101 protein-coding genes and 9 pseudogenes (2 of these 110 running past the window's edge) are annotated in these 110,619 nt (G+C 69.7%); 65 read left to right on the plus strand and 45 right to left on the minus strand.

All coding sequences use genetic code 11. The features are described 5' to 3' along the window. The 4 genes in view from ACPWT1_RS05530 to ptsP are tightly spaced (at most 16 nt apart) and all read left to right on the plus strand, a layout consistent with a single transcriptional unit that may run on beyond the window. A protein-coding gene (locus ACPWT1_RS05530) for an MFS transporter (protein ID WP_427914394.1) crosses the window boundary here: on the plus strand, window positions 1-934 show its 3' portion. 299 nt of this gene lie to the left of the window's left edge; 934 of the gene's 1,233 nt are visible here — the last part of the coding sequence; its start codon lies beyond the left edge, outside the window; its stop codon occupies window positions 932-934. Further along, window positions 931-1,386, plus strand: coding sequence for a PTS sugar transporter subunit IIA (locus tag ACPWT1_RS05535; protein WP_427914395.1), 456 nt, complete (start codon window positions 931-933; stop codon window positions 1,384-1,386). Before ACPWT1_RS05530 ends, ACPWT1_RS05535 begins: the two co-directional genes overlap by 4 nt. Then, window positions 1,355-1,624, plus strand: a complete 270-nt coding sequence (locus ACPWT1_RS05540) for an HPr family phosphocarrier protein (RefSeq protein WP_427914396.1) — start codon at window positions 1,355-1,357, stop codon at window positions 1,622-1,624. Before ACPWT1_RS05535 ends, ACPWT1_RS05540 begins: the two co-directional genes overlap by 32 nt. Before the next feature lie 16 nt (window positions 1,625-1,640). Beyond that, window positions 1,641-3,410, plus strand: a complete 1,770-nt coding sequence (gene ptsP, locus ACPWT1_RS05545; protein ID WP_427914397.1) for a phosphoenolpyruvate--protein phosphotransferase — start codon at window positions 1,641-1,643, stop codon at window positions 3,408-3,410. A 9-nt stretch (window positions 3,411-3,419) separates the two neighbouring features. Here the strand turns inward: ptsP and ACPWT1_RS05550 are convergent, their stop codons facing one another. Both ACPWT1_RS05550 and ACPWT1_RS05555 read right to left on the minus strand, forming a co-directional pair. Beyond that, window positions 3,420-4,736: a penicillin-binding transpeptidase domain-containing protein gene (locus ACPWT1_RS05550; RefSeq protein WP_427914398.1), complete on the minus strand. Its 1,317-nt coding sequence runs from the start codon at window positions 4,734-4,736 to the stop codon at window positions 3,420-3,422. A gap of 478 nt (window positions 4,737-5,214) precedes the next feature. After that, a pseudogene (locus ACPWT1_RS05555) lies at window positions 5,215-5,907 on the minus strand (transglycosylase domain-containing protein); the annotation flags it as partial. Window positions 5,908-6,116: 209 nt separating this feature from the next. Between ACPWT1_RS05555 and ACPWT1_RS05560 the strand changes: the two are divergent. After that, entirely contained in the window at window positions 6,117-7,097 is a 981-nt protein-coding gene (locus ACPWT1_RS05560; protein WP_427914399.1) for an aldose 1-epimerase, read from the plus strand. Between the two features lie 12 nt (window positions 7,098-7,109). Here ACPWT1_RS05560 and ACPWT1_RS05565 read toward each other — a convergent pair whose 3' ends face one another. Genes ACPWT1_RS05565 through ACPWT1_RS05590 form a run of 6 tightly spaced genes read right to left on the minus strand, consistent with a single transcriptional unit; the run spans window position 7,110 to window position 11,962 of the window. Beyond that, window positions 7,110-7,961, minus strand: coding sequence for a DMT family transporter (locus ACPWT1_RS05565; RefSeq protein WP_427914400.1), 852 nt, complete (start codon window positions 7,959-7,961; stop codon window positions 7,110-7,112). 48 nt (window positions 7,962-8,009) lie between these two features. After that, window positions 8,010-8,999 (minus strand): lipoyl synthase, encoded by a 990-nt coding sequence (gene lipA, locus ACPWT1_RS05570; protein ID WP_427914401.1) that lies wholly within the window; start codon window positions 8,997-8,999, stop codon window positions 8,010-8,012. A gap of 11 nt (window positions 9,000-9,010) precedes the next feature. Next, complete coding sequence (gene lipB, locus ACPWT1_RS05575; protein WP_427914402.1) at window positions 9,011-9,673, minus strand: lipoyl(octanoyl) transferase LipB; 663 nt, start codon at window positions 9,671-9,673, stop codon at window positions 9,011-9,013. Between the two features lie 5 nt (window positions 9,674-9,678). Further along, a complete protein-coding gene (locus ACPWT1_RS05580; RefSeq protein WP_427914403.1) occupies window positions 9,679-9,981 on the minus strand; it encodes a YbeD family protein in 303 nt (100 codons plus the stop codon). Continuing rightward, entirely contained in the window at window positions 9,978-10,871 is an 894-nt protein-coding gene (locus tag ACPWT1_RS05585; protein ID WP_427914404.1) for a D-amino acid aminotransferase, read from the minus strand. The genes ACPWT1_RS05580 and ACPWT1_RS05585 overlap by 4 nt, the downstream gene beginning before the upstream one ends. Continuing rightward, window positions 10,868-11,962: an MBL fold metallo-hydrolase gene (locus ACPWT1_RS05590; protein WP_427914405.1), complete on the minus strand. Its 1,095-nt coding sequence runs from the start codon at window positions 11,960-11,962 to the stop codon at window positions 10,868-10,870. The genes ACPWT1_RS05585 and ACPWT1_RS05590 overlap by 4 nt, the downstream gene beginning before the upstream one ends. Before the next feature lie 302 nt (window positions 11,963-12,264). Here ACPWT1_RS05590 and ACPWT1_RS05595 point away from each other — a divergent pair, with 302 nt between their 5' ends. The 12 genes and pseudogenes from ACPWT1_RS05595 to ACPWT1_RS05650 all read left to right on the plus strand — a co-directional run bounded on the left by ACPWT1_RS05595 (window position 12,265) and on the right by ACPWT1_RS05650 (window position 21,334). Next, window positions 12,265-12,600, plus strand: a complete 336-nt coding sequence (locus ACPWT1_RS05595; protein ID WP_427914406.1) for an ATP synthase subunit I — start codon at window positions 12,265-12,267, stop codon at window positions 12,598-12,600. Between the two features lie 27 nt (window positions 12,601-12,627). Then, complete coding sequence (gene atpB, locus ACPWT1_RS05600) at window positions 12,628-13,500, plus strand: F0F1 ATP synthase subunit A (protein ID WP_427914407.1); 873 nt, start codon at window positions 12,628-12,630, stop codon at window positions 13,498-13,500. Between the two features lie 56 nt (window positions 13,501-13,556). Beyond that, window positions 13,557-13,820, plus strand: coding sequence for a F0F1 ATP synthase subunit C (gene atpE / locus ACPWT1_RS05605; RefSeq protein ID WP_227753795.1), 264 nt, complete (start codon window positions 13,557-13,559; stop codon window positions 13,818-13,820). Window positions 13,821-13,889: 69 nt separating this feature from the next. Next, complete coding sequence (locus ACPWT1_RS05610; RefSeq protein WP_427914408.1) at window positions 13,890-14,360, plus strand: F0F1 ATP synthase subunit B; 471 nt, start codon at window positions 13,890-13,892, stop codon at window positions 14,358-14,360. A gap of 12 nt (window positions 14,361-14,372) precedes the next feature. After that, window positions 14,373-14,903 (plus strand): F0F1 ATP synthase subunit delta, encoded by a 531-nt coding sequence (locus ACPWT1_RS05615; protein ID WP_427914409.1) that lies wholly within the window; start codon window positions 14,373-14,375, stop codon window positions 14,901-14,903. A 46-nt stretch (window positions 14,904-14,949) separates the two neighbouring features. Continuing rightward, complete coding sequence (gene atpA / locus ACPWT1_RS05620; protein WP_427914410.1) at window positions 14,950-16,503, plus strand: F0F1 ATP synthase subunit alpha; 1,554 nt, start codon at window positions 14,950-14,952, stop codon at window positions 16,501-16,503. A 115-nt stretch (window positions 16,504-16,618) separates the two neighbouring features. Next, on the plus strand, window positions 16,619-17,500 hold the full coding sequence (atpG, locus tag ACPWT1_RS05625) for a F0F1 ATP synthase subunit gamma (protein ID WP_427914411.1): 882 nt from the start codon (window positions 16,619-16,621) through the stop codon (window positions 17,498-17,500). Between the two features lie 28 nt (window positions 17,501-17,528). Next, window positions 17,529-18,936: pseudogene (atpD, locus tag ACPWT1_RS05630) on the plus strand (F0F1 ATP synthase subunit beta). A 3-nt stretch (window positions 18,937-18,939) separates the two neighbouring features. Then, entirely contained in the window at window positions 18,940-19,368 is a 429-nt protein-coding gene (locus ACPWT1_RS05635) for a F0F1 ATP synthase subunit epsilon (protein ID WP_427914412.1), read from the plus strand. Window positions 19,369-19,562: 194 nt separating this feature from the next. Next, the gene (locus ACPWT1_RS05640) at window positions 19,563-20,666 is read left to right on the plus strand and encodes an ABC transporter substrate-binding protein (RefSeq protein ID WP_427914413.1); all 1,104 of its coding nucleotides are present in this window, start codon (window positions 19,563-19,565) and stop codon (window positions 20,664-20,666) included. A gap of 85 nt (window positions 20,667-20,751) precedes the next feature. Beyond that, complete coding sequence (locus ACPWT1_RS05645) at window positions 20,752-20,931, plus strand: hypothetical protein (protein ID WP_427914414.1); 180 nt, start codon at window positions 20,752-20,754, stop codon at window positions 20,929-20,931. Window positions 20,932-20,989: 58 nt separating this feature from the next. Beyond that, window positions 20,990-21,334 (plus strand): hypothetical protein, encoded by a 345-nt coding sequence (locus ACPWT1_RS05650; RefSeq protein WP_427914415.1) that lies wholly within the window; start codon window positions 20,990-20,992, stop codon window positions 21,332-21,334. Between the two features lie 6 nt (window positions 21,335-21,340). Here ACPWT1_RS05650 and ACPWT1_RS05655 read toward each other — a convergent pair whose 3' ends face one another. From ACPWT1_RS05655 to ACPWT1_RS05665, 3 genes are all read right to left on the minus strand, one after another. After that, window positions 21,341-21,850, minus strand: a complete 510-nt coding sequence (locus tag ACPWT1_RS05655) for a TPM domain-containing protein (protein ID WP_427914416.1) — start codon at window positions 21,848-21,850, stop codon at window positions 21,341-21,343. Continuing rightward, on the minus strand, window positions 21,850-22,758 hold the full coding sequence (locus ACPWT1_RS05660) for a TPM domain-containing protein (RefSeq protein ID WP_427914417.1): 909 nt from the start codon (window positions 22,756-22,758) through the stop codon (window positions 21,850-21,852). The genes ACPWT1_RS05655 and ACPWT1_RS05660 overlap by 1 nt, the downstream gene beginning before the upstream one ends. Window positions 22,759-22,852: 94 nt before the next feature. Next, window positions 22,853-23,446 carry a LemA family protein gene (locus tag ACPWT1_RS05665; RefSeq protein ID WP_427914418.1) on the minus strand — a complete coding sequence of 198 codons (594 nt, stop codon included), beginning with the start codon at window positions 23,444-23,446 and terminating at the stop codon, window positions 22,853-22,855. Between the two features lie 41 nt (window positions 23,447-23,487). On the opposite strand from ACPWT1_RS05665, the gene ACPWT1_RS05670 reads away from it, so the two are divergent. The 8 genes from ACPWT1_RS05670 to ACPWT1_RS05705 all read left to right on the plus strand — a co-directional run bounded on the left by ACPWT1_RS05670 (window position 23,488) and on the right by ACPWT1_RS05705 (window position 30,494). After that, window positions 23,488-24,246 carry a hypothetical protein gene (locus ACPWT1_RS05670; protein WP_427914419.1) on the plus strand — a complete coding sequence of 253 codons (759 nt, stop codon included), beginning with the start codon at window positions 23,488-23,490 and terminating at the stop codon, window positions 24,244-24,246. 10 nt (window positions 24,247-24,256) lie between these two features. Continuing rightward, complete coding sequence (locus ACPWT1_RS05675; protein ID WP_427914420.1) at window positions 24,257-24,706, plus strand: YybH family protein; 450 nt, start codon at window positions 24,257-24,259, stop codon at window positions 24,704-24,706. Then, complete coding sequence (locus tag ACPWT1_RS05680) at window positions 24,706-25,704, plus strand: YheT family hydrolase (RefSeq protein ID WP_427914421.1); 999 nt, start codon at window positions 24,706-24,708, stop codon at window positions 25,702-25,704. Before ACPWT1_RS05675 ends, ACPWT1_RS05680 begins: the two co-directional genes overlap by 1 nt. 118 nt (window positions 25,705-25,822) lie before the next feature. Continuing rightward, the gene (locus ACPWT1_RS05685) at window positions 25,823-26,605 is read left to right on the plus strand and encodes an ABC transporter ATP-binding protein (RefSeq protein WP_427914422.1); all 783 of its coding nucleotides are present in this window, start codon (window positions 25,823-25,825) and stop codon (window positions 26,603-26,605) included. After that, a complete protein-coding gene (locus tag ACPWT1_RS05690; RefSeq protein WP_427914423.1) occupies window positions 26,602-27,318 on the plus strand; it encodes an ABC transporter ATP-binding protein in 717 nt (238 codons plus the stop codon). The genes ACPWT1_RS05685 and ACPWT1_RS05690 overlap by 4 nt, the downstream gene beginning before the upstream one ends. Window positions 27,319-27,331: 13 nt before the next feature. Continuing rightward, complete coding sequence (locus ACPWT1_RS05695) at window positions 27,332-28,198, plus strand: branched-chain amino acid ABC transporter permease (RefSeq protein ID WP_427914424.1); 867 nt, start codon at window positions 27,332-27,334, stop codon at window positions 28,196-28,198. After that, window positions 28,195-29,220 carry a branched-chain amino acid ABC transporter permease gene (locus tag ACPWT1_RS05700; RefSeq protein WP_427914425.1) on the plus strand — a complete coding sequence of 342 codons (1,026 nt, stop codon included), beginning with the start codon at window positions 28,195-28,197 and terminating at the stop codon, window positions 29,218-29,220. Before ACPWT1_RS05695 ends, ACPWT1_RS05700 begins: the two co-directional genes overlap by 4 nt. A gap of 65 nt (window positions 29,221-29,285) precedes the next feature. Continuing rightward, a complete protein-coding gene (locus tag ACPWT1_RS05705; RefSeq protein WP_427914426.1) occupies window positions 29,286-30,494 on the plus strand; it encodes an ABC transporter substrate-binding protein in 1,209 nt (402 codons plus the stop codon). A gap of 33 nt (window positions 30,495-30,527) precedes the next feature. Here ACPWT1_RS05705 and mrdA read toward each other — a convergent pair whose 3' ends face one another. From mrdA to ACPWT1_RS05725, 4 genes are read right to left on the minus strand one after another with little or no spacing between them, the layout of a single operon-like run. After that, window positions 30,528-32,678 carry a penicillin-binding protein 2 gene (mrdA, locus tag ACPWT1_RS05710; RefSeq protein WP_427914427.1) on the minus strand — a complete coding sequence of 717 codons (2,151 nt, stop codon included), beginning with the start codon at window positions 32,676-32,678 and terminating at the stop codon, window positions 30,528-30,530. Beyond that, window positions 32,675-33,193, minus strand: coding sequence for a rod shape-determining protein MreD (gene mreD / locus ACPWT1_RS05715; RefSeq protein ID WP_427914428.1), 519 nt, complete (start codon window positions 33,191-33,193; stop codon window positions 32,675-32,677). Before mreD ends, mrdA begins: the two co-directional genes overlap by 4 nt. Next, entirely contained in the window at window positions 33,190-34,125 is a 936-nt protein-coding gene (mreC, locus tag ACPWT1_RS05720) for a rod shape-determining protein MreC (RefSeq protein ID WP_427914429.1), read from the minus strand. Before mreC ends, mreD begins: the two co-directional genes overlap by 4 nt. A gap of 43 nt (window positions 34,126-34,168) precedes the next feature. After that, the gene (locus ACPWT1_RS05725) at window positions 34,169-35,212 is read right to left on the minus strand and encodes a rod shape-determining protein (protein WP_427914430.1); all 1,044 of its coding nucleotides are present in this window, start codon (window positions 35,210-35,212) and stop codon (window positions 34,169-34,171) included. 143 nt (window positions 35,213-35,355) lie between these two features. Between ACPWT1_RS05725 and gatC the strand changes: the two genes are divergently transcribed. Genes gatC through gatB form a run of 3 tightly spaced genes read left to right on the plus strand, consistent with a single transcriptional unit; the run spans window position 35,356 to window position 38,560 of the window. Then, window positions 35,356-35,655 (plus strand): Asp-tRNA(Asn)/Glu-tRNA(Gln) amidotransferase subunit GatC, encoded by a 300-nt coding sequence (gatC, locus tag ACPWT1_RS05730; protein WP_427914431.1) that lies wholly within the window; start codon window positions 35,356-35,358, stop codon window positions 35,653-35,655. Further along, window positions 35,655-37,118, plus strand: coding sequence for an Asp-tRNA(Asn)/Glu-tRNA(Gln) amidotransferase subunit GatA (gene gatA / locus ACPWT1_RS05735; protein ID WP_427914432.1), 1,464 nt, complete (start codon window positions 35,655-35,657; stop codon window positions 37,116-37,118). The genes gatC and gatA overlap by 1 nt, the downstream gene beginning before the upstream one ends. Beyond that, a complete protein-coding gene (gene gatB, locus ACPWT1_RS05740; protein WP_427914433.1) occupies window positions 37,115-38,560 on the plus strand; it encodes an Asp-tRNA(Asn)/Glu-tRNA(Gln) amidotransferase subunit GatB in 1,446 nt (481 codons plus the stop codon). The genes gatA and gatB overlap by 4 nt, the downstream gene beginning before the upstream one ends. A gap of 8 nt (window positions 38,561-38,568) precedes the next feature. On the opposite strand, the gene ACPWT1_RS05745 is transcribed toward gatB, so the two are convergent. Both ACPWT1_RS05745 and pyrE read right to left on the minus strand, forming a co-directional pair. Next, window positions 38,569-39,240, minus strand: a complete 672-nt coding sequence (locus tag ACPWT1_RS05745; protein ID WP_427914434.1) for a DUF4124 domain-containing protein — start codon at window positions 39,238-39,240, stop codon at window positions 38,569-38,571. Window positions 39,241-39,253: 13 nt separating this feature from the next. Then, the gene (pyrE, locus tag ACPWT1_RS05750) at window positions 39,254-39,958 is read right to left on the minus strand and encodes an orotate phosphoribosyltransferase (RefSeq protein WP_427914435.1); all 705 of its coding nucleotides are present in this window, start codon (window positions 39,956-39,958) and stop codon (window positions 39,254-39,256) included. Between pyrE and ACPWT1_RS05755 the strand changes: the two genes are divergently transcribed. The 6 genes from ACPWT1_RS05755 (at window position 39,957) to ACPWT1_RS05780 (ending at window position 48,793) form a co-directional block, all read left to right on the plus strand. Then, window positions 39,957-40,760 (plus strand): exodeoxyribonuclease III, encoded by an 804-nt coding sequence (locus ACPWT1_RS05755; RefSeq protein WP_427914436.1) that lies wholly within the window; start codon window positions 39,957-39,959, stop codon window positions 40,758-40,760. The two genes, pyrE and ACPWT1_RS05755, sit on opposite strands and share 2 nt — an antisense overlap. A gap of 202 nt (window positions 40,761-40,962) precedes the next feature. Beyond that, the gene (locus ACPWT1_RS05760) at window positions 40,963-42,060 is read left to right on the plus strand and encodes an SGNH/GDSL hydrolase family protein (RefSeq protein WP_427914437.1); all 1,098 of its coding nucleotides are present in this window, start codon (window positions 40,963-40,965) and stop codon (window positions 42,058-42,060) included. A gap of 95 nt (window positions 42,061-42,155) precedes the next feature. Then, window positions 42,156-42,794 (plus strand): hypothetical protein, encoded by a 639-nt coding sequence (locus ACPWT1_RS05765; RefSeq protein ID WP_427914438.1) that lies wholly within the window; start codon window positions 42,156-42,158, stop codon window positions 42,792-42,794. A 47-nt stretch (window positions 42,795-42,841) separates the two neighbouring features. Then, window positions 42,842-45,250: an apolipoprotein N-acyltransferase gene (lnt, locus tag ACPWT1_RS05770; protein WP_427914439.1), complete on the plus strand. Its 2,409-nt coding sequence runs from the start codon at window positions 42,842-42,844 to the stop codon at window positions 45,248-45,250. A gap of 75 nt (window positions 45,251-45,325) precedes the next feature. Further along, window positions 45,326-47,365 carry a M13 family metallopeptidase gene (locus ACPWT1_RS05775; protein WP_427914440.1) on the plus strand — a complete coding sequence of 680 codons (2,040 nt, stop codon included), beginning with the start codon at window positions 45,326-45,328 and terminating at the stop codon, window positions 47,363-47,365. A gap of 72 nt (window positions 47,366-47,437) precedes the next feature. Next, window positions 47,438-48,793, plus strand: a complete 1,356-nt coding sequence (locus ACPWT1_RS05780; RefSeq protein WP_427914441.1) for a chloride channel protein — start codon at window positions 47,438-47,440, stop codon at window positions 48,791-48,793. A 2-nt stretch (window positions 48,794-48,795) separates the two neighbouring features. Here the strand turns inward: ACPWT1_RS05780 and ACPWT1_RS05785 are convergent, their stop codons facing one another. Next, window positions 48,796-50,022, minus strand: a complete 1,227-nt coding sequence (locus tag ACPWT1_RS05785) for an MFS transporter (RefSeq protein ID WP_427914442.1) — start codon at window positions 50,020-50,022, stop codon at window positions 48,796-48,798. Between the two features lie 158 nt (window positions 50,023-50,180). On the opposite strand from ACPWT1_RS05785, the gene ACPWT1_RS05790 reads away from it, so the two are divergent. Both ACPWT1_RS05790 and ACPWT1_RS05795 read left to right on the plus strand, forming a co-directional pair. Next, window positions 50,181-51,260 (plus strand): 3-deoxy-7-phosphoheptulonate synthase, encoded by a 1,080-nt coding sequence (locus tag ACPWT1_RS05790; RefSeq protein WP_427914443.1) that lies wholly within the window; start codon window positions 50,181-50,183, stop codon window positions 51,258-51,260. A 145-nt stretch (window positions 51,261-51,405) separates the two neighbouring features. Next, on the plus strand, window positions 51,406-51,615 hold the full coding sequence (locus ACPWT1_RS05795; RefSeq protein ID WP_427914444.1) for a hypothetical protein: 210 nt from the start codon (window positions 51,406-51,408) through the stop codon (window positions 51,613-51,615). Window positions 51,616-51,637: 22 nt separating this feature from the next. On the opposite strand, the gene ACPWT1_RS05800 is transcribed toward ACPWT1_RS05795, so the two are convergent. Then, entirely contained in the window at window positions 51,638-53,071 is a 1,434-nt protein-coding gene (locus tag ACPWT1_RS05800) for a DHA2 family efflux MFS transporter permease subunit (RefSeq protein ID WP_427914445.1), read from the minus strand. A gap of 128 nt (window positions 53,072-53,199) precedes the next feature. Here ACPWT1_RS05800 and ACPWT1_RS05805 point away from each other — a divergent pair. Next, window positions 53,200-53,771, plus strand: a pseudogene (locus tag ACPWT1_RS05805) (flavin reductase family protein). Window positions 53,772-53,780: 9 nt separating this feature from the next. On the opposite strand, the gene ACPWT1_RS05810 reads toward ACPWT1_RS05805, so the two are convergent. From ACPWT1_RS05810 to ACPWT1_RS05820, 3 genes are all read right to left on the minus strand, one after another. Continuing rightward, the gene (locus ACPWT1_RS05810) at window positions 53,781-54,305 is read right to left on the minus strand and encodes an N-acetyltransferase family protein (protein ID WP_427914446.1); all 525 of its coding nucleotides are present in this window, start codon (window positions 54,303-54,305) and stop codon (window positions 53,781-53,783) included. Window positions 54,306-54,312: 7 nt separating this feature from the next. Beyond that, on the minus strand, window positions 54,313-54,735 hold the full coding sequence (locus ACPWT1_RS05815) for a VOC family protein (protein ID WP_427914447.1): 423 nt from the start codon (window positions 54,733-54,735) through the stop codon (window positions 54,313-54,315). 91 nt (window positions 54,736-54,826) lie between these two features. Then, a complete protein-coding gene (locus ACPWT1_RS05820) occupies window positions 54,827-55,519 on the minus strand; it encodes a class I SAM-dependent methyltransferase (protein WP_427914448.1) in 693 nt (230 codons plus the stop codon). A 202-nt stretch (window positions 55,520-55,721) separates the two neighbouring features. Here ACPWT1_RS05820 and ACPWT1_RS05825 point away from each other — a divergent pair, with 202 nt between their 5' ends. After that, window positions 55,722-56,018 carry a hypothetical protein gene (locus ACPWT1_RS05825; RefSeq protein WP_427914449.1) on the plus strand — a complete coding sequence of 99 codons (297 nt, stop codon included), beginning with the start codon at window positions 55,722-55,724 and terminating at the stop codon, window positions 56,016-56,018. Window positions 56,019-56,081: 63 nt separating this feature from the next. Here ACPWT1_RS05825 and ACPWT1_RS05830 read toward each other — a convergent pair whose 3' ends face one another. The 3 genes from ACPWT1_RS05830 to ACPWT1_RS05840 all read right to left on the minus strand — a co-directional run bounded on the left by ACPWT1_RS05830 (window position 56,082) and on the right by ACPWT1_RS05840 (window position 59,521). Next, the gene (locus ACPWT1_RS05830) at window positions 56,082-56,888 is read right to left on the minus strand and encodes a PIG-L deacetylase family protein (protein ID WP_427914450.1); all 807 of its coding nucleotides are present in this window, start codon (window positions 56,886-56,888) and stop codon (window positions 56,082-56,084) included. Between the two features lie 75 nt (window positions 56,889-56,963). Next, entirely contained in the window at window positions 56,964-57,320 is a 357-nt protein-coding gene (locus tag ACPWT1_RS05835) for a hypothetical protein (protein ID WP_427914451.1), read from the minus strand. 101 nt (window positions 57,321-57,421) lie between these two features. Further along, a complete protein-coding gene (locus ACPWT1_RS05840) occupies window positions 57,422-59,521 on the minus strand; it encodes an ATP-dependent helicase (protein WP_427914452.1) in 2,100 nt (699 codons plus the stop codon). A 118-nt stretch (window positions 59,522-59,639) separates the two neighbouring features. Here ACPWT1_RS05840 and ACPWT1_RS05845 point away from each other — a divergent pair, with 118 nt between their 5' ends. The 5 genes from ACPWT1_RS05845 (at window position 59,640) to ACPWT1_RS05865 (ending at window position 65,968) form a co-directional block, all read left to right on the plus strand. Next, the gene (locus ACPWT1_RS05845; RefSeq protein WP_427914453.1) at window positions 59,640-60,605 is read left to right on the plus strand and encodes an AEC family transporter; all 966 of its coding nucleotides are present in this window, start codon (window positions 59,640-59,642) and stop codon (window positions 60,603-60,605) included. 206 nt (window positions 60,606-60,811) lie between these two features. Next, window positions 60,812-61,372, plus strand: a complete 561-nt coding sequence (locus ACPWT1_RS05850) for a biliverdin-producing heme oxygenase (protein WP_427914454.1) — start codon at window positions 60,812-60,814, stop codon at window positions 61,370-61,372. Then, window positions 61,353-63,542 carry an ATP-binding protein gene (locus ACPWT1_RS05855; RefSeq protein WP_427914455.1) on the plus strand — a complete coding sequence of 730 codons (2,190 nt, stop codon included), beginning with the start codon at window positions 61,353-61,355 and terminating at the stop codon, window positions 63,540-63,542. Before ACPWT1_RS05850 ends, ACPWT1_RS05855 begins: the two co-directional genes overlap by 20 nt. 19 nt (window positions 63,543-63,561) lie before the next feature. Continuing rightward, window positions 63,562-64,020 carry a response regulator gene (locus ACPWT1_RS05860; protein WP_427914456.1) on the plus strand — a complete coding sequence of 153 codons (459 nt, stop codon included), beginning with the start codon at window positions 63,562-63,564 and terminating at the stop codon, window positions 64,018-64,020. Then, complete coding sequence (locus ACPWT1_RS05865; RefSeq protein ID WP_427914457.1) at window positions 64,013-65,968, plus strand: response regulator; 1,956 nt, start codon at window positions 64,013-64,015, stop codon at window positions 65,966-65,968. The genes ACPWT1_RS05860 and ACPWT1_RS05865 overlap by 8 nt, the downstream gene beginning before the upstream one ends. 27 nt (window positions 65,969-65,995) lie before the next feature. On the opposite strand, the gene ACPWT1_RS05870 is transcribed toward ACPWT1_RS05865, so the two are convergent. Both ACPWT1_RS05870 and ACPWT1_RS05875 read right to left on the minus strand, forming a co-directional pair. Then, window positions 65,996-66,271, minus strand: a complete 276-nt coding sequence (locus tag ACPWT1_RS05870; protein ID WP_427914458.1) for a hypothetical protein — start codon at window positions 66,269-66,271, stop codon at window positions 65,996-65,998. A 93-nt stretch (window positions 66,272-66,364) separates the two neighbouring features. Continuing rightward, the gene (locus ACPWT1_RS05875; protein ID WP_427914459.1) at window positions 66,365-67,543 is read right to left on the minus strand and encodes an esterase/lipase family protein; all 1,179 of its coding nucleotides are present in this window, start codon (window positions 67,541-67,543) and stop codon (window positions 66,365-66,367) included. A gap of 226 nt (window positions 67,544-67,769) precedes the next feature. Between ACPWT1_RS05875 and ACPWT1_RS05880 the strand changes: the two genes are divergently transcribed. Next, entirely contained in the window at window positions 67,770-68,066 is a 297-nt protein-coding gene (locus ACPWT1_RS05880) for a hypothetical protein (protein WP_427914460.1), read from the plus strand. A gap of 12 nt (window positions 68,067-68,078) precedes the next feature. On the opposite strand, the pseudogene ACPWT1_RS05885 reads toward ACPWT1_RS05880, so the two are convergent. Then, a pseudogene (locus tag ACPWT1_RS05885) lies at window positions 68,079-69,898 on the minus strand (carboxyl transferase domain-containing protein). A gap of 128 nt (window positions 69,899-70,026) precedes the next feature. On the opposite strand from ACPWT1_RS05885, the pseudogene ACPWT1_RS05890 reads away from it, so the two are divergent. Further along, window positions 70,027-70,317: pseudogene (locus tag ACPWT1_RS05890) on the plus strand (MlaD family protein); the annotation flags it as partial. 693 nt (window positions 70,318-71,010) lie between these two features. Here the strand turns inward: ACPWT1_RS05890 and ACPWT1_RS05895 are convergent. Together ACPWT1_RS05895 and ACPWT1_RS05900 are read right to left on the minus strand one after the other, a co-directional pair. Next, a complete protein-coding gene (locus tag ACPWT1_RS05895) occupies window positions 71,011-71,562 on the minus strand; it encodes a cytochrome b (RefSeq protein ID WP_427914461.1) in 552 nt (183 codons plus the stop codon). A 38-nt stretch (window positions 71,563-71,600) separates the two neighbouring features. Then, a complete protein-coding gene (locus ACPWT1_RS05900; protein WP_427914462.1) occupies window positions 71,601-72,911 on the minus strand; it encodes a lipase family protein in 1,311 nt (436 codons plus the stop codon). 221 nt (window positions 72,912-73,132) lie between these two features. On the opposite strand from ACPWT1_RS05900, the gene ACPWT1_RS05905 reads away from it, so the two are divergent. Continuing rightward, on the plus strand, window positions 73,133-74,143 hold the full coding sequence (locus tag ACPWT1_RS05905; RefSeq protein ID WP_427914463.1) for an asparaginase: 1,011 nt from the start codon (window positions 73,133-73,135) through the stop codon (window positions 74,141-74,143). 79 nt (window positions 74,144-74,222) lie between these two features. Continuing rightward, window positions 74,223-76,900, plus strand: a pseudogene (locus ACPWT1_RS05910) (excinuclease ABC subunit A). Between the two features lie 5 nt (window positions 76,901-76,905). Here the strand turns inward: ACPWT1_RS05910 and ACPWT1_RS05915 are convergent. The 3 genes and pseudogenes from ACPWT1_RS05915 to ACPWT1_RS05925 all read right to left on the minus strand — a co-directional run bounded on the left by ACPWT1_RS05915 (window position 76,906) and on the right by ACPWT1_RS05925 (window position 79,602). Beyond that, window positions 76,906-77,603: pseudogene (locus ACPWT1_RS05915) on the minus strand (TerC family protein). 270 nt (window positions 77,604-77,873) lie between these two features. Further along, window positions 77,874-78,428 carry a hypothetical protein gene (locus ACPWT1_RS05920; protein ID WP_427914464.1) on the minus strand — a complete coding sequence of 185 codons (555 nt, stop codon included), beginning with the start codon at window positions 78,426-78,428 and terminating at the stop codon, window positions 77,874-77,876. 16 nt (window positions 78,429-78,444) lie between these two features. Next, window positions 78,445-79,602, minus strand: coding sequence for a zinc-dependent alcohol dehydrogenase (locus ACPWT1_RS05925; RefSeq protein WP_427914465.1), 1,158 nt, complete (start codon window positions 79,600-79,602; stop codon window positions 78,445-78,447). 108 nt (window positions 79,603-79,710) lie between these two features. Here ACPWT1_RS05925 and rocF point away from each other — a divergent pair, with 108 nt between their 5' ends. Both rocF and ACPWT1_RS05935 read left to right on the plus strand, forming a co-directional pair. Further along, a complete protein-coding gene (gene rocF, locus ACPWT1_RS05930) occupies window positions 79,711-80,622 on the plus strand; it encodes an arginase (RefSeq protein ID WP_427914466.1) in 912 nt (303 codons plus the stop codon). 45 nt (window positions 80,623-80,667) lie between these two features. Then, window positions 80,668-81,255 (plus strand): hypothetical protein, encoded by a 588-nt coding sequence (locus tag ACPWT1_RS05935; protein ID WP_427914467.1) that lies wholly within the window; start codon window positions 80,668-80,670, stop codon window positions 81,253-81,255. 12 nt (window positions 81,256-81,267) lie between these two features. Here ACPWT1_RS05935 and ACPWT1_RS05940 read toward each other — a convergent pair whose 3' ends face one another. After that, on the minus strand, window positions 81,268-82,992 hold the full coding sequence (locus tag ACPWT1_RS05940) for a RecQ family ATP-dependent DNA helicase (RefSeq protein WP_427914468.1): 1,725 nt from the start codon (window positions 82,990-82,992) through the stop codon (window positions 81,268-81,270). Beyond that, a complete protein-coding gene (locus tag ACPWT1_RS05945) occupies window positions 82,992-83,375 on the minus strand; it encodes a hypothetical protein (RefSeq protein ID WP_427914469.1) in 384 nt (127 codons plus the stop codon). The genes ACPWT1_RS05940 and ACPWT1_RS05945 overlap by 1 nt, the downstream gene beginning before the upstream one ends. A 222-nt stretch (window positions 83,376-83,597) precedes the next feature. On the opposite strand from ACPWT1_RS05945, the gene ACPWT1_RS05950 reads away from it, so the two are divergent. Together ACPWT1_RS05950 and ACPWT1_RS05955 are read left to right on the plus strand one after the other, a co-directional pair. Further along, window positions 83,598-85,601 carry a hybrid sensor histidine kinase/response regulator gene (locus ACPWT1_RS05950; protein ID WP_427914470.1) on the plus strand — a complete coding sequence of 668 codons (2,004 nt, stop codon included), beginning with the start codon at window positions 83,598-83,600 and terminating at the stop codon, window positions 85,599-85,601. Between the two features lie 89 nt (window positions 85,602-85,690). Then, window positions 85,691-86,110 carry a DUF378 domain-containing protein gene (locus tag ACPWT1_RS05955; RefSeq protein ID WP_427914471.1) on the plus strand — a complete coding sequence of 140 codons (420 nt, stop codon included), beginning with the start codon at window positions 85,691-85,693 and terminating at the stop codon, window positions 86,108-86,110. A 9-nt stretch (window positions 86,111-86,119) separates the two neighbouring features. Here the strand turns inward: ACPWT1_RS05955 and ACPWT1_RS05960 are convergent, their stop codons facing one another. Continuing rightward, window positions 86,120-89,092: an L-glutamate gamma-semialdehyde dehydrogenase gene (locus tag ACPWT1_RS05960; RefSeq protein WP_427914472.1), complete on the minus strand. Its 2,973-nt coding sequence runs from the start codon at window positions 89,090-89,092 to the stop codon at window positions 86,120-86,122. A gap of 93 nt (window positions 89,093-89,185) precedes the next feature. Between ACPWT1_RS05960 and ACPWT1_RS05965 the strand changes: the two genes are divergently transcribed. The 5 genes from ACPWT1_RS05965 to ACPWT1_RS05985 all read left to right on the plus strand — a co-directional run bounded on the left by ACPWT1_RS05965 (window position 89,186) and on the right by ACPWT1_RS05985 (window position 93,668). Continuing rightward, window positions 89,186-89,662: an Lrp/AsnC ligand binding domain-containing protein gene (locus ACPWT1_RS05965; RefSeq protein ID WP_427914473.1), complete on the plus strand. Its 477-nt coding sequence runs from the start codon at window positions 89,186-89,188 to the stop codon at window positions 89,660-89,662. A gap of 88 nt (window positions 89,663-89,750) precedes the next feature. Continuing rightward, complete coding sequence (locus ACPWT1_RS05970) at window positions 89,751-89,963, plus strand: DUF2945 domain-containing protein (RefSeq protein WP_427914474.1); 213 nt, start codon at window positions 89,751-89,753, stop codon at window positions 89,961-89,963. A gap of 259 nt (window positions 89,964-90,222) precedes the next feature. Next, window positions 90,223-91,716 carry a glycerol kinase GlpK gene (gene glpK, locus ACPWT1_RS05975; RefSeq protein ID WP_427914475.1) on the plus strand — a complete coding sequence of 498 codons (1,494 nt, stop codon included), beginning with the start codon at window positions 90,223-90,225 and terminating at the stop codon, window positions 91,714-91,716. 48 nt (window positions 91,717-91,764) lie between these two features. Then, window positions 91,765-92,307, plus strand: coding sequence for a DUF3617 domain-containing protein (locus tag ACPWT1_RS05980; RefSeq protein WP_427914476.1), 543 nt, complete (start codon window positions 91,765-91,767; stop codon window positions 92,305-92,307). Window positions 92,308-92,381: 74 nt separating this feature from the next. Next, window positions 92,382-93,668 carry a family 1 glycosylhydrolase gene (locus tag ACPWT1_RS05985; protein ID WP_427914477.1) on the plus strand — a complete coding sequence of 429 codons (1,287 nt, stop codon included), beginning with the start codon at window positions 92,382-92,384 and terminating at the stop codon, window positions 93,666-93,668. Here the strand turns inward: ACPWT1_RS05985 and ACPWT1_RS05990 are convergent. The 3 genes and pseudogenes from ACPWT1_RS05990 to ACPWT1_RS06000 form a co-directional block, all read right to left on the minus strand. Continuing rightward, window positions 93,665-94,804: an ATP-binding protein gene (locus ACPWT1_RS05990; protein ID WP_427914478.1), complete on the minus strand. Its 1,140-nt coding sequence runs from the start codon at window positions 94,802-94,804 to the stop codon at window positions 93,665-93,667. The genes ACPWT1_RS05985 and ACPWT1_RS05990 overlap by 4 nt on opposite strands. A gap of 4 nt (window positions 94,805-94,808) precedes the next feature. Further along, a pseudogene (locus tag ACPWT1_RS05995) lies at window positions 94,809-95,611 on the minus strand (alpha/beta fold hydrolase). 55 nt (window positions 95,612-95,666) lie between these two features. Beyond that, entirely contained in the window at window positions 95,667-96,362 is a 696-nt protein-coding gene (locus ACPWT1_RS06000) for a YggS family pyridoxal phosphate-dependent enzyme (protein ID WP_427914479.1), read from the minus strand. Between the two features lie 38 nt (window positions 96,363-96,400). Between ACPWT1_RS06000 and ACPWT1_RS06005 the strand changes: the two genes are divergently transcribed. Together ACPWT1_RS06005 and ACPWT1_RS06010 are read left to right on the plus strand one after the other, a co-directional pair. Then, window positions 96,401-97,444, plus strand: coding sequence for a type IV pilus twitching motility protein PilT (locus ACPWT1_RS06005; protein ID WP_427914480.1), 1,044 nt, complete (start codon window positions 96,401-96,403; stop codon window positions 97,442-97,444). 22 nt (window positions 97,445-97,466) lie between these two features. Further along, window positions 97,467-98,603, plus strand: coding sequence for a PilT/PilU family type 4a pilus ATPase (locus tag ACPWT1_RS06010; protein WP_427914481.1), 1,137 nt, complete (start codon window positions 97,467-97,469; stop codon window positions 98,601-98,603). A 51-nt stretch (window positions 98,604-98,654) separates the two neighbouring features. Here ACPWT1_RS06010 and ACPWT1_RS06015 read toward each other — a convergent pair whose 3' ends face one another. Next, window positions 98,655-100,244 carry an MFS transporter gene (locus ACPWT1_RS06015; RefSeq protein WP_427914482.1) on the minus strand — a complete coding sequence of 530 codons (1,590 nt, stop codon included), beginning with the start codon at window positions 100,242-100,244 and terminating at the stop codon, window positions 98,655-98,657. Window positions 100,245-100,357: 113 nt separating this feature from the next. Between ACPWT1_RS06015 and ACPWT1_RS06020 the strand changes: the two genes are divergently transcribed. Continuing rightward, entirely contained in the window at window positions 100,358-101,260 is a 903-nt protein-coding gene (locus tag ACPWT1_RS06020; RefSeq protein WP_427914483.1) for an NAD(P)-dependent oxidoreductase, read from the plus strand. 192 nt (window positions 101,261-101,452) lie between these two features. On the opposite strand, the gene ACPWT1_RS06025 is transcribed toward ACPWT1_RS06020, so the two are convergent. Together ACPWT1_RS06025 and ACPWT1_RS06030 are read right to left on the minus strand one after the other, a co-directional pair. Further along, window positions 101,453-102,103, minus strand: a complete 651-nt coding sequence (locus ACPWT1_RS06025) for a BON domain-containing protein (RefSeq protein ID WP_427914484.1) — start codon at window positions 102,101-102,103, stop codon at window positions 101,453-101,455. Beyond that, complete coding sequence (locus ACPWT1_RS06030; RefSeq protein WP_427914485.1) at window positions 102,100-102,699, minus strand: phosphoheptose isomerase; 600 nt, start codon at window positions 102,697-102,699, stop codon at window positions 102,100-102,102. Before ACPWT1_RS06030 ends, ACPWT1_RS06025 begins: the two co-directional genes overlap by 4 nt. Before the next feature lie 89 nt (window positions 102,700-102,788). On the opposite strand from ACPWT1_RS06030, the gene ACPWT1_RS06035 reads away from it, so the two are divergent. After that, a complete protein-coding gene (locus ACPWT1_RS06035) occupies window positions 102,789-103,268 on the plus strand; it encodes a hypothetical protein (protein ID WP_427915641.1) in 480 nt (159 codons plus the stop codon). Then, window positions 103,151-103,405, plus strand: coding sequence for an isochorismatase family protein (locus ACPWT1_RS06040; RefSeq protein WP_427914486.1), 255 nt, complete (start codon window positions 103,151-103,153; stop codon window positions 103,403-103,405). Before ACPWT1_RS06035 ends, ACPWT1_RS06040 begins: the two co-directional genes overlap by 118 nt. On the opposite strand, the gene ACPWT1_RS06045 is transcribed toward ACPWT1_RS06040, so the two are convergent. Beyond that, window positions 103,402-103,788 carry a YraN family protein gene (locus tag ACPWT1_RS06045; RefSeq protein WP_427914487.1) on the minus strand — a complete coding sequence of 129 codons (387 nt, stop codon included), beginning with the start codon at window positions 103,786-103,788 and terminating at the stop codon, window positions 103,402-103,404. The genes ACPWT1_RS06040 and ACPWT1_RS06045 overlap by 4 nt on opposite strands. 12 nt (window positions 103,789-103,800) lie before the next feature. Here ACPWT1_RS06045 and rsmI point away from each other — a divergent pair, with 12 nt between their 5' ends. Both rsmI and ACPWT1_RS06055 read left to right on the plus strand, forming a co-directional pair. Further along, window positions 103,801-104,712 (plus strand): 16S rRNA (cytidine(1402)-2'-O)-methyltransferase, encoded by a 912-nt coding sequence (gene rsmI, locus ACPWT1_RS06050; RefSeq protein WP_427914488.1) that lies wholly within the window; start codon window positions 103,801-103,803, stop codon window positions 104,710-104,712. Between the two features lie 115 nt (window positions 104,713-104,827). Beyond that, window positions 104,828-105,397: a hypothetical protein gene (locus tag ACPWT1_RS06055; RefSeq protein ID WP_427914489.1), complete on the plus strand. Its 570-nt coding sequence runs from the start codon at window positions 104,828-104,830 to the stop codon at window positions 105,395-105,397. A gap of 9 nt (window positions 105,398-105,406) precedes the next feature. Here ACPWT1_RS06055 and priA read toward each other — a convergent pair. Then, a pseudogene (priA, locus tag ACPWT1_RS06060) lies at window positions 105,407-107,448 on the minus strand (replication restart helicase PriA). A gap of 338 nt (window positions 107,449-107,786) precedes the next feature. Then, entirely contained in the window at window positions 107,787-108,878 is a 1,092-nt protein-coding gene (hemE, locus tag ACPWT1_RS06065; RefSeq protein WP_427914490.1) for a uroporphyrinogen decarboxylase, read from the minus strand. A gap of 57 nt (window positions 108,879-108,935) precedes the next feature. On the opposite strand from hemE, the gene ACPWT1_RS06070 reads away from it, so the two are divergent. Together ACPWT1_RS06070 and ACPWT1_RS06075 are read left to right on the plus strand one after the other, a co-directional pair. Beyond that, the gene (locus tag ACPWT1_RS06070; protein WP_427914491.1) at window positions 108,936-110,042 is read left to right on the plus strand and encodes a methyltransferase domain-containing protein; all 1,107 of its coding nucleotides are present in this window, start codon (window positions 108,936-108,938) and stop codon (window positions 110,040-110,042) included. Between the two features lie 82 nt (window positions 110,043-110,124). Beyond that, window positions 110,125-110,619 carry the 5' portion of a glycoside hydrolase family 2 protein gene (locus ACPWT1_RS06075; protein ID WP_427914492.1) on the plus strand. It continues 1,287 nt past the right edge of the window, so 495 of the gene's 1,782 nt are visible here — the first part of the coding sequence; the start codon lies at window positions 110,125-110,127; its stop codon lies off the right edge, out of view.

Here is a 110,619-nt window from a genome sequence, read left to right on the forward strand (position 1 = left end):
GACCCTGCTGGCCGCGCGCGTGCTGTGCGGCGTCGGCGTCAGTGCCTGCCTGATGGCGCCGCTCACCGGATACCGACGCTGGCTCGATGGTCCGGCACAGCTGCGCGCCAACTCCTGGATGCTCATGACCGGCTCGATGGGGATGGTCGCTTCCACGCTCCCTGTGCAGTGGCTGCTGCCCGTGATGGGCTGGCGGCCGGTGTTCGTCCTGCTGGCCATCGGCCTCGCGGTGGCGTCGCTGGTGCTGGTGTGGCGCGTGCCCGGGTGGGACGTGGGATCCCATGCCGGCGACCAACCGCCCAGCTATGCGCAGGTCTGGCGCCATCCGTACTTCCGCCGCATGGCGCCGATCGGCTTCTTCAACTACGGCGGAATGATCGCCATCCAGTCGCTGTGGGCCGGGCCGTGGATGGTGCGCGTCGCCGGCTGGCAGCCGCTGCAGGCGGCGACCGGGCTGTTCGTGATCAACGTCTGCATGCTGGCGACGTTCTGGACCTGGGGGATGCTCAATCCGGCGCTGCACAGGCGCGGGCTGGGCACCGACCGCCTGATCGCGTGTGGCCTGCCGATCAGCCTGGTGGTGCTGGCCGGCATCATCGCCGCCGGGCCATCGGCGGCGGCAGTGGCCTGGGCGCTGTTCTGCGTCACCAGCACGTTCGTCTCGCTGGCGCAGCCGGCCGTCGGCATGGCGTTCCCCTCCGCCCTGGCCGGGCGCGCCCTGTCGGCCTACAACCTGGTCATCTTCGCCGGCGTGTTCGTCGTGCAGTGGGGCATCGGCCTGCTGGTCGACGGCTTCGGCGCGCTCGGGTTCGACGTGGTGTTGTCATTCCGCGCCGCGATGTCCGTGTTTCTGGCCTGCGCCTGCGCCGCGTACGCGTGGTTCCTGCTGGGTGCACGGGATAATGCAGGAGACCCCCGGCCCGCCTCTCCATGAACGCGATCCTGATCATCGGCCACGCCCCGCTCGCGCACGCGCTGCGCCAGTGCGCGTTGCACGTGTTCCCGGATTGCGCGCAGGTCCTGTCCGCCATCGACGTGCAGCCCAACCTGCCGCCCGAAGAGACGCTGGCCACCGCACGCATCGCGATGACGCAGCTCACGAAGCTGCCGCAGGTGGATGGCGTGCTGGTCCTCACTGACATCTTCGGAGCCACGCCCAGCAACGTGGCCCAGAAGCTGGTCGACGGCGCCACCTCGCGCCTGATCACCGGCGTGAACCTGCCGATGCTCCTGCGCAGCGTGAGCTACCGCCATGAGCCGCTGGACGCACTCGTCGCCCGTGCCGTGGTCGGCGGCACGCAGGGAGTGATGCAGGTGGCCATCACCGCGCCGCAGAACCAGCATCGACGCACCAATGACAAAGACCACCACGACCATCAGCAATAAGCTGGGCCTGCATGCCCGCGCCTCGGCCAAGCTCACCAAGCTGGCTGCCAGCTATCCGTGCGAGGTCTGGATCTCCAGGGGCGAACGCCGCGTCAATGCCAAGAGCATCATGGGCGTCATGATGCTCGCCGCGGGCATCGGCACCGAAGTGACGATCGAGACCGACGGCGAGCGCGAACAGGAAGCGATGGAAGCCCTGCTGGCCCTGGTGCACGACCGCTTCGGCGAAGGCGAGTGAGCTTGCGGGCGCGGCCATGACCTTCGCCATCCACGGCCTGCCTGTCGCCCGCGGCATCGCGATCGGCCGCGCCGTGCTCATGGGCGGCAGGGTCGACGTGGCGCACTACTTCATCGAGCCGCACCAGATCGAGGCCGAGATCGAGCGCGTGCGCGCCGGCCGCAACGCCGTCATCGACGAGATCCACCGGCTGCAGCACACCATCTCGGGCATGGGCCCGAAGGAAGCGCCGCACGAGCTGTCGGCGCTGCTCGACGTGCACCTGATGATCCTGCAGGACGAGGACCTCATCGACGGCATCAGGCACTGGATCCGCGACCGCCTCTACAACGCCGAATGGGCGCTGACCACGCAGCTCGAGCAGCTGTCGCGCCAGTTCGACGACATGGAGGACGAGTACCTGCGCGAGCGCAAGGCCGACCTCGAGCAGGTGACCGAGCGCATCCTGCGCTACATGAAGGGCGTGGCCACGCCGGTGGCGCCGTCGCGCCGCTCGTCGCAGCCGCGCCAGCAGGACCTGCTGCTGGCCGACGACAGCATCGACGTGCCGCTGGTGCTCGTGGCGCACGACCTGTCGCCGGCCGACATGCTGCAGTTCAAGCAGAGCGTGTTTGCCGGCTTCGTCACCGACGTCGGCGGCAAGACCTCGCACACCGCCATCCTGGCCCGCAGCATGGACATCCCCGCGGTGGTCGGCGCGCGCAGCGCAAGCCAGCTGGTGCGGCAGGACGACTGGGTGATCATCGACGGCGACGAGGGCGTGATGATCGTCGACCCGTCGCCGATCATCCTGGCCGAGTACGGCTTCAAGCAGCGCCAGGCCGAGCTCGAACGCGGTCGCCTTATGCGGCTGCGCCACACGCCGGCGATCACCATCGACGGGCAGAAGGTCGAGCTGCTGGCCAACATCGAGATGCCCGAGGACGCCGCCGCGGCGCTGGCGGCTGGTGCCGTGGGCGTGGGCCTGTTCCGCAGCGAGTTCCTGTTCATGAATCGCAAGGGCCACCTGCCCGACGAGGACGAGCAGTACGCCGCCTACAAGCGGGCGATCGAGGGCATGCAGGGGCTGCCGGTCACCATCCGCACCGTCGACGTGGGCGCCGACAAGCCGCTGGACGACCTGCAGCGCGACGAAGCGCACCTCAACCCCGCGCTGGGCCTGCGCGCCATCCGCTGGAGCCTGGCCGACCCGGCCATGTTCCTCACCCAGCTGCGTGCCATCCTGCGCGCGGCCGCGCACGGCAAGGTCAACCTGCTGATCCCGATGCTGGCCCACGCCAGCGAGATCCGCCAGACGCTGTCGCTGCTGGACTTCGCGCGCGCCGAGCTGGACAACCGCGGGGTCGCCTACGGCACGCTGCAGCTGGGCGCGATGATCGAGATCCCCGCCGCGGCGCTGACGCTGCGCACCTTCCTCAAGTACTTCGACTTCCTCTCGATCGGCACCAACGACCTGATCCAGTACACGCTGGCCATCGACCGCGCCGACGAGTCGGTGGCCCACCTGTACGACCCGCTGCATCCGGCCGTGCTGCAGCTGGTGGCCAACACCATCGCCGAGTGCAATGCGCAGGGCAAGGGCGTCAGCGTGTGCGGCGAGATGGCCGGCGACACGCAGCTCACGCGGCTGCTGCTGGGGCTCGGGCTGCGCAGTTTCTCGATGCACCCCGCGCAGATCCTGGCGGTCAAGCAGGAGGTGCTGCGCGCCGATGCGGGGCGGCTGGAGCGCTGGGCCCACGAAGTCGTCGAGGCCGAGGACCCGGCGGCGCTGCTCGGCGCGGCCTGAGGCGCGCGGCTAGAAGCCGGCCTCCTGCGACCGGTAGGGATTCACCGGCGGCGGCGCACCCCTGGCGCCGCTCGCTTCGCCCGAAGGAACCGCGCGTGCGATCGGCGTCGTCTCGCGCTGGGCTCCGGCGACGACGGCGCGTTCGGGTCCACGCACCAGCGCAGGCCGTCCCGGCACGATCGGATCGCGCGGTGGTGCGACCACCACGGCGCGCGGGATGCTGTTGCCGCCCCAGCCCTCCTGCGGCGCGATGACGGCGGGCTCCGCCACCGACGTCGAGGGCGCCACGGTCACTTCAGGGATGCTGGCCACCTCGGGCAGCGTGACTGCCATCGGATCGGCGGCAGGCGCCGGCGTCACGCCCCACCAGGCCTCGAGCTGCGGAACCACCTCGGGATCGGTCAGGCGGGGGAAGGTGGCCTTGGCGTTGATCAGGCGTGCCTTCAGCGTCTGCTTGAAGAAGTCGCCCACCATCGGCAGCGCGCTGCGTGCGCCCTGGCCCCAGGGGTCCTGCATCGTGATGCGGGCATCGTTGAAGCCGACCCAGCTGCCGGCCACCAGCTGCGGATGCATCAGGATGAACCAGCCGTCCACGTTGTCCTGCGAGGTGCCGGTCTTGCCGGCGAGGTCGCCCTGCAGGCCGTACTTGTTGCGGATCGCGGTGCCGGTGCCGCGATCGATCACGCCACGCAGCGCATCGAGCAGGACCACGTCGGGCGCGAACGGCAGCGCCTCCTCGGCGACCGGAACCCGGAACGCCTGCAGCACGCGGCCCTTGCGGTCCTCGATCCGGCTCACCAGCAGCGGCGGTACGTAGCGGCCGGCGTTGGCGATGGTGGCGTAGGCGGTGACCATCTCGCGCAGCGTGACGGGGCTGGTGCCCAGGCCCAGCGACATCACCGGGTCGAGCTTGCTGTCGCGCACGCCCATCGCCTTGGCCAGGGTGGCGACATTGACCGGCCCGGTACGCACCGTCAGTTGCGCGGTGATGGTGTTCTTCGAATACGCGAGGCCGTCGCGCAGCGTCATCGGCTGCCCGCTGGGCACGTCGATGTCCGTCGGGTGCCAGACCTCGCCCGGGCCGATGGTGAAGTCCATGGCCTGGTCCACCAGCACGTCGGTCGGCCGCGCGCCCTGCACGAACGCGGCGCCGTACACGAAGGGCTTGAACGTCGAGCCGGGCTGGCGCCGTGCCTGCGAGACATGGTCGAACTGGTCCTGCTCGAAGTCGCGGCTGCCGACCCAGGCGCGCACCAGCCCCGTCCCCGGTTCCATCGCGATGAAGCCCGACTGCAGCCGCGTCTTGTTGGCCCGCAGGCCTTCCATGAACTGGGCATCGGCACGCAGCTTCGCGATCGCCTCGCCTTCGCTCGAGGCCCGAGGCGCGGGCGGACTGGAACTGCGCGGTCTCGCGGATGAAGGTGTTGACCAGGTCGCGCTGCGCGGTCCAGCCGCGCTTGCCGGACCACAGCGCGTCGACCGTCTTCTGCAGCCGCGCGGCCTGGTCCTGCAGCGCGCGCGTGGCCATCTCCTGCGCACGCGTGTCCAGGGTCGTGTGCACCACCAGGCCGTCGGCATAGATGTCGTAGCCATTGCGGTCGGCCCAGTCGATCAGCCAGCGGCGCACCTGCACCACGAAGTGCGGCGCCGGTCCGAGCTCGTCCTGCTGCTGGGTGAAGTCAAGGCGCAGCGGCGTGGCTCGCAAGCTTGCCAGCTGCTCCTTGGGAACCGCGCCGACTCGGGCCATCTGGGCAAGCACGGTGTTGCGGCGCTGGCGCGCGCGCTGCGGATTGAGCACGGGGTTGTAGTAGCTCGTCCCCTTCAGCATGCCGACCAGCGTCGCGCTCTGCAGCACGTCGAGATCGCGGGCGGACCGGTCGAAGTAGGTGCGCGCCGCCATCTCGATGCCGTACGCGTTGTAGAGGAACGGCACGGTGTTCAGGTAGGTCTCGAGGATCTCGTCCTTGCCATACGCCTGCTCGATGCGAACGGCGGTGATCGCTTCCTTGATCTTGCGTTCGATGGTCGGCGCGCGGCCGATCTCCTCGGGGAACAGGTTGCGCGCGAGCTGCTGCGTGATGGTCGATCCGCCCTGCAGGCGGCCACGCGCCGAGTTGATCGCGGCGCCCAGCGTGCGGCGCAGGTCCAGCCCGTGGTGCTCGTAGAAGCGCTGGTCCTCGGTCGCGAGCAGTGCCTTGATGACATTGGGCGAGATGTCCTGCAGCGCCACCCACTCGCGGTTGGCGCGCCGGAACACGGCCAGCTGCTGGCCGTCGGATGACATCACGAGCGTGGGCTGCTGGCTGCGCACCTTGCGCAGGTCGGCCACGCCCGGCGTCTGCGGAACGAGTGCAAGGACGTACGCGAAGGCCAGCGCCGCGGCGGCGATCGGCACCAGGGAGATCAGCAGCACCGGGTGCAGCCGCCGGAAGCCACCCCAGAGGCGGCGCCAGAAGCGGCGTGTCGCTGGCGGCTCGGCGTTGGACGGAGGGCTCATGCGTGGGGGGAGTGGCGGTGCCCACGACTCTAGGTCGCACGCCGTTGCTCACCCTGTAGGACGGAAACTCAGGCACAGGCGACGACACATGTCACGGATGGAGACGACAAAACAGTCTGTGTCACACGTCGCGTTGGCGACGCGCCTCTTGCGCGCAGAATGCCCGCCCGCTCCGCGCATGGCGCGCGGCGCATGACGAAGGAGTTGCCATGAGTGCCGAGACGCTGGACATGCATCGACCCGATCCTGCGGTGGCGCAGCGCCTGCTGCGCCTGCATGCCGGAGAGCTCGCGGCCGCCATCACGCCCGAGGTCGGGGGTTCGCTCGCCAGCTTCACGCGCCGCTGGAGCGAGGGCGGGCGCGAGCGCGAACTGCACTGGCTGCGGGCCGCCAGCGCCGAAGGCCTGGCGCAGCACAACCCGCTCGCGATGGCCAGCTTCCCGCTGGTGCCGTTCTGCAATCGCATCCGCGAAGGACGGGCGACGTTCGAGGGACGCGAGATCCGCTTCCCGCCCAACCATCCGGCCGAGGACTCGCCGCATCCGCTGCATGGCATCGGCTGGCAACGGCCGTGGCAGGTGGTCTCGTCGCGCGACGACGAGGTGGTGCTTGCATTGCGTGTCGAGGCGGGGCCGGCCTGGCCGTGGTCCTTCTCGGCGCGCCAGGTCATCCGGCTCACGCCGCAACGGCTGCAGGTGCAGATCGAGCTGCGCAACGAGGACACCGCGGCGATGCCGGCGGGCATCGGCCACCACCCCTACTTCCCGCACACGCCGGGCACCCGGCTGCAGACCGCCACGCGCGCGATGTGGGAGGGCGACGACGAAGTGATGCCCACGGGCCTGAACCCGGACGCCACCGTCGTGCGCCAGTTGCGTGAAGGGGCCCAGCTCTCGCAGCTGCACACCGACAACAACTTCACCGGCTGGTCGCGCGAAGCGCGCATCAGCTGGCCAGCCGATGGCGATGGACCGGCACGCGGCTTGGTGATGCAGGCCGAGGCACCCCTCGATTTCTTCGTGCTGTACTGCCAGCGCGGCTACCCGTACTTCTGCGCCGAGCCGGTCAGCCAGTGCACGGATTGGCTCAATCTCGGCGATCGCCATGGTCCCGATGACCTTGGCGGTGCGCGTGTCGCCCCAGGGCAGACGCTGGCGGCCCGGTTCACGCTGACCCCGTCCTGGAGCTGACGCGCGCGACGGTCAGGCGGTTGTCCGCTCCTTGGCGCCGGTACGCGTGCCCACCACGGCGGCGACGATGATCAACGCCGCGGCCAGGGCGATGCTCCAGGTCAAGGCGCGGCCGCTCACAAGCAGCAGCAGCAGCGTCGACGCGAGCGGCGTGATGTAGCTCAGCACGCCGATCTGGCGCGGGTCGCCGGTCTTGAGTGCCTTGTCCCAGAGGAAGAACGCGGCGCCCAGCGGCCCCAGTCCCATCGCGGCCAGCAGCGCCCAGTCCCGCCCCGTCAGTGCAACTGCGGGTTCGAGCAGCCAGTGGCAGGCGAGCGCGAGCAATCCCGACACCAGCCCGAACAGGCCGATGGCCGCCGTCGGAAACGCCCGCACGCGCCTCGTGCCCAGCGAATACGTGGACCATGCCAGCGCTGCGCCCAAAGCGGGCAGGTAGCCCCAGGACCATCCGGCCCGCACGCCGCCGCCGGTGGAGGCTCCGACGATCGCAAGCGCGGCGCCGGCAAAGCCGACCACTGCCGCCAGGACATGGGCCGCCCGCAACCGCAGGCCCGGCAGGATGGCCGGCGCGAGCACCACGATCAGCAGCGGCCAGAGATAGTTGACCAGGTTGGCTTCAACCGCCGGCGCATGGCGCAGCCCGATGAACAGCAGCAGGTGGTAGCCGAAGAGGCCGTAGATGCCCAGCGCCAACGTGCCCGGCGGCACCGTCCAGCGGCGTGCCAGCGGCCACGCCGGCACGCTGCCGATCACCAGCGCGAGGCCCGTGAGCAGGAATGGCGGCACGTGTCCCAGCAACAGGCCCAGCGATGCCAGGCTGGCCCACAGCGCGATCGCGGCGAGCGCATAGACGTTGGGATGCATGCCCCGAGCATACGGGGCGAGCGCAGCGCGCGAGGCGCCGCGCCGGGATCAGGCGCCGGCGACGCCAGCCGCGTGCGCCTGCTGGTCGGCGTGGTAGGAGCTGCGCACCATCGCGCCCACGGCCGCGTGCGTGAAGCCCATCTCGTAGGCCTTATCCTCGAACATCTTGAACGTGTCCGGGTGCACGTAGCGGCGCACCGGCAGGTGCGAGGTGCTGGGCGCGAGGTACTGGCCGATGGTGAGCATGTCGATGTCGTGCGCGCGCATGTCGCGCATCACGGCCAGGATCTCCTCGTCGGTCTCGCCCAGGCCCACCATCAGGCCGCTCTTGGTCGGCACCGTGGGATGCAGCGCCTTGAACTTCTTCAGCAGATTCAGGCTGAACTGGTAGTCGGAGCCGGGCCGCGCTTCCTTGTACAGGCGCGGGATCGTCTCCAGGTTGTGGTTCATCACGTCCGGCGGCGCGGCCTTCAAAATCTCGAGGGCGCGATCGTCGCGGCCGCGGAAGTCCGGCACCAGGATCTCGATGGTGGTGGCGGGCGACAGCTCGCGCGTGCGGCGGATGCAGTCGACGAAGTGCTGGCTGCCGCCGTCGCGCAGGTCGTCGCGGTCAACGCTGGTGATGACCACGTATTTCAGCTTGAGCCTGGCGATGGTGCGGGCCAGGTTCTCGGGCTCGTTCGCGTCCAGCGGATCGGGGCGGCCATGGCCGACGTCGCAGAACGGGCAGCGCCGCGTGCACTTGTCGCCCATGATCATGAACGTGGCCGTGCCTTTGCCGAAGCACTCGCCGATGTTGGGGCACGAGGCTTCTTCGCACACCGTGTGCAGGTTGCTCTCGCGCAGGATCTGCTTGATCTCGTAGAAGCGCGTGGTCGGGGAGCCGGCACGCACGCGGATCCACTCGGGCTTCTTCAGGATCTCGCCGGCTTCCACCTTCACCGGGATGCGCGAGAGCTTGGCCGCCGCCTTCTGCTTGGCGGTGGGGTCGTAGCTCTCGAGGGATTGGGCTTGGCGGACGACTGGGCTGGAACTCATGGGTGCCTTGTTCACGACAGCAGCGCCGTGAGCTGCTCGCCCAGCCGGTGCGCGGCGTCGTTCCAGGTGGTGGGAACCCCGATTGTAGAAAGGTCCACCGTGGCCAGCCCGGCGTAGCCGCATGGGTGGATGCGCGAGAAGGGTTCCAGGTCCATCGCCACGTTCAGCGCCACGCCGTGGTAGGTGCAGTGGCGACTGACCTTGACGCCCAGCGCGGCGATCTTGCCGAGGCCGTCGAAGTCATGTCCCGCCGCGCGCGGCTCGAGACGCTGGTGCGAGAACGGATCGTCCAGCCGCACGTAGATGCCGGGCGCGCCGCTGACGCGGTGGCCGGTGATGCCGTACGACGCGAGCGTGCGCAGCACCGCCTCCTCGAGCCGGAACACGTACTCCTTGACGAAGTAGCCGCGTCGGCGCAGGTCCAGCAGCGGATATGCCACCACCTGGCCTGGCCCGTGGAACGTGACCTGGCCGCCGCGGTTGGTGGCGATGACGGGGATGTCGCCCGGCGCGAGCACGTGCTCGGCCTTGCCCGCCAGGCCTTGCGTGAACACCGGCGGGTGCTCGCACAGCCAGAGCTCGTCCGGTGTGTGCTCGCCGCGCGCGGCCGTGAACGCCTGCATCGCCTGGTAGGTGGGCAGGTACTCCACCCGGCCAAGCGTGGTCGGCTGCATCGGGTTTAGAGGACGACCTTCACCATCGGGTGGGTCGACAGCGTGCGATAGAGCTCGTCGAGCTGCTCGCGGCTGGTGGCCGTCACGGTGATGGTGACGCCCAGGTAGTTGCCGGCCTTGCTGTCGCGCAGTTCGACCGTGCTGGCGTCGAAGCCGGGATCGAAGCGCTTCGCGACGTCGGTGACGGCATGCACGAAGCCATCGACGTTGGCGCCCATGACCTTGATCGGGAAGCGCGACGGATAGGTGATCAGCGAGTCCTTGCGCAGATCGGCGGCGGGTGCGGGAGTGGCGGCAGGTGTGGTCATGAGGAGCGTTTGGCCGACTGGTAGCCGGCATACAGCTTCTCGTAGATGGGGCCGGGCTTGCCGTTTCCAACCGACTTGCCGTCGAGCGTGGTGACGGGCAGCACTTCCTTGGTCGCGGACGACAGCAGCAGCTCGTCGGCCTGGAACACCTCGTCGCGCGGAATGCGTCGCAGCTCGAACGGCACGCCCGCGTCGCGGCACAGCTGCTCGATCAGGCCGTAGCGGATGCCTTCGAGCACCAGGTTGTCCCTGGGTGAGCCGTAGACCTTGCCGTTCTTCACCACCCACACGTTCGACGAGGATGCCTCGGACAGCATGCCGTCGCGGAACATGATGGTCTCGATGGCGCCGACGTCGGCGCTCATCTGGCGCGACAGGACGGCGCCCGCGAGGCTGGTGCTCTTGATGTGGGCCTTCTTCCAGCGGAAGTCGTCGGCGGTGATGCAGGTGAAGCCCGCGGCCCGCTGCTCCGGCGTGTAGAGCGCCATGCGATTGGCCATCGCGAACACCGTCGGCGGGATGCCGAACTGCATGACGTGGTCGCGCATCGCCACGCCGCGCGTGATCTGGATGTACACGAGCTGGTTGGTCTCGGCGGCCGGCTGGGCGACATGACGCGCATACGCCTGCACCAGCTGGTCCACCAGCTCGCGCCACTGCGCGAGCGTGAGCGGGTTTTCCATGCGCAGCTCGGCGAGGCTGCGGTCCAGCCGCGCGAAGTGGTGCTCGAAGCGGAACGGCCGGCCCGCATACACGGGCACGACTTCGTAGATGCCGTCGCCGAAGATGAAGCCGCGGTCCATGACGCTCACGCGCGCTTCGCGCAGGGTCGTGAACTCGCCGTTCAGGTAGCAGGGCAGGGGTGGCAGCGTGGCAGCGGTGTCGTTCATGGCGCCGATTGTCGCGCCTCGCGCGCGGGCAGCCAGCGCGTCTGGCCGATCGCCAGCACGCCGAACGCGGCTTCATCAATGCCCGCGGCCGCGCGGGCCTGCGCCAGGTCGCGCGGCGGCTGGTCGAGCGCCTCGTCGGTGAGCGGGAACGTGCCCCAGTGGATGCCGATGCTCTGGCGCGCGCCCAGGTCGCGGTGCGCCTGCACAGCCTCGGCGGGGTTCATGTGCTGATCGCGCATGAACCAGCGGGGCTCGTACGCGCCGATGGCCAGCAGCGCCAGGTCGAACGGGCCGCCGCGCTCGCGCGCCCGGGTGAAGTGCGAGGCATAGCCGCTGTCGCCCGAGAAGTACCAGTGCAGGTCCGGCGCGCGCACGGCCCAGCCGCCCCACAGCGTCTTGTTGCGATCGTCCAGTCCTCTTGCGGACCAGTGCTGCGCCGGCACCAGCTGGAACGGCACGCCGTGCACCTCGTGCACGTCCCACCAGTCCAGCTCCACCACGTTGCGCACGCCCACGGAGGCCATCCACGCCCTCAGCCCGAGCGGCACGAGGAAGAGCGTGTGGCCCTGGCCGCGCGCGTCGAGCTGCACGATGCTGTCGCGGTCTAGGTGGTCGTAATGGTTGTGCGAGACCAGCACCACGTCGATGGCAGGCAGGTCCGCGAGCGCGATGCCGGGCGGCTGCGCGCGGCGCGGCCCGGCGAATTGCACCGGCGACGCCCGTTCACTGAATACGGGATCGGTCAGCACGTTCACCCCGCCGGCCTGCACGAGCACGGTGGCATGGCCAATCCAGGTGGCCGAGGGGCTGCCCGGTCCCGTGTTGCTGCGCAGCGCCGCGAGATCGGGCGTGACGGCCGGTGTCGGTCGACGGGCTGGAGGCGGCAAGCCGTCGCGCCAGGCCTGCCACTTCCAGCGCAGCAGCGCGGACAGTGGCTTGGCGACCGCGCCTCCATCGAGATTGCGAAAGCCGTCGGCGGTGCGGTGGGGCTCGTCGGCGCCCGTGAGCGCCTGGGCCTTGGCGGCGCAGCCGCCAAGCAACAGCGCGCCGGCGAACGCGGCGCATGCCGCGCGAAGCGAGGTGGAAGACATGTGGTCCTTGCCCGGGTTCCATTGTTGGGCGCCAACGCCGGGCCATGCTCCGTTGGGGTTCGCGTCGGTCTTCGGTCCTCAACCTGACCGGAACCCACGGGGTTTCTCCTTATAATCAGGGGCTTTGTGAAATTTCAGGGTCGAGGGCGGGTACGCGTGGACAGAAAAACGATCGCCCCCCTTCCTGAAACGTCGGAGGACGAGCAACCCCCAGTCAAGCCGCTGACCGCCGAACAGGCGCGCCGGCTGCGCGAGCAGCACCCCCCAGTCTCCCCCTGGTGGGTGGTGGGGGGCAGGCGGTGATGGGCCTGGCCACGGCACTCGTGGCCTGGGCCATCTCCGGCAAGGCAAGCGTTGGGTGGTCCGCCTGTTACGGCGCGCTGGCCGTCGTGATTCCCGCTGCGGTGTTCGCGCGGGGCCTCACGGGCCAGTTCTCCTCCCTGAACGCCGGCACGGCGGCCGTCGGCTTCCTGCTGTGGGAGATGGTGAAGATCGCCTTGTCGGTGGCCATGATGCTGGCCGCGCCAAGGCTGGTGCGCGAGTTGAGCTGGCCGGCCCTGCTGGTGGGCCTGATCCTCGCGATGAAGGTGTACTGGTTGGCACTGGCGTTCGCACCCCGCGGGCGGCCGGCGAAGTGAACTGAAGAAGACGACGAGCGAAGAAACATGGCTGCTGAACACATGGCCGCGGAACACGGCCCGACCGCCGGCGAGTACATCGTCCACCACCTCACTTTCCTGCAGAACAAGAAGCCGGCCAACGTCGTCGATTTCTCGGTCTTCAACTGGGACTCGATGTTCTGGGCGATCGTGCTGGGCGTGATCTGCTGCTTCTTCCTCTGGAAAGCAGCCCGCAAGGCCACTGCCGGCGTGCCTGGCCGCTTCCAGGCCGCGGTGGAGATCCTGGTGGAGATGGTCGACTCGCAGGCCAAGGGCATCGTGCACAACGCCAACAGCCGCAAGTTCGTCTCGCCGCTGGCGCTGACCGTGTTCCTCTGGATCGTCCTGATGAACACGATGGACCTGCTGCCCGTCGATCTGGTGCCTGCCATCTGGGCCAAGATCTATGGCGCCGCAGGCCACGAGCCCGAGCACGCCTTCATGCGCGTGGTGCCCACGGCCGACCTGTCGATCTCGATGGGCCTGTCGATCTCGGTGCTGCTGATCTGCCTGTTCTACAACATGAAGATCAAGGGCATCGGCGGCTGGGTGCACGAGCTGTTCACCGCGCCCTTCGGCAACCACTGGGCGCTGTATCCGTTCAACTTCGCGATGCAGATCATCGAGTTCATCGCCAAGACCGTCTCGCACGGCATGCGACTGTTCGGCAACATGTACGCCGGCGAACTGATCTTCCTGCTGATCGCCCTCATGGGCGGCGCGTTCTCGGCCACGGGCACCGGCATCGGCCTGGCCATCGGCCACATCATCGCCGGCTCGGCCTGGGCGATCTTCCACATCCTGATCATCGTGCTGCAGGCCTTCGTCTTCATGATGCTGACGCTGGTCTACGTGGGCCAGGCCCACGACGCGCACTGATCCCGCTTTCGTTCCCTTTCCCTTTCCAACCAACCCAAAGTCCCTTAGGAGCAATCATGGAAGTCATTAGCTTTGTCGCCCTGGCCGCCGGCCTGATCATCGGCCTCGGTGCCATCGGCGCCTGCATCGGCATCGGCATCATGGGCAGCAAGTACCTCGAGTCGGCCGCCCGCCAGCCCGAGCTGATGAACGAGCTGCAGACCAAGATGTTCCTGCTGGCCGGCCTGATCGACGCCGCGTTCATCATCGGCACGGGTATCGCGCTGTGGTTCGCCACCGCCAACCCGTTCCTGGGCCAGCTGGCCAACCTGCCGAAGTAAGCCGCACCGCGTCCTTCCTTCCCGCAACCACCCCGGGGCGAGCCGCGCGCCGGGGGCAAGGATGAACAAGTGAGCATCACCGGTACCCTCATCATTCAAGTCATCGTGTTCCTGATCCTGGTCGGGTTCACGATGAAGTACGTGTGGCCGCCGATCGCCGCCGCGCTCGACGAGCGGGCCTCCAAGATCGCCGAAGGCCTGGCCGCCGCCGATCGCGCCAAGTCCGAGCTCGCCGCGGCCAACGCCAAGGTGGATGAGGAGCTCGCGAAGTCGCGCAACCAGATCGCCGGCCTGCTGGCCGACGCCGAGCGCCGCGCGCAGTCGATCGTGGATGAAGCCAAGCACCGCGCCACCGACGAGGCCAACAAGATCATCGCTGCCGCGAAGGCCGAGGCCGACCAGCAGACGATCCATGCGCGCGAATCCCTGCGCGACCAGGTCGCCGCGCTGGCCGTCAAGGGTGCCGAGCAGATCCTGCGCAAGGAAGTCAATCCCGGCGTCCACGCCGAGCTGCTCAACCGCCTGAAGACCGAGCTGTAAGGACACACGCACATGGCAGAACTCGCCACGATCGCCCGTCCCTACGCCGAGGCCCTGTTCAAGTCGTCCCCGGCCGACCTGGGCGGCACCGCGCAATGGCTGGACATGCTGGCCGCGGTGGCCGGCAATCCGCAGCTGCTGCAGTACGCCGACAACCCCAAGGTCACCAGCCGCGAGGTGTATGACCTGGTCACCGGCATCGTGCGCGAGCCGCTGCCGGGCGTGGCGCAGAACTTCCTGCGCACGGTGATCGAGAACGGCCGGCTGGCCGCGCTGCCCGAGATGGCTGCGCAGTTCCGCGCCATGAAGAACGCACAGAGCGGCGCTTCCGACGCCGTCGTCTACAGCGCGTTCCCGATCCCGGCCGCGCAGCTGGGCGACGTGGCGCAGACGCTGGAACGCCGCTTCGGCCGCAAGCTGAATGTCACGGTGCAGGAGGATCCGTCCCTCATCGGCGGCATCCGCGTGGTCGTCGGCGACGAGGTGCTGGACACCTCGGTCAAGGCCCGCCTGGAACAGATGAAAGCAGCGCTGACCGCCTGATCGCGGCCCGACGCCCCGCCCCCCACAGCACACCAAGGAACGAGTCATGCAGCTCAATCCCGCAGAAATTAGCGAACTGATCAAGAGCCGGATCGAAGGCCTGGCCGCCAGCGCCGACATCCGCAACCAGGGCACCGTGATCTCGGTGACCGACGGCATCGTGCGCATCCACGGCCTGTCCGAAGCGATGGCCGGCGAGATGCTGGAATTCCCGCCCACCCCGAGCGGCACCCCCACGTTCGGCCTGGCGCTGAACCTGGAGCGCGACTCGGTCGGCGCGGTGATCCTGGGCGAGTACGAGCACATCTCCGAAGGCGATACCGTCAAGTGCACGGGTCGCATCCTGGAAGTGCCCGTGGGCCCGGAACTGGTGGGCCGCGTGGTCAATGCGCTGGGCCAGCCGATCGACGGCAAGGGCCCGATCAACGCCAAGATGACGGACGTGATCGAGAAGGTCGCGCCGGGCGTGATCGCGCGCAAGTCGGTCGACCAGCCGGTGCAGACCGGCCTGAAGTCCATCGACGCGATGGTGCCGATCGGCCGCGGCCAGCGCGAGCTGATCATTGGCGACCGGCAGACCGGCAAGTCCGCCGTCGCGGTCGACGCGATCATCAACCAGAAGGGCCAGAACATGGTCTGCGTCTACGTGGCCATCGGCCAGAAGGCGTCGACCATCAAGAACATCGTGCGCGCCCTCGAGGCCAACGGCGCGATGGAATACACGATCGTGGTGGCCGCGTCGGCCTCCGAGTCGGCCGCCATGCAGTACGTCTCGGCGTACTCCGGCTGCACGATGGGCGAGTACTTCCGCGACCGCGGCCAGGACGCGCTGATCATCTATGACGACCTGTCCAAGCAGGCCGTCGCCTACCGCCAGGTGTCGCTGCTGCTGCGCCGCCCGCCGGGCCGCGAAGCCTATCCCGGCGACGTGTTCTATCTCCACTCGCGCCTGCTCGAGCGCGCCGCGCGCGTGAACGCCGACTACGTCGAAGCCTTCACCAAGGGCGCCGTCAAGGGCAAGACCGGCTCGCTCACCGCGCTGCCGATCATCGAGACGCAGGCCGGCGACGTGTCCGCGTTCGTGCCCACCAACGTGATCTCGATCACCGACGGCCAGATCTTCCTGGAGACGTCCCTGTTCAACGCCGGCATCCGTCCCGCCATCAACGCGGGTATCTCGGTGTCGCGCGTCGGTGGTGCCGCCCAGACCAAGCTGATCAAGTCGCTGTCCGGCGGTATCCGTACCGACCTGGCGCAGTACCGCGAGCTGGCGGCGTTCGCGCAGTTCGCCTCCGACCTGGACGCCGCCACCCGCAAGCAGCTGGATCGCGGCGCCCGCGTGACGGAACTGCTCAAGCAGCCGCAGTACAGCCCGCTGCCCATCTCGCTGATGGCGGCCTCGCTGTTCGCGGTGAACAAGGGCTACTTCGACGACATCGACGTCAAGAAGGTGCTGCCGTTCGAGTCGGGCCTGCACGCCTGGCTGAAGGACAAGAACGGCGCGCTGCTGAACAAGCTCGAGACCAACAAGGCCATGGACAAGGATGCCGAGGCCGAGCTGGTGTCCGCGATCGAAGCGTTCAAGAAGACCTTCGCCTAATGAACAGGCCCACCCCCGAAGCGGCCTTCGGCCGCCTCCCCCTCCAGGGGGCGCACCCAGCGGCCCGGCAAAGCCGGTTCCGCGGGTGCACTGGGGAAGACCAAGGAGCTCTCTAATGGCTGCAGGCAAGGAAATTCGCGGCAAGATCAAGTCGGTGGAGAACACCAAGAAGATCACCAAGGCCATGGAAATGGTCGCCGCCTCCAAGATGCGCAAGGCGCAGGAGCGCATGCGCTCCGCCCGCCCGTACAGCGAGAAGGTGCGCAACATCGCATCCAACCTCGGCAAGGCCAACCCCGAGTACACCCACGCCTTCATGCGCCACAACGACGTGAAGGCGGCGGGCTTCATCGTGGTGTCCACCGACAAGGGCCTGTGCGGCGGCCTCAACACCAACGTGCTGCGGGCCGTGACCGCCAAGCTGCGTGAGCTGCAGGACCAGGGCTACAGCAACCGCACGGTGGCCATCGGCAACAAGGGCCTGGGCTTCCTCAACCGCATCGGCGCGCAGGTCGTGTCGCATGTCACCCAGCTGGGCGACACGCCGCACCTCGAGCGCCTGATCGGGCCGGTGAAGGTGCTGCTGGACCAGTACGCCGAGGGCAAGTTGTCGGCCGTGTACCTGTGCTACACGAAGTTCATCAACACGATGCGCCAGGAGCCGGTGGTCGAGCAGCTGCTGCCGCTGTCTGCCGACAAGATGGAAGCCGACAGCAAGGCCACGGGCAAGCACGAGGCCGGCTGGGACTACATCTACGAGCCGGATGCGCGCACCGTCATCGACGACCTGCTGCTGCGCTACGTGGAGGCGCTGGTGTACCAGGCCGTGGCCGAGAACATGGCCTCGGAGCAGTCGGCACGCATGGTGGCCATGAAGGCCGCGACCGACAACGCCGGCAACCTGATCGGCGAGCTGAAGCTGGTCTACAACAAGACGCGCCAGGCGGCGATCACGAAAGAGCTTTCGGAGATCGTGTCGGGTGCAGCGGCCGTCTGAGGCCCAACGATTATTTTTGGAGCAACCAATGGCTCAAATCCAAGGAAAGATTGTCCAGTGCATCGGCGCCGTGGTCGACGTCGAGTTCCCGCGCGAGCACATGCCGCGCGTGTACGACGCGTTGAAGATGGACGGCGCGAACCTCACGCTGGAAGTGCAGCAGCAGCTGGGTGACGGCGTGGTGCGCACCATTGCGCTGGGTTCGTCCGACGGCCTGCGCCGCGGCTCGATGGTCTACAACACGGGCGCTGCCATCACGGTGCCGGTGGGCAAGGCCACGCTCGGCCGCATCATGGACGTGCTGGGCAACCCGATCGACGAGCGGATCCGGTCGACCAGGCGCTCACCGCGCCCATCCACCGCAAGGCGCCCGCATACGACGAGCTGTCGCCGTCGCAGGAACTGCTGGAGACCGGCATCAAGGTGATCGACCTGATCTGCCCGTTCGCCAAGGGCGGCAAGGTGGGCCTGTTCGGCGGCGCCGGCGTCGGCAAGACCGTGAACATGATGGAGTTGATCAACAACATCGCCAAGGCGCACTCCGGCCTGTCGGTGTTCGCCGGCGTGGGTGAGCGCACCCGCGAGGGCAACGACTTCTATCACGAGATGGCCGACTCGGGCGTCGTGAAGCTGGACAACCTGGCCGAGTCGAAAGTGGCCATGGTGTACGGCCAGATGAACGAGCCCCGGGCAACCGCCTGCGCGTGGCGCTGACCGGCCTGACCATCGCCGAATCGTTCCGCGACGAAGGCCGCGACGTGCTGTTCTTCGTGGACAACATCTACCGCTACACGCTGGCCGGCACCGAAGTGTCCGCCCTGCTGGGCCGCATGCCGTCCGCCGTGGGCTACCAGCCGACGCTGGCCGAGGAAATGGGCCGCCTGCAGGAGCGCATCACGTCGACCAAGGTCGGCTCGATCACCTCGATCCAGGCCGTGTACGTGCCGGCGGACGACCTGACCGACCCGTCGCCCGCGACGACCTTCGCCCACCTGGACGCCACCGTGGTGCTGTCGCGCGACATCGCCGCGCTGGGCATCTACCCTGCCGTGGACCCGCTGGACTCCACCAGCCGCCAGGTCGACCCGAACGTCGTCGGCGAAGACCACTACGCCACCACCCGCGCGGTGCAGGCCACCCTGCAGCGCTACAAGGAACTGCGCGACATCATCGCGATCCTGGGCATGGACGAACTGTCGCCCGAGGACAAGCTGGCCGTGGCCCGCGCGCGCAAGATCCAGCGTTTCCTGTCGCAGCCGTTCCACGTGGCCGAGGTGTTCACCGGCTCGCCCGGCAAGTACGTGCCGCTGTCGGAGACCATCCGCGGCTTCAAGATGATCGTGGCCGGCGAATGCGACCACCTGCCCGAGCAGGCGTTCTACATGGTCGGCACCATCGACGAGGCCTTCGAGAAGGCCAAGAAGCTGGCGGCGTAAGCGATGGCCGATTCCACGCACACCATCCACGTCGACGTGGTGAGCGCCGAGGAGTCGATCTTCTCGGGCGAGGCGCGCTTCGTCGCGCTGCCCGGCGAGGCCGGCGAGCTCGGCATCTACCCGCGCCACACGCCGCTGATCACGCGCGTGCGGCCCGGCTCGGTGCGCATCGAGAAGGCCGACGGCGGCGAGGAGTTCGTGTTCGTGGCTGGCGGCATCCTCGAGGTGCAGCCCAATCGCGTCACGGTGCTCTCCGACACCGCCATCCGCGGCAAGGATCTCGACGAGGAAAAGGCGGCCGAAGCCAAGCGCGCGGCCGAGGAAGCCCTCAAGAACGCCAAGAGCGAGATCGACATTGCCAAGGCCCAGTCCGAACTGGCCGTCATGGCCGCGCAGATCGCCGCGCTGCGTCGCTTCCGCGAGAAGAAGTGACGCGCCCGCAAGAGACAAGAACGCGCTAAAAACCAGCGCACTCGAGCCCCGCCCCGTGCGGGGCTTTTTCTGCCTGCGCGCCGCGGCTGCAAGTCTGGTTTTTGCGACAGCTTAGGGAGATTGCCCAATGGCGGCGCGAGGCATGGCCCGTATGCTCGTGCCAAGCTGCTGCCGAGCAGCGCCCTGGGGACTTCATGCACAAGCTGTTCTGCACCCTCGTGCTGGCCGCGGCCGCACCGCTGGCCATGGCCGCCGACATCGTGGTGGGCCAATCCGCGCCGCTGACTGGCAGCAACGCCGACCTGGGCAACGACATCCGCAACGGGGCACTCGCGTACTTCAAGAAGGTCAACGACGCCGGCGGACTTCCGGGCGGCCGCATCAAGCTGGTGACACTCGACGACCACAACGACACCCGCCTCGCCGGCGAGAACACGCACAAGCTGCTGGACGACGAAGGCGCCATCGCGCTGTTCGGCTATGCGTCGTCCACGCTCAGCATCCCCGCCATGCCGGCGGTGGCCGAGCACAAGGCGCCGTTCTTCGCGCCGTTCACGGGCGCCGACACGATCCGCAAGCAGAACGAGTACGTCTACACCGTGCGTGCGACGTACAGCGACGAGATCGAGAAGATCATCAACTTCTGGGGCAACCTCGGCGGCACTCGCGTGGCGGTGCTGCACTACGACGACGCGGTCGGCAAGCAGAACTTCGACAGCGTGGCCAACGTGCTGAAGAAGTTCAACCGCACGCCGGTGTCGGTGCCGATCAAGCGCAATGCCGACATCAGCGACGCCGACTTCAACTCGGTGGTCGCGGCCGATCCCAACGTGCTGGTGATCACGACGCTGTATGCGCCCGCGGCGCAACTGGTCAAGCGGCTCAAGGCCGCGAACCGGGCCACCATGGTCACGAGCCTGTCGTTCGCGGGTGCGAGCCAGCTGGCCAAGGCCCTCGGTCCCGATGCCAGCGGCGTGTCGGTGTCCCTCACCGTCCCCACGCCTCGCTCGGCGACCGTGCCCGTCGTGCGCGAATGCAACGAGGCCTGGACCGCCGCCGGGCAGAAGGACGCGATGTCCGTCACCGCGCTCGAGTCGTGCATCGCCGCCAAGGTGCTGGTGGAAGGCATGCGTCGCACCGGCAAGGACCTCACGCGAGCCAGCCTGCACAAGAGCCTCGCGGCCCTGGGCCGCTATGACACCGGCGGTTACGTGGTCGACTTCAAGCCCGGCTCCCACCACGGCGGCAGCTATGTGGGCATGGCACTGCTCAGGCCGAACGGGGAAGTGCGCGAGTAGAGCAGACGCGATTTCCAAGCAGCGTAAGGGCGCCTTTCGGGCGCCCGACTTTTTTGTGTTCACGCCATTCAAGGTGGGCTGCTTCGTGCCGGACCGCAACGTCGACAATTTCCACGCCGACGCCGACGCCGACGCCGACGCCGACGCCGACGCCGACGCCGACGCCGAGCAGAGCGTTCGCATGTGGACGCGGTGGGGCGCTCCGCCCGCGGAGCCCGCGGGCGCGTCAGTTGACGAAGGTCAAGTCATGCTCGCTGCAAACTAAGCACAGTGTTCATGCCGGAGCGCCGCCGCCTGGCGGCTCCAAACCACGGAGAACGGACATGCGAATCTCACTGCCGATCATCGCTACCCTTGCGGCCGTGCTGGCCGCGGGCCCTGCACTTGCCGCCAGCGGCGAGGCCGATTCCACCGGTGCCACCGGTTCCGGCAAAGCCAGGTCGGCCACCCGCGACGAACGGGCCAAGGCGCGCAAGGAGCGCCTGAAGGAATCGGCGCGCGAGAACCGGGCTGGCGAACTCGCCCCGGGCGGCGAGGCCAGCGGCGCAGCCGCAGCTTCCGACGACCGCAAGTACACCAAGAGCGAGCGCGCCAAGGCCCGCAAGGAGCGCCTGAAGGAAACCGCGCGCGAGAACCGCGGCGGGGAGATCAAGTCCGGCGAGCGCTGAGCGCGCTCAGCCAAGCACCGGCTCGTCGGGCAGTTCGTTGGGACGAACCTCGCCGGGCGTGGCGGGGAAGTGCTCGACGAGCAGCGCCGACACCTCCTCCAGTGCCTGCGTGAGCCCGTCCTCGTAGCGGCCGTCGCGGAACGACGTGCCCATGCGCTGCACGATGCGCTTCCACTCGCCCGGGTCGACGCGTCGCGCGAGTCCCCGGTCGGCAACGATCTCGATGGCGCGCTCCGCGAGCAGCAGGTAGACCAGCACGCCGTTGTTCTGCTCGGTGTCCCACACGCGCAGCTTCCCGAACATCGTGATCGCGCGCTGCCGCGGCGTGGCATCGCGCAGCAGGTAGCTGGTGGGCAGAGAGGCCTCCACGCAGATGCGGATCTCGCCTGTGTGCCGACGCTCGCTGGCCGCGACCCGCTCCGTCAGCCGTTGCACCAGCGCGGGTGGAAGCGCCTTGCGCGTGTCGGCCTCGTCGAGCAGGCGGTGGTGCAGGATGCGCTTCATCTTGGCCAGCATCACCAGTCTCCCGAAGCGCCACCGCCGCCGAAATCACCGCCCCCGCCGGACCTGAAGCCGCCACCCCCGCCGCCGCTGCTGCCGCCGCCCCAACCACCGCCGCCACCCCAGCCGCCGATGAAGGGGCCACCGCCCCAGCCGCTGCGACGCATGCCGCCGCCCAGGCCCGAGAACAGCGAGAAGAACAGGGCGACCACGCCGGCGACCACTGCGATGGCCACGCTGGTGGTGACGAGGAAGGCGAGCACCCCGACGCCGCCGCCCGTGAGCAGCGTGCCGAGCGGGCGGCCGAACATGCGACGGAGGACGGCGCCCCCGATGGGGACGGCGAAGAACAGGAAGATCGCAAGGTCGAACCAATCGAAGCCCTGGGTGCCCCGCGCATCGCCCGCGTGCCAGTCGCGCTGCGGCGCCGGCGCGGGGAGCGCCTCGCCGTTGATGCGCGCGACCAGCTGGTCGACTGCCGCCTGCAGGCCGCCGGCGAAGTCGCTGGCGCGAAAGCGAGGCGTGATCGCGTCGTCGATGATCTGGCGCGCGGCCAGGTCAGGAATGGCGCCTTCCAGCGTCTTGGCCACTTCGATGCGGACCTTGCGGTCGTTCTTCGCCACGATGATCAGCACGCCGTCGCCCACCTGCTTGCGGCCGATCTTCCACGTGTTGGCCACGCGATTGGCATAGCTGGCGATGTCCTCGGGCTGCGTGCTGGGCACCAGCAGCACCACGATCTGCGTGCCCTTGGAGCGCTCGAAATCGGCCAGCTTCTGCTCGAGGCCGGTGCGCTGGATGTCGTCGAGCGTGCCGGTCTGGTCGATGACGCGTGCGGTGAGCGCGGGCACCGGCAGCACGTCCTGCGCGCAGACCAAGGGCGCCGCCAGGACGAACCACAGCGCCAGCAGCAATCTCAACACGGGATGTCATGCCGGACTTGAGCCGGCATCCAGATGCGGCACTGGCATGCGTGCGGGACTGGATGGCAGGTCAAGCCCGCCACGACAGCGCAACTCACTTCTTCTGCCCGCCGAAGTCCACCTGCGGCGGTGTCGAGATCTGCTGCTCGTTCTGCACGGTGAAGCTGGGCTTGGGCTCGTAGCCGAAGATCTTCGCGGTGACGTTGGTCGGGAAGCTGCGTGCGAGCACGTTGTACTGCTGCACGGCCTGGATGTACCGGTTGCGCGCGACGGTGATGCGGTTCTCGGTGCCTTCGAGCTGCACGCGCAGGTCGCGGAAGCCCTGGTTGGCCTTCAGGTCGGGATAGCGCTCGCTGACCACCATCAGGCGGCTGAGCGCGCTCGAGAGCTCGCCCTGGGCCTGCTGGAATTTCTGGAACGCCTCGGGATTGTTCAGCACGTCGGGCGTGACCTGCATGGACGTGGCCTTGGCGCGGGCCTCCACCACGCGCGTGAGCGTCTCCTGCTCGAAGTTGGCTTCGCCCTTCACCGTGGCCACGAGGTTGGGCACCAGGTCCGCGCGGCGCTGGTACTGGTTGAGCACTTCGGCCCACGCGGAGCGCGTCTGCTCGTCGAGACGCTGGAAGTCGTTGTAGCCGCAACCGGACAACGCAAGGACTGCAGCCAGGACAACGAACCAGCGCTTCATGGGATCTCCTCGAGAAGGGGCAGGACGGTAGCATAGATGGCATGCGCGATGCATCGTTTCAAGCCCTCCAGGCCGCAGCGCGCAGCGCGCGGGCGCCGATGGGCTCGCGTGCACGCCTGGTGATCGCCGGGGCCACCGGTGCCCTCGGCAACGAGGTGCTGCGGCGGCTGGTGGGGCTGCAGCAGTACGCCGCCACGCAGGTGCTGGCGCGCGAGCCCATCACCGCCGGCTTGCGCGGCGTGGGCGCGACGCTGGTCCCCTCCGACGATCCGCAGGCGTGGCCGCCCGGCGCCGCGGACACCGGCGTCGTGCTCTTCGACCCGCCGCGCCTGTTCTACGGGCGCGAGCGCGCGCTGTGGACGCCCACGCCGCAGCAGCTGCCCGCGCTGGCGCAATGGATGCGACGCAGCGGCGTGCGCACGCTGGCCATCGTGCTGCCGCATGCGCAGGGCCGGCTGCCCGAGTCGCTCAAGCGCGGCCTCGCCAATCTCGATGAGCATGCCGTAGCTTCGCTTGGCTTCGAACGCCTGCTGATCGTGCGCTCGGCGCAGAAGCCGCGAGGCGATGGCGTGCGCGGCTGGGGGTCGGCGCTGGCGCGCTGGATGCTCTCCATCACGCGGTTCATGGTGCCCGCGCGCGAGCAGCCGGTGCGCTCGCCCAAGATCGCGGAATTCGTGTCGGCCGCCCTGCAGCTCGCGCCACCGGGCATCCACGTCGCCGCGAGCGAGCTGGTCTGGACCGCCGCGCAAGGGGACGTGCGCGCAGCGGTGCGCGCCTGGCTCGCGCGTGAATCCGGGTAGATTGGAGGCCATGCGCAAGTCCAAACTCCAGGCCGCCAATCTCGAGGGCAATGCCGACGAGGTCGAGGCGGCGTTCTACGACGCCCTGCAGAACGCCGACCTCGAGAAGCTGATGGCCTGCTGGGCCGACGAGGACGAGATCGTCTGCATCCATCCGGGCGGACCGCGCGTGGTGGGGCCCATCGCCATCCGCGCCACCTTCGAAGCCATGTTCGCCAACGGCAGCATCCGTGCCTGGCCCGAGCGCGTGCGCAAGGTGGAATCGGTGGGCAGCTGCGTGCACAACCTGCTCGAGCGCGTCGAGGTGCTCTCGCCGCAGGGACCGCGCATCGCCTGGGTGATCGCCACCAACATCTGGCACAAGACGCCGCAGGGCTGGCGCCTCGTCGCACACCATGCGAGTCCCGGCACGCCGAGCGAGATCCAGGAAGTGTCGGACACGCCTTCCGTGCTCCACTGATGCTCGCGCCGCAGCAGTCCGCGGCCTTCGACTACGCGGCGCCCTGGTGGCTGCCCGGCGGCAATCTGCAGACGATCTGGCCGGCGCTGTATGGGCGCACCGGCGACGGCCCGCCGCCGCAGTTCACGCGCGAGCGCTGGACCACGCCCGACGGCGACTTCATCGACCTCGACTGGCTGCAGGGCACGGCGACGCCGCCCGACACGCTGCTCGTGCTGTTCCATGGACTGGAGGGATCGTCGCGCAGCCACTATGCGCAGGCGTTCGCACAGGTCGCGCGCCGGCATGGCATCGCGTACGTCGTGCCGCACTTTCGCGGCTGCAGCGGCGAGTTGAACCACGGGCCTCGCGCCTACCACTCGGGCGACCACGAAGAGGTGCAGTGGATCCTCGCGCGGCTGCGCCAGCGTTTCGCGGGTCGCGTGCTTGCCGTCGGTGTCTCGCTCGGTGGCAATGCGCTGATGCGGTGGGCCGGCGAGATGGGCGATGCGGCTGCACGCGTGTGCGATGCGGCCGCCGCCGTGTGTTCGCCGATCGACCTCGCCGCCGGTGGCGCGGCCATCGGGCGCGGCTTCAACCGGCTCGTGTACACCACGATGTTCCTGCGCACCATGCGGCCCAAGGCGTTGCGCAAGCTCGCGCAGCACCCGGGACTGTTCGATCGCGATGCGCTGCTCGCCGCGCGTGACCTCTACGAGTTCGACAACGTCTTCACCGCGCCGCTGCACGGCTTTCGCGACACCGAGGACTACTGGGCGCGTGCCTCGGCCAAGCCGCACCTGGCCAGCATCCGCATCCCGGCCCTGGTGCTCAACGCGCGCAACGATCCGTTCGTGCCCGCCTCCAGCCTGCCCGGGCCGCGCGAGGTCGGCGACCGCGTCACGCTGTGGCAGCCCGCGCAGGGCGGCCACGTCGGCTTCCCTGCCGGCCGCTGGCCCACGCGCGTCGACTGCATGCCCGCGGCCGTCACGCGCTGGTTGCTCAGCAACATGCGCTGAGCACGCGCGGCTCGTCGCGCAGGCGACGGTCGCCGGGTTTGTCCCGACGCCAGCGCGGGCACCGCGCTGCGATAAAGGCGGTCCAAAGGAACGACGTCTGCCGCACCCGTCCTCATCGATGCCGCCCGACCCCAGCCAACCCCTGCTCGAGGTGCGCGGCATCACGGTCCGTTTCGGCGGCATCACGGCGCTGGACAACGTTTCGTTCGCCGTCGCGCCCGGCGCCATCGCCGGGCTGATCGGGCCCAACGGCGCCGGAAAGACCACGCTGTTCAATTGCCTGTCGCGACTGTACGTGCCCAGCGAGGGCAGCATCTGGTTCGACGGCGTGCCGCTGCAGTCGCACGCGGCGCACCGCATCGCCGCGCTGGGCATCGGCCGCACCTTCCAGAACCTGGCGCTGTTCCGCACGATGAGCGTGCGCGACAACGTGATGCTCGGCGGTCACTGCCGCAGCAGCGGCGGCTTCCTGTCCAACGCCTTGCGGCTGCCGCACGTGCGGCGCGAGGAAGGGCGCCTGGCCGAGCAGGCGCAGGCCATGATCGAACTGCTCGACTTGCGCGAGGTCGCGCATCGGCCGGTGAGCGACCTGCCCTTCGGCACCGCCAAGCGCGTCGAGTTCGCGCGCGCGCTCATGAGCCAGCCGCGGCTGCTGCTGCTGGACGAACCGGCGGGCGGGCTCAATCACGAGGAAGTGGACGGCCTGCGCGAACTGCTGCGGCGCATCCAGCGCGAACTGCGGCTCACGATCCTGCTGGTGGAGCACCACATGAACCTGGTGATGCGCGTGTCCGACCAGGTGATCGCGCTGGACTTCGGCCGCAAGATCGCCGACGGCACGCCCGCGCAGGTGCAGGCGCATCCGGACGTGGTTCGCGCCTATCTCGGAGTCGAGGCATGACAAGTCCCTTGCTCCAGGTGCGCGGGCTGCACGCGCAGTACGGCCCGACGCGAGTGCTGCACGGCATGGACTTCGACGTGCGCCAGGGTGGCATCACCACCATCCTGGGCGCGAATGGCGCCGGCAAGACGACCACGCTGCGGGCGGTGTGCGGCATGGTGCGCACGCAGGGCGAGATGGCGCTGGCTGGCGAGCGCATCGACGGCAAGGCGACCGAGGCCATCGTGCGGCTCGGTGTGGCCCACGTGCCCGACGGCCGCGGCACCTTCATGAACCTCACCGTCGACGAGAACCTGCGGCTCGGTGCGTACACCCGCCGCGATCGCGACCAGGTGCAGGCCGACCGCGAGCGCGTGTTCGGCTGGTTCCCCCGCCTGCGCGAGCGCATCCGCCAGCAGGCCGGCACGCTCTCGGGCGGCGAGCAGCAGATGCTGGCCGTCTCGCGCGCGCTGATGCTGCGCCCGCGACTGCTGCTGCTGGACGAGCCGTCGTTCGGGCTCGCGCCACGCATCGTGCAGGAGATGTTCGAGATCTTCGGCGAGATCAACCGCAGCGAAGGCACCAGCATGCTGCTGGTCGAGCAGAACGCGGCACTAGCGCTCAAGCTGGCCGACCACGCCTACCTGCTGGAGACCGGCCGCGTGGTCATCTCCGGCAGCGCCGAGGACATCCGCAGCGACGAGTCGGTGCGCCGCTCGTACCTGGGCTACTGAGGAGGCCGACGCCGTGGACCTGTTGCTGCACCAGGTGCTCTCGGGCCTCGCCACCGGCGGCATCTATGCCAGCGTGGCGCTGGCCCTGGTGATGATCTACCAGGCCACGCACCTGGTGAACTTCGCGCAGGGCGAGATGGCGATGTTCTCCACCTACCTGTCGTGGACGCTGATGCAGGCCGGCCTGCCGTACTGGGGTGCGTTCTTCCTCACGGTGGCGATCGCCTTCGTCGCCGGGCTGGTGATCGAGCGCGTGGTCGTGAGGCCGGTGGAGAACGGCTCGGTGCTGTCGGTGGTCATCGTCTTCATCGGCCTGCTCGTGATCCTCAACAGCCTCGCGGGCTGGATCTACAGCTACACCATCAAGCCGTTCCCGAGCCCGTTCCCGTCCGACCTCGTGGCCGGCGGCCTGCTCTCGGGGCACGAGCTCGGCTCCATCTGCGTCACGCTGCTGGTGCTGCTGCTGGTGTTCGTGTTCTTCCGCTTCACGCCGCTCGGGCTGGCGATGCGCGCCGCCGCGCAGAACCCGGCATCGAGCCGTCTCGTGGGCGTGCGCGTGGGCTGGATGCTGGCCCTGGGCTGGGGCCTTGCCTCGGCGATCGGCGCCGTCGCCGGAATGATGGTGGCGCCCATCGTCTTCCTCGAGCCGAACATGATGGGCGGCATCCTGCTGTATGCGTTCGCGGGCGCGCTGCTGGGCGGCATCGACAGCCCCGGCGGCGCGGTGCTCGGCGGGTTCCTGGTCGGCGTGCTGGAGAACCTGGTGGGCATGGTGCTGGGCACGGAGCTCAAGCTCACCGTGGCGCTGGTGATCATCGTCGCGGTGCTGGTGGTGCGGCCCTCGGGCCTGTTCGGCAAGGTGCACGTGGCGCGCGTATGACGACGACAACGACGACTTCCACCACCGCCGCAGCGGCCGCGCTGGCGCAGCCGCCGTCCAAGCCGCGCACCAAGCTCAGCGGCATGCAGCTGGCCGGCCTGGCGCTGCTGCTGGTGATCGCCTGCGCGCTGCCGTTCGTGCTGGGCAATTACCGGGTGTTCCAGCTCACGCTGGCCCTGGCCTATGCCATCGCGATCCTCGGGCTCAACATGCTCACCGGCTACAACGGCCAGATCTCGCTGGGCCACGGCGCGTTCTTCGCCATCGGCGCCTACGTCGCCGCGGTGTTGATGGACAAGGCCGGCATGCCGTACTGGGCCACCATTCCGCTCGCGGGGCTGGCCTGCTTCGTCGCCGGCTTCCTGTTCGGGCTGCCGGCACTGCGCCTGGAAGGTCTGTACCTCGCGCTGGCCACCTTCGCGCTGGGCGTGGCGATGCCGCAGATCCTCAAACACAAGGCGCTGGAGCACTGGACCGGCGGCGCGATGGGCGTGGTGATCATCAAGCCCGATCCGCCCGAGGGCGTGCCGCTGTCGCAGGACCAGTGGCTGTACTTCTTCACCCTCGCGTGGACCGTGCTGCTGTTCGTGGCCGGCTGGAACCTGTTGCGCGGGCGCGTGGGCCGCGCGCTGGTGGCCATCCGCGACCAGCCCACCGCCGCCAAGGCCATGGGCGTGAACACGGCGATGTACAAGTCGCTCACCTTCGGTGTCTCGGCCCTGTACACCGGCGTCGCCGGCGCGCTGTCGGCCATCGCGGTGCAGTTCGCCTCGCCGGATTCGTTCTCGATCTTCCTGTCGCTCACGCTGCTGGTCGGCGTGGTGGTGGGCGGGCTGGCCTCGATCTCGGGTGCGATCTACGGCGCGCTGTTCATCCAGTTCCTGCCGAACGTCGCCGACCAGATCTCCAAGGCCGCCCCGTGGGCGATCTACGGCGTGTTCCTGATCGCCTTCATGTACCTCATGCCCACGGGCGTGGCCGGCCTCGTGCGCCTGCTGCGCCATCGGCTGGGCAGTCGTTAGCGCCTGGACGCGCTGTGCAATGTTCGTGTGACCGTGTTCGTGTGTGACCTGAAAGGATGGACCCCATGACGTCTCCCCGCATTCCCCGCCGTTCGCTCGTGATCGGCGCCGGCCTCGCCGCCGGCAGCGCGCTGCTGCCCGCGGGCGCGTTCGCGCAGTCCAAGGAGATCAAGCTCGGGCAGACCATGCCGTACAGCGGCCCGGCTTCGGCCTACGGCACCATCGGCAAGGTGCAGCAGGCCTGGTTCAAGATGGTCAACGAGCAGGGCGGCATCAACGGCCGCATGATCAACCTGCTGTCCATGGACGACGGCTACAGCCCGCCGAAGGCCGTGGAGCAGGTGCGCAAGCTGGTCGAGCAGGAAGAAGTGGTGGCGCTGTTCCAGACGCTGGGCACGCCCAGCAACTCGGCGATCCACAAGTACGTCAACGCCAAGAAGGTGCCGCACCTGTTCGTGGCCACCGGCGCGACCAAGTGGAACGACCCCAAGAACTACCCGTACACCTTCGGCTTCAACCTGAGCTACCAGACCGAGGGCGAGATCTACGCGCGCTACATCCTCAAGGAAAAGCCCAACGCGAAGATCGCGATCCTGTACCAGAACGACGACTACGGGAAGGACGTGCTCACGGGCGTCAAGCGCGTGCTGGCCGGCGACAAGGCCAAGATGATCGTCGCGGAGCAGACCTACGAGGTGACCGATCCCACGGTGGACTCGCAGATCCTCACGCTGAAGGCCTCGGGGGCCGACACCTTCATCAACATCACGACGCCCAAGTTCGCGGCGCAATCGATCCGCAAGGTGGCGGACGCAGGCTGGAAGCCGCTGCACTTCATCAACAACGTCGGCGCCTCCGTCGGCTCGGTGCTGACCCCGGCGGGGCTGGACAAGTCGGTGGGCCTGATCACGGTGCAGTACTACAAGGACGCCAACGATCCGCAGTGGAAGGACGACCCGGCGATGCTGCAGTGGCGCGGCTTCATGGGCAAGTACTACCGTGACGGCAACGTCGCCGATGCCAGCAACATCTACGGCGTCATCGCCGCCGAACTGATGGTGCAGGTGCTCAAGCAGTGCGGCAACGACATCTCGCGCGAGAACATCCGCAAGCAGGCCGAGAACATCAAGAACTTCAAGTCGGGCCTGCTGCTGCCCGGCATCACGCTGAACACGAGCCCCACCGACCATGCGCCGGTCGACCAGGCGCAGCTGTCGAAATTCGACGGCAAGCAGTGGGTGCTGTTCGGGCAGGTGCTGGGCGGCGGCCAGTAAGCGTCGGCGCCGCAGGGCGCCGCGATGGAGCGCTCAGCGCGCGTCGGCGCGCAGCTGGGGCTGGTTGCGCGCCGGCTGCGATGCCTTGGCAGCGGACGCGGGCCGGGCTGCGGCGACGGGCGCCGACGCGGCGCGCGCAGGCTTCGCCGCTGCCAGGGCCGCCGATGCCGCAGGCGCTGCCGAAGCAGCCTGCGCCGGCATCCCGGCCGCGGCACCCGCAGCGGCCACCCCGCCGGGCGGCCAGGCCACGTCGGCGGCATTGCGCGGCTTGCCGACCGGCGCCTGCGCCTGGCCCTTCTGCACGGCGGCCATGTCTTCCTCGCTCGGGTACAGCCCCTGCAGCCAGTAGTCGAACACGCGGCGCGCGATCGGCGCCGAGTTGGCGCCGCCGAAGCCGGCGTTCTCCACCACCATCGCGAGCGCGATCTTCGGGTCCTCGGCCGGCGCGTACGCCATGTACAGCGCGTGGTCGCGGTGGCGCTCGTCCAGCTGCGAGGCGTTGTACTTCTTGTCCTGCGCGATCGTGACCACCTGCGCGGTCCCGGTCTTGCCGCCGCTGGTGTAGGCGGCGCCCCTGAAGGCGCCGGCGCCCGTGCCTTCGATGTTCACGCCCACCAGCGCCTTGCGGATGACGGCCAGGTTCTCCGGCTTCACGCGCAGGGGATCGGCCTCGACGGGTGCGATCGGCTGCGACTGGTGCGTGGTGATGTCCTCGATCGCGCTCACCAGGTGCGGCTTCATGCGCACGCCGTTGTTGGCGACGGTCGCGATCGCGTTGGCGATCTGCAGGACGGTGAAGTTGTTGTAGCCCTGGCCGATGCCCAGTGAGATCGTCTCGCCGGCAAACCACTTCTGGTTCTCGGGCCGGTTCTTGTTGGCCCTGCGCTTCCACTCCGTCGACGGCAGCAGCCCGCGCGACTCGCCGGCGATGTCGATGCCGGTGATCTCGCCGAACCCGTAGTGCGACAGCTGGTCGTGGATCAGGTCCACGCCCATGTCGTTGGCCAGCATGTAGTAGTAGGTGTCGCACGACTGCACGATCGAGCGGTACATGTCGACCGTTCCGTGCCCCTCGGGCTTGTCGTCGCGGAACTTGTGGCCGCCGAACCAGAAGTGGCCCGGGTCCTGGATCGCCTGCTCGGGCCGCCGCTTGCCGGTCTCCAGCGCCGCCAGCGCCATGAACGGCTTGAACGTCGAGCCCGGCGGATAGGTGCCGCGCAGCGCCCGATTGAGCAGCGGCTTGTCGATCGATTCGTTCAGCGCCTGCCAGTTCTCGCTGTCGATGCCGTCGACGAACAGGTTCGGGTCGAACGTCGGCTTGGAGACGAACGCCAGCACCTCGCCGGTCTTGGGGTCCAGTGCCACGAGCGCGCCGCGCCGGTTGCCGTACAGGTCCTCCACCAGCTTCTGCAGCTTGATGTCGATGCCCAGGCGCACCGTGTTGCCGGGCGTCGCGGGCGTGCTGGCGAGCTTGCGCACGGCGCGGCCGCCGGCCGAGGTCTCCACCTGCTCGACGCCGGTGGTGCCGTGCAGCTGGCGCTCGAAGCTGTGCTCGACGCCCAGCTTGCCGATGTACTCGGTGCCGCGGTAGTTGGCCTGGTCCTCGTCGGACCAGTCGTCCTGCTGCGCCTTCTCGGCCTGGTTGATGCGGCCGATGTAGCCGATCACGTGGCTGGCCAGCTCGCCCCACGGGTAGCTGCGGAACAGGCGGGCCTTGATGTCGACGCCGGGGAAGCGGTACCGCTGCGCGGTGAATTTCGCCACTTCCTCGTCGGTGAGCTTGGTGCGGATCGGCAGCGACTCGAAGCCCTTGGTCTCCTCGAGCAGCTTCTTGAACCGGCGGCGGTCGCGCGGCTGGATGTCGATCACCTCGGCCAGCCCGTCGATGGTGCGGTCCAGCGTGTCGGTGAGGCGCGTGGGCGAGATCTCCAGCGTGTAGGCCGAGAAGTTGGTGGCCAGCACGATGCCGTTGCGGTCCAGGATCAGGCCGCGGTTCGGCACGATGGGCACGATCGAGGTGCGGTTGTTCTCGGCCTGCTCGTTCAGGTCGGCATGGCGGTACACCTGCAGGTAGACCAGCCGGATTCCGAGCAAGAGGAACAGCACGAGCACCGCCAGGCTGGCCGCGAGCACGCGCGCGCGGAACCGGGAGAGATCGGCTTCGACGTTCCGGAGTTCGGTCACAGCGGACGATTCTCGTCCGGATCAGGTGCGCGGCGCTGCGGGGCCAGCAGGATGACGCTGACAAAGGGCCAGAGCAGGGCTTCGATCACGGGCGCGAACAGGAACGACACGCCGGGAAAGATGCCGCCGGCCACCATGCGGATGGCCAGCTCGATGGCGTGCGCGACGACGAACAGCGGCAGCACCTGCACCGCCTGCGACGGCACGGTGAACCAGAGCAGGCGCCGGTGGATGGCGATGGCGCCGAAGCAGAGCACCGTGTAGGCAAGGGCGTGCTGGCCGAGCAGCGCGGCCTGGTGCACGTCCATCGCGATGCCGAACAGGAACGCGGCGCCGATGCTCACGCGCAGCGGCTGGTGCACGGCCCAGAACACCAGCGTGATGGCCAGCAGGTCGGGCATCCACGGCGTGCGTCCCAGCGGCAGCATGTTCACCAGCAGGGCGACGACCAGGCTGAACCAGATGAAGAGGGGATTGGCCGGCAGCAGCAGCTGCTGGCCCGGGCGCATGATCATGGCGCACCTCCGGGGCCGCTCTTGCGGCGCTGGGGCACGGGGGCCTGCCGTTCGACCGGCGGCCGCGGCGGAATCTGGGCCGAGACCGGCTTGAGCACCATCACGTGCCGCGCGCCGTCGACCAGCCCCTTCGGCGTGCAGGCGATGCGCGCGAACGTGTCCAGCTTGCGTTCGACCTTGTCCACCTTGGCCACCGGCAGGCCGGGCGGGTAGACGCCGTCCACGCCGCTGGTGGTGAGCAGGTCACCCGGTTGCACGTCGGCGTTGTTGGCCATGAAGCGCAGTTCCAGCGTGCCGCCATGGACGGCGCTGGGATCGCCGTAGGCCACGCTGCGTGCGCCGGTGCGCGTGTTCAGGACGGGGATCGCCTGGTCGCGGTCGGTGATCAGGGTCACCTCGCTGATCAGGGGATGCACGCGCGTCACCTGGCCCAGCACGCCGGACTCGTCGATCACCGGCGAGCCTTCCTGCACGCCCTGGGTCATGCCCTTGTCGATGATCACCTTGCGGGTGTACGGATCCGCCGCGTCGTACAGGACCTCGGCGGCCTGGCCGGGCGTGCTGAGGCGATCGCGCAGGTCCAGCAACTTGCGAAGCCGGGCGTTCTCCAGGGCCAGCTGCTCGACCTGGTTGGCGCGCTGCGACTGCTGCGCGAGCTTGGTGCGCGCCTGCTCCTCGGTCTGCTGCGCGCTGTGCAGCGCGATGAAGTATTCGCCGGCGCCGCGCACGGCCATCACCGGACGCAGGGCCACCCACTGCACGGGGTAGAGGACGGTGGCCACGGCCGCACGCAGCGGCTGCGTGATGCGAAAGCGCGTGTCGGCCACCATCAGGAACAGCGCGAGCGCGCTGAACACCATCAGCTTGGACAAGGCCGATGGGCCCTGCTTGAAGAAGGGCGGCGGGGTGCGGTCGAGGGTGCCTAACGGCATGCTGTCCCCACCCTATCCCTCCCCGCGAAGGGAGGGAAGGGGGTCATTCGCTGGTGAAGATGGAACCCAGGCGCTCCATGCGCTCCAGGGCGATGCCGCAGCCGCGGACCACGCAGGTGAGCGGGTCTTCGGCCACCAGCACCGGCAGCCCGGTTTCCTCGGCCAGCAGGCGATCGAGGTCGCGCAGCAGCGCGCCGCCGCCCGTGAGCATCATCCCGCGCTCGGCGATGTCGGCGCCCAGCTCGGGTGGCGTGCTCTCCAGCGCGTTCTTGACGGCCGAGACGATGTTGTTCAGGGGATCGGTCAGCGCTTCCAGGATCTCGTTGGACGAGATGGTGAACGAGCGCGGCACGCCCTCGGAGAGGTTGCGGCCCTTGACCTCGATCTCCTTGACCTCGCTGCCGGGGAACGCCGAGCCGATGTTCTTCTTGATCGCTTCGGCCGTGGGCTCGCCGATCAGCATGCCGTAGTTGCGGCGGATGTAGCTGATGATCGCCTCGTCGAACTTGTCGCCGCCGACGCGCACGCTGCCCTTGTAGACCATGCCGCCGAGGGAGATGACGCCCACTTCGGTGGTGCCGCCGCCGATGTCGACCACCATCGAGCCGCTGGCCTCGGCCACAGGCAGGCCGGCGCCGATGGCCGCGGCCATGGGTTCCTCGATCAGGTACACCTCGCTGGCGCCGGCGCCGAGGGCCGACTCGCGAATGGCGCGGCGCTCGACCTGCGTCGATCCGCAGGGCACGCAGATGATGATGCGGGGGCTGGGCTTCATCACGGACCGCGGGTGGACCATCTTGATGAACTGCTTGAGCATCTGCTCGGTGACGGTGAAGTCGGCGATCACGCCGTCCTTCATCGGGCGGATCGCCTCGATGTTGCCCGGCACCTTGCCCAGCATGGCCTTGGCCTCGTGGCCCACGGCCTGGATCGTCTTCTTGCCCTGGGGCCCGCCTTCGTGGCGGATGGCCACCACGGACGGCTCGTCGAGCACGATTCCCTTGTCCCTGACGAAGATGAGCGTGTTGGCGGTGCCCAGGTCAATGGCCAGGTCGGTCGAGAGGTACCGACGAAACGCTCCGAACATTGGGTGAGTCCTCTTCTTCTGCGAAACCGGCCCCTGCAGGGGCCGTTTGTGAATCGCCGGATAATACCTGATCCCCTGTGAATAACTCATCCGCGCGATGGTCGAGGCTGTCGCGCTTACACATCGTTTCGCCACCGCGCACCATGGCCCTGACCCCCGACGACGTCCGCCGCATCCAGCACCTGGCCCGACTCGAACTGCAGCCTCCCGAGAGCGAGCGCATGCTGACGCAGATCAACGGCTTCTTCTCGATCGTGGAGGCGATGCGGGCTGTGGATACCGCGGGGATCGAACCGCTCGCGCATCCGGTCGCTGCCTTCCAGGACGTCCAGTTGCGGCTGCGCGACGACGTGCCCAGCGAGCCCAATGCGCGGGAGGCCAACCAGCGCAGCGCGCCCGCTGTCGAAGGCGGGCTGTTCCTGGTGCCCAAGGTGATCGAGTGATGGCGGACCTGCACGACCTGTCGGTGGCCGACCTGGCGCGCCGGCTGAAGACGAAGGACGTCTCCGCTGTCGAGACCGCGCGGCACTTTCTGGCACGTGGCCGGGCGCAGTCGGCGTTGGGCGCCTACCTCGCGATGGACGAAGAAGTCACGCTCGCGCAGGCACGCGCGGCCGACGAGCGCATCTCGCGCGGCGATGCGGCGCCGCTCCTGGGCGTGCCGCTCGCGCACAAGGACATCTTCGTCACGAAGGACTTTCCGAGCACCGCCGGCTCGAAGATGCTGGAGGGCTATCGCTCGCCCTTCGATGCGACCGTCGTGCGCAAGCTGGCCGAGGCCGGCGCGGTGAGCCTGGGCAAGCTCAATTGCGACGAGTTCGCGATGGGCTCGTCCAACGAGAACTCCGCGTTCCATCCGGTGAAGAACCCCTGGGACCACTCGCGGATCCCCGGCGGTTCCTCGGGTGGCAGCGCTGCCGCCGTTGCTGCACGCCTGCTGCCCGTGGCCACCGGCACCGACACCGGCGGCTCGATCCGCCAGCCGGCTTCGTTCTGCGGCATCACCGGCATCAAGCCCACGTACGGCCGTGCATCGCGCTACGGGATGATCGCGTTCGCCTCCAGCCTCGACCAGGCCGGGCCGATGGCGCGCAGCGCCGAGGACTGCGCGCTGCTGCTGTCGGTGATGTGCGGCCCCGATCCCGATCGCGACTCGACCTCGCTGGACATGCCGGCCGAGGACTTCGGCCGCTCGCTCGATGCATCCATCGAAGGCCTGCGCATCGGCGTGCCGAAGGAGTTCTTCGGCGAGGGCCTGGCGCCCGACGTGCGCGCCGCCATCGACGCGGCGCTGAAGCAGTACGTGCAACTGGGCGCGAAGCTGGTCGACATCACGCTGCCGCGCACCGAGCTGTCGATCCCGGTCTACTACATCATCGCGCCGGCCGAAGCGTCGTCCAACCTCTCGCGCTTCGACGGCGTGAAGTTCGGCCACCGTGCGAAGCAGTACACCGACCTGGTCGACATGTACAAGAAGACGCGTGCCGAAGGCTTCGGCGACGAGGTCAAGCGCCGCATCATGATCGGCACCTACGTGCTCTCGCACGGCTACTACGACGCCTACTACCTGCAGGCGCAGAAGATCCGCCGCATGATCGCCGACGACTTCCGGCAGGCGTTCACGCAGTGCGACGTCATCGCGGGCCCTGCGGCGCCGACGGTGGCCTGGAAGCTGGGCGCCAAGAGCGATCCGGTGGCCAACTACCTGGCCGACATCTTCACGCTGCCCGGCTCGCTGGCCGGCCTGCCTGGCATGTGCCTGCCGTGCGGTTTCGGCGAGGGCGGCATGCCGGTGGGGCTTCAGTTGCTGGGCAACTACTTCCAGGAGGCGAAGCTGCTGAACGCGGCGCACCGGTTCCAGCAGGTGACGGATTTCCACCTGCGCAAGCCGGAGGGCCTGCAATGAGCAAGCTCGTTCACGGCTACGAAGTCGTCATCGGCTTCGAGACCCACACCCAGCTCGCGACGCGCTCCAAGATCTTCAGCCGTGCGCCCACCGCGTTCGGCGCCGAGCCCAACACGCAGGCCAGCGCTGTCGACCTGGCGCTGCCCGGCACGCTGCCCGTGATGAACAAGGCCGCAGTCGAGTGCGCCATCAAGCTGGGGCTCGCGGTCGGGACCACCATCGCGCCGCGCAGCATCTTCGCGCGCAAGAACTACTTCTATCCCGACCTTCCCAAGGGCTACCAGATCTCGCAGTACGAGATCCCGGTGGTGCAGGGCGGCGAGGTCGCCTTCTACCTGGGCGACGAGAAGAAGAGCGTTCGCCTCGTGCGTGCCCACCTCGAGGAGGACGCGGGCAAGTCGCTGCACGAGGATTTCGTCGGCCAGTCGGGCATCGACCTCAATCGCGCCGGCACGCCGTTGCTGGAGATCGTCACCGAACCCGACATGCGCTCCACCGAGGAAGCGGTGGCGTACGCGAAGGAGCTGCACAAGATCGTCACCTGGATCGGGATCTGCGACGGCAACATGCAGGAAGGCAGCTTCCGTTGCGACGCCAACGTGTCGGTGCGCAAGCCGGGTCAGCCTCTTGGCACGCGGCGCGAGATCAAGAACCTGAACAGCTTCAAGTTCATGCAGCAGGCGATCGACTTCGAGATCCGCTGGCAGATCGAGGAGCTGGAGGACGGCCGCGCGATCCAGCAGGCCACCGTGCTGTTCGACCCCGACACCGGCGAGACGCGCGCGATGCGCACCAAGGAAGACGCGGCCGACTACCGCTACTTCCCCGATCCCGACCTGCCGCCCCTGGTGGTGGCGCGCGAGTGGGTGGACCAGGTGAAGGCCGGGATGCCGGAGCTGCCGCGTGCGATGGCGGCGCGCTTCGTCGCCGACTACACCTTGCCCGAGTACGACGCGACCACGCTCACGCAGAGCCCCGCGATGGCCGCCTACTTCGAGGCAACGGCGAAGGCGAGTGGCCAGCCCAAGCTGGCCAGCAACTGGATCATGGGCGAGGTCTCGCGCCGCCTGAACGCGCAGGAGATCGGCATCGAGCAGGCGCCCGTGACCGCGGTGACGCTCGCGGCCCTCATCGGCCGCATCGCCGACGGCACGATCTCCAACAATGCCGCCCGGCAGGTGTTCGACACGCTGTGGAGCGGCGAGGGCCATGCGGTGGACGCCGTCATCGAGGCCAAGGGCCTCAAGCAGATGAGCGACACCGGCGAGCTCGATCGCATCCTCGACGAGATCCTTGCCGCCAACGCCGACAACGTGGCGCAGTTCAAGGCCGGCAAGGACAAGGCGTTCAACGCGCTGGTGGGCCAGGCGATGAAGGCCACCAAGGGCAAGGCCAATCCGGCTCAGGTGAACGAACTGCTGCGCAAGAAGCTGGCCGGCTGAGGCCGGCTTCAGCGCTTCGGGGTGGGCGTCTCGGGCCGCGCCACCGCGGGCGTCACGCCGGGCACGGGCGCCGCGTTCCACAGCACCTGCAGCCGCGCGAACTCCTCGTCGAAGCGGCTGCCGATGCGCTGGCGCTCGTCGCGCTGCGCCGCCAGCAGCCGCTGCTGCGCCGACGCGTTCTCGGCGTTCTCATCGAGCTGGCGCCGGAGCTGGTTGGCCTTCGCCACGTTCTTCGTGGTGGCCGATTGCTGCTCCAGGTCCTTGCGCTGCTGCGCCAGGTCGATCGCGCGCCGCTCGCCGGCGGCGATGGCGTCGTCCACGCGTGCCAGCGAGGACGCGCGCTCGCGCTGGTGGCTGGCCTCGTCGCGATAGCGGTTGAGCAGCACGCGGTCGCGGCGCCGGAGTTCGGCTTCGCGTTGCGCGGCGGCCTGTGCCTGGTGGATCTTCTCGTCCTCGATCGCCCGCTCCTGCGCGGTGTACGAGGGCGGCAGCCTGCCCTTGACGGTGCCGTTCTCGCCGTATTGCTTCTGCTCGCGATCCAGGCATTCCATGATCGGGCGGTCGGCGGTGAGGCGCCGGCCGTTGGCGTCCACGCAACTGTAGATGCGCGCCTGCGCGCCGGCCTGGCAGCACCAGGCGGCGACAAGCAGGCTCACCAGCAGGCGGGCGCGAATCCGCACGGGACGGTTCCCCTCAGGAAGCAGTGGAGGTGTTGTTCTCGTCGACGCCGTACATCTGGCGGTAAGCAAGCACCTTGCCGTGGTGCTGTCCGAGCTCGCCGCCGGCGTGCTTGCCCAGATACTGGAGCAGGTCGGCGAGGCGCGCAATCGCGCAGACCTGCAATCCGAGCTGGCGCTGGACATATTGCACGGCGCTGTGGTCCACGTCGCGACCGTCCTCGGTGGCCTTCTCCTGCCGGTCGAGGGCGATGGCCACCGCGTGCGGCGTGGCGCCGGCCGCGCGGATCAGGGCGATGGACTCGCGCGCCGCGGTGCCGGCCGACATCACGTCATCGACGATCAGCACGCGGCCGCGCACCGGCGCGCCCACCAGGTGGCCGCCTTCGCCATGGTCCTTGGCTTCCTTGCGGTTGTATGCATACGGCACGTTGCGTCCCATGCGCGCGAGCTCGATGGCGACCGCCGCCGCCAGCGGAATGCCCTTGTAAGCGGGGCCGAACAGCATGTCGAACTGGATGCCCGAAGCGAGGATGCGGCTTGCATAGAATTGCGCGAGCCGGCCGAGCTTGGCGCCGTCGTCGAACAGTCCTGCGTTGAAGAAGTAGGGCGAGAGGCGTCCCGCCTTGGTCCGGAACTCGCCGAAACGCAGCACGCCAGACTGCACCGCGAACTCCACGAACTCCTGCGCCAGGGCGTCCTGGCCGGTTGCTGCCACCATGGGAAATTCCTCGTTCAAACTCACCAGCCTCAACCTCAACGGCATCCGTTCGGCCGCCAGCAAGGGCGTGGAGGCATGGCTCGCCAAGGCGGCGCCTGATTGTATTTGCGTGCAGGAGGTCAAGGCGCAGGCCGACGACGTGCTCGGCCGCTTCGACCAGCTCGCCGGCCTCAAGGGCCACTTCCACTTCGCGCAGAAGAAGGGCTACTCGGGCGTGGCCGCCTACAGCCGCCACGAGCCGAGCGACGTGGTCACCGGCTACGGCTCGCACGAATTCGATGCCGAGGGCCGCTACGTCGAACTGCGCTTCGACACGCCGGCGCGCAAGTTCTCCGTCATCAGCGCCTACTTCCCAAGCGGCTCCTCGGGCGAGGAGCGCCAGCAGGCCAAGTTCCGCTTCCTCGCCGAGTTCGAGCCGCACCTGGTGCAGCTGAAGTCGCAGCGCGACTTCGTGCTGTGCGGCGACGTCAACATCGCGCACAAGGAGCAGGACCTGAAGAACTGGCGCGGCAACCGCAAGAACAGCGGCTTCCTGCCGGAGGAGCGCGCCTGGATGTCCAAGCTGCTCGACGAGCACCGGCTGGTCGACGTGTACCGCCACCTGCGCCCGGACACCACCGGCGAGAGCTACACGTGGTGGAGCAACCGCGGCCAGGCCTACATGAACAACGTGGGGTGGCGGCTGGACTACCACCTGGCCACCCCCGGCATCGCGGTGACCGCACGGGGCGAGCAGATCTACCGCGATGAACGCTTCAGCGACCACGCGCCGCTGACCGTCTCGTACGACTTCAGGTTGTGAATCCTGACAGGGTCGCAGGACCGCGTGCGTGCGGCCCGCGGTCCTGCCGCACTGCAATGCAGGGATTCCCCGCAATGGCGCTGCATCGGCCGCTGCTAGTCTCGCCCCGCCCCCTCCAGGCGCCGGGGAACTTCACGGCTTCAGGCGCTGTGTTCCATCCTTCTTCGAAAGGCCTGCAATGCACCTGAAAGCTCCCGTCCCCATGGCGACTGCTCGCGCGCGGTTGCTTGCCGCGATGCGCATCCTGGTCCCCGCGATGGCCCTGCTCGCGCTGGGTGGGCAGGCGGCGGCGAACACGCTGACGCAGAACGTCTCCTGGACCATCGATCGCGCCGGCACCACCACCAAGTACCGCGTGGTGGCCTACGGCGATTCGATCTATGCCGGCTACAACGGCTCCACCACCAGCGCAGCCAAGTACGCGGCACCGACCGTGGACGCGGAGTACCTCTCGGCCCTCTGGAACGCCGACATCGAAAGCGTGCGTCGCGCGAAGTCGGGCGCCGTCGCGTCCGACATCTACAACAACAAGATCGTGGCCGAGAAGTCGTACATGCAGGCCAGTTCGACCCGCGTGGTCACGTTCGAGATGTGCGGCAACGACGGCCTGCAGGCGCGCTCGGCCTTCAAGAGCCAGACCGGCACCTGCGACATCTCCGGGATGGATGCAGCCGTCAACAGCTGCAAGACCTACGTCGCGGCCGCGATGGACTTCATCAACGCCAACGCGTACGCGGGCACCAAGCTGAAGATCATCTCGAACCTGCACTACCCCGGCTATGCCGCCGACAACGTGCAGAGCACTTGCAAGGACGCCACCACCGGGCAGACGGTCAACCTGCAGCAGACCTTCCTGCCCAAGCTGGCGACGATGAACTACTGGATGTGCGAATACGCGCGCCAGAAGGGCTTCCAGTGCGCGGACAACTTCGCGCAGTACATGGGCGCCGACTACGACAGCAACGGCGACGGGCAGGTCGACTCGGACGGGCTGCGCTATGTCGCCGGCGAAAGCGAGGCGAGCTACGTCACCCGCATCACGTCCACGCTGCGCCCGACCATCCGCGACGCCAACACCCACTTCGTGTCATCGGGCAGCAGCTACGACTACATCCAGTCGGACGACACCCACCCCACCTACACCGGCGGCACGGTGAACGCGGGCCTCTTCGGCGGCACGACCGGCACGGGAGCGCCGCGCTACACCAGCTTCACCGGCGGCAAGAGCCCGATCTGGAACCAGTACGGCCATGAGCGCATGGGCTGGTCGGTCTCGACGCCCACCCCGTCCACGCCCTGACGACATCGCGGTCGTGCGCCATGCGCCATCCACGCCGACCTGAACCGCCGGCGGCCCCTCGGGCCGACGAGGGCGGCGCGTGGACGCCGTCGCCGATGTTGCTCGTGGTCGCGCTGGCGGTCGTGTCGGGCGGCGTCGCGGGATGGTGGCTCTCGCCCTCGCAGCCGCAGCCGGCTGCAGTGCCCATGGCCGCCACCGTCGCGACGGCATCGAACACCGTTGCCGTTGCGCCGGTCTCCGCCGCGCCTGCCCCTGGCCCGGTCGCGCGCTCTGCGCCCGCGGCCGTGCCGTCCGCGCCGAGCGCGCCGGCCGCTCCCGTTCGGCCCCAGCGCGATCCGGGTGGCGACCAGACGCCCGACCTCGCCGATTACCTGAACACCGGCGAGCATCCCCCGATGGCCGAAGTGATCGACCGGCTGCATGCGGCCGGCGTGCACACCGGCCTGGGCGCCTTCTCTCCGCCCGGCACCCGCCCGCCGCTGGTGGGGCTCGTGGTGCCGGAGGACTTCGTGCTGCCCGACGGGTATGTGCGGCACCACCAGGTCACCGATGACGGCGAGCGCATCGAGCCGATCCTGATGTTCGCGCCCGGCCGCCAGTTCGTGGATGCCGCCGGCCAGCCGATCGCGGTGCCGGCCGACCGCGTGGTCCCCCCGGAGCTGGCTCCGGCGGGCCTGCCGATCCGGCGCGTCACCATCCCCGCTCCGGCCGACCCGTCGCGAGTCCGCAGCTGAACTCGCGCCTTTCCGTCCTGCGGCTGCGCGACAGCAGGTGGCCTGGCGTGCTGGCCAGCGCGCTGCTGTGCTTCCTGTTCGCCCGCGGCGGCGCCGCGTGGATGCTCGGGTTCGTCGCCCTCGCTCCGTGGTTGCGGGCGCTGGACAAGGAGCCCACCCTCGGCGGCGCCCTGCGCGGCGCATGGGCAATGTCGGTCGCCTTCACCGCCGCGGCGTTCGGCTGGTTCGGCAGCGCGATCGGCAGCTACACGCAGCTCGGGACCGGCATCGGCATCACGGTTCTCCTGCTCGCCGCACCGCTGTTCCAGCCGCAGTTCCTGGCCTTCGCATTGGTGCGCCATGTCACCGGTCGCCGCCACGGTGCCGTGCTGCGCGCGTTCACTGCGACCGCGGCCTGGGTCGCGACCGAGTCGCTGGTCCCGAGGCTCCTTGGCGACACGCTGGGCTACGGGCTGTATCCGTCCCGCGTGCTGCGGCAGGCCGCCGACGTGGGCGGCACCGCGGGCCTCACCGTCATGCTGCTGCTGGCGAACGAAGCGGTGGCGGCTGCAATCGCGCGGCGCAGCGATGGCGGCCGGGCGGTGGCGAGGCCGCTTGCCTGCGCGTTGCTGGTTCCCCTGCTGCTGGCAGGGTACGGCCTTGTCGCGCTGTCGTCCGAGCCAGCCGGCGGCCAGCCACTGCGCGTGGGCATGGTGCAGTCGAACATTACCGACTACGAGCGGCTGCGGCGCGAGAAGGGCCCTGCGGCCGTCGTGCGCGAGGTACTCGACACGCACTACGCGATGTCGTACGACGCGGTCGAGCGGCAGCATGCCGACGCGGTGCTGTGGTCCGAGACCGTGTACCCCACGACCTTCGGCCATCCCAAGAGCGAGGCCGGCGCGGAACTCGATAGCGAGATCCTCGGCATCGTCGACGCGGCCCGGGTGCCGTTCGTGTTCGGCACCTACGACCGCGACGCCTCGGGCGAGTACAACGCCGCGGCCTTCGTCGCTCCCGGCAACGGCGTGCTCGGGATGTACCGCAAGACGAGGCTGTTCGCGCTCACCGAGTACGTGCCGCCCTGGCTCGACGGCTCCCTGCTTCGCCGCTGGCTGCCGTGGACCGGCAGCTGGCAACCGGGCACCGGCGCGCGGGTGTTTCCGCTGCGTCTCGCCGACGGTCGCGAGGTCCCGGTCCTGCCACTCGTCTGCCTCGACGACGTGGACACGGGGCTCGCGGTCGACGGCGCGCGACTCGGTGCCCAGGCCATCCTCACCCTCTCCAACGATGCGTGGTTCCCGGCGCATGGAGCGCAGCTGCACCAGGCCGCCGCGGCGTTCCGCAGCATCGAGACGCAGCTGCCGCAGTTCCGGGTCACCACCAACGGCTACAGCGCCGTGATCGACCCCACTGGCAACGTGATCGCCGGGACGCGCAGGGGCGAACGCACGCTGGTGGTCGGCGACGTTGCCGTGCGCGAGGCGCCACGCACGCTGATGGTCGCGTGGGGCGACTGGGTCGGCCGCGCGGCCGTGGCGTTCCTCGTGCTGCTGGCCCTCGTCGCTGCCGCGCGTCGATGGGCCGCGTACAACGACGCGCATTCATCGGCAGACGAAGCGGCGCCGGCGGTCCCTGTCCACATCGCCGTGCTGCCTCCGATCGCGCGCATCGCCGCCGGCCTGCTGCGTGTCCTTGCACGCGGCAGCCTGCTCTGGCTGGCCGCCGTCCTGGTCTCGGGCAGCGGACCGCTGCAGGGCAACACGTTCGCGCAACTGCGGGCCTTCACGACCTTCTTCCTCGTTCCCGAGGTCGCCGCGTGGTGCGTGCTGCGCGCCTTCATGGCGCGAGCGGCGATCGAACAAGGCGTGCTCGTGCTGCAGCGCGGGCAGCAGCGGCTGCGGCTCGCCCTCGGCGAGATCGTGGCCGTCGATGCGTGGCGCCTGCCGGTTCCGATGCCTGGCGTGTCGTTGCGACTGGCCTCGGGCCGCCACTGGCGCTACGGGCTGGCCATGGGCGATCCGTGGAGCTTCTCGCGTGCCGTGTTGGGATCGCGCGCGGCGTCGACTTCCGTCGCGCCGTCGCGTGCCACTGCCTATGCGCACGCGCGGTCGGCGGTGCGTCCGGGCCGATGGCAGCACCCGCTGGCCAGGTTCGTCCTGCTGCCGCTGCTGCTGGCCATCCCGGCGTTCCGGCTGCACCAGCACATCGCCTTCGGCAGTGCGTTCGGCGAGTACTACACCTTCGGGCTGGTGGCGTACCTCCGTGCATTCGCGCTCTGGTGGGCGTCGTGGGCCATCGGCACCGTGCTGTGCGCCGCGGTGCTGCGCGCCGTCATCGAGGCGGGGACCCTGGCCGCAGTCCTGCTGCGACCCCGCAGCGCCACAGACGTCCGGCGCTGGCTCGAACGCTTCGGCGTCGTCGCGCTATACGCGGGCCTGCCGTCCTGGCTGCTGCTGCGGCTGCTCGCTGCGTGAGCGGCGCCGCCCGAATCCTGCCCGCGCGATGCCGCCACGCGGCTACCATTCGCGCCTCACGACGAGGAGACCCTGGTGCTTCGAACCGTTCTGACTGCAATCGCCCTCTGCGCCGCGTGCGCACCCGTCCTGGCGGACGACGCCGCTCCGGCCGCCGGCAAGCGCTCCGGCCTGGAGGCCCAGGACCGCGATCCCGCAGTGCGTGCACAGGACGACTTCTTCCGGCACGCCAACGGCGGTTGGCTGGCCACGCATGCCATCCCGGACGACAAGAGCGGCTGGGGCGTGTTCAACATCGTCGACGAGGCCACGCGGGCCAGGGTGCGCGGGATCGTGCAGGCCACGGCGGCGTCGCATCCCGCGGCCGGCTCCGAGGCGCAGAAGATCGCCGACCTGTACGCCAGCTACATGGACGAAGCGCACATCGAGGCGCTGGGCCTGAAGCCGCTGGCCGCCGAGATGGACCGCGTGAACGCGCTGGCTGACAAGGGCGGCGTGCCGGCGCTCATCGCGCGCTGGCAGCAGCTGTCGGTGTCGGTGCCGTTCCACGTCGAGGTGCACCAGGACGCGAAGGACGCAACGCAGTACGTGGTCGACCTGCAGCAGGGCGGCCTGGGGCTGCCCGATCGCGACTACTACCTGAAGGACGACGACCAGCGTCTCGTCGACATCCGCGCCAGGTACCTGGCGCACGTGCAGGCCATGCTGGCCCAGGCGGGCGATGCGGACGCGGCGCGGTCGGCGCGCGAGGTCCTCGCGCTGGAGACGGCGCTGGCGCGCGTGCAGTGGACCAAGGTCGAGAACCGCGATCCGGTGAAGACCTACAACCGGCTGCCGTTGCGTGAACTCGCCACCCTCACGCCCGGCTTCGACTGGCAGGCGTGGATGGCGGCGCACGGCATCGCGGGCAAGGCCGATGCGCTGGTGGTCAGCCAGCCCAGCTACCTGGCGGGCTTCGCGAAGCTGCTGCAGGACACGCCGCTGGCCACCTGGAAGACGTACTTCCGCTGGCACCTGCTCAGCGATCACGCGGCGCTGTTGCGGAAGGCGTTCGCGGACGAGCGCTTCGCCTTCTATTCGACCGTGCTGCGCGGCGTGCCCAAGCAGGAGCCGCGGGACACGCGCGGCATCCGCCTGGTGGAACGCAACCTGGGCGAAGCCGTGGGCAAGCTCTATGTGGCGCAGTACTTCCCGCCCGAGCAGAAGGCGCGCGTCGATCGCCTGGTGGCCAACATGCTGGCCGCGTTCCGCGAGGGCATCGACACGCTCGACTGGATGGATGCGCAGACCAAGGAGCAGGCCCGCCTGAAGCTCTCGACCTTCTATCCGAAGATCGGCTATCCCAAGGTGTGGCGCGACTACTCGGCCCTGTCCATCGCGCCAGGCGACCTGGTGGGCAACATGATGCGGGTGAACACCTTCGAGTCGCAGCGCAACATGCGCAAGCTCGGGCGCCCGGTGGACCGCGAGGAATGGTTCATGGCGCCGCACCAGATCAACGCCTACTACAACCCCGAGCTCAACGAGATCGTGTTCCCGGCGGCGATCCTGCAGCCGCCGTTCTTCGATCCGGTCGCGGACGACGCGGTGAACTACGGCGCCATCGGCTCGGTCATCGGCCACGAGATCAGCCACGGCTTCGACGACCAGGGCAGCCAATACGACGAGAAGGGGAACCTGCGCAACTGGTGGAGCGCGCGCGACCACCAGCAGTTCCGCACGCGGGCCGCGCAACTGGCGAAGCAGTACGACGCCTACAGCCCGGTGGCCGGCTACTTCATCAACGGCAAGCTCACGCTGGGCGAGAACATCGCCGACAACTCGGGCCTCGCTGTCGCGTACCGCGCGTGGCAGATCTCGCTGGGCGGCAAGCCCGCACAGGTCATCGACGGCCTCACCGGCGAGCAGCGCTTCTTCCTGGGCTTCGCGCAGTCCTGGCGCGGCAAGATGCGCGACCAGGCCACCATCGTGCAGATCAAGGCCGACCCGCATTCGCCGAACGAATTCCGCGTCAACGGCAGCGTGCGCAACCAGGACGCGTTCTACCGCGTGTTCGGCGTGAAGCCCGGCGACAAGCTGTACCTGCCACCGGAGCAGCGCGTGCGGCTGTGGTAGTCCACGGCGCCTGAGCGAAAGGCGGCCCCTGGCCGCAGGGGGATGCATTCGGACAAATACAATGGAGGTCCGATGCATCCATCCCATGACCCGCACGGCCAGCCGGATGTGCTGCACGCGATCCGGCACGACCTGGGCAACATCCGCCAGTGGATGGCCCGCGCGATCGTGCTGGCCTACGCGGCCCTGGCCGGCGCCAGCGTGGTCGCCTTCACCTGGCTGTGCGAACGCACCCTCGACGGCTTCAATCGCCTGTACGCCTGGCATGCATGGTTCCCCTTCGTGTGGACGCCGCTCGTGTGCGCCGCGATCGCCTGGGTCACGATCCGTTTCGTACCCGGCGCGTCGGGATCGGGCATTCCGCAGGTCATGGCCTCGCTGCACGCCTCCGTCAGCGACACGGAGCGGCGCCGCCTCGTGTCGCTGCGGCTGGCACTGGCCAAGACCTGGCTGACGGCGGGCGGCCTGCTGGGCGGGCTGGCCATCGGCCGCGAAGGACCTTCGGTGCAGATCGCGGCCGGCGTGATGCAGCACGCCAGGCGCTGGTTGCCGGCCGGCGCCTCGATCAGCGAGCATGGACTGCTGGTCGCCGGGGGTGCCGCCGGCATCGCCGCGGCGTTCAATGCGCCGCTGGCCGGCGTGATGTTCGCCATCGAGGAACTCACCCGCAAGATCGAGCAGCGCAGCAGCGGCCTGGTGGTGGCCGCCATCATCCTGGCCGGCCTGATCGCGGTGTCGGCGTTCGGCAATGCGACGTACTTCGGCGTGATCCATGTCCCCGAGCTCCGGCCCGCCTTCCTCTTTCCGGCCTTGCTGGTGGTGCTGGGCAGCGGCCTGCTCGGCGGCTTCTTTTCGCGCCTGCTGCATGCCTCCCTAGTGGGTCGCGGCGACCGCTTCTCCCGCTGGCGCGCCGCGCATCCCGTGCGGTTCGCGGCCGGCTGCGGACTGGCGATCGCCGTCATCGGCTGGGCCAGCGGCGGTTCCACCTTCGGCAGCGGCTACCAGTCCACCCGCCACCTGCTGGAGGGCCACACCGACCTGCCGCTGCTCTACGTCACGCTGCGGGTCGGCGCCACCTGGCTGGCCACCTGGTCGGGCGTGCCCGGCGGGCTGTTCGCGCCGTCGCTGGCCATCGGCGCGGACCTGGGCAACGACGTCGCGGTGCTCACCGGCTGGCAGGCCGCATCGCCGGCGTTGATCGCGCTGGGCATGGCAGGCTTCCTCGCGGCCGTGACGCAGGCGCCGATCACCGCGTTCATCATCGTGATGGAGATGGTCGACGGGCACGCGATGGTGCTGAGCTTGATGGCGGCCGCGCTGGGGGCGAGCCTCATCGCCCGCTGGCTGGCGCGACCGCTGTACGGGGCGCTGGCCGCTGCGCAGCTGGCCCGGCTCGCGGCCGCGCGGCAGCCGCCCGCGCCGCACTAGGTTCAGGACGCCCTCATCGCAGGCGTGAAGCGACCGGCTCCCGTGCGCGGGAAAGCGAACGCGATCGCCACGGCGCCCAGTCCCACGGCCAGCGAGCCGACGTACATCCAGGCGTAGCTGCCGGAGCGGTCGTACAACCATCCGCCCAGCACGGGCCCCAGTGCCATGCCGAGGCTGGACACCATCGAGGCAGCGCCCAGCACGGTGCCCAGGATGCGGTCGCCGAAGTACTCGCGCGCCAGCACCGCGTAGAGCGGCATCACGCCGCCGTAGGCGAGCCCGAACACCACCGCGACGGCATAGAACCCGGTGAGCCGGTTCACCAGCATGTAGCTGCCGGCGGCCAGTGCCTGCAGCAGCAGCCCGGCCACCAGCACGGGCTTGACGCCCAGCCGGTCCGCGGCCACGCCGAACACCACGCGGCCACCGAGACCCGCCACGCCTTCCATGCTGTAGATGGTGACCGCGGCGAAGGTCGGCAGCCCGCAGCCGATCGCATAGCTCACCGTGTGGAAGATCGGCCCCGAATGCGCGGCGCAGCAGGCGAAGAACGTCGCCGCCAGCACGACGAAGGGCCGCGAGCGCAGCGCCTTGCCGATCGACGAAGGCACGGCCTCGCCGCCCGGCGTGACGGGCTGTGCCCCTTGCGCCGTGATGCGGGCCGGCACCAGCCACACGGCCGGCAGCAGCACTGCCCACGCGCCGAGTCCGATGACGAGCTGCGCCGTGCGCCAACCGTAGTCGGTCAGCAGCCATGCGGCCAGCGGCGACATGGTGAGCGGCGCGACGCCGACGCCCGCGGTGACCAGCGACACGGCGAGGCTGCGATGCCGGTCGAACGATGCGGCCGTGGCCGAGATCAGCGGCGCGAAGTAGCTGCCGGCCGCGAGGCCCATCATCACGCCGTACAGCAGCTGGAACTCGAGCAGGCTGGTCGCGCGGCTGGCCAGCACGTTGGAGAGCCCCAGCAGCACGGTGCCGGCCAGCACCACGAGGCGCGGCCCGAAGCGGTCGCTGAGTGCGCCCCAGCCGAACCCGCCGACGCCCATGCTGAGGAAGGCCAGCGTCATCGCCGTCGAGATGCCCGCCCGCGACCAGCCGGTGTCCTTGCCCATCGGGTCGAGGAACACGGCGAGCGAGAACACCACCCCGATCGCCACGCAGGTCATGAGCGCGCCGACGGCGACGAGGGTCCAGCCGCGGTGCGGCGAAGCGGAAGGAACAGTCATCGATGCTCTCCAGGCGGGGCCATGCAGCCACGACGATCGACGAGGGGCGTTCTCGACATGCCTGGGGACATCCCGGGGTGGCGCGTGGCGCAGGCTGCCGTTCTGCTCCAGCCGCGCCGACGGCGACAATGTGCGCCCGCCGACACCTCCCACCTGCCATGAACCCCGTCCAGGAAGAACGCGAGCGCGCCACGTCGCTCGACGACGTGCGCATCCGTCGCGTGCGCCCGCTGATCTCGCCCGCCCTGCTGCAGGACGAGCTGCCCGCCGATGCTGGCGTGGAGCGCGCCGTGGCCGAGGACCGCAAGGCGATCGCGCGGATCGTGCAGGGCGAGGACCGGCGGCTGCTTGCCATCGTCGGCCCCTGCTCGATCCACGATGCCGCGCAGGCCATGGAATACGCGCAGCGCCTGCGCAAGCTGGCCGACGACGTGGGCAGCGAGTTGCTGCTGGTGATGCGCGTGTACTTCGAGAAGCCGCGCACCACCGTCGGCTGGAAGGGCTTCATCAACGACCCGCACCTGGACGGCAGCTTCCGCATCAACGAAGGCCTGCGGCTGGCGCGCCGGCTGCTGCTGGACATCAACAAGCTGGGGCTGCCGGTCGCCACCGAGTTCCTGGACCTGCTGTCGCCGCAGTACATCTCGGACCTCATCGCGTGGGGCGCGATCGGCGCGCGCACCACCGAGAGCCCGAGCCATCGGCAGCTGGCTTCGGGCCTGAGCTGCCCGCTCGGCTTCAAGAACGGCACCGACGGCGGCGTGCAGATCGCGGCCGACGCGCTGGTGGCCGCGCGCGCACCGCATGCGTTCATGGGCATGACCAAGATGGGCCAGGTGGCGATCTTCGAGACCGAGGGCAACCAGGACACCCACGTCATCCTGCGCGGCGGCACGCGCGGCCCGAACTACGACGCCGGGCACGTGGCGCAGGCCTGCGCGGTGCTGGCCAAGGCCGGCGTGAACCAGCGGCTGATGGTCGACTGCTCGCACGCCAACTCGATGAAGGATCCGCAGCGCCAGATCCCGGTGGCGCGCGACATCGCGGCGCAGATCGCGGGCGGCGAGCGCCGCATCGTCGGCGTGATGGTCGAGAGCCACCTGCACGCGGGCCGGCAGGACCTCAAGCCCGGCGTGCCGCTGCAGCACGGCGTGTCGATCACCGATGGCTGCATCGGCTGGGACGACACGGTCACCGTGGTCCGCGAGCTGGCGGACGCAGTGCGCCGCGGCCGCTGAGCGCCGCCAGCGAGCCGTCCAGCCCCCTTCTGTTGTCAGCGGCCCTCACCGCGGTCAGGCGGACGTCCGATGCGTGGCGGATGCACTTGCCTCGTCCTGCCGCCCTCGCTGACATTGGCGCGACCAACAAGACTGGGATGGGGATATGACGGGACGATTCGAGCTGTTGATCGCGGTCGCCGCGGCCGCCGTCGTTGTATGGGGTCTCGCGAAGCTGTTCGGCCGCAGGCGCCCGGAGGCGAGTCCTGCCACCAGGATCGATCCCGACGGTCCCGCAACCTGGATGGAAGCTGACGGTCCGGCCACGCGAATCGATCCGGTGGCGGCCAGCGACTTCGGCGCGCCCCGCTCCTGACCGATGGAAGTGCCGGGCGTGTTCAGTGGCCCGGCCCGCCGGCCGACAGCGCCGGCTGCAACGGCCGTCCTTCGCGCATCCACCACGCACCGAGCCCGCCCGCGATGACCGCGAACGCGGCGCCCGCTGCGAATGCGAGCCCGTAGCCGCCATTGAGCGCGAACGCCGGCGCGGCGCCCGCCGCCTGGAGCGATGCGGTGCGTGCAGCGGCAGCGCTGGCCAGCACCGCGAGCCCGAGTGCGCCGCCCATCATGAAGGCGGTGTTGACCACGCCCGAGGCCAGCCCGGAGTCCTCCGGCCCGACATCGTTCATCGCGGCCAGCAGCAGCGGGTTGAACGCGATGCCCGCGCCGATGCCCAGCAGCACCATGCCGGGAAACACGTCGACCCAGAACGTCCCGCCGACGGGCGCCCGCGCGAACAGCGCGAGGCCCACCGCGGCCAGCAGCAAGCCGCCCGCGAGTGGACCGCGGATGCCGAAGCGCATCACGATGCGTGCCGACAGGCCGAGCGACAGCACGGCCATCACGAGGTTGCCCGGCAGGAACGCCAGGCCCACCTGCATCGGCGTGTACCCCAGCACCAGCTGCATGTAGAGCGCCGACATGAAGAACCACGCGAACATCGCCGCGGCCCACAGCACGCCGGCGACGTTGGCGGTGGCCAGGTTGCGGTGGCGGAACAGGCCCAGCGGCACCAGCGGCGAAGCGACACGCGCCTCGATGACCAGGAACACCGCCATCAGCACCGCGGCGCCTGCGAGCAGGCCCAGGGTGCGCGCGGAAGTCCAGCCGGCCTCGTTGCCGTTGACGATGGCGTAGACCGCCAGCAGCAGCGAGGCGGTGACCGTGACGGCGCCGGCCCAGTCCAGTTTCTGTTCGGCCTGCGCGCTGCCCGCGGGCACCAGCGCGCGGCACAGCACCGCGACGACGACGCCGATCGGCAGGTTCACGAGGAAGATCCAGTGCCAGCTCAGGGTGCTGGTGAGCAGCCCGCCGAGCAGCACGCCGACGCTGCCGCCGCCGGCGCACACGAAGCCGTACACGCCCATCGCGCGCGCCCGCTCCTGCGGCTCGGTGAAGAGATTCATGATGAGCGACAGCGCCACGGCCGACACCACCGCGCCGCCGAGGCCCTGCACCGCCCGCGCGGTGACCAGCAGGCCCTGCGTCGTGGCCACGCCGCAGGCGAGCGAGGCGACCGTGAACACTGCCAGCCCGATGAGGAACAGCCGCCGGTGCCCGTAGAGATCGCCCAGCCGGCCGCCCAGCAGCAGGAAGCCGCCGAAGGTGAGCATGTAGGCATTCACCACCCACACCAGCGAGGTCTCGGTGAAGGCGAGGTCGGTGCGGATGGAGGGCAGCGCGACGTTCACGATGGTCGTGTCCAGCACGATCATCAGCACGCCCAGGCACAGCACCACGAGGGCCCACCAGCGGTTGTGGGAAGCAGGCATGTCGGTCCTTTCAGGAGAGGTTGCCTGGCACGACGAACGGGCGCTGCCGGAATCGACATCGGCGCCCGACCCGAGCGCGATTGTCGCGGCAGCGCCAGGACCGCCGCCGGGTCGTGCAAGATGGCTGCATGCCTTTTGCCCCCGTCAAGCTCTCGCACGCCAGCCGCCTTCTCAACCACGGACCCACCGTCCTGGTGACCAGTTCGCACCGCGGCCGCGCCAACATCATGGCCGCGGCCTGGTCGATGCCGGTGGAGTTCACGCCGCCGCGCATCGCAGTCGTCATCGACAAGAGCACGTTCACCCGCGAGCTCGTCATGGCCAGCGGTGCGTTCGGCATCTGCGTCCCGGGCGCGGGTCTCGTCGACCTCACGAACGCGGTGGGACAGGACTCCGGCCGCAACGTCGACAAGGTGGCACGCCACAACTTGCAGTTGCGGACCGGACCGTGCTGGGCGTGCCGCTGCTGGAGGCGGGCTGCGCCGGCTGGCTGGAGTGCCGCCTGATCCGCGAGCGGCACACCGAGGAAGCCTACGACACCTGCTTCGCCGAGGTGGTCGCGGCTGCCGCGGACGACCGCATCTTCGCGAATGGCCACTGGACCTTCGACGCGACGAACACCGAGCTGCAGACCATCCACCACCTGGGCGGCGGCATCTTCGTGCGCGCGGGAGGGACGGTGCGCGCCGCGCATGCCTGATCGCCGCGCTCAGCTGTGCGCCGACTCTGGCGCCACCAGCCGCAGCTGCATCAGGATCTCGTCAACCGTCTCGCCCTGCACCAGCATCGCACCGGCCTCGACCCCGAACGCGCGGAAGCCCACCGACTCGTACAGGCGCAGCGCGGGCAGGTTGGTGGCACCGACGGCCAGGTTGACCTGCAGCAGCCCCGGCATCGAGCGTGCGTGCGCGATGGCCTTGAGCAGCAGCTCGCGGCCGAGGCCCTGCCCGCGCTGGTCGGGCCGCACATACATGCCCCAGACCAGGCCCTTGTGCGCCGTGTTGTGCTGCGCCTCGCGCGCCACCGACACCAGGCCGACGAGCTGGCTCGCGCGGAACGCGCCGAAGGTCCCGCGGTCGGGCCTGTGCGCCAGGATGCCCTCGACGACGGTCATCGGCGCGTCCTTCTCCTCGTCGTAGCTCGAGCCGTACGCGGTCGGCAGTTCCTTCAGCGCCGCGAGCCGCAGGGCCTGGTAGATCGACGCGTCGATCGGGGTGAGCCGGCGGATGTGCATCGGCGCGTCAGCCGAGGTCCGCGAAGCCGGGCAGGTGGACCACTTCCCAGAGATGGCCGTCGGGATCCTGGAAGTAGCCGGCATAGCCGCCGTAGAAGGTGACCTGCGCCGGCTTGACGATGGTGGCGCCGGCGCGCCGGGCCTGCGCCATCACCGCATCGACTTCCTGCGGCGAACCGACGTTGTGGCCGATGGTCGCTTCCAGCGCGCTGCGCGGCTGCGGCGGCAGGCCGGTGTCGTGCGCGAGGCTGGCGCGCGGCCACAGCGCCAGCTTCAGACCCGGCTGCAGCTGGAAGAAGGCGACGGCGCCGTGCGCGAACTCGGTGCCGACGATGCCCTGGGTGGCGAACCCCAGGCCATCACGGTAGAACGCGACCGCGCGCGGCAGGTCGTCGACGGTGAGCGTGAGCAGGGTGATGCGCGGGGTCATGGCGGTGCCTTTCGCTCGCAGGGTTGCAGGTGCGCTCGATTCTGGACCCGCAGGCGAACGCCGCCAACCCGCAGCACGCCGATGTGCGTGCTCAGCGTTTGCGCGCGAGCAGCACCCAGAGGAAGTCTTCGCCGAACAGCGCGGTGCCGGCCGCCGTCTTGCGCATCTGGCGCACCTCCTGCACCTCGAGGCCGCGCGACCAGATGGTGCGGAGTTGCGCCTCGGTGTAGCCCAGCCCTCCACCCAGCGAGCCGCGCTCGTAGACCTGCTCGTCGGTGAGGCCGCTGCCGCCTTCGGGGCGGAAGGCCGTCAGCGTGGACCAGCCGCCGGGCCGCAGCGCAGCGACGACCAGGTCGACGTACTGCTCGCGGCGGTGCGGCGCGATGTGGTGGAAGCAGCCGGCGTCGTGGACGAGGGCGTAGGCGCCTGCGGCGAGTTGCGCATCGAACACGGACTCGTGGCGCCATGTGACGTCGACACCGCTTTCTACAGCGCGATCGCGCGCCCACTGCAGTGCGGTGGCGGAGAGGTCGATGCCTTCGACGTGGAATCCCTGCTTGGCGAGGTAGACCGCGTTGCGTCCGTGGCCGCAGCCCAGGTCGAGTGCGCGGCCCGGCGCGATGCGACCGCTGCCCACCCACTCGGCGAGGCTCTCGTCGGGAAAGGCGACGAAGAAGGGGCAGGGCTTGGCGCGGTCGGCGTAGAACGTGTCCCACCGGATGTCGGTGGGTGCAAGCAACGCATCAAGCTCGGACACCCGGGATGGTTCGTGTCGCTTGTTCATGGACTTCATTGTCATGGCTTGACCGACCTTCGGCCCCGAGCGGCAATGCGGTTGCCGCTCGCACGGCGAGCACGACCTCCGGTCGGCGGACCCGACACATGGTGGATGCGGATTGGTCCGGTGTGCTGGTGACGTCGTCCAACGCGGCCACCAGCGTGGACTTCCTGCCCAATGGCACGCGCCAGACCGGCACCCAGCTCCGATGGTCGATGTGCAGCATCAGCAGCGCCTCGGGTCGCGGCGGTCGCGTGAACACGCAGGCTGCGCTCTCGGCGCCACGGGCGGCGCCATCCCGAAGACCTACGGTGGCAACACGTATTTCGACTCCGTGTTCCAGATCGCCAACGCGCTGTCCAGCCGTTCCGTGGTGGTGATCACCGCAAGCGGCACGCGCGCAATCTTCCGACTGTCCGACAAGTCGACGCAGAGCCGCCTGATCGACGAGACCGCAGGCAGCGCGCCGGCGTTTCGGCGGGTGTACATGCGGGCGTTGAACTGACTCTCGGAACCTGGCGGCTTCGTACACGACGCAGCCAGCGCGCATCAGGCGCGCTGGCTGCAATCAGGTGGAAGCCACACGCCAGAAGCGCTCGACGGGACCGGCAGGGTGGTTCACCGCAAGCGCATGTTGCCGCACGGCCGCCGCATAGTCCTGCGTGAATCGGAAGATCACCGGCAGCTGCGACCCATAGGCACCGATCGCCTCGATCTTCCGGTCGAGGAAGTTCGCGACGGGGTAAGCGACTTCCTCGCCGAGACGCCCTCTTAGCTTCGCCAGCCGCCGCGGCAGCGAAGCGGGCGTGTGGATCCCGTACGGCAGGTCTTCGTAGGCCCAGACCTCGACGCCCCGAAGAGCCAGGCGGGCTCCGGCTTCGAAGACAAGCTGGTGGTCCACATGGTTTCCGACACCCAGTGGCACGAAGATCCGGCAGCCCTCCCGCCATTCGGGCAGGTTCGCAATCTCGGTCGCAAGGTGCTCGGCCAATCCCTCCTCGTCCGGATGCAGGTCACCATAAAGCGCGTCATCGCTCGGGTACCGGTCGCCTCGGTAGATGGCATCCGGCAGCCCCAGCCACCGGATTCCGCAGCCCAGGATCTGCGCGGCCCTTTGATCTTCCGCGCGACGCAGGGCGTGTACTGTGTCCGCATCTTCAATCCTCCAGCGCGAATGCTTCCAAGCAGCGAACCTGCCCACCATCCCGTCGACCAGTTCACTGGCGAAGACGGTCAGGACCTGCGGCTGCATGCCGGCTGCCGACCAGGCCGCAGCCGTCGCCCCGCAGGAGAGCGCGACGTCGTCGTAGTGCGGCTGCACGAAGAGGGCGCGGCCTGGTTGCAACCGGCTCGTCGACGTGACAGTGCTAGACATTGGCGGCATTCTGTGAGATTGAACCAAGCGTTGGCATTGGCAGCGCTAAACCTCGAGGTTCGAAGCCTCAAGGGATCAGCGCGCAGCCCGCTGCAGCACGAACGCGTGCGCGGTCCCGCCCGCTGGTTCCCAACTCCCCCGGATCTCGTTCCCGCACGATCCCTCGACCACATCGCCGAGCCACGTCGCCGCGATGTGCACGCCATCGCTCGACTCCTCGAGCGTGAAGCCGTCGTCATCCAGGTCCGCGGCGAGCTTCGACCGCACGCCATCCCGATTGATCTCGCCGGACAGGCTCCCGGCGTACTCGTGGTGTGGCTCCAGCAGCAGCGTGGCGCCATGCGGCAGTCCCTCGAACTGCGCGTGCCACAAGCCCACCAGCTGCCGCGCCTGGACGTCCTGCGCGTTCGGGCAAGCGGGCGCGGATTGCACACCTGAAGCGGGCGCGGCGGAGGCTGGTGCGGTCTGCTGCGCCTGTGCGTGAACACCGCAGGCAGCGAGTGCCAGCAGCCCGCACGCAACCGCCCTGACCATCACCCCGCGTTCCCGGCAGCCGATGCCGCCGCCGCAGCCGCGGCCGTCTCCGCACTCTTCTTCGCGAACTCCGCCCGCAGCGCCTTCAGCTTCTCGCGCGGGTCTTCCTTGACGGTCGCCTTGTCCAGCGCCATCTCCGCGATGAACCGGCTGGGCTGCGCAGCCACCGTCTCGCGCCCCTTCTTGCGCCGCTTGGTCCACGTGACCGCCAGCGAGCGCTGCGCGCGCGTGATGCCCACGTACATCAGGCGGCGTTCCTCCTGCAGCCGCTGCAGGATGCCCTCGCTCATGGGGCCGTCCGCCTTGCCCGAAGGCGCATCGTCATCGCCCAGCTTGAACGGCAGCAGGCCTTCCACGCAGCCCACCAGCATCACGTGCGGCCACTCCAGGCCCTTGGCCGCGTGGAGCGTGGAGAGCGTGACCACGTTCTGGTCCTTCTCGCGCTCGCTGATGGTGGACAGCAGCGCGATGGTCTGCGCCACTTCGAGCAGCGACTTCTTCTCGTTCGCGATCGACACGCCCGCGGCGTCGTCGATCTGGCCGCCGCAGCGCTGCGCCATCCAGTCGCAGAACTCCAGTACGTTGGTCCAGCGCGAGGCCGCAACCTTCTCGCTGTCCTCGCCGTCGTACAGGTGCTTCTCGTAGCCGATGTCCTTCAGCCACTCGAGCAGGAACGCCTTCGCGTCCTCCGCGCCGCTGGTGCGCCGCGCGCGGTACTCCAGGTCGTTCACGTAGCGGCCGAACTCCTGCAGGCTGCCCAGCGCGCGCGCGTTGAGCACGGAGCCGAGCGACGACGAGAACAGGGCCTCGAACAGGCTCAGCTTGTACTGGCCCGCGAACACACCGAGCGCCCCCAGCGTCTGGTGGCCGATGCCGCGCTTGGGCGTGGTCACCGAGCGCAGGAACGCGGGGTCGTCGTCGTTGTTCACCCACAGGCGCAGCCACGCGCACAGGTCGCGGATCTCCGCGCGGTCGAAGAAGCTCTGGCCGCCCGACACCTTGTAGGGGATCTGCGCCTTGCGCAGCGCCTGCTCGAAGATGCGCGCCTGGTGGTTGGCGCGGTAGAGCACCGCGAAATCCTTCCAGTCCTTGCCCGCGCCGTTGGCGCGGATCGACTGCATGCGCGCGACCACGCGCTCGGCCTCGTGCTCCTCGTTGTCGCAATCGACGATGCGCACCGGCTCGCCTTCGCCGAGTTCCGAGAACAGCGTCTTGGGGAACAGCTTCGGGTTGGGCTGGATCACGTTGTTGGCCGCGCGCAGGATCGCACTGGTGGAGCGGTAGTTCTGCTCCAGCTTGATCACCTTCAGGTTCGGCCAGTCCTGCGGCAGGCGCTTGAGGTTGTCCAGCGTCGCGCCGCGCCAGCCGTAGATCGACTGGTCGTCGTCGCCCACCGCCGTGAAGCGGCCCTTGTCGCCCACCAGCAGCTTGAGCAGCTCGTACTGGGTGGCGTTGGTGTCCTGGTATTCGTCCACCAGCACGTGGCCCAGGTTCTTCTGCCACTTCTCGCGCACCTCGGGGTGGTCGCGCAGCAGCTTGAGCGGCAGGCCGATCAGGTCGTCGAAGTCGACGCCCTGGTAGGCCACCAGCCGCTCCTCGTAGCGCGCCATGATGGTGGCGGTCACCCGCTCGTTGTCGTCCTTGGCCTGCGCCAGCGCCTGCGCGGCGTTCAGGCCCATGTTCTTCCACAGGCTGATCGCCCACTGCCACTGGCGCGCGGTGGCGGCGTCGGTGCTGCCGCCGGCGTCCTTCAGGATCGAGGTGACGTCGTCGCTGTCCAGGATCGAGAACGCAGGTTTGAGGCCCAGCGCCTGGCCGTCTTGCCGCAGCAGCCGCACGCCCAGCGCGTGGAAGGTGCAGATCACCACGTCCTTGGCGTCGCGGCCGATCAGCGACTTGGCGCGCTCGCGCATCTCGGCGGCGGCCTTGTTGGTGAAGGTGATCGCCAGGATCCGCTTGGCTTCCACGCCGCTGGTGATCAGGCGCCCGATCTTGTGCGTGATCACGCGCGTCTTGCCCGATCCCGCGCCGGCCAGAACCAGGCAGGGCCCGTGCATGTAGTTCACTGCTTCCTGCTGCGCGAGGTTGAGGCCGGACATGCGATGGGGGAGGGGACTGCGGAAGGCGTGGCGGAGGGAGAGCGGCGAATCATACGCAGCCGGCCGGAGTGAGCGCGGTGCAAAAGTCCCCCGCCAGTTGCGCCCACAATACGGCCCCGTGCACGCCATCCTGAAGGTCACGTTTCCGTTCTTCGCACTGGTGTTCTGCGGCTATCTCGCGGCACGCCGGCGCATGCTGCCGCTGGAGGCCATCGGCGGCCTCAATGCCTTCGTGCTGTTCTTCGCGCTGCCGGCCATGCTGTACCGGTTCGGCGCCTCGACGCCGATCGCGCAGCTGCTCGACCCCTTCGCGCTGTTCGTCTATGTGCCCTGCGCGCTGCTGATGGTCGCGGGCGCGGTGGCCTTCAGCCTCAACGAGCGCATCCGCTGGAACGACGCCGCGTTCGGCGCGCTCGTTGCGGCCTTTCCCAACACGGGCTTCATGGGCGTGCCGCTGCTGGTGGCGCTGCTCGGGGCGGCGGCTGCGGGGCCGGCCATCCTCACCATCCTGCTGGACCTGGTGGTCACCAGCTCGCTGTGCATCGCGCTGTCGCGGCTCGATGGTGCCGACGAACATGGCGCATCGCTTGCCGCGCGCAAAGCGTTGCGCGGCGTGGCCGCCAACCCGATGCCGTGGGCCATCGTGCTGGGCGGCGCCTCGTCGGCGCTCGGGGTGGTGCCGCTCAAGCCGATCGCCGACACCATCGCCCTGCTCGCCGATTCGGCATCGCCGGTGGCGTTGTTCACGATCGGCGCGGTGCTCGCACGCTCGCAACTGGTCGGCGCGGCGCAGGAGCACGGCCCGCTGCCCGCGCGCGATTTCGTGCCGATGGCCGTGGCCAAGCTGCTCGTGCACCCGCTGCTGGTGCTCGCCGTGGGATCGGCCGCGCGAGCCTTGGGCTGGCCGCTGGACAAGTTCGCGCTCACGGTGATGGTGCTGGTGGCCGCGCTCCCCAGTGCCAGTAACGTGTCGTTGCTTGCCGAGCGCTTCGGCGCCGATACGGGCCGCGTGGCTCGTATCATTCTTCTCACGACGGCAGCCGCCTTCCTCACCTTCTCGGGTGCAGTGGCGATCCTCCGCTAGAGGCCTCCGTCAGGATTGCGCACGAGACCCGTGGACGACGCCGAGCGTCGGAATGGTCCTACACCGCGGCGAGCAGTCCTCTGGCAAGCTGCCCCCGATTTCGCTGCGGTACCGCGTGGTACCCACCTTCACAGTTGTAATCGTTTGGAATGGTTGGACGAGAGCTGAAGACAGCGTCCGCTCGGACGCGCGATGTGCATGCGTTGTTGCGCGAGGCCACTGCCTCGCGGCATGCCGCCATCGACACCCTGCTGGCCCTGCGCCGCCCGTTTGGGGCCGCGCACTACGCCCGCGTGCTGCAAGGCTTCGGTGCGTTCCTGGTCGCCTGGGAGCCGCGCATGGCGCAAGTGCTGCCGGCGCAATGGCAGCCCTGGTTCGCAGCGTCCACGCGCCTGCATCTCGTGCAGCAGGACCTCACGGCGCTTGGCCTGTGCCTGCCGCCTGCGGTCAAGCTGGCGACACCGGTCACGCCCGATGCGGCCCTTGGCTCGCTGTACGTGATGGAAGGCTCCGCACTGGGCGGCCAGTTCATCGCGGCGGCCGCGCGCCGGCAGCTGGGACTCGCGCCGACCCATGGCACGGCGTACTTCCACGGCTGCGGATCGGCCACCATGGCACGCTGGCGCGAATTCCTGGTGCGCCTGGAGCAGGACCTCACGTCGCCCGAAGCCCGCACGCAGGCCGTGCAGGGCGCCCTTGCCACTTTCGACGTGCTGACGGACCTGTTCCGCGGCCTGCTGGACGACCGTGAACTCGCCGCTGCCTGATCTTTCCCTCTGCGCCCAGGAACCGATCCGCATCCCCGGCGCCATCCAGCCGAACGGCTGGATGGTCATCGTGGACGCCGACGGTCGCATCGCGGGCTACAGCGCGAACTGGGCCGACGCCGACCGCGCCGCGCATGCCGTGCGACTGGTCGAAGGGCGTGCCGGCGCCATCGAGGCCAATGGCGAAGGCCCGGCGTCGCTCGGCTCGATCGAACTGGGTGGCCAGACGCTCGACGTGCTGGGGCACCGCACCGGCGACCTCCTCGTGCTGGAGTTCGAGCCGCACAGCGGCAGCACTGGCGTCCAGGCACCCATCTACTCGCTGGCGCGCCATTTCCTGCCAGCCCTGCAGCGCTCGCTCACCGTCGACGAGCTGGTGCAGCTGGCCGCCGACGAGATGAAACGCCTCTCCGGATTCGGCCGCACCCTGGTGTACCGCTTCGACGAGGAAGGTCATGGCGAGGTGCTGGCCGAACGCATCGACCCGGGCTACGACTCATACATGGGGCACAGCTTCCCTGCGGCGGACATCCCGCCGCAGGCGCGCGAGCTGTACCTGCTCAATCACATCCGGCTGATCCCGGATGCGAACTACGCCCCCGTGCCGCTGGTGAGCGCTGGCGGCACATGGGACGCACGAACGCTGGACCTGTCGTTCGCCGCCCTGCGCAGCGTCTCGCCGGTGCACCTGGAGTACATGCGCAACATGGGCACGCTGGCCTCGATGTCGGTGTCCATCCAGGTGAACGGCAAGCTCTGGGGCCTGATCTCCTGCCACGACCACGCGCCGCGGCACCTGCCGTTCCAGACCCGCGCGGCGTGCGAGCACCTGGGCCGCCTGCTGTCGCTGCAGATCGCCGCCAAGGAAGACAACGCGCAGGTCGCCAAGCGGCTGGAGCTGCGCCACCTGACGCTGCAGATCGTGGCCCACCTGGCCGACAGCGACGGCACGCTGCAGCGGCTGGTCGCCGAACCCGCGCTGCTGCTGCGCATGGCGCAGGCCAGCGGCGCCGCGGTGGTGCTCAACGAGCAGTGCTGGACCTGCGGCGACACGCCCGACCAGGCGCAGATCGCGGCGCTGGCCAAGTGGATCGTCGGTACCGGCCAGGAGACCTGGGCCAGCGATCGCCTTGCGGAGGCCTATCCGCCGGCGGCCGAGTTCCTGGCGCAGGGCGCGGGCGTGCTGGCGATCTCGATCTCGCAGGTGCACCAGCACGTGGTGATCTGGTTCCGCCATGAACTGGTGCGCACGGTGCAGTGGGCCGGCGACCCCAAGCGCGAGGTCGAGGTGCGCGATGGCCGCATCCATCCGCGCAAGAGCTTCGCCAGCTGGAAGCAGCAGGTGCGAGGGCGCTCGCTGCCGTGGAACCAGGCCGAACTGGGCGCCGCCGCCGAACTGCGCAATGCGCTGATCGGCATCGTGCTGCGGCGCGCCGAGGAGATGGCGGAAGTGGCCACCGAGCTTGGGCGCGTCAACAAGGAACTTGAAGCGTTCTCGTACACGGTGTCGCACGACCTGCGGGCGCCGATGCGGCACATCGCCGGCTACGTCGACCTGGTGCAGGACATGGAGGGCAAGGCGCTCTCGGACCGCGCCCAGCGCTACCTCGGGCACGTCAAGGAAGCCGCGGCGTATGCCGGACATCTGGTCGACGCGCTGCTGGATTTCTCGCGCATGGGCCGCTCGGCGATGAAGCGCTCCATGGTGGACACGCGCATGCTGGTGGGCGAGCTGGTGGCCGAGTTCACGCGCCAGGAGCCACAGCGCACGATCGAGTGGCAGATCGACGATCCATTGCCCAAGGTGTGGGCCGATCCGTTCCTGCTGCAGGTGGCGCTGCGAAACCTGATCGGCAACGCCGTGAAGTACACGCGCGGCCGCGCTACGGCGCACGTGCGCATCTCGCCGGTGCGCAACGCCGAGGGCGAAGGGCTGGAGATCGTCGACAACGGCGTCGGCTTCCAGCAGAAATACGTGGCCAAGCTGTTCGGCGTGTTCCAGCGCCTGCACCAGGCCGAGGACTTCGAGGGCACTGGCATCGGCCTGGCCAGCGTGAGGCGGATCGTCGAACGCCACGGCGGCAATGTCTGGGCGCACGGCGAGCCGGACAAGGGGGCGACCTTCGGCTTTACCCTGCCGAAGGCACAAGGGGCGACAAAGCCTCGTTGAAGCGTAGAGAGGAACAAGAATGCTCAAACCGATCCTGCTCGTCGAGGACGACAAGCGCGACCTGGAGCTGACGCTGGTCGCGCTGGAACGCAGCCAGCTGGCCAACGAGGTGATCGTGGTGCGCGACGGCGCCCAGGCCCTGGACTACCTGCTGCGAGAGGGCGACTTCGCGCGCCGCGAGGAAGGCAATCCCGCGGTCATGCTGCTCGACCTGAAGCTGCCCAAGGTGAACGGCCTGGAGGTGCTGCAGAAGGTGCGCTCCACGCAGCACCTGCGCAGCATGCCCGTGGTGATGCTCACGTCCTCGCAGGAAGAGTCGGACGTGGTCAGGAGCTATGAACTGGGCGTTAACGCCTACGTCGTGAAGCCGGTTGAATTCAAGCAGTTCGTGACCGCCATCGCCGATCTCGGCATCTTCTGGGCGGTTCTCAACGAGCCGCCACCCGGCTCGACGAAGGCCGCCCGCAAGTATGAATGAGCACCTGCCCGAGAGCGGTTCCCACGACCAGGCGCTGCGGGTGCTCCTGCTGGAGGACTCGCGCTTCGACGCCGAGCTGCTGCGCGAGACGCTGCTTGCGTCGTACCCACATGCGTCGCTGGACGTGGTGCGCGACGAGCCCGGGTTCGTCGCGGCGCTGACGGCGCATCGGTACGACCTGATCCTGTCGGACTTCGAGCTGCCGGGCTTCACGGGCGACCAAGCGCTGGCCGAGGCGCGCGCCAAGACGCCGGGGACGCCATTCATCTTCGTCTCGGGCGTGATCGGCGAGGACAACGCGGTGGAGATGCTCAAGCGCGGCGCCACCGATTACGTCAGCAAGGGGCGCCTGGTGCGGCTGCCGCTGGTGATCGACCGCGCGCTGCGCGAGGTGGCGCAGCGGCAGGCCCGCGACACCGCGCAGATCCAGCTGCGCGAGGCCAACGCGGTGTTCGCGCGCGTGGTCGATTCGCTGCGCAACTACGCCGTGCTGCTGTTCGACGCGCAAGGCACGGTGCGCTCGTGGCCGCAGGCGGCCCGCGACATCTTCGGCTACACCGCCGAACAGATGATCGGGCACTCGGCCGATATCCTGTTCACGCCGGAAGACCGGGCGGCCGGCACGCTGCGCCAGGAGATGGCGACAGCGCTGCAACGGGGCAAGGCCGACGACAACCGCTGGATGATGCGCAGCGACGGCCTGCGCCTGTGGGCCGAAGGCGTGGTCATGCCGCTGCACAGCGACAGCGGCGAGCACAACGGCTTCTGCAAGATCGTGCGCGATGCGACCGCGGACTACCGCGATGCCGAGGCACTGCGCGCGGCCAAGGAAGAGGCCGAGCGCGCCAACCAGGCCAAGGACCGCTTCCTGGCCGTGCTGTCGCACGAGCTGCGCACGCCGCTGTCGCCGATCGCCACCGCGGCGCACCTGCTGGAGCGCACGGCGACGGTGCCGGAGAAGTACAACAACCTGCTGCCGATGATCCAGCGCAACGTGGCGCTCGAGGCGCGGCTGATCGAGGACCTGCTGGACCTCACGTCGATCTCGGCCGGCAAGGTGAGCCTGCGGCCCAAGTCGGTGGACATGCATGCACTGGTGCAGGTCGTGGTCGACATGCTGGAGGGCCAGGTGCGGGAGAAGCGCCTGCAACTCGCGCTGCATCTCGATGCGGCCAATCCCATGGTGCATGCCGACGAGGCCCGCATGCAGCAGGTGCTGTGGAACCTGCTGCGCAACGCGATCAAGTTCACCAGCGAGGAAGGGCGCGTCACGGTGCGCACGCGCCTGGAAGGCACGCAGTTCATCCTCGAGTGCAGCGACACCGGCATCGGCATCGAGCGCGAGGCGCTGCCGCGCATCTTCAGCGCCTTCGAGCAAGCCGACCGCGAGGTGTCGCAGCGCTTCGGTGGCCTCGGGCTGGGCCTCGCCATCGCGCGCGGCCTCGTCGCCGAGCACAAGGGCGAACTCACGGCCAGCAGCGCGGGCCGCGGCCAGGGCGCCACGTTCACGCTGCGCCTGCGCAGCCAGATGGAAGCCGGCCAGACCGCCGCCGTTGCGGTCGAGGAGCGCCAGGGCGACCAGGAGGGCGCCTGGAAGCTGCTGCTGGTGGAAGACAACCCCGACGCGGCCGAGACCGTCGCCATGTGCCTGGAGGCCTACGGCTACCAGGTCACGCACGTGGACACCTGCGCCGCGGCCGTGCGCACCGCGCAGCAGCAGCAGTTCGACGTGGTGCTCACCGACCTCGGCCTGCCCGATGGCAGCGGCATCGACGTCGGACGCGCGCTGAGCCGCTCGGTGCCGGTGGTCGCGCTCTCTGGTTACGGCGCCACGCCGGACCTGCAGCGGTCCACCATGGCGGGCTTCTCGGGCCACCTGGTCAAGCCGGCGGACCCGCAGGCCATCCACGCGGCGCTGCAGAAGGCGCTGCTCAAACGCGCGGCCTAGCGCGCGGCACGGGGCGGGCGCGGGCGCTCAGATGCTCGCCATCCTCATGAGGTTGCGCCCGCGGCGCTCCTGCTCCGGATCGGGCAGGTCGAGCATCTCGCGCACGGAAGGAATCGGTTCCAGGCACGGGCCGAGCGCGTTTTCGAGCGCGGCGAGGCCGGTCTTCTCGAGATCGAAGCCACCGTCCTGCTGCTCCAGGTGCGCGCGCAGGTCGCGCACCACGCGGTGCATGAACAGCTTGGTGGTCTCGGGCACCAGGAGGTCCCCGTTCATCTGTTCCTGGGCCTTCGGTAGATAGGTCATGGCAAGCACTTTCGCAAGAGGGAGCCAGTGTGCGGCGCTGCCCCCGGCCTGCTTGTCAGCGCGCTGCGCACCGCCCTGTGCGCCACGCCCGTCTCACGCCGACATCCACTGCCGCAGGGTTCGTAGTACCTCGGGGCTGCGCAGCAGGCCCAGGTGATCGACACCGGTGGCGACCCAGCGGTTCGCCTCGGGCATCTGCAGGTCGTGTCCGAGCACGAGGTCGCGCCCCAGCGCGCTGGTCACCGGCACCAGGCCGTCGTCCATGCCACTGCCGATCGAGCCGGCGATCGCATAGGCCGAGGCGCCGGGCGGCCAGGGGTCGGGCATCGGCGATGCCGGCGACGGCGCCAGGTCGTGCTCCAGCCAGCGGCCTTCGACGAAATCCGTGATGCCCTCGCTGCGGCGCGAGGACATCTGCGCCAGCGCGAGCGGTGCGCGCGATCCCAGGCCGCCCGAAAGCAGCAGGTCCAGCGCGCGGCCCGGGTGGGCACCCGCATGCGGCGTGCCGAGGAACACGATGCTGTGCAGCACCTCGGGCCACGCCATGCCCGAGCGCACGGCCTGGTGCAGGGCACTGCGCAGCACGAGGCCGCCCATGCCGTGACCCACCATCGCGAGGCCCTGCAGCGCGACGGGCCAACGCGCGAGCTCGTGCTCCAGCGCTGCCGCGAGTTCATGGCCCGTGGCCCACACGTGGCGCCCGGTGTTGTAGCGCACGTAGAGCGGCGTGGCGTCGAGGGCCGCGGCCAGCGCGGTGCCCGTGTCCTGGCCATCGTGCGCCCACTGCAGATCGCTCATGCCCAGGTCGTGCACCAGCACCAGCGCGCGCGGCAGCCGCACGCCTTCGGCACGCAGCGACAGCTTGACCGCGAGTGGGTTGTCGCTGCGCTGCAGGTGGTCGCCCAGCAGCGCATTCAGGGCAGCGACCACGGCTTCGCGCGTGGGGCGCGGACCCGCGGGTCCGTGATCGCGGTGCGGATCCTGCAGCCAGGCCTGCACCGAGGCCAGCACCAGGTCGACGCCGCCGCCGACGAGATCAGCCGTGCCATGCAGGCCGCGGTAGACGACCGCCGGCCAGCCGCGATCCGGACGGCCGGGCCGCACGCCGCGCACCGGAGGATCGACCCGCGACAGGCGCTCGTGCGTGGCCTCGATCCCGTGCAGCGCTGCGCGCAGGCCGTCGAACGCAAGCCGCACGCCGCCCCGCACGTCGAGCACCGTGCTCGCGGCATGACGCGGCCGGAATGAAGAGGACGGGTCGGACGTGGGCATGCATGGGCTCCTGCGGTGGCCCGACCATGCTAGGCAGCCTGAGCCGGCAGCCGCGTAGGAGGACGGTGACAGATCGCCAGCCACGGCCCGCCTGCGCGGGCGCCCCAGCCGCACAGGCATGGCGGGGCAGTTCCTACAGCCGGGCTGCCGCAGCCCGGCCATCCTTCATCGCAGGCCGAGGCGCAATCCGCGGCCGTCCATCCACAGCAAACAAGGGAGCCACACCATGATCAAGACCACCACCATCGCCGCGCTCGCCGCCGTTGCCGCGCTGGGCCTGTCGGCCTGCGACGTGAAGAAGACGCAGGAAGGCTCGGTGAACCTGCCCAAGTACGACGTCAAGAAGACCGAGGACGGCCACGTCACTCCGCCGAAGTACGACGTCACCGGCCCGGACGTGAAGGTCGGCAGCAAGGAGACCACCGTCAACGTGCCGACGGTGAAGACCGAGGAGAAGAAGGTCGAGGTGCCGACGGTGGACGTGACCACCGCCAAGGAAAAGGAAGCGCAGGGCAAGAAGTAAGCGGCGCTTCGCTCACCACGCGTCGATCGCGCTGCCTTCGCCCGGCAGCGTCGGCGCGCTGCCCAGGCCGCGCAGCAGCCACTCGCGCGTGCGGGACGGATCGACGACGGCGTCGATCTCCAGCGTCTCGGCCATGCGCAGCGCCTGGCCGTTGGCGTACTGCTGGGCGAGCAGGCGTTCGTAGAGCGCCTCGCGCTGCGGGCCTTCGGGCTGCGCCTCCAGTTCCTTGCGGTACCCGAGCTTCACCGCGCCTTCCAGGCCCATGCCGCCGAACTCTCCGGTGGGCCACGCGATGGTGAACTGCGGATCGTGGAAGCCGCCCGCGGCCATCGCCATCGCGCCGAGGCCATAGCCCTTGCGCAGCACGATGGCGAACGCGGGCACGCGCAGGTGCGCGGCGGCCACGAACATGCGGCTGACGTGGCGCACCTGCGCCTGCGTCTCGACCTGCGGGCCGACCATGAAGCCGGGCGTGTCGACCAGGCTCACCACCGGCAGCCCGTGTGCATTGCACAGTTGCAGGAAGCGCGCGGCCTTGTCCGCGGCGTCGGCATCGATGGCGCCGCCCAGGTGCGCCGGGTTGTTGGCCATCCAGCCGATCGCGCGCCCTTCGAGGCGTGCGAGGCCGGTGTGGATGCCCAGGCCGAAGCCCGTGCGCAGTTCCAGGACGGAACCGACGTCGGCGATGCCGTGGATCGCGCCACGCGTGTCGTACGCGCGCAGCCGGTTCTCGGGCACCACGTCACGCAGCGCCGTCGTGTCCGGCGCTTCCCAGGTTGTGACCGCTCCCTGGAAATACGCGAGGTAGCGCTTCGCGACCACCACCGCTTCGGCCTCGTCGTTCACCAGCAGGTCGACCACGCCGCAGCGGTGCAGCTGCGGCGCCGGACCGATGTCCTCCGGTGCGAAACGGCCGAGGCCGCCGCCCTCCACCATCGCCGGACCGCCCATGCCGATGTTGGCCGAGCGCGTCGCGATGATGGTGTCGCAGCATCCGAGCAGCGCCGCGTTGCCGGCGAAGCAGCGGCCCGCCGCGATGCCGACCGTGGGCACGCGGCCGTTCAGCCGCGCGAAGGCGGCGAAGGTGGGCACGTGCAGGCCGGCCACGATCGGCATGTCGGTGTCGCCGGGCCGGCCGCCGCCGCCCTCGGCGAACAGCACGAGGGGCAGCCGGTTGCGCAGCGCCAGGCCCAGCAGGCGGTCGGTCTTCTGGTGGTGCGGAAGCCCTGCGTGCCGGCGAGCACGGTGGCGTCGTAGGCCAGCACCGCGGTGCTCGCACGCTCGGGGCCGAACAGGGCGCCATTCACGCTGCCGATGCCGGTGACCATGCCGTCGGCCGGCGTCTGGCGCCGCAGTTCCTCGAGCGGCCGCCGTTTGCTCTGCGCGGCGACGGCGAGCTGGCCGTATTCGCTGAAGCTGCCGTCGTCGCACAGGTCGGCCACGTTCTCGCGCGCCGTGCGCAGGCCGAGCGCGTGGCGCTTGGCCACTGCGTCGGGTCGCTGCACATCGTCGGTGAGTGCGTGCCGATCGAGCACGCGCTGCAGGTCGTCGCGCAGCGAGGGCGCGGCTGCCGGCGATGGAGCGATCGGCGATGCGCTCTCGACGGCGTGCGCCTGCACCGCCTCGGCCGACCACAGCGGCTCGCCGTCGGCCACGCTGTCTCCCGGCTTCAGCAGCAGCTCGCGCACGCGCACCGTCGCCGGCGCGCGCACCTCGTGCTCCATCTTCATGGCCTCGAGGATCACCACCACCTCGCCTTGCCGCACCACGGTGCCGGGTTCGACCAGCCACTGCACCAGCTGGGCGGCGAGGGGAGCGCGCAGGATCGTCATGAACCCATTGTGGCTTCGCGTGCGCGCCGAACGGAGCACAGTGGCGACAGGACTTCGCGGCCGGCCGGGGGCGAGGCGGTTCTCCGGCCGGACGCACCGCGAGCAACCGCCATCGCAAGGAGGCTGCCATGCATCGCAGCATCGAAACGCGCGCCTGGGTGGTGTTCGCCGGCCTGCTGCTGGCCGGGGCCTTGGGGGCGCTGGCGTGGTGGACCGGCTTCGGTCGCGCCGAGAACGACTACGAACTGCGCACGGAGGACGCGGTGTCGGGGCTGATCGAGGGCGCGCCGGTCGAGTTCCACGGCGTGGACGTCGGCCACGTGCACCAGGTGCGCCTGCTCGATCCGCGCACGGTGCAGGTGGTGCTGCGCGTGAAGCGGGACACGCCGGTGACGACGGCCACGGTCGCCACCATCTCGGGCCGCGGCCTGGCCGCGCGCGGCTTCACCGGCTACGTCTACGTGAGCCTGGACGACACCGGGCCCGCAGGCGCCGCCCTCGCCCGGCGCGCGGGCGAGCGCTACGCGCGCATTCCCACCGGGCCCGCGCAGACCGTGAACCTGGACACGTCCATCCACCAGCTCGACGACAACGTGCGCGTCGTGGTCGCGCTGCTGCAGCAGGCGCTGGATGCGGACACGCTGCGGTCGCTGAAGGCAAGTGCTGCGCACCTGGAGCAGCTCAGTGGCGTGCTGGCGGCCGACCAGGCGCGGCTGAGGACCACCCTGAGGAACGTGGAGCGCGCGTCGAGCGAGATGACGCCCCTGCTGCGATCCGGCACTGCGGTCACCGACCGGCTGGGCGATCGCGTGCTGCCGCAGGTGCAGCACACGCTGGGGCAGGTCGATGCCGCGGCGACCATGGCGAGCGGTGCGCTGCAGCAGGCGCAGGTCGCAGGGCAGGCGCTGGTGCCGCTCGCGCAATCGGGCCAGTCGGTGCTGCGCTCGGTGGAGGCGCAAGTGCTGCCGCAGACGCGCCAGGGCCTGGTGCGCCTGAACCAGCTGTTGTCGAAGCTCGACGAGACGGCGGACCGCGTGCGTGACAAGCCGTCGCTGCTGTTGTGGGGAACTGCCGCGGCGGCACCGGGCCCCGGCGAACTGGCGTGGGCCGCGTCAGGGCAGCATGCGCAGCAGCGTGTCGTCGCGGTGCCGCAGGTGGTGGTCGAGCGCGGCGCCGGCGTGCAGTGCGAGCAGCCCGAGCAGCGCGTCGGCCAGCCAGCGGTGCAGGACAGTGAGGGCATCGAAGAGGCGCGGGTGCAGCCCGAGCAGGGGCGGCAGGCTGAACCAGCCGAAGACCGGGACCGGGTACCCGCCCGCTGAGGACATCGCCCAGCCCGTCAGCGGCAGCAGCACCATCAGCGCGTAGAAACACAGGTGCACCACGCGCGCCGCGACCTGCTGCCAGGCGGGCAGGTGCGCCACCAGCGCGGGCAGCGGATTCACCCAGCGCCACGCGATGCGCACGACGGCCAGTGCGAAGGCGACCATGCCCAGGCCCTTGTGCACCAGGATCAGCGTGATCTTCAGCTGGTCGTAGCCGGCATCCGGAAGCGCCACCATGTAGAGGCCCATGGCGACCAGCACGGCCAGCACCGCCGCCATGCCCCAGTGCAGGAGCACGGCGGCGAGGCCATAGCGCTGCGTGTCGTTGAACCAGGCCGGCATGCGGCCATGCTGCCGCAGCGCCGGCCTGCCTTCAACCGTCAGCGCAGCGTGTTGAACAGCGCGCGCGCCTGCGCGTAGCAGAACGGCGGCTCGTAACCGCCGTGGTAGCTGCCGTAGTAGGTGGCGTAGGCCGGCGTGGTCGGGTCGGTGGGCGCCACGCCGCCGGGGCCGAACGCTGCCTGGATCGACGGGTCGACGTCCACCGTGGTGACGTTGGTTGCGCCCTTGGCATCCAGCGCCGCCTTCCACACGTTCTGGTGCACGGCGGGCGGCACGGTCGGATCGCCGGACCCGCCGCACAGCAGCGTGCGCGCCTTGGGCGTGAAGCCGGTGAGGTCGTTCTTCACCGCGTCCTGGTACAGGCCGTTGTTGGGGTTGGTCTGCACGTCGGTGAGGAACGCCGACTGGAACAGCGCGTCGCGCGCCTGGTTGGGCGTGCCGCCGGGCAGCGCGCCCGTCGTGATCAGCGTGGAGTAGGTCAGCGTCGGGCTGGGCAGCAGCGTCTCGATGGTGGCAGCGTACGGCTGCTTGAACACCTGCGTGGGGCTGGTGTAGATGTTCCCGTAGATCTTCTGCCAGGCCGTGACGATGAAGGGCACGAAGAACTGGTAGCCGGCGATGGCGTTGGGCAGCTTGAACGACCCCGACAGGTTGACCGGCGCGGCCAGGTGGGCAGCGCCCACGAGGTTGATCTCGGCCTTGTTGTCACGCTCGATCGCGCGCTGCGTGGCGGCCGACGAATGCCCGCCCTGCGAGTAGCCGGTGACCATCACCTTGCCCGAGAGCGCGAGGCCCTGGCCCGGCGCTGCGAACCGCGCTGCGCGGATCGAGTCCACCACCGAGGAAGCCTCGGAATCCGCATGCAGGTACGGATGGAACGGGTAGGACGACTTGGCGAAGCCCAGGTAGTCCGTCGCGACGACGGCGTAGCCCTGGGCCGCGAACATCGCGGCCAGCGAGAAGGTCTCCGGGTCGGTGGCGCTCGCCAGCGTGCGCGGCTTGCTCACCTCGGTGCCGCGCGCGTAGGCCAGCAGCGGGGCGCTGGCCGAGGCGCATGCACCCGCGGGCACGAGCAGCACGCCGGACGCGTTGGAGTCTTCGCCGAGCGCCCCCGGCGTGCGGTAGTTCAGCGAGACGACCTTGACGTCGCATTGCGCGGGGCCGGCCAGCGGCTCGAGGCCCGAGCTGGTCGCCTGCGCATCGATCTGCGCGGCCGTGAGCGTGGTCACCACGGCCGGCGTGTCGACCAGGGTGCCGCGACCGACGATGACATCGTCGTTGCTGTTGCCGCCACAAGCCACCAGCAACGCCGCGGCGGCGAGGCTGGACAGCATCCATCGTCTTTGCATGGGGTTGTCTCCTTGGTATGCGTGCCCGATGCAACGTGGGCACGGCCGCCATGCTAGGGAAACCACGCGCGCGTGATGGAGGGTTAACCCGGGCTGAGCTGGCGTTCGCGTCGCGTGGGTGACGCGGTCGTGGCGGCCGATCGCGGAGTGATCCATGACAGGGATCGCGAACGAGCCCAACGTCGCCCCACTGCAGGGTTGCCCAAAGCGACAATCGCCGCATGACGACTCTCGTCCCCCTCATCGACACCACGCGGGGCGGTACGCTGGAATGCCAGCACTTCGGTGCCGTCGCGGTGGTCGACACGGCCGGGCGGCTGCTGGCCCATGCGGGGGATCCGCACTGGGTGACCTTCACCCGCTCCACGCTCAAGGCGCTGCAGGCGCTGCCGTTCGTGAAGGCCGGCGGACCGGCGCATTTCGGCTTCACCGAGCAACAGGTCGCGCTGCTGTGCGCCAGCCACAGCGGCGAGCCGATGCACGTGCATGCCGTCGACGGCATGCTGCAGCGGCTGGGCCTCAGCCATCGCGCGCTGCAATGCGGCTGCCATGTGCCGTTCTACGCCGAGCTGGGCGTCGGACATCCGGTGGTCGGCAGCTTCGACGAGCGCCACCACAACTGCAGCGGCAAGCACTCGGGATTCCTGGCCTGGTGCGTGCAGCACGGGCAGCCCACGGGCAGCTACCTGGCGCCCGGCCATCCGCTGCAGCAGGCGATCCGGCGCGAGGTGGCGCGGGTCACCGGGCTCAAGCCCGAGGACCTCAAGCTCGGCATCGACGGCTGCTCGGCGCCCAATTTCGCGATGCCGCTGTCGCACTTGGCGCGCGCCTACGCGCGCCTCGCCAGCGGCGAGCGCGATGCGGAGTTCGGCGAACCGTTCGCGCGGCTGTCGCGCGCGATGACGGCGCATCCCGAACTGGTGTCCGGCACCGCGCGCAGCGACCTGGCCTTCATGCGCGCGGGTCGCGGCGACTGGGTGACCAAGGTCGGCGCCGACGGCGTGCAGGCCTTTGCCAGCACCAGCCGCGGCCAGGGTTTCGCGCTCAAGGTCATCGACGGCAACAAGACGGCGCTGTTCGCGGCCACCGTGGCGGTGCTCGACCAGCTGGGCTGGCTCGACACGCGCCAGAAGGAGGAGCTGCGGGCCTGGCGCGCCGAGGCCATCGCCAACGCGCGGGGCACGCAGGTCGGCGAGCGCAAACCGGCGTTCCGGCTGCGCGCCGCGAGCTAGCGTCAAGCCTCGGGCGTCCTACGCCGGCTCGCTGCCGGTTCCGACCCGCGCGGGGCTCGCAACGGCCCAGCATGCCTGCATGGCCCGCGACACGCCACGGACCGACACTGCGCCCCCGCATCCCGACCCGTCGCCCGAGCGCGGCGGCCACGTGCGGGTGCGTGGCGCGCGCGAACATAACCTCAAGGACGTCGACGTCGACATCCCGCGTGACGCACTGGTGGTGTTCTCCGGCGTGTCCGGCTCGGGCAAGTCGTCGCTCGCGTTCGGCACGCTGTACGCCGAGGCGCAGCGCCGCTACCTGGAGTCGGTGTCGCCCTATGCGCGCCGGCTGATCGACCAGGCCGGCGTGCCCGATGTCGACAGCATCGAAGGCCTGCCGCCGGCGGTGGCCCTGCAACAGCAGCGTGGCACGCCGAGCGCGCGCTCCTCGGTCGGCAGCGTGACCACCATCAGCAGCCTGCTGCGCATGCTGTATTCGCGCGCCGGCAGCTACCCGCCGAAGCAGCCGATGCTGTACGCGGAGGACTTCTCGCCCAACACGCCGCAGGGCGCCTGTCCGCGCTGCCATGGGCTGGGGCAGGTGGTCGACGTCACCGAGCGCGCGATGGTGCCCGACGACTCGCTCAGCATCCGCGAGCGCGCCATCGCATCGTGGCCGCCCGCCTGGCACGGACAGAACCTGCGCGACATCCTGGTCACGCTGGGCTACGACGTCGACAAGCCGTGGCGCGAACTGCCGAAGAAGGACCGCGACTGGATCCTGTACACCGACGAGACGCCGACGGTGCCGGTGTACGCGGGCTTCACGCCGAAGGAGACCCGCGCGGCCGTGCGCTCGAAGATGGAGCCCAGCTACATGGGCACCTTCACCAGCGCGCGCAACTACGTGCTGCACACGTTCGCCACGACGCAGAGCGCGCTGATGAAGAAGCGGGTGTCGCGCTTCATCACCGGCGCGCTGTGCCCGGTGTGCCAGGGCAAGCGGCTCAAGCCCGAGGCGCTGTCGGTCACGTTCGCGGGGCTGGACATCGGCGAGATGGCGCAGCGGCCGCTCTCGGAGCTGCGCGACGTGCTGACGCCAGCCGCGCGTGGTGAGCCGCAAGCGGACGCCAATGGTGCGACGCTGGACCGCGCGCAGTCGCGGGCAGCCACGGCGAAACGCGTGCAGCAGGGCGGTGCGTCGCATGCGGCAGCACCCGACGTGCGCCGCACGCCGAATCTCTCGGAAGAGAAGCGGCTGGCCGCGCAGCGCATCGCCCGGGACCTGCTCGGGCGCATCGCCACGCTGGAACAGCTCGGCCTCGGTTATCTCTCGCTCGATCGCTCGACGCCGACGCTGTCGCCGGGTGAGCTGCAGCGCTTGCGCCTGGCGACGCAGCTCGGTTCGCACCTGTTCGGCGTGATCTACGTGCTGGACGAACCCTCCGCGGGCCTGCATCCGGCGGACGGCGAGGCGCTCATGTCCGCCCTGGAACGCCTGCGCGCCGCAGGCAACACGCTGTTCGTCGTCGAACACGACGTGGCCGCGATGCGGCGTGCCGACTGGCTGGTGGACGTGGGTCCGGCGCGGGCGAGCGCGGCGGCCGCGTGCTGTACAGCGGGCCGCCCGCGGGGCTCGCGCACGTGCACGAGTCGCAGACGCGGCCGTATGTGTTCGGCGAAGTGCACGCGCCGGAACGCAATGCGCGCACGCCGCGTGGCTGGTTGCGGCTGGAGGGCATCCACCGCAACAACCTGCACGGGCTGTCGGCGCAATTTCCGCTTGGCTGTCTCACCGTCGTGACGGGCGTCTCCGGGTCCGGCAAGTCCAGCCTCGTGAGCCAGGCGTTGCGCGAGCTGGTGCTCGACCACCTGGGCGCGCCGACGAACGAGGACGAAGAGCCGGCCGGCGAGCACGAGCTGCTGGCCGAGCGCCAGGCACCCAGCGAAGGCCGGATCGCCGCCGGCGCCGATGCGATCGGCCGCCTGGTGCAGGTGGACCAGAAGCCGATCGGGCGCACGCCGCGTTCCAACCTCGCCACCTACACCGGCCTCTTCGACGGCGTGCGCAAGCTGTTCGCGGCCACGCCGCTGGCACGCAAGCGCCACTACGACGCCGGCCGCTTCTCCTTCAACCTGCCCAAGGGCCGTTGCGAGACCTGCGATGGCGAAGGCTTCGTCTCGGTCGAGATGCTGTTCATGCCCAGCGTGTACGCGCCTTGCCCGGAATGCCACGGCGCGCGCTACAACCCGCAGACGCTGGAGGTGCGCTGGCGCGAGCGCACCATCGCGGAGGTCCTCGCGATGACCGTGGACGAGGCCGCCGCCTTCTTCGCCGACGAGCCGCAGCTCGCGCGACCGCTGGACGTGCTGCAGGCCATCGGGCTGGGCTACCTGCGCCTCGGGCAGCCCGCGACCGAGTTGTCCGGCGGCGAGGCGCAACGCATCAAGCTCGCGACCGAGCTGCAGCGCGCGAGCCGCACGCCGACGCTGTACGTGCTGGACGAGCCCACCACCGGCCTGCATCCGGCCGACGTCGACCGGCTGCTGCGGCAGCTGCACGGGCTGGTCGACGAAGGCCACACCGTGGTGCTGGTGGAGCACGAGATGCGTGTCGCCGCCCAGGCCGACTGGGTGATCGACGTCGGCCCCGGCGCGGGCGCACAGGGCGGACGCATCGTCGCGGCGGGGCCGCCGGCCGAGGTGGCGGACAGCCGCGAGAGCCGCACCGCGCCGTACCTGCGGCAGGCGCTGGACGACGCGCGCGGCGGCTGAATGCCTTACGAGCGGGCGCCCTCGCGCTGGTGCAGCCGCGCGGTGTACCAGCCCGCGCCCAGCACGCCGGCGATAGCGACCGCGTAGGTGGCGTATTTCGCAGCGATGCTGGCGATGTCGGGCGCGTCGAACACCGGATCGAGCAGCGGCTCGCCGACGATCATGTGCGCGGCCGTGTAGGCCAGCACCGCGGCGCCCAGCTGGATGATCAGCGGGAACCGGTCCACCAGCTTCAGCACCACCGAGCTGCCGAACACCACGATGGGCACGCTCACCAGCAGGCCGATCACGACCAGCGTGAAGTCGCCATGCGCGGCGCCGGCCACGCCGAGCACGTTGTCGATGCCCATGAGCGCGTCGGCGACGACGATGGTCTTCATCGCGCTCCAGAAGGTCGCGGCGGCCGGGCCGTGGTTCTCGTCCTCGCCCGCCGGCACCAGCAGCTTGTAGGCGATCCACAGCAGGCCGAGGCCGCCGGCCAGCATCAGGCCGGGGATCTTCAGCAGCCAGACGACGCCGATGGTCATCAGCGACCGCACGACGATGGCGCCGGCGGTGCCCCAGACGATGGCGCGGGTGCGCAGGTTGGGGGCAGGCTGCGTGCGGCCAGCGCGATGACGATCGCGTTGTCGCCGGCCAGCACCAGGTCGATGAGGACGATGGCCAGCAGGGCCGACAGCCAGGCGGTAGAAAACAGTTCCATGGAAAGGGGGCTCCAGTCGATGCTCGTGGATGGACTGAGCACCACCGGGCCGGCATGTCCGCTGCAGAGGCTGCAGGATGACGCTTCGAACCCGGCCGTGCGCAGGCCGCGATCCGAAGGTCTTGCTCGGCTTGATGAAAGTCGGGCCCGGCGCACCGGAGGCCCCGCGGGGCCTCGTCCTGACGATGCGTCGAATCGGCGTGCCGGCCGGTCGACCGGCGCGCCGGGGAGCTACTCCCCTTCGTGGAACGAATTACACCACGGAGTGCATCACTCGTCGGAGCGCGACCGCCGCATCCACATGTAGACCAGGCCCACTACCGCGGTTGCGATCGCCGCCTTGCGGATGAAGCCCTGCCGGTTGTATTTCCACTCGGCCGGCCCGCCCATCTCCCTGAAGAGATTCGGCACGTGGCCGTGCGCCAGGTCCTCGATCAGGCCTTCGCCGACGTTCACGCGATCGGCCGCCATCAGGATCAGCCAGTGGCGCACGTCGTTCTCGCTGTACTTGAACGCCAAGCCGCGCAGCTTGCCCGAGAGGCCCGACGGCGGCACCGTCGTGCCGTACACCGGGGTCATGCCCGGCCGCTCCACCGAGTGGAAAACCTTCACGTGCGAGTGCTGCTGCTCGGGCGCATCCCAGTGCACGTGCGGCAGGCGCGGCGGGGTGCGCTCCATCGGGACGGCGGGACGGTTCTTCTGGTCGAGATCCGCGCCCCAGCCCTGGACGGCCGAGCGGTTGCCCTGGGTCTTGCGGAAGTTGGGGTTGGTCTTCTCGACATAGGTCGGCGAGACCTCGTTGGAGGGCGTGGTGGTGGTGTCCATCGTCGGTTCCTTGCGTTCAGTGAACCACGGCGCGCGGCGGGACCAGCACCGGCTTGATGCAGTTGTCCAGCTTGCTCGAGAAGATGTGGTACGCGTCGGCCACCTCCTCCAGCGGAATGCGGTGGGTGATGATCTCGCTGGGCTTGATGCGGCCGGCCTGGATGTGCTCGATCAGGCGCGGCAGGTGGCGCTTCACGCTGGCCTGGTTCATCCGCAGCGTCAGGCCCTTGTTCAGGGCATTGCCGATCGGCACCGCGTTGAAGGTCGGCCCGTAGACGCCGACGATCGACACCGTGCCGCCCTTGCGCACCGAGTTGATCGCCCAGTGCAGCACGGTGGCGGCGCCGGCCTGCAGCGGCAGCACCACGCCGGTCAGGCGCTGCATCGCGCTTCCGGCGGCCTCGGCACCGACGCAATCGATGCACACGTCCGCGCCCAGCCAGTCGGTCATCTTCTTCAGGTGCACCGCCATGTCGGCGACCTCGCGGAAGTTCACCACCTCGCACTGCGCGAAGCGCTTGACGAACTCGAGCCGGTACTCCAGGTGGTCGACCACGATGACGCGGCCGGCCCCGAGCAACCATGCCGACTTTGCGGCAAAGATTCCCACCGGCCCGGCGCCGAACACCACCACGGTGTCGCCTTCCTCGATGTCGCCCATCTCCGCCGCCTGGTAGCCGGTGGGATAGGCGTCGGTGAGCAGCACCGCGTCGTCGAGGTCCAGGTCCGACGGGATCACCGTCGGCCCGACATCGGCCATCGGCACCCGCACGTACTCGGCCTGGCCGCCGTCGTAGCCGCCGGTGGTGTGCGAATAGCCGTAGATGCCGCCGACCGCAGTCGCTTCCGGGTTCACGTTGTGGCAGTTGCTGTACAGCTCCTTCTGGCAGAAGAAGCAGGTGCCGCAGAAGATGTTGAACGGCACCAGCACGTGGTCGCCCTTCTTCAGGTTGCGCACCGAGGGCCCGATCTCCTCGACGATGCCCGTGAACTCGTGGCCGAAGGTGCTGCCGACGCGCGTGTCGGGCACCAGGCCGTGGTACAGGTGCAGGTCCGACCCGCAGATGCAGGCGCGGGTGACGCGCACGATGGCGTCGTTCGGGTGTTCGATCTCGGGCTCGGCCTTCTGCACCGCGCGCACGCGGTACGGACCACGATAGTTCATCGCCAGCATGGAATGGGGCTCCTGGTTGGGTGGGGATCGCCCTCCTCGGCAACTGGCATGCCCATCCTGGCGGCACAGCGGTTCGCCGTCGCGCAATCCGCCGCACAATACGCCGCGATGAGCAAACCCGTCAGCCTGATCGGCGCCCCCACCGACGTGGGGGCCAGCGTCCGTGGCGCCGGCATGGGACCCGACGCCTTGCGCGTCGCCGGCCTGGCCGAGGCGCTGCGCCGCAATCGTCTCGAGGTGGTCGACCGCGGCAACCTCGCGGGCCCGCCCAATCCCTGGCTGCCGCCGCAAGGCGGCGTGCGCCATCTCGAGGAAGTGGTGGCGTGGAACCGCGCCGTCGATGCGGCGGTGACACAGGCTTTGGCCGACTGCCACGTGCCGCTGCTCATGGGCGGCGACCATTGCCTGGCGATCGGGTCCATCAGCGCCGTGGCGCGCCACTGCCGTGCCACCGGCAAGCACCTGCGGGTGGTCTGGCTCGATGCGCACACCGACGTCAACACCGAGGCGATCAGCCCCTCGGGCAACCTGCACGGCATGCCCGTGGCCGCGCTGCTGGGGCATGGACCGAAGGCGCTGGTGGGGTGGAGCGGTGCACCGGCGGCGATCACGCCGGAGCAGATCGACTTCGTCGGCATCCGCAGCGTCGATGCCGACGAGAAGCAGGCGATCCACCAGCTGGGGCTGCAGGTGTTCGACATGCGGCACATCGACGAACACGGCATGCGCACGACGATGTCGGAAGTGCTGCAGGACGTCCACGAGGACACCCACCTGCACGTGAGCTTCGACCTCGACTGCCTCGACCCGATGGAGGCGCCCGGCGTCGGCACCGGCGTGCGCGGCGGCCCCACCTACCGCGAGATGCAGCTGTGCATGGAGATGATCGCGGACACCGGGCGGCTCGCGTCGCTCGATGTCGTCGAGATCAATCCCGCGCTCGACGTGCGCAACCGCACCGCCGAACTGGCGGTCGAATTCATCCAGAGCCTGTTCGGCGCCTCGACGCTGGTGCGCTGAAGCGCGCACGGCCGCGGCGCTCCGCGATCGTGGACACTGCCGCCCATGACGCGGTCGCAGGCGCACTCGATCGGCAGCCAGGGGCGCAACGCGCTGGTGGCGCTGCTCGTGGTCGCTGTGCACGTCTGGCTGCTCTCGGTGCCACTGCCGGACGGGCCTCGCCGTGAGGCCCTGCATTCATCGAGCAGTCCAGTGACGGTGCTGCTGATTCCGCCGGCAGATGCGCAGTCGACACGAGCGCCCGCCGCGCCGCGGCCTTCCAGGCAAGCCCTCTCCTCGCGCCGGATGGACGCGCGGCCTTCGCCACGGACTGCGACGTCCACCACGCGACCGGCGCCAGATCACGAGTCGACGTCGCCGACCGGACCAGCGTCCGCTGCGCCCGAGGCGCCGGCGCAGCCGGCGCATGGCCGCGGCCCGATCACGCCGAGTCTCCCGACCTGGCAGGCGCCCCCGACGCTGGCCGAGCGTGCGCAGGCCCGCCTCGAGCCGGCGACGGGCGTGAACCCGCTGCAGCGAGGCATCGAGTCCTCCGCCAGGCCCGATTGCAAGGAGGCCTATGCCGGCCTGGTGCTGTTGGCGATTCCCGCGTTGGTGCGCGACGCCTTCCGCGACGACGGCTGCAAGTGGTGAGGACGCGCGGCCCTACGCGGCCGCGGCCTGCTTCGCCCCGCGCGCCTTGCGCACGAAGTCGGGCTGGAAGGTGCGGCGGCTGCCATCGGCGAAGGCCACCGTCACCTCCATCACCGTCGCCTCGCGCACCTGTCCGCGGCCATAGCGCTTGACCAGCACGATGTCGCCGGCGGCGAACGCAGGCCGCACCGGCGCGTGCTCGTCGTTGGCCGCCCGGTCGTCCATCTGCGCCGCCTCGGCGCGCGCGAGGGCTTCTTCCTGGCGTGCGATGCGCAGGCAGTTGTCGCAGTGCTTGCAGCGCTCGAACGGCGCCTCGCCTTCCAGGTGCTCCAGCAGCACGTGCCAGCGGCACTGGCCCGTCTGGGCGTAGAACACCATGCGCTCCAGCGTGTCGCGGTCGGACTCGCGCTTGTCGCGGTACGCCGTCATCAGCGTGCCGAGCGCGTCATCGCGCAAGCCCTGCTTGAGCAGCTTCACGCCGCCCTCGGCATCAACGGAGACGATCTTCTGCCGGCGCAACAGGCCCAGCGCGACCTGCACCTTGCTGCGCGGCCGGCCCAGGCGTGCCTGCAGCAACGGCAGTGTCCAGGCGCCGCCTTCGACCGGCGACTCCTGCAGGGCCTTGTAGAGACCCGCTGCGTCGTCATCGGTCGGATAGCGGCCGGCCATGAAGAACTGTTGCACCGCCTTGTCCGCACGCAGGTACAGCAGCGTGCACAGCGATGCCTGGCCGTCGCGGCCGGCACGTCCGGCTTCCTGGTAGTAGGCCTCGAGTCCCGGCGGCAGCTGGTAGTGCAGCACGAAGCGGATGTCGGGCTTGTCGATGCCGAGGCCGAAGGCGTTGGTGGCGACCATCACGCGCACCCGGTCCTCCATGAAGTCGTCCTGCGCCGTCTTGCGCTCGGCCGCCGGCAACTTGCCGTGGTAGATGCCCACCGACTCGCCTGCCTGCACCAGCGCCTCGTGCACCGCGACCGCGGCCTTCACGGTGGCCGTGTAGACCAGTCCGCAGCCCTGCGCACCGCGCACGAACGTCACTGCCCGATCGAGCTTCTCGTCCTCGCGCGCCACCTGTTCCACCTTCAGCGCGAGGTTGGGGCGGTACGAACCGGTGTGCACGATGCCGTCGCGCGCGATGCCCAGCTGCTGCGCGACGTCGCGCGCGACGTCGTCGGTCGCCGTCGCCGTCAGCGCCAGCACGGTCGGCTTGCCGAGCGACGGCAGCGCGGTTCCGATGTCCAGGAAGGCGGGCCGGAAGTCGTGTCCCCATTGCGAGATGCAGTGCGCCTCGTCCACCACCAGCAGGCTGGTGGGATGTTGCGCCAGCGCCTGCGCGAAGCCGGGCTCGGCCAGCCGCTCGGGCGTGAGCATCACGATGCGCGCGGAGCCGTCGAGCGCCGCCTCGCGCGAGGTCCGTTCCTCCTCGCTGTCGATCGCGCTGTTCAACTGCACGGCATCGATGCCGTGCTCGCGCATCGACTCGACCTGGTCCTTCATCAGCGCGATCAGCGGCGACACCACGACCGTGCGCCCCGGCAGGAGCAATGCCGGCAGCTGGTAGCACAGCGACTTGCCCGCGCCCGTCGGCATGATCGCCAGCGTGTTGCGGCCGGCGAGCACGCGGTCGATCGCCGTGCGCTGGCCGGCGCGCAGCCGGCGCAATCCGAACGTGTGCTGCAGGACCTCGGCGATGCGCCGCTCGCGGTCGGCGGCGGTGCCGTTGCGCCGGGCCGGCATCAGGCGGCGTCGTCGCCGTCCTCGTCGGCGTCCCGGTCCGCATCCAGGTCGGTCATCTCCTGGCCATCGGGATCGGCCTCGGGGAAGCCGTTGCCGGAGCCCGGTCCGTCGTCGACGGCCGCGCCGAGATCGTCATCGCCCTCGGCGTCTTCCGACATGCGCACCACGCGATCGGGCGCGATGTCGCCGCCTTCCACCGCGTCGGGGCCGTACACGCCACCGCGCTCGCCCGTGCCCGGGCCGTCGCTGTCGGCGTGGAGTTCACGCGTGCCGAGCGCGTCGCTGCCGCTGTCGGAGTTGTCGCTCGGGCCGAGCAGGTCGCTGCTGCGGCCGCTGGGCTGCGCCGGCGCACGCTCGCCGCCGAGGATGCTGCTGTATGCCATGGAGTGCTCCTGTTGTCCTGCGGGCAGTGTGGCCGCCGGAGGGCTGCTGTCGCGTCGGCGGCGGGGCGGCGAGGGTGTCGGACACCGCCGTCGACGGCGCGCATAAACTCCCGCTCTTTGCTTGCAGGGATGGGCATGGAGCGACCGAGGCCGACGTCGTCGCGCGGCGAAAAGCACATCAGCGGAACGGAGGGCGGGACTGAACGCCCGCCGCTGCAAGCCATGCTGCCGGCCCAGTTGCACCTGCGCCTGCTGGAGGCGCTCGCACCGCCCTCCCTGATCGCCGATGCGCAGCTGCGCATCCTGCACCTCTCTCCGCAGGCCGGCCGCTTCCTGCGGCACGCGGGCGGCGAACCGTCGCACGACCTGCTGCAGTGTGTGCTGCCCGCGCTGGCCGAACCGCTCGAAGGCATGCTGCACGATGCTGCGCCGTCGGGCTGGCACACGTGCGTCGTGCGCCAGGTGCCGCTGGAGGGCGCTTCCCGCGACATCGAGCTGCGTGCCATGCCGTTGCACCAGGCCGGTGGGGTGACCTGGCTGGTGCAGTTCAACGAATCGCCGGTGCCGGCCGCGGCGCCCGCACCTGTTGCGCCGCCGCTGGCGCCCGAGCACGGCTCCGTGCTGGAGGCGTTGCGCACGACCGAGGAGCAGTTGCGGCTGGTCGTGGAGAACGCGCGCGACTATGCGATCTTCTCGATCGACCTGGACCGCCGCATCACCACCTGGAACCGGGGCGCCGAGCGGCTGCTCGGCTACGACAGCGCCGAAGTGGTGGGCCGCACCGCTGACGTGATCTTCACCGAGCAGGATCGCGCGGCCGGCGCGCCCGTCGAGGAAGCCACGACGGCGCTGGCCGAAGGCCGCGCCAGCGACGATCGCATGCACGTGCGCAAGGACGGCAGCCTGTTCTGGGCCAGCGGCATGTGCATGCTGATGCGCGACGGCCGCGGCGAGGCCGTGGGCTTCGTCAAGATCCTGCGCGACCAGACCGCGGAGCGGGACAGCCGCAAGGCGCTGGAAGCCAGCCAGTCCGAGCTGATCCAGGCCCTGGCCGAGATGCAGCGTGCGCGCCAGTTGCTGGAAGCCGCCGATGCGGCCAAGGACCGCTTCCTGGCCGTGCTGTCGCACGAGCTTCGCAACCCACTTGCGTCAATCGCGAGCGCTTCCGAGCTGCTGCTGATGCCCAAGCTGCCCGAGGCGGCGCTGGAGAAGGCGGCGCAGGTCGTGCAGCGCCAAGCGCAGGCGATGAAGGTGCTGCTGGACGAACTGCTGGACGTCTCGCGGCTCAGCCTGGGCCGGCTGACGCTCACGCGCCGCCCGGTGTCCGTCGGGGCGGTGATCCAAAGTGCGCTGGAAGCGACGCGGCCGCTCGTGCAGGCGGCGGGCCACGAGCTGGTGGTCACGCTGCCCGCGGTCGCCGTCGAGGTCGACGGGGATCCGATGCGTCTCGCCCAGGTGGTCTCCAACCTGGTGAGCAACGCGGCCAAGTACACGCCCGAAGGCGGCCGCATCGGCGTGCGCGCGGAGGTCTTCCACGACGAGGTGGTGATCACGGTCGAGGACAACGGCATCGGCATGGACCCGGCCGAAATCGACCGCATGTTCGACCTGTTCTCGCAATCGGCCGGTGCCCTCAATCGCTCCAATGGCGGGCTGGGCATCGGGCTTGCGCTGGCGCGCAACATCGTCGAGCTGCACGGCGGCTGGATCATGGCCAGCTCGGCCGGCCAGGGGCAGGGCAGCCAGCTGCGGGTCGGGTTGCCGCTGCTGCGCGTGGCGGACGCTCCGGCACCGTCCATGCCACCCGAGCCCGTCCCGCAACCCTTGCGGCCCGCGGAGGCCAGCGAAGGCGAGTTGATCCTGGTGGCCGACGACAACGGCGACGCAGCCTGGGGCCTCGGCAAGCTGCTGGAGCTGTCGGGCTTTCGCGCGGTGCTCGCGCGCAGCGGCGAGGAGGCGTTGCAGGTGGCCGAGCAGCACAGGCCCGCGGTGGCGCTGCTGGACATCGGCATGCCGGACCTGAGCGGGCACGAGGTGGCGCGCCGCCTGCGCAAGCAGCCTTGGGGCCGCGCCATGATCCTGATCGCGGCGACGGGCTGGGGGCAGGAGAAGGACGTGCAGCACTCGATGGAGGCCGGCTTCGACGCCCACCTCACCAAGCCGCTGAACGTCGGCCGCATCCGCAGCCTCATCGAGGAACTGGCGGCCCGGCGCAAGGCTGGCTGAGCGGCTTGCGCCAACCCGCTGCGCGACAGCGGGCACGTGGTTTGCCGGACCGGTGGATCGATTCACAGACCCACCAGGAGAGATTCGCAATGGCCGAGTATGAAGACCGCACCACGCGGACCACGACCACGAGCGCCGATCCGTACGAGCGCACCACGACCACCAGCGCCGACCCCTACGAGCGCACCACGACCACCACTGCAGACCCGTACGACCGCAGCACCCGCACGGCGACCTACGTCGAGCGTCCGCGCGAGGTGCACGAGGAGGATCGCACGGTGCGGCACCACCACACCGTGGGTCACAAGAACATCCTCGACTGGCTGGCGCTGATCCTGCTGATCGTCGGCGGCCTGAACTGGGGCCTGGTGGGCCTGTTCGGCATCGACGTGGTGGCCTCGATCTTCGGGCCCGGCTCGACCCTCTCGCGCATCATCTACATCGCCGTCGGCGTGGCGGCGATCTGGGGCTTCGCGCTCTCGCGCCTGGGACCCACCAGGCGCGTGTGACGTCCGCGGTCAGCCGGCGAGCAGCGCCACGTTGCCACCGGCCGCGGCCGTGTTGACGGTGAGGGTGCGCTCGGCGCAAAAGCGCAGCAGGTAGTGCGGGCCGCCGGCCTTCGGGCCGGTGCCCGACAGGCCCTCGCCGCCGAACGGTTGCACGCCGACGACGGCGCCGATCATGTTGCGATTCACATAGACGTTGCCCACGCGTGCCCGGGCGGCCATCGATTCGGCGCGGCTGTCGATGCGCGTCTGGATGCCCAGCGTCAATCCGTAGCCCAGCGCGTTGATCTGGTCGACGACGGCCAGCGGATCGCCCGACCAGCGCACCACGTGCAGCACCGGGCCGAACACCTCGTGCCGCACGTCGGCGATGGCGGCCACTTCGAACGCCTGCGGCGGCACGATGTGCGGCGGCGCATCGGGCGGCACGTCCGCAGCGAACAGCGGCCGCGCCGTCGTGCGCAGCCGCTGCAGGTGGTGCTGCAGGTTGCCGAAGGCCTCGGCATCGATCACGGGCCCGACATCGGTTGCGAGGTGCAGCGGGTCGCCGCACACCAGTTCGCGCGCCGCGCCGCCGACCATGTCGATCACCGCATCGGCGATGGCCTCGTGCACGCACAACAGGCGCAGCGCCGAGCAGCGCTGGCCGGCCGAGCGGAACGCGCTCTGCACCACCGCGTCGGCCACCTGCTCGGGCAGCGCGGTCGAGTCGACCACCATCGCGTTGATGCCGCCGGTCTCGGCGATCAGCGGGACGATCGGGCCGTCCTTGTTCACCAGCGCGCGTGCGATGAGGCGCGCCACCTCGGTCGAGCCGGTGAACACGACGCCGGCGATGCCTGGCAGTGCAACCAGCGCGGCGCCGACGGTCTCGCCGGTGCCATGCAGCAGCTGGAGCACGTCGGCAGGCACACCGGCCCCATGCAGCAGGGCGACGGCTTCACGCGCGATGGCCGGCGTCTGTTCGGCCGGCTTGGCCAGCACGGTGTTGCCCGTGGCCAGCGCGGCGGCGACCTGGCCGGTGAAGATCGCCAGCGGGAAATTCCACGGGCTGATGCACACCCAGGTGCCGCGGCCTTCGAGCCGCAGTTCGTTGCGCTCGCCGGTCGGGCCGGGCAGGGTGCTCGGACGCAGCAGCTGCTCGGCCTCTGCGGCGTAGTAGCGCAGGAAGTCGATCGCCTCGCGCACTTCCGCGATCGCATCGCCCCAGGTCTTGAACGCCTCCTTCACCAGCAGCGCGCACAGGCGCGGCAACTGCGACTGCATGGCGTCGGCAGCCGAGCGCAGCATCGCGGCGCGACGCGCGGCGGGCAGCGCCGCCCACGCGGGGAAGGCGGCTTGCGCGCGGGCGAAAGCGGGCGTGATGGCGTTCGGTTCCGCCATCGACACCTGCGGCACCGAGGTGGCCGCCGCGGCTGCGAGCAGCCGATCGCGCATCGCGGCCACTGCGAGATCCATGCCTTCGCTGTTGCGACGCGAAGGTCCGTACAGGTCGGCGGGCAGCGGCAGTGCCGGGGCCGGTGACGCATGCAATGGCGATTGCAGCAGCCGGTCGAGGCCCACCGATTCGTCGGCGAGCTGGTGCACGAAGGAGGAATTGGCCCCGTTCTCCAGCAGCCGGCGCACGAGGTAGGCCAGCAGGTCGCGGTGCTTGCCGACCGGTGCGTAAATGCGGCACGCGAGGCCCGGGTCCTTCAGCACCTCGCGGTAGATGCCCTGCCCCATGCCATGCAGGCGCTGCAGCTCGAAGGTGGCGCCCGGCTCGCCACCGCCCTGCGCGCGCGCCATCTGCACGATGGCCGCGATGGTGCCGGCGTTGTGCGTAGCGAACTGCGGGTAGATGACGTCGCGCGCATCCAGCAGGGCGCGCGCGCACGCGAGATAGGAGATGTCGGTGTGGTGCTTGTGGGTGAACACCGGGTAGTGCGGCAGCCCCTGCTCCTGCGCGCGCTTGATCTCGGCATCCCAGTACGCGCCCTTGACCAGCCGGCACATGAAGCGCAGGCCCAGCGTGCGGCCGAGTGCCGCGACGTGCTCCACGAGGTCGACCGCGCGGGTCTGGTACGCCTGCAGCGCGAGGCCGAAGCCCTGCCAGCGCGGGTGCTGCTGCGCCACCTGCCGCGCGAGCGCCTCGAAGACGTCGAGCGACAGCTCGAGGCGGTCGACTTCCTCGGCGTCGATGGTGAGGTTGATGTTCGCCCGGGCCGCGAGGTCGCACAGCGTCCACACCCGCGGAACCAGCTCGGTCATCACGCGCTCGTGCTGCGTCTCCTCGTAGCGCGGGTGCAGCGCCGAGAGCTTGATCGAGATGCCGTCGTTGCGCGCGACGGGGCCCTGCGCATCGGCGCGCGCGGCGATGGCGCCGATCGCCTGCCGGTAGCTGGCCAGGTAGCGCGCGGCGTCCGCGTCGGTGCGCGCGCCTTCGCCCAGCATGTCGAACGAGAACCGCACATTGGGCTGCGCGCGCCGCGCCTGCGTGGCCTCGGCGAGCGCAGCCTCGATGTTCTCGCCCAGCACGAACTGGCGCCCGAGCAGTTGGACCGCGCGCACGGTCGCAGCGACCACGGTGCGTGCACCCAGCCGCGTGAACAGGCCTTCATCGCCGCCACCGGCCGGCAGCATCTTCTTGGACAGCGCGATGGCGGCGCTGGAGAGCCGGCCGATCGCGCTGTCGCCGTCCTGGCGCGCGAAGTCGGCGCGGCCCAGCTGGTCGGCCGTGAGCGCGATGGCCGTGTCGGCATCGGGCACGCGCAGCAGCGCTTCGGCCAGCCGCATCAGCGCCAGCCCTTCGCTGCTGGAGATGGGGTACTCGCGCAGCAGGGTCTCCATGGCCCAGAACGGCGGCGGGTCCTCGCGCACCGCTTGGACCCAGGGCGCGGCATCGTGCGCGGCCGCGGCCCAGTCGAGCGCGCCCTGCAGGCTGGCGAGGCGGTTCGTGACGACGGTGTTCTCGTCGCGGTAGGGAGAGGGCAGGCGTTGCGGCATGGTTCAGGCGCGGCTGTGGAATTCCTATCGTGGAGCGGATCCGGGCGAGTTATTCGCTAAAGTCGTGACCATGCACGAAAGAAATAGCTAGCGATGCCCGACGAAGCCGAGACCCTCGACCGCATCGACCGGCGCATCCTGCAGGTGCTGCAGGCCGATGGCCGCATCGCCAACCTCAAGCTGGCCGAGGCCGTGGCGCTGTCGCCGACCGCGGTGCTGGCGCGCGTGCAGCGGCTCACGCGCGAGGGCTACATCCTGGGCTACGAGGCGCGGCTGAATCCGCTGAAGCTGGGCGCGGGCATGCTGGTGTTCGTCGAGGTGCTGCTCGATCGCACCACGCCCAACGTGTTCGATGCCTTCAAGGCCGCGGTGCAGGTGCACGACGAGATCCTCGAATGCCACATGGTCGCCGGCGGTTTCGACTACCTGCTCAAGACGCGCATGCGGGACATGCAGGCCTACCGCGACTTCGCCGGCACGGTGCTGTGGCAACTGCCCGGCATCCGCGAGACCCGCACCTATGCGGTGATCGAGGAGGTCAAGCACACGGCACGGCTGCCGCTGCGGTAGGCACGCGCGTTGCACCCGGTGACAGCGCGGGGAGCCGTGCCCGGCCATGATGTCTCGCTTGTCCCACCTGTCTGACGAGGAGCACTGCATGAGCGACAAGTTCCGGCCCGGCGACGCGGTTGAATGGAATTCCCACGGCGGCATCGCCAAGGGCAAGGTGAAGAAGAAGCTGACCAGCCGCACCACGATCAAGGGCCACCAGGTCGCCGCCTCGCAGGCCAACCCCGAATTCCTCGTCGAGACCGACGAGGGCGGCCAGGCCGCGCACAAGCCCGAGGCCCTGCGCAAGCGGGGGCGCTGAGGGAAGCGGGAGCGGACGGCCGAACGCGAAAGACGCGAAAGGACGCGAAAGACGCAAAAGGAATTCAAGGAAAGGTGGCTAGGCGTCTCTGGGTCAGGGACGATCCAGAACTTCGCACAAGGCGTTCGAGCCCCACCTTCTTCCACTGTCTTCTTTCGCGTCTTTTGCGTCCTTTCGCGTCTTTCGCGTTCGGCTGTCCGCTCCCGCCTCCGGGTTTCATCGACCCACGCCAGCAAGCTCGCGCGGCTAGCATCGCCGCATGACTTACCTGCTGGCCCTGGACCAGGGCACCTCCAGTTCGCGCAGCATCGTCTTCGACGCCCACGGCGGCATCGTCGCCATGGCGCAGCGCGAGTTGCCGCAGATCTACCCGCAGCCCGGCTGGGTGGAGCACGACGCGCTGCGCATCTGGGACGACCAGCTGGCGACCGCGCGCGAAGCGCTGGCCCGCGCCGGCATCGGCGCGAAGGACGTGGCCGCGCTGGGCATCACCAACCAGCGCGAGACGGCGGTCGTCTGGAATCGCAGGACCGGCCAGCCGATCCACCATGCGATCGTGTGGCAGGACCGGCGCGGCGAACCGCTGTGCACGCAGTTGCGCGAGCAGGGGCATGCGCAGCGGATCCAGCAACGCACGGGCCTGCTGATCGATTCGTACTTCTCGGCCACCAAGGTGCGCTGGCTGCTCGACAACGTGCCCGGCGCCCGGGCCCAGGCCGAGCGCGGCGAGCTGGCGTTCGGCACGATCGACAGCTGGCTGCTGTGGCAGCTGACCGCCGGCGCGCTGCACGCCACCGACGTGACGAACGCGTCGCGCTCCATGCTGTTCGACGTGCACCGCAATTGCTGGGACGACGAGCTGCTGGCGTTGCTGGACATCCCCGCATCGCTGATGCCGCAGGTGCTGCCCTCGAGCGCCGAGTACGGCCGCACTGCCGAGGCGCTGCTGGGTGCGCCGGTGCGCATCGGCGGCGTAGCCGGCGACCAGCAGAGCGCGCTCTTCGGCCAGGCGTGCTTCCGCGAGGGCATGGCCAAGAACACCTACGGCACCGGCTGCTTCCTGTTGATGCACACGGGCGGGCGCTTCCAGCCGTCCACCAACGGCCTGCTCACCACCAGCGCGGCGCAGACATCGCCGCAGCCGCAGTACGCGATGGAGGGCAGCGTGTTCGTTGGAGGCGCCGTCGTGCAGTGGCTGCGCGACGGCCTGCATGCGATCAAGAGCAGTGCCGAGATCGAGGCGCTCGCGGCCAGCGTGCCCGACGCCGGCGGCGTGATGCTGGTGCCGGCCTTCACCGGCCTGGGCGCGCCGTACTGGAAGCCCGACGCGCGCGGCGCCATCACCGGCCTCACGCGCGGCTCGACCGTGGCCCATGTCGCGCGCGCGGCGCTCGAAAGCATCGCGTACCAGAGCGCCGCGTTGCTGCAGGCGATGAGCCGCGATGCAGCCGCCGCCGGCGTCGCGCCCGTGGCCGAGCTGCGCGTCGATGGCGGCGCGTGCGTGAACAACCTGCTGATGCAGTTCCAGGCGGACCTGCTGGGGATCCCGGTCGTGCGTCCCGCGGTCACCGAGACCACGGCGCTGGGCGCGGCCTACCTCGCCGGCCTGACCGCGGGCGTGGTGTCCGGCACCGATGAACTGCAGGCGCAGTGGAAGGCCGAGCGCCGCTTCACGCCCACGCTGCCGCGCGATCGCGCGGCCGAGCTGATGGCGCGGTGGGACCACGCCGTCAGGCAGGCCACGCTGGCCTGAGCGTCGCGGCCTGCGCAGAATGGGCTCGCACACCGCGAGGAGATCGCCATGCGAGTCCTGATCCTCACCCTGGCGGCGGGATGCCTTGCCGCATCGATGCCGCTCGCCGCCCAGACGCTCAAGCCCGGGCTCTGGGACATGCAGGCGAGGCCGCAGGGCGACCCCGAGATGCAGGCGCGCATCGCGAAGATGCGCAAGGACATCGAGTCGCTGCCGCCGGACCAGCGCAAGCAGGCGGAGGCGATGATGGCCGCCCACGGGATGGAGATCGGGTCGGGGCCGGGTGGCATGTCGCGCATGCGGATCTGCCTGACGCCCGAGATGGTGGAGCGCAACCAGCTGTTCATCCCGCGCTCCGATTGCCACAGAGACCAGCAGCGCAGCGGCAGCAAGGTCCACCTCACGTACACGTGCACCAGGCCGCGTTCCACGGGGGACGTCCAGATGACGGTGAACAGCCCCGAGTCGTACGCGCTGCACGCCGACATGACCGACGAGCTGGACGGCACGCCGAAGACGACGACGGTCGACGGCAATCGCAAGTGGGTGTCCGCCGACTGTGGCCAGGTCAAGCCGATCCGGTCGGAGTAGCGGCGCTCCCTTTTTCATTTCGCAACAGCGCCCGCGACCCCCGTTTGCAGCCGGGCATGGTCAAGTCGGGCCGCATGACCCGAGCCCACCACGACAAGTCCGCGGACAACCGGAAGACCGACCACGCGGGCATCTTCCCGACCTTCTTCCTCTCCGGCTTCGAATGCTCCACCTTCCTCTGGAAGGACGGGCGCCGGCGCGATCTGGTCGCCGAGACGCAGCACCGCGAGCATGCGCAGCAGGACTACGAGTTGCTGGAGAGCCTGGGCATCGCGGTCGCGCGCGAAGGCATTCCGTGGCCAATGGCGGATCGCGGCGGTGGCCAGTACGACTTCTCGATGACGGCGCCGGTGATCGACGCGATGAAGCGCAGCCGCATCACGCCGATCTGGGACCTGTGCCATTACGGCTATCCCGATGACGCCGACCCGTTCGACGATGCCTTCGCCGAGCGCTTCGCGGACTACTGCCGTGCCGCCGCGCGGCATGTGTCCCAGCAGCTGGACGGACCGTATTACTTCACGCCGATCAACGAGATCACCTTCTTCGCGTTCGCCGGCGGCGAGTGGGGCTGGGTGGCGCCGTACTGCAAGGACCGCGCGGGTCGCGAGAAGCTGCGGGTGGCGCTGTGCCGCGCCGCGATCGCGGGCGTGAAGGCGCTGCGCGAGGTGCTGCCCGACGCGCGCATGGTGCACGTCGATCCGCTGATCCAGGTGGTGCCCCCACCGGACCGGCCCGACCAGAAGGCGGCGGCCGACCACGAGACCTTCGTCGATGCGTTCCTCGCGTGGGACATCCTGTACGGCAAGGAGCATCCCGAGCTCGGTGGTTCGCCCGAGGTGCTGGACATCGTCGGCGCCAACAACTATTCGTTCGGGCAGATGGAGTACCGCGAGCACGGACCGCACAAGGCGCTGCCGCCCGGCAGCCCCGGCATCCAGCCGCTGTGCGACCTGCTTCAGCGCGTGTGGGACCGCTACCACCGCCCGATGGTGATCGCCGAGACCAGCGGCATGGGCAAGGGCCGCCCCGACTGGCTGCGCGACGTGATGAACGAGTCGATGGCGGCGGTCAACCGCGGCATGGACCTGCACGGCATCTGCCTGTTCCCGGCGGTCGACATGCCGGACTGGCACACCGGCGAGTGGCTGCACAACGGCCTCTGCGACCTGGTGGATGGCGACGGCCGCTTGCGTCGCGTGCCCGACGATGCCTACGTCCAGGAGTTGCGCCGCTGGCAGAAGGAACTCAATCGCGTGACGCGCGTCGACGAGGACCCGTACAGCGATCCGGTCGACCTGGAAGACGTGGTGCAGGCGGCCAGGCGGCTCAATCCGCAGCCGGACAAGGACTGGAACTAGGTCGGGGCGCGCGTGCTGCGCGGGAAGCGGGCCAGGAACAGCGTGCCCGCGTCCGCGCTGGAGCTCACCGCCACGTGGCCGCCATGGGCCTTGGCGATCTCGCTGACGATGTAGAGCCCCAGGCCCACGCTGCGCGTGGCGCCCTCCTCGGTGCCGCGCACCAGCGGCTGGAAGAGCGTCGCCTGCGCATCGAGCGGGATCGGCGTGCCGGTGTTGTGGACGGCGATGGCGAAGTAGTTGTCGTGCACCTCGGACCGCACCGTGACCGGCGCATCGGCGCGGCCGTAGGCGACGGCGTTGCCCACCAGGTTGCCCACCAGCTGACCGATGCGGTCGGCGTCGGCCACGCACTCGCCGTCACCCATGCGCTCGTGGACGACGGCGCGGTCGGCGAAGGCCTGCCCGAGCTCGTCCACCACCTCCGCGACCAGGGTATGCAGCGGGAATGGCGCGGGAGACACCGCGAGGCCCTTGCCCAGACGCGCCTGTGTGAAGTCCAGCAGGTCGTTGATGAGGCGGTGGGCGCGGTCGGTGGCGCGTGTCATCCGGCCAAGCACGCTCAGCTGCTGGGGACGCGTCTCGGTGCGGGTGAGCAGCTGGGCCCCCATGTGGATGGTCGACAGGGGATTCCGCAGGTCGTGGCTGACGATGCCCATCATCTGTTCGGCAAAGAGGGCACGGTCCCTGGCCGCGTCCTGGTGCGCCTTGGCTTCCTCCACCAGCACCTCCAGCCGCTGGCGCGAGAGAAGCAGTTCGCGCTCGTACTTGTCGCGGTCGCGGGCGACGAACGTCGCGATGTGCGCCACCGGTCCGTGCGGGGTCTGGCGCCGCTGCGCGTTCAGCACCATCGGCACCGTGGTGCCGTCGCGGCGCCGGAAATCCAGTTTCACCTCGGACACCGAGCCCTGCATCTGAATCAGCGGCGCCAGGTGCGTCTGGTGGAAGATACGGCCGCCCACGGTGAGCAGGTCCTGCAGGCGGAGACCCAGCAGCATGTCGCGCTCGTAGCCGAGCCACTGGCACAGGGTGGCGTTCACGCGCGAGATGACGCCATCCGGACCGGCCTGCACCACGCCGCAGGGCAGGGCATCGAGTGCCTGCTGCACCTCGTCGGACGGTGCTTGGACGGGGTCCATCGGGTCAGAGTGCGTGCCGGGCCAGGAAGCGGTCGATGGCGTCGGCGCAGGGACCGGCGCGCTCAGGTGCGGGCAGTGCCCTTCGTTCTGCACGACCACCAGCTCGCTGTCGGGAAGCACGCGGTGCATGTAGTCGCCGACGGTGCGCGGGGCAATGATGTCGTCGCTGCATTGCACGATCAGCGTCGGCGTGTGCAGCTTCGGCAGGTCGGCGCGGTTGTCCGAGAGGAAGGTGACCCGCGCGAAGTGCTTCGCGATGTCCGGGTCGGTGCGGCAGAAGCTGTTGGTGAGCTCCTGCGCCAGTTCGGGTTGCTCGGGCGCGCCCATGATGGCCGGCGCCATGTTGCTGGACCAGCCGAGGTAGTTGCTCTCCAGCGTGTCGAGCAGCGATTCGATGTCGTTGCGCTCGAAGCCTCCGACGTAGTCGCCGTCGTTCAGGTAGCACGGCGACGGGCCGATCATCACCTGCGCAGCGAAACGCTCGGGCGCCTCGAGGTTGGCCAGCATGCCGATCATGGCGCTCACCGAGTGGCCGACGAACACCACCGGCCCGGTCGCGAATTCCTGGACGATCTCCAGCACGTCGCCGGCATAGCCCTGCAGGGTGCCGTACTTGCTGCGGCTGTAGGCCTTCAGGTCCGACTGGCCACTGCCCACCAGGTCGAACAGGATGGTCTGGTAGCGGCCCGCATAGGCGGGCGCCACCTTGCGCCACATGTTCTGGTCGCAGCCGAAGCCATGGGCGAACACCATGGTGGCGGCACCGGCGCCGTCCACGTGGACGTTGTTGCGTTGGCGGATGTTCATGGATGTACTCGACGGTGGGGCGTGGATTGTTCCACAGCGCACCGTGGTGCGGGCCTCACGCCGCGTGCCGCGGCCTGCCGCCGAAGATGGCCGTGCCCACGCGCACCATCGTGCTGCCCGCCGCGATGGCGGCCTCGAGGTCCGCGGTCATTCCCATCGACAGCGTGTCGAGCTGCAGGCCCGCATCGCGCAGGTCGTGGAACAGTGCCGCGGCCTGCGCGTGCACGGCCACCTGCGCGTCGTAGGTCGCGGCAGGCTCGGGGATGGTCATGAGCCCGCGCAGCCGCAATCGCGGCAACGCGGCAACCTCGCGCGCGAGATCGAGTGCTTCCTCCGGCGCGACGCCCGACTTGGACGCGCCGCCATCGATGTTCACCTGGATGCAGACGTTCAGCGGCGGCTTGTCGTCGGGGCGCTGCTCCGACAGGCGCTGCGCCACCTTCAGGCGATCGACCGTGTGGACCCAGTCGAAGTGCTGCGCGACGAGTCGCGTCTTGTTGCTCTGGACCGGGCCGATGCAATGCCATTGCAGTGGCAGGTCGGCGAGCAACGCGATCTTCTCGACGGCTTCCTGGATGTAGTTCTCGCCGAACGCGCGCTGGCCCGCGGCGTGCGCCTCGCGCACCGCTTCCGGGCCGAATGTCTTCGACACGGCGAGCAGCGTGACTTCGGTCACTGGGCGTTGCGCACCGGCACAGGCGGTGGCGATCCGCTCCCGGACGGCTTGGAGGTTGTTTCCAATCGTCGTCATAATCAGCCGGCGCTTACCTGAACAATACAGAGGGACTCGTGGATATTACCCAGCTGCTGGCATTCAGCGTGAAGAACAAGGCCTCGGACCTGCACTTGTCCGCCGGCCTGCCGCCGATGATCCGCGTGCATGGTGACGTGCGCCGCATCAACATCGACGCGCTGGACCACAAGCAGGTGCACGCCATGGTGTACGACATCATGAACGACGGGCAGCGCAAGCAGTACGAGGAATTCCTCGAGTGCGACTTCTCGTTCGAGATCGAAGGACTGGCGCGCTTCCGCGTCAACGCCTTCAACCAGAACCGCGGCGCCGCGGCCGTGTTCCGGACCATTCCCTCCAAGATCCTGAGCCTCGAGCAGCTCAACGCGCCGAAGATCTTCGGCGAGCTGGCGCTCAAGCCGCGCGGCATGGTGCTGGTGACGGGCCCCACGGGCTCGGGCAAGTCCACCACGCTGGCTGCGATGGTGAACTACCTCAACGAGACCGAGTACGGCCACATCCTCACGGTCGAAGACCCGATCGAGTTCGTGCACGAGTCCAAGAAGTGCCTGGTCAACCAGCGCGAGGTGGGCCCGATGACGCTGTCGTTCGCGGCGGCGCTGAAGTCCGCGCTGCGCGAGGACCCGGACTGCATCCTGGTGGGCGAAATGCGCGACCTGGAGACCATCCGGCTGGCGATGACCGCGGCGGAGACGGGCCACCTGGTGTTCGGCACGCTGCACACGTCCAGCGCCGCCAAGACCATCGACCGCATCATCGACGTGTTCCCGGCCGACGAGAAGGAGATGGTGCGCGCGATGCTGTCCGAATCGCTGCAGGCCGTGATCTCGCAGACGCTGTGCAAGACCAAGGACGGCAACGGCCGGGTCGCGGCGCACGAGATCATGCTGGGCACCTCGGCCATCCGGAACCTGATCCGCGAAGCGAAGGTCGCGCAGATGTACTCGGCCATCCAGACCGGCAACAACTTCGGCATGCAGACGCTGGACCAGAACCTCACCGACCTGGTCAAGCGCAACGTGATCAGCGCGGCGGAAGCTCGCAGCAAGGCCAAGATCCCCGAGAACTTCCCGGGCTGAGCGAGCAGAGGAGCGAGCGAACATGGAACGCGACCAGGCCAGTAAATTCATCAACGACCTGCTGAAGCTGATGGTCAGCCGCAATGGCAGCGACCTGTTCATCACCGGCGAATTCCCGCCCGCGATCAAGGTCGACGGCAAGGTCACCAAGGTATCGCCCCAGCCGCTGTCCGGCCAGCACACGATGGCACTGGCGCGGTCGATCATGAACGACAAGCAGGCGTCCGAGTTCGAGCGCACCAAGGAGTGCAACTTCGCGATCTCGCCGCCCGGCATCGGTCGCTTCCGCGTCAACGCGTTCGTGCAGCAGGGCAAGGTGGGCATGGTGCTGCGGGTGATTCCGCAGGTGCTGCCCACGATCGACAAGCTGGGCGTGCCGCAGGTGCTGAAGGACGTGGTGATGGCCAAGCGCGGGCTGGTCGTGCTGGTGGGCGCCACCGGCTCGGGCAAGTCGACCACGCTCGCGGCCATGATCGACTGGCGCAACGAGCAGAGCTACGGCCACATCATCACGATCGAAGACCCGGTGGAATTCGTGCACCCGCACAAGAACTGCGTGGTGACGCAGCGCGAGGTGGGGCTGGATACCGACAGCTGGGAAGCCGCGCTGAAGAACACGCTGCGCCAGGCGCCCGACGTGATCCTGATGGGCGAGGTGCGCGACCGCGAGACGATGGAACACGCGATCGCGTTCGCCGAGACCGGCCACCTGTGCCTTTGCACGCTGCACGCCAACAGCGCCAACCAGGCGCTGGACCGCATCATCAACTTCTTCCCCGAAGAGCGCCGGCAGCAGCTGCTGATGGACCTGTCGCTGAACCTGAAGTCGATGGTCTCGCAGCGCCTGGTGCCCAAGCAGGACGGCAAGGGCCGCTCGGCGATGGTGGAGGTGATGCTCAACTCGCCCCTGATCAGCGACCTGATCTTCAAGGGCGAGGTCTCCGAGATCAAGGAGATCATGAAGAAGAGCCGCAACCTGGGCATGCAGACCTTCGACCAGGCACTCTTCGACGCCTACGAGAACAACGTGATCACCTACGAGGACGCGCTGCGGAACGCCGACTCGGTGAACGACCTGCGGCTGCAGATCAAGCTGAATTCGCAGCGCGCGAAGACGCAGGACCTGTCGTCCGGTACGGAGCATCTGGCGATCGTCTGATCACCGGAGCATTCGCGGACGACCAAGCCGGGCCATGCCCGGCTTCGTTCTTCAGCGCCCCGGGTGGGGCTTCACTTCGCCGCGAGGGATCGTGGCCCAGGCGACCCACGCGCTCGCAAGGGCCAGTGCGGCGCTGGTGAGCATCACGGCGCGGAAGCCGGCGACGAAGGCGGCCTTGGTCGCACCGCGGATGGCCAACGCCGCTTCGGGCGATGCGGATGCGGGAGGCTGCAGGGCCGCGAGCCTGCCACGCTGGGCCCACGCCGCATCGGCAAGGTCCGGCGGCACGGTGCCGGTGAGGGCCGCGCGCAGGTGCGGATCGAACACGCTCGCCAGCAGCCAGCCGAACACCGCGATGGCGAGCACGCCGGCGACGCGCGACACCGCGTTGTTGATGCCCGAGGCGACGCCCGCCGAAGCCGGCGGCACCGCCGCCATCACGACGGTGGTCAGCGGCGCGACCGCGATCGACATGCCCAGGCCGAGCACCAGCACGCCGGGCAGGAACCCGGCCCAGTAGCTCGCGCCCACGCCGGGCCAGGCGAGCAGGGCGAAGCCGGCGGACGCCAGCGCGGGACCCGCCACCAGCGGCAGTTGCGCGCCGTGCCGCTGCACCAGGCCGCCGGCCCAGCGCGAGAGCACGAACATCACGAGGATGAAGGGCAGCAGCGCGGCGCCGGCCGCCGTCGCCGACAGTCCCTGCACCTGCACGAGGTTGAGCGGCAGGAAGAACAGGCCGCCGCCCAGTCCCGCATACAGCAGCAGCGTGAGCACGTTGGCGCCGCTGAACGCACGGTTACGCAGCAGCGCGAACGGGACCATCGGTGCGGGGTGGCGGCGCTCGGCCCGCACGAACGCCGCCAGCGCGGTGGCCGCGACGGCGGCTGCGCCCAGCACGGACGGCGCGAGCCAGCCGCGCGCGGGCGCTTCGGTGAACGCGAACACCGCGCCGCCGAGCGCCAGCGTCGCCCACACCGCGCCGGCGGCGTCGAAGCGCGAACGCGCCGGGGCCGGCCGGTCATCGGGCACATGCCGGATCGTGATCCACAGCAGCAGCACCGCGACCGGCGGGTTCACCGCAAAGGCCCACGCCCACGACGCCTGGTCGACGAGCCAGCCGCCCACCAGCGGCCCGATGGCCGACGTGATGCCACTGAAGGCCGCCCAGGTGCCGAAGGCCGGGCCGCGTTCGCTCTCCGGAAACGTGGCACTGATCAGGGCAAGGCTGCCCGGCACCAGCAGGGCCGCGCCCACGCCCTGCACGCTGCGCGCGGCGATCAGCTGGTGCACCGTCTGCGCGAGCGCGCAGGCCAGCGAAGCCAGAGCGAACAGCACGATGCCGGCAAGGAAGGTGCGGCGGCGGCCGAGGCGGTCGCCCATCGCGCCCCCTGCGAGCAGCAGCGCCGACAGCAGCAATGCGTACGCCTCGACCACCCACTGCACCTGGGCCGCCGACGCGCCCAGCGCCTGCTGGATGGCAGGCAGCGCGATGTTCATCACCGTGCCATCGACGAAGGCGAGGCTGGAGCCGAGGATGGCGGCGGCAAGCACCCAGCGCTTGCACATGCGATCGACGCCGACTGCAGGCTCGCCGCCTCGCAGCAGCGCCTCGTCGCAGGGAAGTCGCGTCGCCACTGTCATGCCATCAGCTCCTCGGGGCACGCGCGCATCATCCGGCAACCGTGTCCGATGAGATGGCGCCTGCTGTCGGGGCCCTCCTAGAATCCGGCCTTCATTCCAAGGAGACCACCTCGATGCCCAGCACGAACCCGAAGAGCTACGAGTCCACCCCGGCCCGCAAGGTGGCCTTCCTCGGCCTGGGCGTGATGGGCTTCCCGATGGCGGGGCACCTGGCCCTGGCCGGGCACGACGTGACGGTCTACAACCGCAGCGCAGCCAAGGCGAAGGCCTGGACCGGCGAGTTCAAGGGCAAGTCCGCGCCGACGCCGCGCGAGGCAGTGGCCGGCTGCGAGCTGGTGTTCTGCTGCGTGGGCAACGACGAGGACCTGCGCTCCGTCGTGCTGGGCGCCGATGGCGCGCTGGCCGGGATGAAGCCCGGCGCGGTGTTCATCGACCACACGACGGCTTCGGCCAATGTGGCCCGCGAGCTGTCGGCCGCGGCTGCAGCCAAGGGACTGAAGTTCGTCGACGCGCCGGTGTCGGGCGGCCAGGCGGGGGCACAGAACGGGATGCTCACCGTGATGTGCGGCGGCGATGCGCAGGCGTTCGAGGCCGCGCGGCCGGTCGCGATGGCGTTCGCGCGTGCGTTCACGCTGCTGGGCGGCAGCGGTGCGGGCCAGCTGGCCAAGATGGTCAACCAGATCGCGATCGCGGGCCTCGTGCAGGGACTGTCCGAGGCCATCGCGTTCGGCATGAAGGCCGGCCTGGACATGGAGCAGGTGCTGGAGGTGATCGGCAAGGGCGCCGCGCAGAGCTGGCAGATGGACAACCGCGGCAAGACCATGATCGCCGACAAGTTCGACTTCGGCTTCGCGGTCGACTGGATGCGCAAGGACCTGGGCATCGCGCTCGAGGAAGCCAAGCGCAACGGCGCGCGGCTGCCGATGACCGCGCTGGTGGACCAGTTCTACGCCGACGTCCAGCAGCAGGGTGGGAGCCGCTGGGACACGTCGTCGCTGATCAAGCGGCTGAAGTAGGGCGGGAGCCAGAACTCCCCAACGCAGAAGACGCAGAAGGCGCGCAGAAGGCGCAGAACAAACCTGTGAAGGTGGTGCGCGGCGAACCTGGCCACGCTGCGCATCGACCGGCCCCGTCGAAAACTGAATCCTTCTGCGCTTTCTGCGGAACTTCTGCGCCTTCTGCGTTTGGAAGTCCGCTTTCGCTTCCCCTCAGGGCGCCTGCCGCGGCGTGGTGTCGGGCTTCAGCGGCGTGGTGGCGATGCGGCGCATGTCCTCGTCGCTGATCATCTCGAACGCGCGCACCACGCGCTCCACGCCGCCGACGCCGCGCGTGAGGTTGGTCGCGCGGTCGGCCTCCCGCGGGGTCACCAGGCCCATCAGGTAGACGGTGCCGCGTTCGGTGACCACCTTGAATGCGTTGGCCTGCAGCAGCTTGTCGTCGACCAGCGAGGCCTTGACCTTGCCGGTGACCAGCGTGTCCGACGAGCGCTGGCTGAACGATGAGGCGCTCATCACGCCCAGGTCGTTGATCACGCCGCGCACGTTCTCGACCTTGCTCACCAGCTGTTCGGCGGCCTGCTTGTCCTGCTCGCTCGGCACCTCGCCAGTGAGCAGCACCTGGCGGTTGTAGCTGGTGATATTGACGTGCACGCGCTCGCCCATGGCGTCGCGCAGGCGCGCGGCCGCACGCAGCTCGATGCCTTCGTCCTCCAGCTGGGCGCCCGAGGTGCGGCGGTCCACGGCGACCAGCGACGTCATGGCGGCGCCACCGAGCATCAGCGGCGCGCAGGCGGACAGGGCGGCGGCAAGGCAGCAGCCCGCGAGGGTGGTGAGGGCGAGGCGGGGCAGCGAAAGGGTCATGCGGTGGGTTCCTGGTCTCCGAGCAGTTGCGCGTCCACCCCGTCGCACAGGCAGTGCAGCGTGAGCAGGTGGACTTCCTGGATGCGGGCGGTGCGTTCGTGCGGCACGCAGATGTGCACGTCGGTCTCGCGCAGCAGCGCGCCGATCTTGCCGCCGCCACGGCCGGTGAGCGCGATGACGGTCATCTCGCGCTCGTGCGCGGCCTCGATGGCGGCGAGCACGTTGGCCGAGTTGCCGCTGGTGGAGATGGCCAGCAGCACGTCGCCCGCCTGGCCCAGCGCGCGCACCTGCTTGGAGAAGACGCGGTTCCAGTCGTAGTCGTTGGCGACGGCGGTGAGGATGGAGGTGTCGGTGGTGAGTGCGACCGCGGCCAGTTCGGGCCGCTCGCGCTCGAAGCGGCCGACGAATTCGGCCGAGAAGTGCTGGGCGTCGGCGGCCGAGCCGCCGTTTCCGCACGAGAGCACCTTGCCGCCGCTGGTGACGCAAGCAAGCAGGGCCTGCACGCCGGCGGCGATGGGTTTGCTCAGCACCTGCGCAGCCTGGTACTTCAGGTCGGCGCTGTCGATGAAGTGCTGCTGGATCCGTTGTTCGAGCATGGCGGGGGATGATAACTGGCGCGAAATTGCCGCCGCCGCGTCGCAGTTCCAGAATGGCCGCACCGCATCCCGCAACCCAGGAGGCAGCCATGGCCGACGCCACCCCCGTCCGCGATCCCGATCCCCTGCTGACGCCGCGCAACGCGGTGCTCGCGCTCATCGATTACCAGCCGGAGCAGTACGCGGGCGTAGGGTCGGTCGGGCGCAACGACCTGATCGAGCATGTCACGATGCTCGGCCGCGTGGCCACCGCGTTCGAACTGCCCGTGGTGCTGAGCACGGTCTACGTGAAGCACGGCATGTCGGGGACGAATCCGGAATTGCGCGACGTCTTGCCCGGTGTGCCGGAGATCGACCGCACGAGCATGAATTCCTGGGAGGACCCGGACTTCCGCGGCGCCGTCGAACGCACGCAGCGCAGGAAGCTGATCCTGGCGGCCTCTGGACCGAGGTGTGCGTCGCCTTCCCGGCCCTGGACGCGCTGCGCGAGGGCTACGAGGTGTTCGTGGTCGCGGACGCCATCGGCGGGGTCAGCAAGGTCGCGCATGACAGCGCCATGCAGCGGATGACCCAGGCAGGGGCGGTGTCGATCACCGTGCTGGGACTGGCGTGCGAGTTGCAGAGGGATTGGGGCCGCCCGGGCGCCGACCGGCTGCGCGGCGTCATGCGCGAGTACTTCGGGCGGATGCGGGCATTGGGGCACTAGCCCGCATCGAACGCCGCCCGCAACCACGTGACCTGTTCCGCTTCGATGGTGACCACATCGAAACGGCAGGGCGGCGGGGCGCCCAGGCGCAGCAGGAAATGCCGCGCCGCGTACACGATGCGGCGCTGCTTGACGAAGCCGATGCTGCCGGCGGCGCCGCCGTGACCGCCCGAGGCACGGCGACGCACCTCGACGAACACCAGCGTGGCGCCATCGCGCATCACCAGGTCGATCTCGCCGCCGCCGCGGCCCGGGGTCCGATAATTGCGCGCCACCAGCTGCAGGCCGGCCCGGCGCATGTGGTCGAGCGCGCGGTCTTCGGCCGCATCGCCCAGTGCCTTGGTCGTCGTGCCGCGCGCGGGCGGCTGCAGCCCTCTTTGCATCGGAACCCACCCTTGTCGTCCAGCGCCGCTTCCTTCGCCGCCGCCCTGCAGGCCGCACGCACCGCGGTGGGCGCGCAGGATTATCCGCACGGGGCGCTCTATCTCGTGGCCACCCCCATCGGCAACCTGGGGGACGTCACGCTGCGCGCGCTGCACGTGCTGCAGCTGGCCGATCGCGTTGCGTGCGAGGACACGCGCCACACGCAGCAGCTGCTGCGCGCGTACAGCATCGATCGCCCCGGCGACCGGATGCTGGCCCTGCACCAGCACAACGAAGCGCAGGCCGCGCAACAGGTGGTGGCGTGGTTGCAAGCGGGCGAGCGCGTGGCCTATGCCAGCGACGCCGGCACGCCGGCCGTCAGCGACCCGGGCGCGCGCCTGGTCGCGGCGGTGCAGGGCGCGGGCCTGCGCGTGGTGCCGCTGCCGGGCGCGAGCAGCGTGACCACGGTGCTGAGCGCCGCGGGCTCGGTCGAGGAGGGCGGGTTCGTGTTCGTGGGTTTCCTGCCCGCGAAGGCGGGCGAGCGCGAGACCGCGGTGCAGGCCCTCGCCGGCGAGCCGCGCGCGGTGGTGCTGCTGGAAGCGCCGCACCGCATCGAGGCGCTGGCGAAGGCGCTGGCGTTGCTGGGCGCACGGCGAGTGACGGTCGGGCGCGAGCTCACCAAGCAGTTCGAGCAGGTGGCCACGCTCGCGTGCGCCGAGCTGCCTGGCTGGCTGGCCGCCGACCCGCAGCGCACACGTGGCGAGTTCGCGCTGGTGCTGCACGGCGAGCCGCAGGCCGCGGGTTCCGACGACGGCGAGCGCGTGCTGCGACTGCTGCTGCCCGAGCTGCCGATGAAGACCGCCGTCAAGCTCGCCGCCGAGATCACCGGCGGCTCGCGCAACGCGCTGTACGAGCTGGCCTTGCGGTTGAAGCACGCCGAGTGAACCTGCGCTGACGACTGCTTGCACGTCACCGACAGGAGGCGGCGGCCTGCTGGTGGACGGTCTTGTCCCGCATCGCCTGCGTCGCGAAGCTTGCACGACCACATGGGAGGACGGGATGAAGAGGATCATCATGGGCTGGGCCGCCGCAGTGGCGCTAGCGTGGGCCGGCGCGGCATCGGCGGGCACCGTGGGCTTCGAGTTCGAAGGCGTGGTCACCTACGCCACGGACCTCGCGCCCGTGGGTACTCGGGTGCAGGGACGCTTCGCGTGGGACGCGGACGCGGCGCCGCTGTCCACGCCGATCCCGCAGATCGCGTTCTACGGCGCGCCCGCGGTGCTGCCGCTGACCGTCTCCGTGGGCCCTCACACCATCGTGGCCTACGACGTGCACGTGACCATGTTCAACGACCTGGGCGGCAACGCCGAGGACATGATCGACATCGGTGGCATCGCGCCGGCGGTGGACGGCACGACTTACCCGAACGGCAGCTTCGGCATCCGCCTGGCCAGCGGTCCCGGCAGCACCGACGTCTTCCAAGACCTGTCGCTGCCCCGGCACCCGTGGCTGAAAGACTTCGACAGCCAGGGCCTGAACTCCGTGCAATTGCGGGTCGACGGATCGTCGAATGGCGTGGTGCTCGACATCCGGATCGACAAGCTGAGCCGGCACGCGCCGCAGCGCTGAACGCCGGCGTCAGATCGCCAGCGGGTCCACGTCGATCGCCCAGCGGATCAGGCCCTTGAGGCGGCTGTCCTGCAGCAGCGGGTGCCACGCGGCCAGGAACCGCTGCAGCGCGACGCGCGAGGTGCTCTCCACCACCATCTGCGCCCGTTCGACGTCGGCCACCCGCTGCACCGCCATCGGCACCGGCGGATAGACCGTCACCTGCGGCGCGTCGGCCAGCTGCGCCGATGCCGCGGCCACCGTGCGCAGGAACTCTTGCGCGGTCTCCTGCGTGCGCGCGTCGGCCCGCACCAGCGCCTGGTAGGCGAACGGCGGCATCGACGCGGCCTCGCGCTCCTCCAGCTGCTGGGCGGCGAACGCGGGGAAGTCGTGCTTGCGCAGCGCCGCGAAGAGCGGATGCGTCGGGTGCAGCGTCTGCACCCACATCTCGCTGGCCTCGGCGCGTGCAGCGTCGCGCCCGGCCCGGTCCGCCGCCTGCATCAGCAGCGCGAACAGGCGTTCCGGCGCGCGGAAGTCGCTGGAGAAAAGGGCGGAGTCGGCATTGAGCGCGGCCACCAGCGTGATGCGCCGGAAGTCGTGGCCCTTGGTGACCATCTGCGTGCCCACCAGCACGTCCACTTCGCCCGCATGCACCTGCGCCAGCTGCGCATCGAGCGCCCCCTTGCGGCGCGCCGTGTCGGCGTCGATGCGGGCGATGCGCACCGGCTGGCCGTCGGGACGGCGCGTGGCCGCCAGCAATTCGGCCAGGTGTTCCTCCAGCCGCTCGGTGCCGCGACCGAGCGGCGCGATGTCGAGGTTGCCGCAGGTCGGGCAGGCGCGCGGCACGCGCTCGGTAAAGCCGCAGTGATGGCAGCGCAGCGTGCGATCGATCTTGTGGAACACGCGGTACGCGCTGCAATGCGGGCACTCGCTCTTCCAGTCGCAGGCGGTGCAGGCCAGCACCGGCGCATAGCCGCGCCGGTTGAGGAACAGCAGCGCCTGTTCGCCGCGGGCGATGCGCGCCTCGATCGCCGCCAGCAGCTGCGGCGAGATGGCGGTGTGGCGCGGCTGGAGGTTCATGTCCACCAGCCGCACCTGCGGCAGCCGTCCCTGGCCGACGCGCGAGGGCATGGCCAGCCGCTTGTAGCGGCCGCGCTCGCTGGCATGCCAGCTCTCCAGCGACGGCGTGGCGGAGGCCAGCAGCACCTTCGCGCCCTCGAGCCGCCCGCGGTAGATGCCCAGATCGCGCGCCGAGTAGCGCGCCCCTTCCTGCTGCTTGTAGCTGGGATCGTGCTCCTCGTCGACGACCACCAGCGCGAGGCGCGGCATCGAGGCGAACACGGCCATGCGGGTGCCGAGCACGATGCGGGCGGTGCCGGTGTGCGCGGCCAGCCAGGCCTTCAGCCGCTGCGGTCCGGTCATGCCGCTGTGCATCGCCACGATGGACGAGGCGCCGAAGCGCTCGACGAACCGCTGCTGCAGCTGCGGCGTGAGATTGATCTCGGGCACCATGACCAGCACCTGGGATTGCGGATCGGCGGCGAGTGCCTCGGCCGTGGCGCGCAGGTAGACCTCGGTCTTGCCGCTGCCGGTCGCGCCGAACAGCAGGAACGGCCCGGCTTCGGCGTGCAGCGTGTCCAGCGCGGCCTGCTGCTCGGACGTGAGGGCCGGCGCCTCGCCCTGCGATGCCCCCCGGCGTCCGCTGCCTTGCGGGCCAGTCGCCGCTGCCACTGCACGGGGGTCAGGTCGCGCAGTTGCGGTGGCAACGCGGCCAGCGCCACCTCGCCGGCGGAGCGCTGGTAATAGCTTGCAGAGAAGGCAACCAACTGTCGCCACGCCTCGGAGAGCGGCGGAATGCCCTCGAGTGCGCCGGCGATCGGCTTCTCCTCGTGCAACGGTTCCTGGGTGGCCGGGGCCCACACCACGCCCAGCACCTCGCGCCGCCCCAAGGGCACCCGCACCAGGCTGCCGGGAGCCAGCTCGCGGTCGCTGCGGTACGTGAGCGCGGCGCCAAGCCCGGCGTGCGCTGGCGCCGCCACCACCACGTCGAGGCGATGGAGCCCCGCGCTCATGGATGAAACAAATTCTTCATGTCGAGCTTCGAAATCGCGCCCAAGTCCTTGATTCGCAAGTGATTCGACACTGTCCACGGGAATTGTGGATAACTTTGTTGATAGCCTGCGGTCGAGCCTGTCCGAACCGCGAAAAATCAAGGGTTTGGCTGCGCTGCCCGGAAAAGCGGCATTCCGACAATCCAAGCAAAATCAAGCACTTAGCTCGGCTATCGAAATCGTAGCGCGGCGGAGGCCAACCCGGCAGTCTCGTTGCGCCGCAACACCGGTTTTGTGCATAAGTCAAGACGAACCGCCGCGCGGCGGGGCTGTCCACTAGGAGATGCCCCGATGACTGCTCAGCCCGGGAGCTCCCTGCGCGACAGGCGATGCACCGCATCGACCAGCACGGCCACGTGCTCCGGCGGCGTGTGCTGGCTGATGCCATGGCCCAGGTTGAAGATCAGCGACGGCCCTTGCCCCGATCCCGTGTGCGGCGCGCCGAAGCTCGCCAGCAGGGCCTGCACCTCGGCCTCGATGCGCGGCGGAGGCGCGAACAGCACGTTCGGATCCAGGTTGCCCTGCAGCGCCTTGCTGGCGCCCACCTGCTCGCGCGCGCGGCCGAGGTTCACGGTCCAGTCGACGCCGAGCACGTCGCAATCGAGCTCGCGCATCGCGTCCAGCCACAGGCCGCCGCCCTTGGTGAAGACGATGCGTGGGATGGAGACGCCCTCATGCTCGCGTTTCAGCTGCGCCAGCACGCGCGCCGTGTACGCCAGGCTGAACTCGCGGAAGGCGGCATCGGCGAGCACGCCACCCCAGCTGTCGAACACCATCACCGCCTGCGCGCCAGCGTCGATCTGCGCATTCAGGTACGCGGCCACCGCATCGGCGTTGACGGCCAGCATGCGATGCACCAGGTCCGGGCGGCTGTACAGCATGGTCTTCACCAGCCGGTAGTCGTCCGAGCCCTGGCCCTCGACCATGTAGCAGGCCAGCGTCCACGGACTGCCGGAGAAGCCGATCAGGGGCACGCGCCCCTGCAGCGCCTTGCGGATCGACGTGACGGCGTCGAACACGTAGCGCAGCTTCTCCATGTCCGGGACGGCCAGCGCCTGCACCGCCGCCTCGTCGCGCACCGGATGCGCGAATTTCGGCCCCTCGCCCAGCGCGAAGCTCAGGCCAAGGCCCATCGCATCGGGCACGGTGAGGATGTCGGAGAACAGGATCGCGGCGTCCAGCGGATAGCGCTCCAGCGGCTGCAGCGTCACCTCGGTCGCGTAGTCGACGTTCGTGGCCAGCCCCATGAAGCTGCCGGCGCGCGCGCGTGTGGCGCGGTATTCGGGCAGGTAGCGCCCAGCCTGGCGCATCAGCCACAGCGGCGTGTACGGCGTGGCCAGGCGGCGGCAGGCGCGCAGGAACGTGTCGTTGCGCAGCGGTGCAAAAGTCATCGTTCGATTGTCGCAGGTGGTCGCCGGCCGGCAGGTGCGGCTCGCTAAGCTCGCGCGATGTCGCAGTCCACCGGCACGTTCGAGCAGGCCCGCCAGTTCTTCCTCGACGGCATCGCGCACTACCAGGCCGGCCGCATGGAGGCCGCCGAGCGGTGCTTTGCCGCGTCGCTGGACCTTGTGCCCGGTCGGCCATCCACCCTCACGAATCTCGGGGCCTCGCGCCTGAAGCTCGGCCGCGCCGACGACGCGGTCGCCGTGCTGCGCGAAGCGGTGGCGGCCGAGCCCGCGAATGCCGAAGCGTGGGGCCACCTCGCGGGCGGCCTGGCGGAACTCGGCCGTGCCGAAGAGGCACTCGACGCTGTCGGCCAGGCCGTGCGCCTGCAGCCCGCCAACGGCGCGGCCTGGCTGCTGCGCGCGACGCTGCAGCGTGAGCGCGGCCTGCACGGCGACGCACGGAACGCGTACCGCGAAGCACTGGCGCACGGTGCCGATCCGGACCTGGTGCGGTTTGCGCTCGGTGCGCTCGAGCAGCAGCCGGTCGCCGCGCCGCCGCGCCACTACGTGGAGCAGCTGTTCGACAGCTATGCGGAAGGCTTCGACGAGCACCTGGTGCATGGCCTGCACTACCGCGGCCCCGAACTGCTGTGCGAGGGCCTGGCTCGCGCACGCTACGGCAGCGCGCTCGACCTGGGCTGCGGCACCGGCCTGGCAGCGCCGCTGCTGCGTTCGCGCTGCGACCGGCTTGCCGGGGTGGACCTGTCCGCGGTCATGGTCGAGCGTGCGCGTGCGCGAGGTCTCTATGACGAGGTGCAACAGGCTGACCTGGTCGACGCGTTGCGCGCGGCGCCGCGCGCGCACGACCTCCTGTTCGCGGCGGACGTGTTCATCTACGTCGGGGCGCTCGAAGCTGTGTTCGCCGCGGCCGCGTGCGCCCTGCGCGCAGGCGGCGAGTTCTGTTTCTCCGTGGAAGCGGCCGACGGCGCGAGCGACTGGGAGCTGCGCATGAGTTTGCGGTATGCGCACGCGGAGGGTTACATCCGGATGCTCGCCGGGCAACACGGTTTCGCCGTGCGCCGCCTGTCCCGGCATCCTCTGCGCATCGACCAGGGGCAGCCCGTCACCGGGCTGTTCGCCTGGCTGGATCGCCCCGGCCACACGGTGTAGCCGGCTGCGTTCGCGTGTCGGCGAACGCGGCGCGGACCGGCTCCGAGGGGGAGCCCCGATTGGCCGCAAAGGAGAACAAGTCTTGGATTTCGCCTACCCGCGCCCGCAACTGCAACGCGCGAACTGGACCTGCCTGAACGGACCCTGGCGCTTCTGCTACGACGACGACCAGGCCTTCGCCGGCCCGCAGGACATCGACCACTGGCCGCAGCAGATCACGGTCCCGTACCCGCCCGAGTCGCGCGCCAGCGGAATCAACGACCAGGGCTTCCACACGGTCTGCTGGTACCAGAAGGACTTCGACATCAAGCCCGGCAAGGAGCGCGTGATCCTGCGCTTCGGCGCGGTCGACTACGCCGCCAAGGTCTGGGTCAACGGCAAGCTCGCCACCACGCACGAGGGTGGCCACACACCGTTCTGGGTCGACATCACCGGCATGCTCGACCCCTCCGGCCGCCAGGTGGTCACCGTGCGCGCCGAGGACGACCCGCACGAGCTCACCAAGCCGCGCGGCAAGCAGGACTGGCAGCTGGAGCCGCACTCGATCTGGTATCCGCGCACCACGGGCATCTGGCAG

The sequence above is a fragment of the Ramlibacter sp. MMS24-I3-19 genome, assembly GCF_050320135.1.
GTDB lineage: Bacteria > Pseudomonadota > Gammaproteobacteria > Burkholderiales > Burkholderiaceae_C > Ramlibacter.

Excerpts from the sequence above, each read along its gene's own strand:
- mreD (WP_427914428.1), bottom strand. The coding sequence starts at position 33,193 with ATGATCATGCGCCCGGGCCAGCAGCTGCTGCTGCCGGCCAATCCCCTC.
- ACPWT1_RS05765 (WP_427914438.1), top strand. The coding sequence starts at position 42,156 with ATGTTGCTCGTGGTCGCGCTGGCGGTCGTGTCGGGCGGCGTCGCGGGA.
- ACPWT1_RS05920 (WP_427914464.1), bottom strand. The coding sequence starts at position 78,428 with ATGGACACCACCACCACGCCCTCCAACGAGGTCTCGCCGACCTATGTC.
- ACPWT1_RS05900 (WP_427914462.1), bottom strand. The coding sequence starts at position 72,911 with ATGCAAAGACGATGGATGCTGTCCAGCCTCGCCGCCGCGGCGTTGCTG.
- ACPWT1_RS05785 (WP_427914442.1), bottom strand. The coding sequence starts at position 50,022 with ATGACTGTTCCTTCCGCTTCGCCGCACCGCGGCTGGACCCTCGTCGCC.
- ACPWT1_RS05565 (WP_427914400.1), bottom strand. The coding sequence starts at position 7,961 with ATGCATCCCAACGTCTATGCGCTCGCCGCGATCGCGCTGTGGGCCAGC.
- ACPWT1_RS05820 (WP_427914448.1), bottom strand. The coding sequence starts at position 55,519 with ATGAACAAGCGACACGAACCATCCCGGGTGTCCGAGCTTGATGCGTTG.
- ACPWT1_RS05990 (WP_427914478.1), bottom strand. The coding sequence starts at position 94,804 with ATGGACCCCGTCCAAGCACCGTCCGACGAGGTGCAGCAGGCACTCGAT.
- ACPWT1_RS05875 (WP_427914459.1), bottom strand. The coding sequence starts at position 67,543 with ATGCCCACGTCCGACCCGTCCTCTTCATTCCGGCCGCGTCATGCCGCG.
- ACPWT1_RS06020 (WP_427914483.1), top strand. The coding sequence starts at position 100,358 with ATGCCCAGCACGAACCCGAAGAGCTACGAGTCCACCCCGGCCCGCAAG.
- gatA (WP_427914432.1), top strand. The coding sequence starts at position 35,655 with ATGGCGGACCTGCACGACCTGTCGGTGGCCGACCTGGCGCGCCGGCTG.
- ACPWT1_RS05895 (WP_427914461.1), bottom strand. The coding sequence starts at position 71,562 with ATGCCGGCCTGGTTCAACGACACGCAGCGCTATGGCCTCGCCGCCGTG.
- gatC (WP_427914431.1), top strand. The coding sequence starts at position 35,356 with ATGGCCCTGACCCCCGACGACGTCCGCCGCATCCAGCACCTGGCCCGA.
- ACPWT1_RS05950 (WP_427914470.1), top strand. The coding sequence starts at position 83,598 with ATGCTGCCGGCCCAGTTGCACCTGCGCCTGCTGGAGGCGCTCGCACCG.
- ACPWT1_RS06000 (WP_427914479.1), bottom strand. The coding sequence starts at position 96,362 with ATGACGACGATTGGAAACAACCTCCAAGCCGTCCGGGAGCGGATCGCC.
- hemE (WP_427914490.1), bottom strand. The coding sequence starts at position 108,878 with ATGACTTTTGCACCGCTGCGCAACGACACGTTCCTGCGCGCCTGCCGC.
- ACPWT1_RS06015 (WP_427914482.1), bottom strand. The coding sequence starts at position 100,244 with ATGACAGTGGCGACGCGACTTCCCTGCGACGAGGCGCTGCTGCGAGGC.
- ACPWT1_RS06025 (WP_427914484.1), bottom strand. The coding sequence starts at position 102,103 with ATGACCCTTTCGCTGCCCCGCCTCGCCCTCACCACCCTCGCGGGCTGC.
- ACPWT1_RS05865 (WP_427914457.1), top strand. The coding sequence starts at position 64,013 with ATGAATGAGCACCTGCCCGAGAGCGGTTCCCACGACCAGGCGCTGCGG.
- ACPWT1_RS05825 (WP_427914449.1), top strand. The coding sequence starts at position 55,722 with ATGGTCGATGTGCAGCATCAGCAGCGCCTCGGGTCGCGGCGGTCGCGT.
- atpB (WP_427914407.1), top strand. The coding sequence starts at position 12,628 with ATGGCTGCTGAACACATGGCCGCGGAACACGGCCCGACCGCCGGCGAG.
- ACPWT1_RS05685 (WP_427914422.1), top strand. The coding sequence starts at position 25,823 with ATGCCGCCCGACCCCAGCCAACCCCTGCTCGAGGTGCGCGGCATCACG.
- ACPWT1_RS05800 (WP_427914445.1), bottom strand. The coding sequence starts at position 53,071 with ATGCCTGCTTCCCACAACCGCTGGTGGGCCCTCGTGGTGCTGTGCCTG.
- ACPWT1_RS05810 (WP_427914446.1), bottom strand. The coding sequence starts at position 54,305 with ATGCACATCCGCCGGCTCACCCCGATCGACGCGTCGATCTACCAGGCC.
- ACPWT1_RS05790 (WP_427914443.1), top strand. The coding sequence starts at position 50,181 with ATGAACCCCGTCCAGGAAGAACGCGAGCGCGCCACGTCGCTCGACGAC.
- ACPWT1_RS05925 (WP_427914465.1), bottom strand. The coding sequence starts at position 79,602 with ATGCTGGCGATGAACTATCGTGGTCCGTACCGCGTGCGCGCGGTGCAG.
- ACPWT1_RS05560 (WP_427914399.1), top strand. The coding sequence starts at position 6,117 with ATGAGTGCCGAGACGCTGGACATGCATCGACCCGATCCTGCGGTGGCG.
- ACPWT1_RS06055 (WP_427914489.1), top strand. The coding sequence starts at position 104,828 with ATGAAGAGGATCATCATGGGCTGGGCCGCCGCAGTGGCGCTAGCGTGG.
- ACPWT1_RS06010 (WP_427914481.1), top strand. The coding sequence starts at position 97,467 with ATGGAACGCGACCAGGCCAGTAAATTCATCAACGACCTGCTGAAGCTG.
- ACPWT1_RS05580 (WP_427914403.1), bottom strand. The coding sequence starts at position 9,981 with ATGACCACACCTGCCGCCACTCCCGCACCCGCCGCCGATCTGCGCAAG.
- ACPWT1_RS05880 (WP_427914460.1), top strand. The coding sequence starts at position 67,770 with ATGATCAAGACCACCACCATCGCCGCGCTCGCCGCCGTTGCCGCGCTG.
- ACPWT1_RS05615 (WP_427914409.1), top strand. The coding sequence starts at position 14,373 with ATGGCAGAACTCGCCACGATCGCCCGTCCCTACGCCGAGGCCCTGTTC.
- ACPWT1_RS05655 (WP_427914416.1), bottom strand. The coding sequence starts at position 21,850 with ATGCTGGCCAAGATGAAGCGCATCCTGCACCACCGCCTGCTCGACGAG.
- ACPWT1_RS05815 (WP_427914447.1), bottom strand. The coding sequence starts at position 54,735 with ATGACCCCGCGCATCACCCTGCTCACGCTCACCGTCGACGACCTGCCG.
- ACPWT1_RS05690 (WP_427914423.1), top strand. The coding sequence starts at position 26,602 with ATGACAAGTCCCTTGCTCCAGGTGCGCGGGCTGCACGCGCAGTACGGC.
- ACPWT1_RS05760 (WP_427914437.1), top strand. The coding sequence starts at position 40,963 with ATGGCGACTGCTCGCGCGCGGTTGCTTGCCGCGATGCGCATCCTGGTC.
- ACPWT1_RS05965 (WP_427914473.1), top strand. The coding sequence starts at position 89,186 with ATGCCCGACGAAGCCGAGACCCTCGACCGCATCGACCGGCGCATCCTG.
- ACPWT1_RS06035 (WP_427915641.1), top strand. The coding sequence starts at position 102,789 with ATGGCCGACGCCACCCCCGTCCGCGATCCCGATCCCCTGCTGACGCCG.
- ACPWT1_RS05780 (WP_427914441.1), top strand. The coding sequence starts at position 47,438 with ATGCATCCATCCCATGACCCGCACGGCCAGCCGGATGTGCTGCACGCG.
- ACPWT1_RS05535 (WP_427914395.1), top strand. The coding sequence starts at position 931 with ATGAACGCGATCCTGATCATCGGCCACGCCCCGCTCGCGCACGCGCTG.
- lipA (WP_427914401.1), bottom strand. The coding sequence starts at position 8,999 with ATGAGTTCCAGCCCAGTCGTCCGCCAAGCCCAATCCCTCGAGAGCTAC.
- ACPWT1_RS05635 (WP_427914412.1), top strand. The coding sequence starts at position 18,940 with ATGGCCGATTCCACGCACACCATCCACGTCGACGTGGTGAGCGCCGAG.
- ACPWT1_RS05840 (WP_427914452.1), bottom strand. The coding sequence starts at position 59,521 with ATGTCCGGCCTCAACCTCGCGCAGCAGGAAGCAGTGAACTACATGCAC.
- ACPWT1_RS05595 (WP_427914406.1), top strand. The coding sequence starts at position 12,265 with ATGGGCCTGGCCACGGCACTCGTGGCCTGGGCCATCTCCGGCAAGGCA.
- ACPWT1_RS05980 (WP_427914476.1), top strand. The coding sequence starts at position 91,765 with ATGCGAGTCCTGATCCTCACCCTGGCGGCGGGATGCCTTGCCGCATCG.
- lipB (WP_427914402.1), bottom strand. The coding sequence starts at position 9,673 with ATGCAGCCGACCACGCTTGGCCGGGTGGAGTACCTGCCCACCTACCAG.
- ACPWT1_RS05550 (WP_427914398.1), bottom strand. The coding sequence starts at position 4,736 with ATGGAAGGCCTGCGGGCCAACAAGACGCGGCTGCAGTCGGGCTTCATC.
- ACPWT1_RS05940 (WP_427914468.1), bottom strand. The coding sequence starts at position 82,992 with ATGCCGGCCCGGCGCAACGGCACCGCCGCCGACCGCGAGCGGCGCATC.
- ACPWT1_RS05640 (WP_427914413.1), top strand. The coding sequence starts at position 19,563 with ATGCACAAGCTGTTCTGCACCCTCGTGCTGGCCGCGGCCGCACCGCTG.
- ACPWT1_RS05680 (WP_427914421.1), top strand. The coding sequence starts at position 24,706 with ATGCTCGCGCCGCAGCAGTCCGCGGCCTTCGACTACGCGGCGCCCTGG.
- ACPWT1_RS05905 (WP_427914463.1), top strand. The coding sequence starts at position 73,133 with ATGACGACTCTCGTCCCCCTCATCGACACCACGCGGGGCGGTACGCTG.
- glpK (WP_427914475.1), top strand. The coding sequence starts at position 90,223 with ATGACTTACCTGCTGGCCCTGGACCAGGGCACCTCCAGTTCGCGCAGC.
- ACPWT1_RS05585 (WP_427914404.1), bottom strand. The coding sequence starts at position 10,871 with ATGAACGACACCGCTGCCACGCTGCCACCCCTGCCCTGCTACCTGAAC.
- ACPWT1_RS05540 (WP_427914396.1), top strand. The coding sequence starts at position 1,355 with ATGACAAAGACCACCACGACCATCAGCAATAAGCTGGGCCTGCATGCC.
- ACPWT1_RS05985 (WP_427914477.1), top strand. The coding sequence starts at position 92,382 with ATGACCCGAGCCCACCACGACAAGTCCGCGGACAACCGGAAGACCGAC.
- ACPWT1_RS05650 (WP_427914415.1), top strand. The coding sequence starts at position 20,990 with ATGCGAATCTCACTGCCGATCATCGCTACCCTTGCGGCCGTGCTGGCC.
- mreC (WP_427914429.1), bottom strand. The coding sequence starts at position 34,125 with ATGCCGTTAGGCACCCTCGACCGCACCCCGCCGCCCTTCTTCAAGCAG.
- ACPWT1_RS05870 (WP_427914458.1), bottom strand. The coding sequence starts at position 66,271 with ATGACCTATCTACCGAAGGCCCAGGAACAGATGAACGGGGACCTCCTG.
- ACPWT1_RS05705 (WP_427914426.1), top strand. The coding sequence starts at position 29,286 with ATGACGTCTCCCCGCATTCCCCGCCGTTCGCTCGTGATCGGCGCCGGC.
- ACPWT1_RS05755 (WP_427914436.1), top strand. The coding sequence starts at position 39,957 with ATGGGAAATTCCTCGTTCAAACTCACCAGCCTCAACCTCAACGGCATC.
- atpE (WP_227753795.1), top strand. The coding sequence starts at position 13,557 with ATGGAAGTCATTAGCTTTGTCGCCCTGGCCGCCGGCCTGATCATCGGC.
- ACPWT1_RS05700 (WP_427914425.1), top strand. The coding sequence starts at position 28,195 with ATGACGACGACAACGACGACTTCCACCACCGCCGCAGCGGCCGCGCTG.
- ACPWT1_RS05725 (WP_427914430.1), bottom strand. The coding sequence starts at position 35,212 with ATGTTCGGAGCGTTTCGTCGGTACCTCTCGACCGACCTGGCCATTGAC.
- atpG (WP_427914411.1), top strand. The coding sequence starts at position 16,619 with ATGGCTGCAGGCAAGGAAATTCGCGGCAAGATCAAGTCGGTGGAGAAC.
- ptsP (WP_427914397.1), top strand. The coding sequence starts at position 1,641 with ATGACCTTCGCCATCCACGGCCTGCCTGTCGCCCGCGGCATCGCGATC.
- ACPWT1_RS06045 (WP_427914487.1), bottom strand. The coding sequence starts at position 103,788 with ATGCAAAGAGGGCTGCAGCCGCCCGCGCGCGGCACGACGACCAAGGCA.
- ACPWT1_RS05945 (WP_427914469.1), bottom strand. The coding sequence starts at position 83,375 with ATGGCATACAGCAGCATCCTCGGCGGCGAGCGTGCGCCGGCGCAGCCC.
- ACPWT1_RS06070 (WP_427914491.1), top strand. The coding sequence starts at position 108,936 with ATGTCGCAGTCCACCGGCACGTTCGAGCAGGCCCGCCAGTTCTTCCTC.
- ACPWT1_RS05960 (WP_427914472.1), bottom strand. The coding sequence starts at position 89,092 with ATGCCGCAACGCCTGCCCTCTCCCTACCGCGACGAGAACACCGTCGTC.
- ACPWT1_RS05860 (WP_427914456.1), top strand. The coding sequence starts at position 63,562 with ATGCTCAAACCGATCCTGCTCGTCGAGGACGACAAGCGCGACCTGGAG.
- ACPWT1_RS05675 (WP_427914420.1), top strand. The coding sequence starts at position 24,257 with ATGCGCAAGTCCAAACTCCAGGCCGCCAATCTCGAGGGCAATGCCGAC.
- ACPWT1_RS05970 (WP_427914474.1), top strand. The coding sequence starts at position 89,751 with ATGAGCGACAAGTTCCGGCCCGGCGACGCGGTTGAATGGAATTCCCAC.
- ACPWT1_RS05670 (WP_427914419.1), top strand. The coding sequence starts at position 23,488 with ATGCGCGATGCATCGTTTCAAGCCCTCCAGGCCGCAGCGCGCAGCGCG.
- gatB (WP_427914433.1), top strand. The coding sequence starts at position 37,115 with ATGAGCAAGCTCGTTCACGGCTACGAAGTCGTCATCGGCTTCGAGACC.
- ACPWT1_RS05795 (WP_427914444.1), top strand. The coding sequence starts at position 51,406 with ATGACGGGACGATTCGAGCTGTTGATCGCGGTCGCCGCGGCCGCCGTC.
- pyrE (WP_427914435.1), bottom strand. The coding sequence starts at position 39,958 with ATGGTGGCAGCAACCGGCCAGGACGCCCTGGCGCAGGAGTTCGTGGAG.
- rocF (WP_427914466.1), top strand. The coding sequence starts at position 79,711 with ATGAGCAAACCCGTCAGCCTGATCGGCGCCCCCACCGACGTGGGGGCC.
- ACPWT1_RS05665 (WP_427914418.1), bottom strand. The coding sequence starts at position 23,446 with ATGAAGCGCTGGTTCGTTGTCCTGGCTGCAGTCCTTGCGTTGTCCGGT.
- ACPWT1_RS05935 (WP_427914467.1), top strand. The coding sequence starts at position 80,668 with ATGACGCGGTCGCAGGCGCACTCGATCGGCAGCCAGGGGCGCAACGCG.
- ACPWT1_RS05830 (WP_427914450.1), bottom strand. The coding sequence starts at position 56,888 with ATGTCTAGCACTGTCACGTCGACGAGCCGGTTGCAACCAGGCCGCGCC.
- ACPWT1_RS05590 (WP_427914405.1), bottom strand. The coding sequence starts at position 11,962 with ATGTCTTCCACCTCGCTTCGCGCGGCATGCGCCGCGTTCGCCGGCGCG.
- ACPWT1_RS06030 (WP_427914485.1), bottom strand. The coding sequence starts at position 102,699 with ATGCTCGAACAACGGATCCAGCAGCACTTCATCGACAGCGCCGACCTG.
- ACPWT1_RS05955 (WP_427914471.1), top strand. The coding sequence starts at position 85,691 with ATGGCCGAGTATGAAGACCGCACCACGCGGACCACGACCACGAGCGCC.
- atpA (WP_427914410.1), top strand. The coding sequence starts at position 14,950 with ATGCAGCTCAATCCCGCAGAAATTAGCGAACTGATCAAGAGCCGGATC.